The organism is Cohnella hashimotonis, from assembly GCF_030014955.1.
Classification (GTDB): Bacteria; Bacillota; Bacilli; order Paenibacillales; family Paenibacillaceae; genus Cohnella; species Cohnella hashimotonis.
The window spans coordinates 6568962-6684304 of sequence record NZ_JAGRPV010000001.1; the positions used below are offsets into that span (position 1 = coordinate 6568962).

General features: G+C 59.4%; 97 protein-coding genes and 1 tRNA gene (2 of these 98 cut by a window edge). 27 read left to right on the forward strand and 71 right to left on the reverse strand.

The features are described 5' to 3' along the window. From pgmB to KB449_RS26180, 7 genes are all read right to left on the reverse strand, one after another. Window positions 1-139 carry the 5' portion of a beta-phosphoglucomutase gene (gene pgmB, locus KB449_RS26150; protein WP_282911178.1) on the reverse strand. The gene continues 515 nt to the left of window position 1, outside the view, so 139 of the gene's 654 nt are visible here — the first part of the coding sequence; the start codon lies at window positions 137-139; its stop codon lies beyond the left edge, outside the window. Next, entirely contained in the window at window positions 132-2552 is a 2421-nt protein-coding gene (locus KB449_RS26155) for a glycoside hydrolase family 65 protein (protein WP_282911179.1), read from the reverse strand. The genes pgmB and KB449_RS26155 overlap by 8 nt, the downstream gene beginning before the upstream one ends. Window positions 2553-2651: 99 nt before the next feature. Then, complete coding sequence (locus KB449_RS26160) at window positions 2652-4484, reverse strand: cache domain-containing sensor histidine kinase (RefSeq protein ID WP_282911180.1); 1833 nt, start codon at window positions 4482-4484, stop codon at window positions 2652-2654. A gap of 2 nt (window positions 4485-4486) precedes the next feature. Beyond that, entirely contained in the window at window positions 4487-6106 is a 1620-nt protein-coding gene (locus KB449_RS26165; RefSeq protein WP_282911181.1) for a response regulator, read from the reverse strand. A gap of 404 nt (window positions 6107-6510) precedes the next feature. Next, window positions 6511-6879, reverse strand: a complete 369-nt coding sequence (locus KB449_RS26170; RefSeq protein ID WP_282911182.1) for a hypothetical protein — start codon at window positions 6877-6879, stop codon at window positions 6511-6513. A gap of 27 nt (window positions 6880-6906) precedes the next feature. Continuing rightward, the gene (locus tag KB449_RS26175) at window positions 6907-12192 is read right to left on the reverse strand and encodes an S-layer homology domain-containing protein (RefSeq protein WP_282911183.1); all 5286 of its coding nucleotides are present in this window, start codon (window positions 12190-12192) and stop codon (window positions 6907-6909) included. Window positions 12193-12259: 67 nt separating this feature from the next. Further along, entirely contained in the window at window positions 12260-12856 is a 597-nt protein-coding gene (locus KB449_RS26180) for a TetR/AcrR family transcriptional regulator (protein ID WP_282911184.1), read from the reverse strand. Between the two features lie 240 nt (window positions 12857-13096). Here KB449_RS26180 and KB449_RS26185 point away from each other — a divergent pair, with 240 nt between their 5' ends. Next, complete coding sequence (locus KB449_RS26185) at window positions 13097-13249, forward strand: hypothetical protein (protein WP_282911185.1); 153 nt, start codon at window positions 13097-13099, stop codon at window positions 13247-13249. 222 nt (window positions 13250-13471) lie between these two features. Here KB449_RS26185 and KB449_RS26190 read toward each other — a convergent pair whose 3' ends face one another. The 7 genes from KB449_RS26190 to KB449_RS26220 all read right to left on the reverse strand — a co-directional run bounded on the left by KB449_RS26190 (window position 13472) and on the right by KB449_RS26220 (window position 26324). Further along, the gene (locus KB449_RS26190) at window positions 13472-21091 is read right to left on the reverse strand and encodes a fibronectin type III domain-containing protein (RefSeq protein ID WP_282911186.1); all 7620 of its coding nucleotides are present in this window, start codon (window positions 21089-21091) and stop codon (window positions 13472-13474) included. 405 nt (window positions 21092-21496) lie between these two features. Further along, window positions 21497-21823, reverse strand: a complete 327-nt coding sequence (locus KB449_RS26195; protein WP_282911187.1) for a discoidin domain-containing protein — start codon at window positions 21821-21823, stop codon at window positions 21497-21499. A 207-nt stretch (window positions 21824-22030) separates the two neighbouring features. Continuing rightward, complete coding sequence (locus KB449_RS26200; protein ID WP_282911188.1) at window positions 22031-23308, reverse strand: ABC transporter permease; 1278 nt, start codon at window positions 23306-23308, stop codon at window positions 22031-22033. Next, entirely contained in the window at window positions 23301-24203 is a 903-nt protein-coding gene (locus tag KB449_RS26205) for an ABC transporter ATP-binding protein (RefSeq protein WP_282911189.1), read from the reverse strand. Before KB449_RS26205 ends, KB449_RS26200 begins: the two co-directional genes overlap by 8 nt. Next, window positions 24200-25153 carry an ATP-binding cassette domain-containing protein gene (locus KB449_RS26210; RefSeq protein ID WP_282911190.1) on the reverse strand — a complete coding sequence of 318 codons (954 nt, stop codon included), beginning with the start codon at window positions 25151-25153 and terminating at the stop codon, window positions 24200-24202. The genes KB449_RS26205 and KB449_RS26210 overlap by 4 nt, the downstream gene beginning before the upstream one ends. After that, a complete protein-coding gene (locus KB449_RS26215; protein WP_282911191.1) occupies window positions 25150-25566 on the reverse strand; it encodes a GntR family transcriptional regulator in 417 nt (138 codons plus the stop codon). Before KB449_RS26215 ends, KB449_RS26210 begins: the two co-directional genes overlap by 4 nt. Window positions 25567-25598: 32 nt before the next feature. Then, window positions 25599-26324, reverse strand: coding sequence for a hypothetical protein (locus KB449_RS26220; protein ID WP_282911192.1), 726 nt, complete (start codon window positions 26322-26324; stop codon window positions 25599-25601). A gap of 677 nt (window positions 26325-27001) precedes the next feature. Between KB449_RS26220 and KB449_RS26225 the strand changes: the two genes are divergently transcribed. After that, a complete protein-coding gene (locus KB449_RS26225; protein ID WP_282912907.1) occupies window positions 27002-27835 on the forward strand; it encodes an RluA family pseudouridine synthase in 834 nt (277 codons plus the stop codon). 948 nt (window positions 27836-28783) lie between these two features. Next, entirely contained in the window at window positions 28784-31198 is a 2415-nt protein-coding gene (locus KB449_RS26230; protein WP_282911193.1) for an EAL domain-containing protein, read from the forward strand. 67 nt (window positions 31199-31265) lie between these two features. Here the strand turns inward: KB449_RS26230 and KB449_RS26235 are convergent, their stop codons facing one another. The 4 genes from KB449_RS26235 to KB449_RS26250 all read right to left on the reverse strand — a co-directional run bounded on the left by KB449_RS26235 (window position 31266) and on the right by KB449_RS26250 (window position 36019). After that, window positions 31266-32138 (reverse strand): fumarylacetoacetate hydrolase family protein, encoded by an 873-nt coding sequence (locus KB449_RS26235; protein WP_282911194.1) that lies wholly within the window; start codon window positions 32136-32138, stop codon window positions 31266-31268. A gap of 33 nt (window positions 32139-32171) precedes the next feature. Continuing rightward, complete coding sequence (gene ggt / locus KB449_RS26240) at window positions 32172-33752, reverse strand: gamma-glutamyltransferase (RefSeq protein ID WP_282911195.1); 1581 nt, start codon at window positions 33750-33752, stop codon at window positions 32172-32174. Window positions 33753-33828: 76 nt separating this feature from the next. After that, window positions 33829-35043 (reverse strand): amidase, encoded by a 1215-nt coding sequence (locus tag KB449_RS26245; protein ID WP_282911196.1) that lies wholly within the window; start codon window positions 35041-35043, stop codon window positions 33829-33831. A gap of 286 nt (window positions 35044-35329) precedes the next feature. Then, window positions 35330-36019, reverse strand: a complete 690-nt coding sequence (locus tag KB449_RS26250; protein ID WP_282911197.1) for a hypothetical protein — start codon at window positions 36017-36019, stop codon at window positions 35330-35332. Between the two features lie 160 nt (window positions 36020-36179). Here KB449_RS26250 and KB449_RS26255 point away from each other — a divergent pair, with 160 nt between their 5' ends. Further along, entirely contained in the window at window positions 36180-36893 is a 714-nt protein-coding gene (locus KB449_RS26255) for a response regulator transcription factor (RefSeq protein ID WP_282912908.1), read from the forward strand. Next, window positions 36890-38260, forward strand: a complete 1371-nt coding sequence (locus KB449_RS26260; RefSeq protein WP_282911198.1) for a sensor histidine kinase — start codon at window positions 36890-36892, stop codon at window positions 38258-38260. The genes KB449_RS26255 and KB449_RS26260 overlap by 4 nt, the downstream gene beginning before the upstream one ends. A gap of 93 nt (window positions 38261-38353) precedes the next feature. On the opposite strand, the gene KB449_RS26265 is transcribed toward KB449_RS26260, so the two are convergent. The 6 genes from KB449_RS26265 to coxB form a co-directional block, all read right to left on the reverse strand. After that, on the reverse strand, window positions 38354-38797 hold the full coding sequence (locus KB449_RS26265; RefSeq protein WP_434082565.1) for a DUF420 domain-containing protein: 444 nt from the start codon (window positions 38795-38797) through the stop codon (window positions 38354-38356). A gap of 103 nt (window positions 38798-38900) precedes the next feature. Then, window positions 38901-39812 (reverse strand): cytochrome c oxidase assembly factor CtaG, encoded by a 912-nt coding sequence (gene ctaG, locus KB449_RS26270; RefSeq protein ID WP_282912909.1) that lies wholly within the window; start codon window positions 39810-39812, stop codon window positions 38901-38903. Window positions 39813-40159: 347 nt separating this feature from the next. Next, window positions 40160-40480, reverse strand: a complete 321-nt coding sequence (locus tag KB449_RS26275) for a cytochrome C oxidase subunit IV family protein (protein WP_282911200.1) — start codon at window positions 40478-40480, stop codon at window positions 40160-40162. A gap of 4 nt (window positions 40481-40484) precedes the next feature. After that, a complete protein-coding gene (locus KB449_RS26280; protein WP_282911201.1) occupies window positions 40485-41105 on the reverse strand; it encodes a cytochrome (ubi)quinol oxidase subunit III in 621 nt (206 codons plus the stop codon). Next, window positions 41102-42907, reverse strand: a complete 1806-nt coding sequence (gene ctaD, locus KB449_RS26285; RefSeq protein WP_282912910.1) for a cytochrome c oxidase subunit I — start codon at window positions 42905-42907, stop codon at window positions 41102-41104. Before ctaD ends, KB449_RS26280 begins: the two co-directional genes overlap by 4 nt. 80 nt (window positions 42908-42987) lie before the next feature. Further along, window positions 42988-44061: a cytochrome c oxidase subunit II gene (gene coxB, locus KB449_RS26290; RefSeq protein WP_282911202.1), complete on the reverse strand. Its 1074-nt coding sequence runs from the start codon at window positions 44059-44061 to the stop codon at window positions 42988-42990. A gap of 425 nt (window positions 44062-44486) precedes the next feature. On the opposite strand from coxB, the gene KB449_RS26295 reads away from it, so the two are divergent. Then, window positions 44487-45239, forward strand: a complete 753-nt coding sequence (locus KB449_RS26295) for a hypothetical protein (protein WP_282911203.1) — start codon at window positions 44487-44489, stop codon at window positions 45237-45239. Window positions 45240-45757: 518 nt separating this feature from the next. Here the strand turns inward: KB449_RS26295 and KB449_RS26300 are convergent. From KB449_RS26300 to KB449_RS26310, 3 genes are all read right to left on the reverse strand, one after another. Next, window positions 45758-45946: a hypothetical protein gene (locus KB449_RS26300; protein ID WP_090109397.1), complete on the reverse strand. Its 189-nt coding sequence runs from the start codon at window positions 45944-45946 to the stop codon at window positions 45758-45760. Between the two features lie 132 nt (window positions 45947-46078). Continuing rightward, window positions 46079-46807, reverse strand: coding sequence for an FHA domain-containing protein (locus KB449_RS26305; RefSeq protein ID WP_282911204.1), 729 nt, complete (start codon window positions 46805-46807; stop codon window positions 46079-46081). A 155-nt stretch (window positions 46808-46962) separates the two neighbouring features. Beyond that, a complete protein-coding gene (locus KB449_RS26310; protein ID WP_282911205.1) occupies window positions 46963-47535 on the reverse strand; it encodes a hypothetical protein in 573 nt (190 codons plus the stop codon). Window positions 47536-47742: 207 nt separating this feature from the next. On the opposite strand from KB449_RS26310, the gene ilvA reads away from it, so the two are divergent. The 5 genes from ilvA (at window position 47743) to KB449_RS26335 (ending at window position 51598) form a co-directional block, all read left to right on the forward strand. Then, a complete protein-coding gene (gene ilvA / locus KB449_RS26315) occupies window positions 47743-49023 on the forward strand; it encodes a threonine ammonia-lyase IlvA (RefSeq protein WP_434082522.1) in 1281 nt (426 codons plus the stop codon). A 106-nt stretch (window positions 49024-49129) separates the two neighbouring features. Then, complete coding sequence (locus KB449_RS26320) at window positions 49130-50323, forward strand: MFS transporter (protein ID WP_286672241.1); 1194 nt, start codon at window positions 49130-49132, stop codon at window positions 50321-50323. Window positions 50324-50331: 8 nt separating this feature from the next. After that, window positions 50332-50979, forward strand: coding sequence for a TVP38/TMEM64 family protein (locus KB449_RS26325; protein ID WP_282911206.1), 648 nt, complete (start codon window positions 50332-50334; stop codon window positions 50977-50979). A gap of 170 nt (window positions 50980-51149) precedes the next feature. Next, window positions 51150-51293: a hypothetical protein gene (locus tag KB449_RS26330; protein WP_177244180.1), complete on the forward strand. Its 144-nt coding sequence runs from the start codon at window positions 51150-51152 to the stop codon at window positions 51291-51293. 23 nt (window positions 51294-51316) lie between these two features. Then, entirely contained in the window at window positions 51317-51598 is a 282-nt protein-coding gene (locus KB449_RS26335) for a transposase (protein WP_282911207.1), read from the forward strand. 867 nt (window positions 51599-52465) lie between these two features. Here KB449_RS26335 and KB449_RS26340 read toward each other — a convergent pair. From KB449_RS26340 to KB449_RS26360, 5 genes are all read right to left on the reverse strand, one after another. Next, the gene (locus KB449_RS26340) at window positions 52466-53521 is read right to left on the reverse strand and encodes an FUSC family protein (protein ID WP_282911208.1); all 1056 of its coding nucleotides are present in this window, start codon (window positions 53519-53521) and stop codon (window positions 52466-52468) included. After that, window positions 53518-54633: a DNA alkylation repair protein gene (locus tag KB449_RS26345; protein WP_282911209.1), complete on the reverse strand. Its 1116-nt coding sequence runs from the start codon at window positions 54631-54633 to the stop codon at window positions 53518-53520. The genes KB449_RS26340 and KB449_RS26345 overlap by 4 nt, the downstream gene beginning before the upstream one ends. Window positions 54634-54660: 27 nt before the next feature. After that, window positions 54661-55443, reverse strand: coding sequence for a hypothetical protein (locus tag KB449_RS26350; RefSeq protein ID WP_282911210.1), 783 nt, complete (start codon window positions 55441-55443; stop codon window positions 54661-54663). Between the two features lie 49 nt (window positions 55444-55492). Further along, a complete protein-coding gene (locus KB449_RS26355) occupies window positions 55493-56458 on the reverse strand; it encodes a 2-hydroxyacid dehydrogenase (protein WP_282911211.1) in 966 nt (321 codons plus the stop codon). A gap of 87 nt (window positions 56459-56545) precedes the next feature. Continuing rightward, window positions 56546-58312 (reverse strand): ATP-binding protein, encoded by a 1767-nt coding sequence (locus KB449_RS26360; RefSeq protein WP_282911212.1) that lies wholly within the window; start codon window positions 58310-58312, stop codon window positions 56546-56548. Window positions 58313-58431: 119 nt separating this feature from the next. Between KB449_RS26360 and mscL the strand changes: the two genes are divergently transcribed. Further along, window positions 58432-58923 (forward strand): large conductance mechanosensitive channel protein MscL, encoded by a 492-nt coding sequence (mscL, locus tag KB449_RS26365; protein ID WP_434082523.1) that lies wholly within the window; start codon window positions 58432-58434, stop codon window positions 58921-58923. After that, window positions 58920-59597, forward strand: a complete 678-nt coding sequence (locus tag KB449_RS26370) for an NUDIX hydrolase (protein WP_282911213.1) — start codon at window positions 58920-58922, stop codon at window positions 59595-59597. The genes mscL and KB449_RS26370 overlap by 4 nt, the downstream gene beginning before the upstream one ends. Window positions 59598-59860: 263 nt before the next feature. On the opposite strand, the gene KB449_RS26375 is transcribed toward KB449_RS26370, so the two are convergent. The 20 genes from KB449_RS26375 to KB449_RS26470 form a co-directional block, all read right to left on the reverse strand. Continuing rightward, complete coding sequence (locus tag KB449_RS26375) at window positions 59861-60760, reverse strand: hypothetical protein (protein WP_282911214.1); 900 nt, start codon at window positions 60758-60760, stop codon at window positions 59861-59863. Window positions 60761-60891: 131 nt separating this feature from the next. Continuing rightward, window positions 60892-61974 (reverse strand): AI-2E family transporter, encoded by a 1083-nt coding sequence (locus tag KB449_RS26380; RefSeq protein WP_282911215.1) that lies wholly within the window; start codon window positions 61972-61974, stop codon window positions 60892-60894. Between the two features lie 68 nt (window positions 61975-62042). Continuing rightward, window positions 62043-62804 (reverse strand): DUF1906 domain-containing protein, encoded by a 762-nt coding sequence (locus tag KB449_RS26385; protein WP_282911216.1) that lies wholly within the window; start codon window positions 62802-62804, stop codon window positions 62043-62045. Between the two features lie 171 nt (window positions 62805-62975). After that, complete coding sequence (locus KB449_RS26390; protein ID WP_282911217.1) at window positions 62976-63326, reverse strand: hypothetical protein; 351 nt, start codon at window positions 63324-63326, stop codon at window positions 62976-62978. Beyond that, window positions 63323-63721, reverse strand: coding sequence for a hypothetical protein (locus KB449_RS26395; RefSeq protein ID WP_282911218.1), 399 nt, complete (start codon window positions 63719-63721; stop codon window positions 63323-63325). Before KB449_RS26395 ends, KB449_RS26390 begins: the two co-directional genes overlap by 4 nt. Before the next feature lie 57 nt (window positions 63722-63778). Continuing rightward, a complete protein-coding gene (locus KB449_RS26400) occupies window positions 63779-66799 on the reverse strand; it encodes a phage tail protein (RefSeq protein ID WP_282911219.1) in 3021 nt (1006 codons plus the stop codon). 21 nt (window positions 66800-66820) lie between these two features. Continuing rightward, on the reverse strand, window positions 66821-67393 hold the full coding sequence (locus tag KB449_RS26405) for a YmfQ family protein (RefSeq protein WP_282911220.1): 573 nt from the start codon (window positions 67391-67393) through the stop codon (window positions 66821-66823). Beyond that, on the reverse strand, window positions 67386-68501 hold the full coding sequence (locus KB449_RS26410; protein ID WP_282911221.1) for a baseplate J/gp47 family protein: 1116 nt from the start codon (window positions 68499-68501) through the stop codon (window positions 67386-67388). The genes KB449_RS26405 and KB449_RS26410 overlap by 8 nt, the downstream gene beginning before the upstream one ends. Continuing rightward, window positions 68501-68956: a DUF2634 domain-containing protein gene (locus KB449_RS26415; protein ID WP_282911223.1), complete on the reverse strand. Its 456-nt coding sequence runs from the start codon at window positions 68954-68956 to the stop codon at window positions 68501-68503. Before KB449_RS26415 ends, KB449_RS26410 begins: the two co-directional genes overlap by 1 nt. Then, entirely contained in the window at window positions 68949-69212 is a 264-nt protein-coding gene (locus KB449_RS26420) for a hypothetical protein (RefSeq protein WP_434082524.1), read from the reverse strand. Before KB449_RS26420 ends, KB449_RS26415 begins: the two co-directional genes overlap by 8 nt. After that, the gene (locus tag KB449_RS26425; protein WP_282911224.1) at window positions 69205-70176 is read right to left on the reverse strand and encodes an XkdQ/YqbQ family protein; all 972 of its coding nucleotides are present in this window, start codon (window positions 70174-70176) and stop codon (window positions 69205-69207) included. The genes KB449_RS26420 and KB449_RS26425 overlap by 8 nt, the downstream gene beginning before the upstream one ends. Continuing rightward, window positions 70173-70763, reverse strand: coding sequence for a LysM peptidoglycan-binding domain-containing protein (locus tag KB449_RS26430; RefSeq protein ID WP_282911225.1), 591 nt, complete (start codon window positions 70761-70763; stop codon window positions 70173-70175). Before KB449_RS26430 ends, KB449_RS26425 begins: the two co-directional genes overlap by 4 nt. Before the next feature lie 33 nt (window positions 70764-70796). After that, complete coding sequence (locus tag KB449_RS26435) at window positions 70797-72983, reverse strand: TrbL/VirB6 family protein (RefSeq protein WP_282911226.1); 2187 nt, start codon at window positions 72981-72983, stop codon at window positions 70797-70799. 7 nt (window positions 72984-72990) lie between these two features. After that, on the reverse strand, window positions 72991-73134 hold the full coding sequence (locus tag KB449_RS26440; RefSeq protein ID WP_217596574.1) for a hypothetical protein: 144 nt from the start codon (window positions 73132-73134) through the stop codon (window positions 72991-72993). A gap of 23 nt (window positions 73135-73157) precedes the next feature. Further along, a complete protein-coding gene (locus KB449_RS26445) occupies window positions 73158-73568 on the reverse strand; it encodes a phage tail assembly chaperone (RefSeq protein WP_282911227.1) in 411 nt (136 codons plus the stop codon). Window positions 73569-73581: 13 nt separating this feature from the next. Further along, window positions 73582-73989, reverse strand: a complete 408-nt coding sequence (locus tag KB449_RS26450; protein WP_282911228.1) for a phage tail tube protein — start codon at window positions 73987-73989, stop codon at window positions 73582-73584. A gap of 18 nt (window positions 73990-74007) precedes the next feature. Beyond that, window positions 74008-75456: a phage tail sheath family protein gene (locus tag KB449_RS26455; protein ID WP_282911229.1), complete on the reverse strand. Its 1449-nt coding sequence runs from the start codon at window positions 75454-75456 to the stop codon at window positions 74008-74010. Between the two features lie 2 nt (window positions 75457-75458). Then, window positions 75459-75656, reverse strand: coding sequence for a YqzN/YkzM domain-containing protein (locus tag KB449_RS26460; protein WP_282911230.1), 198 nt, complete (start codon window positions 75654-75656; stop codon window positions 75459-75461). Between the two features lie 13 nt (window positions 75657-75669). Continuing rightward, window positions 75670-76119 carry a hypothetical protein gene (locus KB449_RS26465; RefSeq protein ID WP_282911231.1) on the reverse strand — a complete coding sequence of 150 codons (450 nt, stop codon included), beginning with the start codon at window positions 76117-76119 and terminating at the stop codon, window positions 75670-75672. Window positions 76120-76228: 109 nt separating this feature from the next. After that, window positions 76229-76804 (reverse strand): sigma factor-like helix-turn-helix DNA-binding protein, encoded by a 576-nt coding sequence (locus KB449_RS26470; protein WP_282911232.1) that lies wholly within the window; start codon window positions 76802-76804, stop codon window positions 76229-76231. 278 nt (window positions 76805-77082) lie between these two features. On the opposite strand from KB449_RS26470, the gene KB449_RS26475 reads away from it, so the two are divergent. Beyond that, the gene (locus KB449_RS26475; RefSeq protein ID WP_282911233.1) at window positions 77083-77481 is read left to right on the forward strand and encodes a helix-turn-helix domain-containing protein; all 399 of its coding nucleotides are present in this window, start codon (window positions 77083-77085) and stop codon (window positions 77479-77481) included. A gap of 70 nt (window positions 77482-77551) precedes the next feature. Further along, window positions 77552-78133: an ImmA/IrrE family metallo-endopeptidase gene (locus tag KB449_RS26480; RefSeq protein WP_282911234.1), complete on the forward strand. Its 582-nt coding sequence runs from the start codon at window positions 77552-77554 to the stop codon at window positions 78131-78133. A gap of 68 nt (window positions 78134-78201) precedes the next feature. Here the strand turns inward: KB449_RS26480 and KB449_RS26485 are convergent, their stop codons facing one another. Together KB449_RS26485 and KB449_RS26490 are read right to left on the reverse strand one after the other, a co-directional pair. Further along, window positions 78202-78744 carry a DJ-1/PfpI/YhbO family deglycase/protease gene (locus tag KB449_RS26485; RefSeq protein WP_282911235.1) on the reverse strand — a complete coding sequence of 181 codons (543 nt, stop codon included), beginning with the start codon at window positions 78742-78744 and terminating at the stop codon, window positions 78202-78204. A 376-nt stretch (window positions 78745-79120) separates the two neighbouring features. Beyond that, the gene (locus KB449_RS26490) at window positions 79121-79336 is read right to left on the reverse strand and encodes a hypothetical protein (RefSeq protein ID WP_282911236.1); all 216 of its coding nucleotides are present in this window, start codon (window positions 79334-79336) and stop codon (window positions 79121-79123) included. A gap of 242 nt (window positions 79337-79578) precedes the next feature. On the opposite strand from KB449_RS26490, the gene KB449_RS26495 reads away from it, so the two are divergent. After that, on the forward strand, window positions 79579-79959 hold the full coding sequence (locus KB449_RS26495) for a c-type cytochrome (protein ID WP_282911237.1): 381 nt from the start codon (window positions 79579-79581) through the stop codon (window positions 79957-79959). Between the two features lie 108 nt (window positions 79960-80067). Here KB449_RS26495 and KB449_RS26500 read toward each other — a convergent pair. Next, window positions 80068-80143: transfer RNA gene (locus tag KB449_RS26500), tRNA-Thr, on the reverse strand. 131 nt (window positions 80144-80274) lie between these two features. On the opposite strand from KB449_RS26500, the gene KB449_RS26505 reads away from it, so the two are divergent. From KB449_RS26505 to KB449_RS26520, 4 genes are all read left to right on the forward strand, one after another. Further along, on the forward strand, window positions 80275-80934 hold the full coding sequence (locus KB449_RS26505; protein ID WP_282911238.1) for a response regulator: 660 nt from the start codon (window positions 80275-80277) through the stop codon (window positions 80932-80934). A gap of 49 nt (window positions 80935-80983) precedes the next feature. Continuing rightward, complete coding sequence (locus KB449_RS26510) at window positions 80984-82114, forward strand: AbrB family transcriptional regulator (protein ID WP_282911239.1); 1131 nt, start codon at window positions 80984-80986, stop codon at window positions 82112-82114. 540 nt (window positions 82115-82654) lie between these two features. Next, window positions 82655-83668 (forward strand): SPL family radical SAM protein, encoded by a 1014-nt coding sequence (locus KB449_RS26515; protein ID WP_282911240.1) that lies wholly within the window; start codon window positions 82655-82657, stop codon window positions 83666-83668. 102 nt (window positions 83669-83770) lie between these two features. Beyond that, window positions 83771-84379: a DUF3298 and DUF4163 domain-containing protein gene (locus KB449_RS26520; protein ID WP_282911241.1), complete on the forward strand. Its 609-nt coding sequence runs from the start codon at window positions 83771-83773 to the stop codon at window positions 84377-84379. A 135-nt stretch (window positions 84380-84514) separates the two neighbouring features. On the opposite strand, the gene KB449_RS26525 is transcribed toward KB449_RS26520, so the two are convergent. Then, the gene (locus tag KB449_RS26525) at window positions 84515-85543 is read right to left on the reverse strand and encodes a phosphodiester glycosidase family protein (RefSeq protein ID WP_282911242.1); all 1029 of its coding nucleotides are present in this window, start codon (window positions 85541-85543) and stop codon (window positions 84515-84517) included. Window positions 85544-85957: 414 nt separating this feature from the next. Between KB449_RS26525 and KB449_RS26530 the strand changes: the two genes are divergently transcribed. Beyond that, the gene (locus tag KB449_RS26530; protein ID WP_282911243.1) at window positions 85958-86845 is read left to right on the forward strand and encodes an aldose epimerase family protein; all 888 of its coding nucleotides are present in this window, start codon (window positions 85958-85960) and stop codon (window positions 86843-86845) included. A 112-nt stretch (window positions 86846-86957) separates the two neighbouring features. On the opposite strand, the gene KB449_RS26535 is transcribed toward KB449_RS26530, so the two are convergent. The 6 genes from KB449_RS26535 to KB449_RS26560 form a co-directional block, all read right to left on the reverse strand. Next, window positions 86958-87833, reverse strand: a complete 876-nt coding sequence (locus KB449_RS26535) for a TetR/AcrR family transcriptional regulator (protein WP_282911244.1) — start codon at window positions 87831-87833, stop codon at window positions 86958-86960. Between the two features lie 30 nt (window positions 87834-87863). After that, entirely contained in the window at window positions 87864-91046 is a 3183-nt protein-coding gene (locus KB449_RS26540) for an efflux RND transporter permease subunit (protein ID WP_282911245.1), read from the reverse strand. A 367-nt stretch (window positions 91047-91413) separates the two neighbouring features. Further along, entirely contained in the window at window positions 91414-92121 is a 708-nt protein-coding gene (locus KB449_RS26545; RefSeq protein WP_282911246.1) for an SDR family oxidoreductase, read from the reverse strand. Beyond that, on the reverse strand, window positions 92118-92573 hold the full coding sequence (locus tag KB449_RS26550; protein ID WP_282911247.1) for a VOC family protein: 456 nt from the start codon (window positions 92571-92573) through the stop codon (window positions 92118-92120). The genes KB449_RS26545 and KB449_RS26550 overlap by 4 nt, the downstream gene beginning before the upstream one ends. 49 nt (window positions 92574-92622) lie before the next feature. Beyond that, a complete protein-coding gene (locus tag KB449_RS26555) occupies window positions 92623-93669 on the reverse strand; it encodes a LacI family DNA-binding transcriptional regulator (protein WP_282911248.1) in 1047 nt (348 codons plus the stop codon). A gap of 461 nt (window positions 93670-94130) precedes the next feature. Beyond that, window positions 94131-95621, reverse strand: a complete 1491-nt coding sequence (locus KB449_RS26560; protein ID WP_282911249.1) for a DHA2 family efflux MFS transporter permease subunit — start codon at window positions 95619-95621, stop codon at window positions 94131-94133. Between the two features lie 228 nt (window positions 95622-95849). On the opposite strand from KB449_RS26560, the gene KB449_RS26565 reads away from it, so the two are divergent. After that, window positions 95850-96599 (forward strand): TetR/AcrR family transcriptional regulator, encoded by a 750-nt coding sequence (locus tag KB449_RS26565; RefSeq protein WP_282911250.1) that lies wholly within the window; start codon window positions 95850-95852, stop codon window positions 96597-96599. A gap of 153 nt (window positions 96600-96752) precedes the next feature. Here the strand turns inward: KB449_RS26565 and KB449_RS26570 are convergent, their stop codons facing one another. Both KB449_RS26570 and KB449_RS26575 read right to left on the reverse strand, forming a co-directional pair. After that, entirely contained in the window at window positions 96753-97439 is a 687-nt protein-coding gene (locus KB449_RS26570; protein ID WP_282911251.1) for a phosphatase PAP2 family protein, read from the reverse strand. A 22-nt stretch (window positions 97440-97461) separates the two neighbouring features. Beyond that, complete coding sequence (locus KB449_RS26575) at window positions 97462-99324, reverse strand: LTA synthase family protein (RefSeq protein WP_282911252.1); 1863 nt, start codon at window positions 99322-99324, stop codon at window positions 97462-97464. A 232-nt stretch (window positions 99325-99556) separates the two neighbouring features. Here KB449_RS26575 and KB449_RS26580 point away from each other — a divergent pair, with 232 nt between their 5' ends. From KB449_RS26580 to KB449_RS26595, 4 genes are all read left to right on the forward strand, one after another. Further along, entirely contained in the window at window positions 99557-99859 is a 303-nt protein-coding gene (locus KB449_RS26580; RefSeq protein ID WP_282911253.1) for a hypothetical protein, read from the forward strand. A 521-nt stretch (window positions 99860-100380) separates the two neighbouring features. Then, window positions 100381-103668: a DEAD/DEAH box helicase gene (locus tag KB449_RS26585; protein WP_282911254.1), complete on the forward strand. Its 3288-nt coding sequence runs from the start codon at window positions 100381-100383 to the stop codon at window positions 103666-103668. A 117-nt stretch (window positions 103669-103785) separates the two neighbouring features. Continuing rightward, window positions 103786-104265 carry a copper amine oxidase N-terminal domain-containing protein gene (locus KB449_RS26590; RefSeq protein ID WP_282911255.1) on the forward strand — a complete coding sequence of 160 codons (480 nt, stop codon included), beginning with the start codon at window positions 103786-103788 and terminating at the stop codon, window positions 104263-104265. Window positions 104266-104451: 186 nt separating this feature from the next. Then, the gene (locus KB449_RS26595; protein WP_282911256.1) at window positions 104452-104901 is read left to right on the forward strand and encodes a hypothetical protein; all 450 of its coding nucleotides are present in this window, start codon (window positions 104452-104454) and stop codon (window positions 104899-104901) included. 53 nt (window positions 104902-104954) lie between these two features. On the opposite strand, the gene KB449_RS26600 is transcribed toward KB449_RS26595, so the two are convergent. Both KB449_RS26600 and KB449_RS26605 read right to left on the reverse strand, forming a co-directional pair. After that, window positions 104955-106382, reverse strand: a complete 1428-nt coding sequence (locus tag KB449_RS26600; RefSeq protein ID WP_282911257.1) for a WG repeat-containing protein — start codon at window positions 106380-106382, stop codon at window positions 104955-104957. 62 nt (window positions 106383-106444) lie between these two features. Continuing rightward, on the reverse strand, window positions 106445-107470 hold the full coding sequence (locus KB449_RS26605; protein ID WP_434082525.1) for a sulfate ABC transporter substrate-binding protein: 1026 nt from the start codon (window positions 107468-107470) through the stop codon (window positions 106445-106447). Window positions 107471-107894: 424 nt separating this feature from the next. Between KB449_RS26605 and KB449_RS26610 the strand changes: the two genes are divergently transcribed. Continuing rightward, window positions 107895-108971 (forward strand): sulfate ABC transporter substrate-binding protein, encoded by a 1077-nt coding sequence (locus tag KB449_RS26610; protein WP_282911258.1) that lies wholly within the window; start codon window positions 107895-107897, stop codon window positions 108969-108971. A gap of 699 nt (window positions 108972-109670) precedes the next feature. On the opposite strand, the gene infC is transcribed toward KB449_RS26610, so the two are convergent. From infC to KB449_RS26635, 5 genes are all read right to left on the reverse strand, one after another. Next, window positions 109671-110162, reverse strand: coding sequence for a translation initiation factor IF-3 (infC, locus tag KB449_RS26615; RefSeq protein WP_282911259.1), 492 nt, complete (start codon window positions 110160-110162; stop codon window positions 109671-109673). A 24-nt stretch (window positions 110163-110186) separates the two neighbouring features. Beyond that, a complete protein-coding gene (locus KB449_RS26620) occupies window positions 110187-111449 on the reverse strand; it encodes an acyl-CoA dehydrogenase family protein (protein WP_282911260.1) in 1263 nt (420 codons plus the stop codon). Window positions 111450-111655: 206 nt separating this feature from the next. Then, window positions 111656-113632, reverse strand: a complete 1977-nt coding sequence (locus KB449_RS26625; RefSeq protein ID WP_282911261.1) for an ATP-binding protein — start codon at window positions 113630-113632, stop codon at window positions 111656-111658. A gap of 199 nt (window positions 113633-113831) precedes the next feature. Continuing rightward, a complete protein-coding gene (locus KB449_RS26630; protein ID WP_282911262.1) occupies window positions 113832-115073 on the reverse strand; it encodes a DUF445 domain-containing protein in 1242 nt (413 codons plus the stop codon). A gap of 113 nt (window positions 115074-115186) precedes the next feature. After that, window positions 115187-115343: the end of an LTA synthase family protein gene (locus KB449_RS26635; protein WP_282911263.1), read on the reverse strand. The gene runs 1736 nt beyond the window's last position; the window shows 157 of its 1893 coding nt (coding positions 1737-1893); its start codon lies off the right edge, out of view; it ends in the stop codon at window positions 115187-115189.

Consider the following 115343-nt stretch of genomic DNA (forward strand, 5'->3'; position numbering starts at 1 on the left):
TCAGCCGTTCGTTGTCCGCTTCCGTAAAAGGAATGTCGAGCCGCTCCGCAACGCGTCGCCAAGCCAGATAATGATAGTGGGCCGTATCGACCAATACGCCGTCCAGGTCGAAGATCGCCGCTTTGATCGCGTTATCCATTAATGCTCGCCTCCCGGCGCCTGGCGATGGAGATGCGTTCGCCCGAATGTTCGGCGCGCCATGCATACGGTCGTCCCCATATTTTGACCTGGAGGATGCCTTGCCGAATCTCGGGCAGCGTGATATGCAAATGTTCCGGCTCGGCTTCGACGGCAAGCCGATACCCTCTCCATTGGACGGTGAAGGACAGAGACTTCCAAGCCCGGGGCAGCGAAGGCGCAATCTCCAGCATGCCGGACGATTCGTCAGGCTGAACGCCGCCAAATCCGAAGATCAGAACCTGCCAGACCGCGCCGGTCGCGGCCGCATGAAGGCCTAAGCCTGCATTGCCATGCCGGTCCATGAGGTCCGTTCTTGCCGTTCTCAGCCATAGATCGTAGGCTTTTTCCGTGTCTCCAAGGCGCTGAGCCATTAAGGCATACATGCCCATGCTTAGAGAGGATTGGTGCCATGTACGTTTTTCGTAGTAGTCGTAATTCGCTTGAACCGTCGCCGCATCGGCAAATCCGCGCAGCAGCAACAGCAGCATGACCGTATCCGCCTGTTTGATAATCTGGGTTTGCTCCAATTCGGCCAATTGCGGATTGCCGGTGTAGACAGGCATGCCGAGCGCGTCGAATGCCGTGAATTGATAATCCTTTTTTTGAAAGTAACCGTCGAATTGCTCGATTAAAAGCCGCTCTTCGTCTCGCGGGATATACATAAGAGCCGCTATTTTTCTCCATTCGGCGATGTCGTCCGGCCGCCAGTCAAGGCGCGCCAGCAAATCGCTCACTTCTGCTGGAAATCGCGCTTGGAAATCCGTCAGCGTAGCGGCTGCCTGGACTAAATTGCGGGCCGCCATTGCATTCGTATACGCATTGTTGTCCACGTGTTCATGAAACTCGTCGGGTCCGATTACGTTCAGAATGACATACTGCCGGCGCTCCGCATCGTATTCGACCCGGGATTGCCAGAAGCGCGCCGTCTCGATCAGCAGCTCCAGTCCGCATGCCAGCATAAATGCCGGATCGTCGGCGACGGCTACGTACTGGCATACGGCATAGGCGATATCCGCGGTCACATGATCCTCGATCTTGCCCATCCACAGCGGTTGAGCCGCGCCGTGCTCGTCGTACGAGAATGGCGGAATTTCTTCCTGCCCGCTTGCGGCCGATTGCCATGGAAACTTGGCGCCCGCATATCCGGCTATTCTCGCGTTTTCTCTCGCGCCGCCAAGCTTTTCATATCTGTATTTCAACAGGGATTGAGCCAGATCGGGGAACGTATACATGAAGAAGGGCAGCATAAAAATTTCCGTATCCCAGAATACGTGGCCCCAATAGCCTTCGCCATGAAGTCCTTTAGCCGCCATGCTGACGGCAGGCGATCCGGAATAGGCCGTACTCATCAGATGAAAGAGATTGAAACGAACGAGCCGATTATCTTCCTCGCTGCCCGCGATTTGAATGTCCGCTTCCTGCCACATCTTTGCGTAACGATTCGTATGTTTTCGCAGCTCTTGCGTCCATCCTTCGGACCGATACCGCGCCAAATTGCGATGGACGGCATCGCGCGGACGACCGCCGTTCAGCTCCAGCGATTGATAGGTGACGACGAGCTTATCCAACTGCACCGTTTCCTGCCGGCCGATGCGGAACTCGACATACTCCGCGCACTCCTCGCCTTCGTTTGAAAATTTGTGATAAATCGTCGGCAATGGCGTTTGCTGACCGATTCTGGAGAGGCCATGAATGGCAGATCCCATTCCGATATGGATGGCTTCATCCTTTGTGACCGCTTCCAAATAGAGCTGCTCGGAATCGCCGTCTTCGGCAGCGAGGAGATTAAAGTGTTTGGCACGAAACTTCGGATTGGTGTTCCAATTGACGGCCGATCCGTCGATACGGCTCTCTATGCCGAATACGCCTTCATGATTAAGCGGCGTCGCGAACAATCGAATCCCGGTACGATGAACGTCATGGCGGCTTACGAATCGGCATGTCCCCACTGCGGTCTCATGGCCGTCGCGATCTCTGTAAACGCTCTCGCTAATCAAAATGCCCTGCTTCATATCGAGAATGCGGCAAAATCGTATGACTTCGCAGGTTTGCGCGTTTAACGGGCTCGCTTCCTCTGCGTAACGAAGAGCATTGCGGTTCGCGAATACGGATATGCCGTGCCATTGGGGCAGATTCACCAATTCCCTGACCGGCCCATCCCCTTTATTGAAGATGCCCGCCAAATAATTTCCCGGCATTTCCGGAACGGCCCCTTGCTCGAACGCGCCGCGCGTTCCCATATAGCCGTTCGTCAGCGTGAACAGCGTTTCATGCTTGAAGTTGCTTTTTGGATCATACGTGTCTTGTACGATCAGCCAGTCGTCCTCGCTCAGCAACCGATTAAGGGCTTCATGATAAAAATACGCAGCCATGTCGCTCTCTCCCCCAAACGTTTCTCTCGTTTTAATTATAGGGGGGAGAAAAGACCGGAAAACAGACACGGAATGAACGATAAATATACGAAACGAACGCTATTCCACGCTTAAACGATCGGCAAAGCGTAAAAGCCTGACGATCTCCTCCTTCGTCATAAAGGGGAGAATAACCGTGACAACGGTTCCTTCGCCATATACGCTCTCGATCGAAATCCCGTATTCCTCTCCGAAATATAGCTTGATGCGCTTCATAATGTTGCTTAATCCGTATCCGCCGGAGCCGTCCAGCATCGCCTTGTTCAGTCCGTCCAATTGCTCTTCGGGGATGCCCGCGCCGTTATCCGTTACTTGAAATACGACGTTACCTGCCGAGCGATACCCCTTGATATCCAGCCGCCCTTCCGTATGAACGGGACGAAGTCCATGCACAATCGCATTTTCGATAATGGGCTGCAGAAAAAGCTTGATGGTATAACACGGCTCAATGCTTTCCTCGATTTGAAAGGCCGCCTCGAACTGAACGTTATAGGTAAATTTCAAAATTTCGATATAATCGCGAATCATGCTTATTTCCTCTGATACGCTTGTAATGAGCTCGCCATTATGAAGGAAATTGCGGTAAAAGAAGATCAGCCTTTCCGTCGTCTGAAAAATATCTTCTGCGCCCAAGCGCTTCGCCTTTCTTTTAATGAGCGCGAGCGTGTTATACAGCAAGTGGGGATTGATCTGTGCCTGCAGCAGTTCGACCTCCATGCTTCTGGCCACTAGTTTCGATTTATAGTCATGCTGGATCAGCTCGTTAATTCTTTTGGTCATCTGGACGAAGCTGTTATCGAGCACGCCGATCTCATCGTTGCCCGTTACGGAACGTAGTTCTTCCCCATCAACGCCTTTGGCTTGGAATCTGCGAATTTTGGACACGACCATCGATATTCGCTTGGTGATTGCGGAGGAAACAAAAAAGGTCAAAATAAACGAACTAAGCAAGGTCAGAACCAGGACAATAAGCGTAATTTTCGTAATAGGCGCCAATTTCTCCGCAACCAGATCCGTTCTGTACAAGGATACCAGCCGCCACCCCGTCACGTCGGAGGTCGTATAAGCCGCGATATAATTATCGCTGCCGTTTTTATATTTAAAGTAGCCTTCCTTGCCGTCCCAGGCATGCGCGCTTAATTCCCCCGTCTGAAAAGAAGCGGGCTTGTCCGGATAAGAAAAAACCGTTTGTCCCGATTCGTCGAAATAAAAGATCTGACCGGACACGAACTGATCGTTGCGACTGAAAATCCCCTTGAATATGCCGGTGGAAATGTTCAGGTCTAACATGCCGAGCTGCTTGATCGTCTTAAAATCCATCAATTTTCGGTTCATCGAAATATACGTCGATTGTCCCGATTGATCCGCCATCCAGTAAAACGTCTTCTTGGAGGAAAGAAAGGTCGGGTACCACGGCTTGGCAGCCATGTCCTGCATGTCCCTGATCCCCCCGCCATCCTTGGGCAAGGAGTCGTTGTCGACGTAAATCACGGGGATGACCGCTTCGGCCGAAGTGGCCGACTTTGTCGTGAAGCCGCCCTCGGTATACCCGGTTTCCTCGAAGATCGAACGGATCACTTTATAGATCACGTTGGCATAAGCATTCGACACCATATCGATATCCGTGTACGTCTTGGCCAAGGTTTCTTGAAAAAGCGTATTGTTAAACAAAATATCGCTTTTCTTCATGTAAAGGGTAAGTTGGAAATCCATAACGTTGCTGGCTTGCTGAAGGTTTCTCAGCAGCCATTTCATTTCATTCTGCTCTACGTACTTGGCCGCGATCGAGTAGGAGGACAAGCTGATCGTTAAGATCGCGCCCATTAAAATGGTCGTAAAACTGAACATTAACTTTTTGCGCAGGCTGATGTCATGCAGCTTCGGCCATTTCATCGTTAGATCCGCTCCCGGAATTCCTTGGGACTATAACCTGTAAGCTCTTTAAATTTGCTTCTGAAATGCGCCTCATTCACGTAACCGATGCTTTCCGAGATTTCATAAATTTTAAACTGGGGATTTGCCAGCATTTCTTTGGCTAGATCTATTTTTTGCTGGATGACATATTCGGAGATGGTCGTATTCATTTCCCGCTTGAATACGCTGTTGATATAATTAGGGCTGTAAAAAAACGCGCTGGAAATTGATTTCAAGCTGAGCTCCTCGCGCAGATTTTGCTTGATATAGGTCTGTATGTCATGAATGAGCCGGGTATTTTTATTCTGCTTCTTATGTTCGAGGTAGGCGGCAATGTCCATCAAACATTGCTTTAACCAGGCTTTCATTTCCTCGACCGTTTCGAATAAAGTCCATTTCTCCCAGATCGGTCGATTCAAATCTACGATACGCTCAAATTGTTCGTTTTCTTCCATGAGCATAAATTGAAGGCAAGTGACGATTCCGTAAAAAATGCCTTTGACCTGATCCGCGCTGGCATGGGAATCCGAAAACGCAGAAAATTGCTCTACGAAGCGATCGATTTCTTGCGAATTACCCGAATGAATTAAAAACTTCAGTTCCTTTTGAAGCTCGGGGAGCTTCCAATCGTTCTTTACAGTTGTCGACTTTTTCGTTTCCACATCGCGTATATGGATAATTTCCTGCTTACCCAGATGAAATTTAAACTTTAACGCGAATAACCCCTGCTCGCACAATTCGCTGACGCTTAGAATTCGATCGCCGATCTCGCTTAAGCCTGCGGAGCAGCTTATGCCTTGCAAGTACAGCCTTTCTATAAGTCCGGACAGCGCATCCTCCGTTTGCTCTAGTATTTTGCTCGGTGATGCGAAGCTGTCGTAGCTGAACAAAACGCCGTAGTGCGATTCGTCAAGCCGCGTGGTTAAAATGGAGGCTTGCGTCGCCAGCTCGTCCTCGATCATTTGCAGGATGTATAGGGACAAGAGTTGCTTGTCTTCCATAGATTTATGTGCCGCCAGGTTTTGATAATCGTCGATCTCCAGCACGCAGACCATATATTGCGCTCTCTTCAAGCCGATTTTGAAAAAGTCGACCGTATCCCAAAGCTCATCCTCGTTTTTAAATTGCTTGGAGAACAGCTCGGCGCTGAACTTTTCGACCAGCGCGGGCATGCTTTTCGAGAGCATGGCCTTCAGCTTGTCCTGCTCCGTTTTTTTCTGAATCTCGCCGTGCAGCAGCGTTATCGTTCGCTGAAGCGCCTCGACCAGTTCTGCGGGCACGATGGGCTTGAGCACATAACCGTGCGAAGACAGATCGATCGCCTTTTTCACGTATTCGAATTTATTATAAAAGCTGAAAAAGATCATCTTGATCGCCGGGTATTTTTGCTTGACGATTTTAGCCATCTCGATCCCGTTCATCAGCGGCATTTCAACGTCCACCAGAATGATGTCGGGCTGCTGCGACTCGAGCATCCGCAAGGCTTCCTTGCCGTTGGTCGCTTCTCCGAAGATCCGGACCGGGAGCCCCGCTTCTTCAATAATCTCTATCGCTTCTTCTCGCTCCACTTCGAAATCGTCGACGATCAACAGGCTCAGCATCGAAGCGCACCTCCGCGTACCCCAACTTTCACCATATTGTAAGCCTTTTCTTAATGAGAATCTATTGTTCCCGTAAGAAAAAGTGGACGGCGGCTTTTTCGTTTGAACGTTAGCACATGGAGGTCATGCAGCGCGCGGACTATGGTTCCGTTATGTTCGCCCATGCGGCCAATCTTGTTCCACTCCTGGACACAGGGTCCGCTATTCTCCAAAATACCGTCCTTCCTGGTATCAACTCGCCCAAATAACGCCTCCTCAGTCCGCAAACGCCTCGCATCGCCGCATTTTCACGAAATAAGGTCTCTGGTGTCCGCAGCTTTTTCCGGAATGGCGATTCTGCTGATCTATTAAAAGAAGCCAGTCAGATCAAGGGTTTGATCTAACTGACTTCTATTGGGGTTAAATCATTTCACCAAATAAATCTGACCGTCATGGTTGCATACGATTATTTTTGAATAATCCTGGAGTGCGACTATGACATCCACGCCGTCCCCCCGTTCAGGATTCACGCTGTCTCTAAGGAATGCAACGACGTCCGTCTTACTCGTTAAAAACAACTTATCCATAAAATCGTGAATGGGGTGCTTATAAAACAGGTAGTACGGAACTTCGGAAGAAAGTGCATCCGTATTATAAACTTCGTCATCCACTCGAACCCAGTTCTTGATGTTTTCTATCGATTTAAGATTTTGAGGATTAATTTGTTGCAATAGCTCGTTCATGATCCGATCGGCTTCATCATGAACCATTCGAACGCCGGGAAACATATTCATTTTAACCTTCTCCTACGTATCTCGGTCTTATTGCAACAACGCCAGTCGCGCCAGCAGCACGACAGCTTCGGCTCGTGTGATCGGAGCCAGCGGATTGAACCTGTTAAGGCTCTGCCCTTGCACAAGCCCCGCTTCGAATGCCGCATTAATATAGGGCAGCGCCCACTCGGCGATCGCGGGATCGTCGGAGAATGAAGTCCGCTGCGTATTTGTTGCGGACAATCTGGCGGCTCTTGCGATCAGCGCGGCCGTCTCGATTCGGCTCAGGTGAGCGTCCGGGCGGAAGCTACGGTCCGGATAACCGCTGACGATGCTCGCTGCGGCGACTGCAGTTACTGCATCGCTGGCCCATGCCGGAATATCGTTCTGGTCCGCGAAGTTCGAAGTATTGCCTCCCGGCAACGCCAGTACGCGGTCCAGCAGCAATGCGAATTCGGCACGTGTGACCGGAAGGTTCGGACGGAATGTTCCGTCGGGATATCCGGAGACGATTCCCTTGGCGACTGCGTCAGCGATCTCTTTCTCGGCCCAGTGCCCGGCAATGTCGGACGGCACCGCATTCGGCTGCTCCGAAGTTGGCTCGTCGGTGACGAGCATCACGGTAAACTTGGTGAAGTGATCCGTCTCGCCTGCCAGCGTATTTCCGGAAAGCCTGCCTCCTTTAATGGTCGTCCATTTCGCGTTCGTCTCATCGTAGTAAACTAATGCCGGTTGTTGGTCGTCGGCCCAGGATTGATTCTTTAAATTTAGTCGCAGGCGGACAGGCGCATCGAACTTGCCTGGCGTGTCCTTCAGCAATTCATAGACGTCAGACAGGATCAATTGACCGGGCTGAAGCAAGCTTTTGGTCTCATCTGTCACCTTTTTAAGCGTGACGGTCGTCGCCTGCTTGATCGCATCTCCTGGTATGAATAGCTCAAGACCGTCAATCGATAGCGTATACTCGCGTCCCGGAACGAGGTAAAAGAAAGCCTGATGAAGGACCGGATTTGATGAAGTTGCGGGAGGCACCGGAGGATCGACAATGTTATCGATGCTAATCGATTGAACCTTCCGGTTTCCTGCCGTATCGACCGCATAGACGGTGTAGGTGCCGTTCGCGGTCACATGGAACGATCCGGAGGACGGCACGTCGGTTCCAACGTCCGGGTCGCCGAAGTCTGCTGCATCCAGCGCGCCTGCCGCCCACTTCAACGCTTCGATTTTGTTGCCCGCCGCATCATCTGCTGCTGCTGCCGACACCGTAATGTCGACCCCGCTGGCTACTGCCGTCTTTGGCGTGTAGTCCAGCGTAATGGTCGGCGACCCGCTCACGATATTCGCGATCGCAATCTCCTCGACCCGCTCATTGCCGGCCGTATCGACCGCATAGACGGTGTAGGTGCCGTTCGCGGTCACATGGAACGATCCGGAGGACGGCACGTCGGTTCCGACGTCCGGGTCGCCGAAGTCTGCTGCATCCAGCGAACCCGCTGCCCACTTCAACGCTTCGATTTTATTGCCCGCCGCATCGTCGGCTACCGCTGCCGACACCGTAATGTCGACCCCGTCCGAAACAGCCGTCTTTGGCGTGTAGTCCAGCGTAATGACTGGCGCCTCGCTCACGATATTCGCGATCGCAATCTCCTCGACCCGCTCATTGCCGGCCGTATCGACCGCATAGACGGTGTAGGTGCCGTTCGCGGTCACATGGAACTTCCCGGAGGATGACACGTCGGTTCCGACGCCCGGGTCGCCGAAGTCCGCTGCTTCCAGTGCGCCCGAAGCCCACTTCAACGCCTCGATTTTGTTGCCCGCCGTGTCGTCTGCTACGGCTGCCGACACCGTAATGTCGACCCCGCTGGCGACTGCCGTCTTTGGCGTGTAGTCCAGCGTAATGCCAGGCGCTTCGCTCACGATATTCGCGATCGCAATCTCCTCGACCCGCTCGTTGCCGGCTGTATCGACCGCATAGACGGTGTAGGTGCCGTTCGCGGTCACATGGAACTTCCCGGAGGATGACACGTCGGTTCCGACGCCCGGATCGCCGAAGTCCGCTGCATCCAGCGAGCCTGCCGCCCACTTCAACGCCTCGATTTTGTTGCCCGCCGCGTCATTAGCTACGGCTGCTGACACCGTGATGTCTGCCCCATTCGAGACAGCCTTCTTTGGCGTGTAGTCCAGCGTAATGACTGGCGCTTCGCTCACGATATTCGCGATCGCAATCTCCTCGACCCGCTCGTTGCCGGCTGTATCGACCGCATAGACGGTGTAGGTGCCGTTCTCGATTACATGAAATGTTCCGGAGGACGGCACGTCGGTTCCGACGCCCGGATCGCCGAAGTCCGCTGCATCCAGCGAGCCTGCCGCCCACTTCAACGCCTCGATTTTGTTGCCGGCTCCCGCGTTATTTACCGTTGTCGTCACGGAGACATCCACGCCTGCGCGAACCGCCGTCTTGGGGTTATAGTCGAGCAGTACGGTCGGCTTGGCCGACACGATATTCGTCACGTCGATCGTCTCGACTTGTTCGTTGCCGGCTTCGTCAATCGCATAAACCGTGTACGTGCCGTTATCCGCAGCCTCGAACGTTCCGCCTGACAAGGCTGTGCCCGCGCTGCCAAAATAGGATACGTTTCGGTTCCCCGCCACCCATTTGACCCCTGCAATGTTGGTGCCCGTACCGTCCGTATCCACCTCGATCGTCACGGGACCGCCCACAGGGGCTGTCGTCGAAGGCGTCAGCTCAATCCCGGGCAGCTCCCCGTCGATGACGATGCCTTGCATATCCGGCAGCGGGCTCGCGAGATCCAAGGACACGGGACTGCCTATTGTCGTCACGGACGAAGTTGAAGGAGCGACGAGCGCGCCCCCCAGTTTGATTCCGGCCGCAGCGCGATCTCCTTCCTGAACGGTATAACGGAATTGCAGCTTGCGCGGATCGCCGCCGGACAAGCCTACGTACGAAGCGGACAGACCTGCGCCAGTATCGAGTTCGATCGGCAGCTTCGGCGGCGCGGCGGAATCAATGTCAACGGGGAAATCGTAGGCGACCACAAATTCCAGCTCGTCGCCGATGCCGTAAATGTCGCCCGGCGGAACGGTCGCAACCGCCGCCGAAGGAGAAGGCACCGCAATCGTGAACCGGTAAACGCCAACCTGCCCGTTGCTGCCCGTCACGACGATCTCGACCGGATTGTCGCCCAACGTCAGATCAACCTCGCGCGTATTGCCGTTTACGCCGCCGATGGAGACGGTCTGGCCTGCTGCCAGCGTCACCGTGAACGCTGCCTGGGCTACCGGCGCAGCGAGCGCAATCGCGTAGGTCCCTGTCGAAGCATTAAAAACGGAAGGCGTCATCGTCAGCGTCGTGCCGAACGCAGCGACCGCGATTGCAGTCGGGCTCACGCCCTGAAGGCTCGCATAGGGCATCGGGTAAGTCGTACCTTCGACGATGCCCCACCTTTTCCCGCTGCCGAACGCCCATATCGATCCGCTATAGCCCGTATAGGTAGCCTGCTTCATCATGTCGGCCGTGCTATGCGGCGTACCGCCGCCTGCCGAGGAAGCTTGCCCGCTGCGTTCGCTGTCCCAGAACGAATGCGTCACCGATCCGTCTGCCGCACCCGAGCCGATGAGCCCGCCGCCGCCATTACCCGCTTGTACGGCGGCCGCAGCATACGATTCGCTCAACGCGCTCGAGGCATTCGCAGCGCCGATCAGGCCGCCGACATCGCCTGAGCCGGACACTGCCCCCTGGACGGATACGCCGGTGACAATCGTGTTGTCGGCGCGGCCGATCAAGCCGCCGACCTTGTCGGAGCCGGCAATATCCGCCTTCACGATCGAGAGATGGGAAATGGACGCCCCGGACGTGACGCCGAATAAGCCCTGTTCATCGGAAGCCGGCCGATTGACGCTCACGTTCGCAATCGTGTGGCCGTTCCCTTCGAATACGCCTTCAAAAGGCGAAGCCCCGCTGCCGATAGGCTCCCAGCCCTCTGCCGCGGAGAATGCGGTCAGATCAAGATCCGCTTCGAGCTCATAGCTGTCGTCCAGCTCGTAGCCGACGACCGAATCGCCGATTTTGGACAGCTGCTGGGCGGTCGCAATCCGATGCGGATATTGCGCGCTTCCGTCTTCCCGATTGACGGTCAGTTTATAGACGACATTCAGCGCAGCCGGATCGCCGGCGTCGCTTACTTTGATCTCGAACACATTTTCACCCGGATCCAGATCAAGGGTTTCCGAATCCGTTCCGCCTTCGACCGAGACGATCGAGCCCGCGGCGAACGCCGTTCCCGACACTTTTACCCGGTCCGTCTCGCTTCCCGCACGAACGCTATAGGCGCCGTAAGCGCCGGAAAAACCGCGATCCAGCGCCTGCGGCTCATCGCCCTCGTCCGTTACGTTCAGCGAGGCAAGCGCTACCTTTTTATAATCGCCGTAATGAAGCGGATAGGCAGCGCCTTCCACCATGCCCCAGATCGGGTCGTCCGTCCCGTTGCCGGCGAAGTCCCAGCCCGAGTACGTCGACTTTTGCAGCATCTGTGCAGTCGACTTGCCTTCGCCCGCAGCGGAAGCAGACTGTCCGCTTGCCTCCACGTCCCAATAGGCGGATGTCACAACCACAGGACCGTCCATCCGTCCGACCAGGCCCCCGGCATTCGTGCCCGCATCGACTGCAGCTGTCGAATACGACCGGGCGATTGATCCCCGGGCACCGTTGCCGGTACCGTAGCCGACCAATCCGCCGATACTATCGACGGCCCCCGCTTTCGCAGCGACATGCCCCACAACGTAACTGTCGGAAATGTTCGATAGACTGTTATAGCCGACAAGACCGCCTACACTATTGGCTCCCGACACGAAGCCTTGAACGGAAGAGCGGCTAATCGTAGACAAGTCCCAGAAGCCCGCCAGTCCGCCCACGTACATATGCCCTTTCACATTGACGTTCGTTAGATGCACGTTGGTAATCGTTGCATTCGCTACAGCCCCGAATAATCCCACATTATTATCGCTGGGCCGATCGATCGTCATATTGCGGATGACAAAACCGTTGCCGTCGAAGCTTCCCTTAAATTCGCTTCCGTTGCCGCCGATCGGCTTCCAACCCCCGCCGTCTCCGGCGTCATATCCCGCCAGATCGATATCTGTCATCAGCTTGTATTGGCCCGACAGTCCGGACCGGATCTGAGCCAGATCCGCCACGCTGTTAATCGGCGTCCAGACGTCTGCGGCGACAGCATGCCGAGGCGTACCCGCCGCATTCGATAGAACGGCCGAAGCCATCAGGAAGACCAGCATGATTGCAATCGCTTTGCGCTTCATTCTCATAACTCCTTTATTTTGTGAATAACGAACCGAACGACGGCGAGCGCCCCTACTGGCGCTCCGGCTACCGCATCAGCTTCACCAGCCCTTGGATCAAAACCTGCGGGTCCGTGCCGCCGAACAAAGCCGAAAAAATCGTATATCCTTCGTTAAAAGCGATCACCTGCATCGCAATCGGGCGCGGGTCTTTGTCCTTCTCGATCCAACCCTTGTCCTGCAGCGTGACGATCAAGCGCTCGATCCCCGCGATCCAGCGGCGATATTTTTCTTTAAGCTGCCGCTGCATCGCTTCGTCCCGTTTGGTCTGCTGATAAAAATCGACGAGCGTCACGATCCAGTTGTCGATCCCCTTCATCAGCTCGCCGAGACGCACGAGCGTGAATCCGATCACTTCCTCAAGCGTGCAGGCGGATGGGCTATAATCCCGTGGAATGTCCCACCAGCCCTCCGTGATTTCGATCTGGAAGTCCAGTACGTGCATGAACAACTGCTCTTTGCTTTGAAAATGGCCGTAGAACGCCCCTTTCGTATGTCCGGTCCGCGCCACGATGTCCGCCAGCGTCGTAGACGCAAATCCTTTCTCCGCAAAGCAATGCCATCCGGCCTCGACCAGCATCCGGTACGTCGCTTCTCTCTTTAGCTGAAACTTGTTTTTTTGCAAAGCGCGCCCTCCTTCTTTGCTCTTTATGAATTCATATACATACCAGAAGGTATATAATTTAATTTGCTATTATTTGCCACAAGTAGTATGACTTATATTTCCGACGTGCGTCAAGATGTAACACTGTGATTTGATGCATTTCCGGTAAATGAGTTAAAAAAGCCTTGAAGGTTTCCCCCCAGCCTGACCGATCCGGGCTGGTGCCTTACCGATCTAGGCGGCCCCCAGGCGCCGAACGCCGTGGAGACCGACATCCCGGGCATCGCCGTCGGCGCGTTCGTCGACGATCGGCGCAGCGGGCGCTTCCTGCATGCGCAGCTCTTCGCCGGCATAACGCTCGAAGCGGCCGTCGCCAAGGCCGAGCAGATGGAAGCGACGCCGTACGCGGTCTGATCCAACGACTTCGGCTTCTGCCCCGCACAAACAGAGGACTGTCCCTGTCATCTCGAATGACGGAACAGTCCTCTTGCGTTACCCGTTAAAACCGCCGGCCGGCCCGAAATCGGGCTGACGCCGGTGGTCGGAACCGGATCGAGCTTCATGCGGAAGCTGAAGATGGATTTCTAAGACGGATTTCTAAGACGGATTTCTAAGACGAATTCCTAAGCCGGGCGCTTAAGGCTCATACACGTTGAACTCGTAGACGCTCCACCACGGAGAGGCCGCCGCCGTCAGCACGACCTTGATATACTGGGCCGTCTGCACGGGGAACGTAACGGTCTGCACGTTGCCGCTGCCCGTGCCGCTCGCGACTGCAGTGCCCCAGTTCGTGCCGTCGGAGGAGACGTACACCTCGTAGGCGCGGGGATAATCGTTGCCTCCCGTAGAGTCGAGCGTGATCTTGTTGAACGTCTTGGCCGCTCCCATGTTGACCTGATAGTACTGCCCGACCTGCTGCGCAGCGCTCGTCGCCCAGCGCGTCGACGCATTGCCGTCCAGCGCAGAAGCCGTCCCATAGGTGGCAGACGAAGCTGCCGCTGTCCAACCGGTCCTATTCAGCGCCGCGCCGCTGGAAGGCGTGGCCGACACCTGCGCGGAATCCGCGCTCTCGCCGCCCGAACTGACGGCGCTCACGACGTAATAATACGTCGTCCCGTTCGAGACGGTCGTATCGGCATAGACGGCGCCGGTCACGCTCGTCGCAACGATGCTGTACGGGCCGCCGCTGACGGTGCCGCGCTTCACTTTGTAGCCGGTCGCGCCGGAAGAAGCCGTCCAGCCCAGGTTGACCGTGCCATTACCGCCGGTTGCGGTGAGACCGGTCGGCGCCGCCAGCGGTACCGTGACGGACGCCTCGGCGGCGTTCGGTCCCGCACCGGCCCCATTCACGGCGGAGACGGTGTAGTAGTAGGTCGCGCCCGCCGCGGCAGCGTTATCCGTATAAGCATTGGTCGTGACGCCCGTGGCCAAGCTCGTATACGGACCTCCTGCGACGGTCGCGCGCTTCACCGCGTAGCTCGTCGCGCCGGACACGAGATTCCAGGCCAGCTGGACGTTGCCGCTTGCAAGACTGGCCGTGAGGCCCGTAGGCGCAGCCGGCGCCTGGCTGAGCTCGTCGGCGCCGATGTCGTACGCCGAGCCGGACGGACGCGGCTGGCCGTCCATGTCGAGCGGCACGTCGGCGGCCAGCGAGATGCCGGCGTCGATCGCAGCCGAAGCGGTAGCCGCATTCAGATGGTAGTCGCCGGCGGCCGCATTGACGAGCATGCTCGCGGTGCCGTTCGTAATGTTGTTGCTGCTGGTAGCCGCGCCGCCGTCGCGAAGCTTCACTGCTTTATCCATCAGGTTGTTTCGCACGTCGCCGCTGCTTCCCGCGAACCTGGACTCCACGCCGCCTACGCCCGATGGAACGCCGAGGATCGTGTTGTTGTAAACCTTGAAGCCGGAAGCCTTGTTCATATAGACGCCCGCGTCGGCCGTGCCGTACACGACATTGTTGCGCATGATGCCGCCTCGGTGCTCAAGCGACGTATCCCCGTTCCGGAAGTACTGCGGAGCGGTACCGCCGCCGCCGAACGACATGGCGATAAAGCTGTTCTGGAATACGTTGTTCTCGACGAGCGTATCGATGGAATTGCCTTTGGCGAAGAAGGCATAGGCGACGCCGCCGCCGGACATCTTCGCGTTCTGGAAGGTGTTGCCCCGGATGACCCAGCCCTTGGCCGCGATCAGGTCGACGCCTTCCACGACGCTGCGCGTACCGCCCGAAGTGTAGCCGATCAAGGAGTTCTCGATCGTGCCGTAGTCCGCGTAAGGCAGATCCAGGCTGCCGCCCGAGGTCGACTTGAAGCCGCCCTCTCCGTTGTCCCAGGTCTTCAGGTGATCGGCGCGGAAATAATCTGATCCCGAGTTCACCTGGATCGCATGGTAGTAGGAGTCGCGGATCGTCATGTTCTTAAACGTAACATAGTCCGAATCGTTGACCTTGAAGTTAATATCCATGCTCGAGGCGTTAATGCCCGGGCCGGCGACGACCGTGTCGTCATAGTTCGCCGTCGCGCCTTGGATCGTAATATTGTTCTTGCCGTTAATGTTGATCGTCGCCGTCTGGCTGTAAGTCCCCGCGGCAAGGGTAATAATCCGGCCCTGCGCGGGCGCCTGGTCGATCGCCTGCTGCAGCTGGGCCAGCGACGTGACCGTCGCGCTGTCCGGCGTCGGCGTGAAGGTCGTCGCGCTGACGGCGTTGGACAGCCCGCCGTAGTTGCCGCCGTCGTCGTACGTCCTGACCGCGAAGTAATAGGTCACGCCCGTCTGGAGCTGGTTGACCTGGTACTTCATCGCCTGGCCCGGGCTCTTCTGCGCCAGCTCATCCTCCGCCTGCGTCGCCGCAGCCCATTGGGCCTCGGTCGTAATCGGCGAAGTCGAGTACCGGACGTCGTAGCCTTCCGCCATGCCGGCGTTGCCATCGTTGCCCGGCGCCGTCCAGGTCAGCTGCACGCTGCGCGGCCCCGGGTTCGTCGCCTGCAGATCGGCGATCGCCGCAGGCGGCGTCGGATCGTTCGCCGCCGTCGTGACGGGCACGACATTGGACAGGGCCGACGCGTTGGACGTCTCGTCGAACGTTCGCATCGCGAAGTATAACGCCGTGCCCGCGGGTAGTCCGGTTACCGCCATCGACTGCGCGGTACCCGCTATCGCCGGAGCGGGCTCGTTCGTCAACTGCACGGCATCGTTCCAGTTGTTCTCCGTGATGCTGGACGTAAAGTACCGGATATCGTAGCTTGCCGCCGTGCCGGTCGTGCCGTCATCGCCTGGAGCGGTCCACGACAAATTGGTCGATTTCCAGGTCGTACCCGACGCGGACAGATTCGAGATCGTGCCCGGCGCCGTCGAATCCCCGGTATTCGCGTACACCTCGAGCTCGACGGGGGTATTGACCAGATTCGTCTCCCCGGTGGCTCTTACGTGCCCGTTGGCCCAGGATCTGACGTACCTGGCGTTGACGGGGGTCGTCAGCACGATGTTTTTGCCCGTGCCGTCAGTCGGCTCTTGATATGCCGCATCGCTGCCCGTTCCAAGTCCCGCGCTGTTGTCCGTATCGTTGTTGAAGACGGTCGTGACGCCGGTTGCAAAGGTCGGATCGTTGGACAGCTGCACGACATGGTCGCGCCCCGTCCTGACGAAGCCCGAGACCCCGCCCCAGTCGTTGAGAACGTTGATCCGGCTGATCGCATAAGCCTGACCGAGGTCCACCTGCACCCACTTGGGGCCGTCGGCGACGCTGATCAGCGCGTACCCGCCCGAGCCCCGCGCGCCGTCCGTCACGACCGAGACGGAGCCGCCGCCGGACACCGTGCCGTTCGTGCTGACCGTCTTGCCGAGCGCAACATTGACGGTCGACTCCAGCGCGACTTGAACCATGTTGGAGAGCGCCGACTCGTTGTTCGCATCGTCCCGCGTCTTCATCGCGAAGTAATACGTCGCGCCCGGCGTCAAGCCCAGCACGGTGAACTTCTGCGCGGTGCCCGCCGCCAGAGGCGAGGGCTCCCCGACCACGGGCGTGGCGTTCGCCCAGTTCGACTCGGTGATCGGCGAAGCGGCGTACCGCACGTCGTATTCGCCGGCCGTTCTGACGTTGCCGTCGTCGCCCGGCGCCGTCCAGCTGAGCTCCACGCTGCTCAGCGTCTTCTTGCCCGCCGCGAGATCGGCGATCGCCGCCGGCGCGACATCGTCCGTTTCGCTGATGAGCAGGAACGGCCTGTTGTACGGATGCTCCGAGCTGTTCAGCTCCACTCTTGCCGCTTGAGCCTGCGGATCGCTAATTTTGAAAGTGACGATTTTGTCGGTCATCTGGCTGTTAATAAACGCCGTGACGTCGAATTCGTACCAGCCCGGCTTGCTTAACTGGATCGACCCCAGCGGGACGGCGCCTGTCTCGTCGGCCAAGGTGAGCCTGTTGACCGTACTTTCCGACCAGCTGTCGTTGATCAGACCGGTGACGGCGAGCGCATGCGGCCGGCTTGGATTGTTCGGGATGTCCGATACGTACAGCTTCAAGACCGCACGTTCGGCATGCGTCGCGGAATAACCGGTGAAGTCGGCCTTTAAATAACTCCAATACGTGCTGTTGCCGTTGTTCAGAATGATCAGCGATTGGCTTGTGCCGGATCTGTCGCCCGAGGCGGCCACATAGGCGTCGTCGGTCGGCGTGAACTCGGAACCCGACACCGCAGGCGTGTTAACCTGTACGATGTTTGACAGCGGCGACACATTGCCTTGGTCGTCCACCGTCTTCACGGCCGCATAAATGACGCTGCCTGCCGTAGGGCCCACGATCTTAACCGACTGCGAAGTCCCTGCGGCCGCAGGCAGCGGCGTCGAGTCCGCCTTCTGCGCGCTGCTCCAGTTCGTTTCCGTGATCGGGGCATTCGAATAGCGGATGTCGTACGCATACGCGGTTCCCGTGTTGCCGTCGTCACCCGCCGCGGTCCATGTCAACAGGAACGTACGGGACGTTATGTCGCTTGCGGCCAAATTGCCGATGGCGGCCGGCGGCGTCGTCTCGTTCGGCGCGAACTCGTCGGCGCCGACGTCGTACGCGCCGCCGTACGGACGGGCTTCGCCGTACATGTCGGTCGGCACGTCGGCCAGCGTCATGCCGACGTCTCTGGCTGCCATCCCGTTGAACGGATGCAGGCGATAGTCGCCGCCCGCCGGATCGACCAGCCAGCTTGCCGTCGCTCCCGTGATGTTATTGCTCGCCACGGAGGTGCCGCTGTCGCGGTTTTTGACCGTGCCGGTCATCAGGTTGTTGCGCACCTCTCCGCTCGTGCCGGCGAACCTTGGCTCAATGGCGCCGACGCCGGATCCGGTGTTCAGAATCGTGTTGTTGTACACCTTGTAGCCGTTGGCCTTGTTCAGGTAGACGCCCGTATCCGTAGCGCCGAAGACGACATTGTTGCGGATGATGCCGCCGCGATGCTCGTAGGTCTGGTCCTGGTTGCGGAAGAAGGTCGCCCCCGTGCCGCCGCCGCCGAACGACATGGCGACAAAGCTGCCTACGATCACGTTGTTCTCGAAGATCGTATCGATAGAATTCCCTTTGGCGAAAATGCCGTAGCCGCCGCCGTTATTCGACGTCTTGGCGTTCTCGACGCGATTGCCGCGGACGATCCAGCCCTTGGAGGCGATCAGGTCGACGCCTTCCACGACGCTGCGCATGCCGCTCGCGGTGTAGCCGATCAGCGAGTTCTCGATGATGCCGTAATCGGTGTACCCGCTGCCGCTGTTCAGGTCGAAGGTCGTCTTGAAGCCGCCTTCGCCGTTGTCCCAGGTTTTCAAGCCGTCGGCATGGAAGTACTTCGAGCCCAGATTGACCTGGATGGCATGATAATAGGAATCCTGAATCGTCATGTTCTTGAACGTGACATAATCGGAGTCGTTGACCTTGAAATTGATGTCGAGCGCGCTGTTGTTGATGCCGAGCCCCTTCACCACCGTCGCCGTGTAATTGCTGCCGGCGCCCCGGATCGTGATATTGTTCTTGCCCGTAATATTGATCGGCGTCGTCTGGTTATAGGTGCCCGCGGCCAGCGTGATGACGCGGCCGCCTGCCGGCGCGCCATCGATCGCCGTCTGCAGGGCGGAGAGCGAGGAGACCGTGACGGCGTCGGCCGTCGGCGTCGCGACCGTGGCGCTCACGGAATTGGACAGCCCCGATACGTTGCCTACGGCGTCCGTCGTCCGGACCGCGAAGTAGTAGGTCGTGCCTGCCGTCAGCTCCGTCACCTTGAACCGCATGGCCGTGCCCGCGGTCGGCTGCGGCAGCTCGCCCTCCGCCTGGGTCGCGGACGCCCAGTTGGCAAGCGTGATCGGCGAGGTCGAGTACCGTACGTCGTAGCTCGCAGCTTTGCCGTTCGTGCCGTCGTCGCCCGGCGCCGTCCAGGTCAGCTTGACGGACTTGAACATCGCTTGGGTCGCCTGCAGGTTCGCGATGGCGGCCGGCGCGACCGTGTCCGCCGTCGGCGTGGTGATCGTCACGACGTTCGAGATCGGCGATTCGTTGACGAGATCCTTCGCTTTCAGCGCGAAGTAATAGGTCATGCCCGGCGTCAGTCCGGTCACCGTGAACGACTCGGCCGAGCCGGCCGTCTTCGGCGCCGGAACGCCGGAGACAGGCGTCGCGGAGGACCAGTTGGACGCCGTGATCGCGCTCGTCGCGTAACGGAGGTCGTAAGCAACCGCCGTGCCCGTATTGCCGTCGCCGCCTGGCGCCGTCCAGGCGAGATCGGCGGACTGCCAGGAGACGAAGGTGCTCGCCAGGTTCGCCACCGCGGCGGGCGGCGAGCTGTCCTGGGGATCGGCGTACGCTTCGAGCTCGACGGGCGTGTCGACGGTATTAACCGAGCCGTTGACCCGGACATGGCCGTTCGCCCAATAGCGGACATAACGCGCGCCGACCGTGTCGGCGAGCAAGATGTCCTTGCCGCTGCCGTCGGCCGGCTCCATGTATTCGGCGTCCGTGCCGGCGCCTAGCCCGGCGCTGTTGTCACCGTCGTTGTTGAACGCCGTGACGACGCCGCTCGCAAAACTCGCGTCGTTGGACAGTTGGACGACGATGTCGCGGGCATACCGATAGACGTCCGCGGAGGCGCCCCAATCGTTGCGAATATTGATCCGGGCGATGTCGTAGGTTTTGCCCAGATCGACTTGCACCCACTTCGGACCGTCGGCGACGCTATAGAGCAAATAAGCGTCGCGCGTCTTCACGCCGTCCGTCAAGGCCGGGAACGGCTGTCCGGTCGAGCTGCCTGCGTTCGACGTGACCGGCTTGCCGAGGGCGATGTTGGCGACCGGCAGGGTCGAGACTTGGACGGAGGAGGAGAGTGCGGATACCTGTCCCGGGCTGCCGACCGTCTTCATGGCGAAGTAAAACGGCGTGCCGGAGGACAGCCCCTTCACGATCATGCTCTGGGCGGTGGAAGCCGCTGCGGGGGACGGCTCGCCGGTCACCCGTTTGACGACGAGACCGTTGTCCCAGTTAGCGCTCGTAATGGGAGAGGTCGAGTAACGGATGTCATAGCCGCTGACGGCCGACGGTCCCGGACTCGTCCAGGACAAGCTCGCGCTGTTGACCGAGGCGCTGCCCACCGTCAGGCCGACGGCGCTCGGCAGGGACGTATTCGTCGCGGGAACGGCGGCATACACTTCCACTTCGACAGGCGTATTGACGGTCTGGACCGAGTTGTTCGAGGACCGGACGTGTCCGTTCGCCCAGGAGCGGACGTACCGCGCATTCACGGGGGAGGAGAGCGTCACGGTCTTGCCGCTGCCGTCCGTCGGCTCCAGATAAGAAGCGTCGGTCCCTGCGCCCTGGCCGGCCGTGTTGTCCGTATCATTGTTGAACACGGTCGTGACACCGCTTGCAAACGAAGGGTCGTTGGACAGCTGGACGATGATGTCCCTGCCGGTCCGAGGCTCTGAAGGATTGAAGTCGTTCAATACGTTCACGCGCGTGACGTCAAACGATTCGCCGAGATCGAGCTGAACCCACTTGGGCCCGGCGGTTGCGTCGATCAGCAAGTAATTGGACGCCTGCCGGTCGCCGTCGACGAGCTTGGCGAGCGAGAGCGCGTTTTTGACGAGGCCGTTCGCGGTGACGGTCGCATGGCCGAGCGCGACGTTCGTCTCGACGGGGTCCGCGTGCACGCGGGCGGCGGGGGACAAGGTTAGAGGCGAGGAGATTAATGCGGCGACAAGCAGTGAAAGGCCTGACTTTTTGACGATCGACAGCATTCGGACACATCCTTTTCATCGAATGGTCTTGCATGAAGCGTCGAATCCGAGCTCGTCATTCCCTTGCCGAACGTTCCTCAATTCCTCCTTTCCGTTGCCGAATCGGCATTCGTTGAAGCGCCTGTCGCCAGCTCATCCTGCTGCGGCGCTTCTTCTTTAAAAGTGTCACATCCTCTTCCATCGCACTACGGGCATAAATTGTCTTATACTCGGTCATTTCCATACAATCTTCCAAATGAGATCTTCTACATGAACAAAAGCCTTGAAGGTTTCCCCTCAAGGCTTGGATATTTAATCAATACAATTCCAGTTCGGCGATACGAGCATACAGGTCTCCGCTCTGGACGGGGTTCGTCACAAGGACGCGGACGTACCTCGCATCGAATGGCGCGACGGTACGATCCGTCACGAGTGCCGTATTGCGCACGACGAGATCGACGTCGACCCAGGGGCCGGTCGCGCCTCCCTGCTCGCTTGAAGCTTATAGCTCTTCGTCGTCGCGTTTCCGGTCGCATGTTTGACCGCCCAGCGTCCGATGGCACGCGTATCGCCAAGATCGACTTGAAGCCACTTATAATCGCTCGCGCCGCTCCACTTGATCGAGCTCCAGAACGTGGTGGATTTGCCGTCGGCGGCATTCGAGGCATAACGCGCGTCGACGGCGTATTCGTCCGTCGCCGTCAGCGTCTTGCCCGACGTCAGGCTGGCATTGCCGTACAGCTCGACGTCCACGATTCGGGCATACAGGCTGCCGCTTTGGACGGAATCCGTGACGAGAATGCGGACGTATCTCGCGGAGAAGCGATCGACCGTCCGGTCTGTCCGTTCGCTGAAAAACCACCCCTTCGCCGTATCTTGGTTAGCTGCGACTTGCGAAATATAAAAGAGGCAGCCTTGGACTGAAAAGAAGTCCCGGACTGCCTCTGATCCTGATTTGTCTTACACCTTATAAGCGCGAAGCGCCTTAAATACTTCCTTGAACGATGGCTTCTTGCCGTACATGAGCACGCCCACGCGGTAGATCTTGGCGGCGAGCCAGCCGATGATCAGCACGGAAGCGATCAGAATGCCGACCGACAGGACGATCTCCCACCAGGCCGGATCGGCGAGGCCGATGCGGAGGAACAGGATGAACGGCGAGAAAAACGGAATGAACGAGCATACGGTGATGAACGTGCTCTCGGGGTTCGTCAGGCCGTAGATGGCGATGTAGAAGCCCGCGAGCGACAGCATCGTGACCGGCATCGACGTCTGGCTGAGATCCTCCGTCCGGCTGACGAGCGAGCCGATGGCGGCGAACAGCATCGCATACAGGAAGTAGCCGAGCAGATACATGACGATCGCGAAGATGATCATTTTCGGCTCGATGCTGGAGAGGTCGATACCGAACTTCTCGAGCGCACCCTTGTTGTGCGGCAGCGTGAGGTTGACGAGCGCCGCACCGACGAGCACGACGAGCTGGAGCAGGCCGACGAGGAAAGTGCCGATGACCTTGCCGAACATCTGCTTGAGCGGCGCCACGCTCGTGACGATGATCTCCATGACGCGCGAGCTCTTCTCGGCGGTGATCTCGGTCGCGATCAGCTGGCCGGTGATCATGACGGACATGAACAGCAGGATGAGGATGGCGTAGGTCAAGCCGATGGCCGTCCCTTGCTCCGCCTCCGTCTTGCCGCCGCCGTCAGCGATCTGGACGGTGTCGAGCTTAACGGGCGCCTGCAGCTTGAAATATTGTTCGTTGGTCAGGTTCGCGTCCCGCACGGCTTGCTGCGTCTTCACGGTTTGCAGCCCGGCCAGCAGGGCGCCGGAGGTGCCGCTGTCCAGCATTTTCTTGGAGTGGTAGACGACGTCGGGGAAGCCGACTTCCTGGTTATCGGTAAAGGTAAGATAGCCTTTGATTTTGCCGTCGTCGATCGCCTGCTGGAGGGCGGCCGTCTTGTCGGCTTCGGAGCCGGACGCCTCGATCGGCACGAGCTCCACCTGCTGCTTCTCCGCCATTCCGAACTGCTGCTCCAGCCCTGTGATGATCTCGCCTTGTTCGCTTGCGATATAGCCCACCTTCGCGGCCGAGCCCGGCCCCGTCAGTTTGTCGATGAAATAAGGTACGTTGGCGCCGACGACGAGCAGAATGCCGAGGATAATCGTCGTTATAATGAAGGATTTGCTGCGGAGCTTGTTCCGCATCGTGAAGGCAATGACCGTACGCATGCTATTCATGGCTCTCACCTACCGTCTTAATGAAGATTTCGTTCAGGGTCGGCTCCAGCAGCTCGAAGCGTTCGACCGGGCCTTGTGCCATTGCGTGCTTCAGAATCTCCTGTGCGGCTTCCTTGCGGGAGATGCGCAGATCGTACCCTCGCTCGGTACGGGTCGCGGAGACAACGCCGGGAATGCGATCCAGCCCGGGGATATCCCGCTCTGCGCCGACGACCACTTTTTCCTTGGGAAAACGATTCTTGATGTCGCGGATCGGCCCCTGCAGCACCGGATTCGACTTGTGCATGATCGTGATGTTGCGGCACAACTCCTCGACATGCTCCATCCGGTGCGTCGAGAAGACGATGCTCGCGCCATCGTCGCGCAGCTCCTTGACCGTCGACTTCAGCAGCTCGACGTTGACCGGATCAAGACCGCTGAACGCTTCGTCCATAATGAGAATGCTTGGCTTGTGAATGACCGCGGCGATGAACTGGATTTTCTGCTGGTTGCCCTTGGAGAGCTCCTCGACCTTTTTGTTGTAGTACTCCGGCACCTGAAACCGGTCGAGCCACCGTTTCAGGTTCGCGTCGGCGTCCCGGCGCGACATGCCGCGCAGCTGCGCCAGATACAGAATCTGCTCGCTCACCTTGATCTTCGGGTACATGCCCCGCTCCTCCGGCAGGTAGCCCAGCATCGAGAGCTGCTCTGTGCTGTAGGTCTTCCCGCGGTAACGGATGCTGCCTCCATCCGGGAGAATGAGTCCGAGCACCATGCGCATCGTCGTCGTCTTTCCCGCGCCGTTCGCGCCGAGCAAGCCGTAAATCTCGCCTTGGGCCACCTCGAAGCTAAGCCCGTTGACGGCTGTCTTGTCCCCGTATTGCTTGAACACCTTTTCGATTACCAGCGGATTCATCTTCCCGCATCCCCCTTCCGAACTAGACAAGCCATGATCTCTTCCAATTCCATGCGCTGCGAGGACAGAATCCGATAGCCGTTCGAGAGGCAATAAGCCTCCGTTTCCTCGGGCGCGTCGGACTCGATCCGGCAGATGCCGGGGCCTGCCTCCTGCGCCCCCTGGACGCCCGGCGCCTGCTTCAGCAGCCGAGCCGCGTCCTCCTTGCCGGCCGCACCGTCCGTCCGCTGGACGGCCAGCACCCGCCATGCCTCGAACAACCGGTCCTTCTCATACAGCCCGAGACACCGGCCCCGATGCATGAACAGCACGTAGTCCGCGAGCCGGCGCACTTCCTCCGTGATGTGCGTCGCAAAAATCAGCGTGCGGTCCCCCCGGTCCATGTAGCGCGTGAGTTCGTCCAGCAGCGCCTTCCAGGCTGAAGGGTCGAGGCCGGAAGACGGCTCGTCGAGCAGCAGCAGCTCCGGATCGTGGGCCATCGCGACCGCTAGCTCCGCCTTGCGCCGCATTCCCTTGGACATCTTGCCGAGCTTTTTGACGCGATCGGCGTCGAAGCTTCGCATCAGCCGTTCGTATCTTTCCCAGCTCCAGCCGGGGTACCACTTGGAGGCGAACCGGGCCTTCTCATCGGCAGTGAGATGATTCTCGTAAGCGTGGGGCAGCTCGGATACGAAGCCGATCCTCTCCCTCAGCCCCTCATCGCTGTCCGGCGACAGACGCTGGCCGAGTACCGCCGCCTCTCCCTCGCAAGGCGCGAGCCGGAGCAGCAGCCGCAGCAGCGTGCTCTTGCCGGAGCCGTTCGGTCCGACGATGGCGGTCACCATCCCGGCAGGCACGGTCAAATCGAGCGGTCCGAGCGCGAACCCGTCGTGCCGGACGGCCGCTCCCTTCAGCGAGACGGCTTCGTTGCCGCTCTCCGTTCTTTCCAAACCGTACATTCCGAGACTCATCGCTGCCCCCCCTTTTCCCCCTCGGCCTCCGCCCGCTTGCGCTCATAGGCTTCGCGCCAGATTCGCTCCATCTCCTCGCGGCTGCACTGCAGCTGCAGTCCGGTCTCTACCGCACGCTCGAAGGCTTCGACGACGCGCACGAGCCTGAACTCATCCCGCGCCGACTGATCGATGCCCGCTACGAACGTCCCTGTCCCTTGTCTCGTGCGCAGGAGCCCTTCATTCTCCAGATCCTGATACACTCTTCGCACCGTAATGGCGCTGCATCTCAGATCGGCCGCGAACTCCCGGATGGACGGCAGCAGCGTGCCCTCCGCCAGCTGGCCGCTAAGGATGAGGCTTCGCAGCTGGACCTCCACTTGATGGTACAGAGGCTCGGGCCGATTCTCATCGATATGAACGGGTATCCACACACCGCCTCGCCTCATTTCCTCCCGTTACTTCATTAAAAAGTATAGCTCCTGCTCTCCATTCGCTTGACGATCGCCCGCCGCATGACGTAGAGCGCGATTGCCGCGATCAGCGCCGTTCCGGCCGGCAGCAGTACCGGCGCTTCGCGGACCGAATCCAGAAGTTCGCCCACAAGGCTGAATCCCTGCCAGGCCGCGCCTAGCGAGATCAGTCCGAGCAGCAGGCAGATCGTCAGATAGGACTTGACGTAGGTTCTTCCGTTGAAGCCCATCTCCAAATACAGAATGACCGCGTTCATGATCAATCCGTAGCAGAGCCAGACCGCCGCCGCAGCCGCCCACTCGCCTGGGGACACCCGGTCTCGAAGCGCAGGCGCCAGCAGGTACTGGACGGTGAAAAAGATCGCGCCGATCGCAGCCAGCGTCGTTCCCGCGAGCAGCATCCGGGCACTGGCCATCCGCGCTACGGGAATCGGCATCGTCCGCCAGTGCGACAGCCGCTTGGTGAAGACGTCCCCTCTCCAGTATGCGAACATCGTGCGGTTCATCGCGCAGCCGAACGCCGGAATCGTGAACGTGTACAGCCAGTCCACCATGCCGCTCAAATAGCGGGATACGCCGCTGTCGTTGAATCTATCGTCGATTAGCGCGCTGATAATCGTGCCGACGTATAGGGCGAATACGGCCGTAAACACCAGACCCAGCCAATCGCGCTTGAACTCGAAAGTCGCCAGCGCCTTGGTCGCGCGCCATCCAGACATCCGCTCGCCTCCGTCACTCATACTGTGTGTATATCCTTATACACAGTATAAACACTGCCGGGAAGCCGTGTCAATCCTGAATCTGGAATTCGCCTTGAAGCGGCACTCATGCGGATTTGTTGCAAATGGCTTTATCTATTAGAATAAAGACACCACGCCTGCCGCGCGGGAGATGCGGACGGGGCGCAATGACCGGAGGGAACAGAGAGATGAATGGGAAAAACGATCGAGGCGGACGAGGACAAGCCGGCGGGCCGCGCGCGAAGGCCGGCACTTCCAGCGGAAACGACGATGTGCGGGGAAGCCGCTCCGGGAAGGGCGGCTCGGCTAGGGATGGCTCGGGCAGAGACGGTTCGGCTAGAGACGGCTCGGGCAGAGGCGGTTCGGCTAGGGATGGCTCGGGCAGAGGCGGTTCGGCTAGGGACAGCTCGGGCAGAGGCGGTTCGGCTAGAGACAGCTCGGGCAGAGGCGGTTCGGCTAGAGACAGCTCGGGCAGAGGCGGCTCGGCTTGGGACGGCTCGGCTAGGGACGGACAAGGCAGACGAGGTGTCGAAGCTGGGCGGCCTGCCCAAGGACGCGCCGGGGGCAAAGCGGGAGCGCCTGCCGGCCGAGCAAGCGAACCGAAGCGCCAAGCCGGCGGAGGCTCGCGCAGCTTCACGGTTCAGGAGCCGGTCGAGCTGCTGCCGTTCCTGCTCGCCAAGCTGAGCGGGCAGGGGCGCAATGCCGTCAAGGCGATCCTCGCTCGCGGCCAAGTGTCCGTCGACGGTTCGCCCGTCACGGCCTACAACCACCCGCTCGCGCCGGGCGCCTCCGTCTCCGTAAGCCGAGAGCGGATCGAAGAGGTACCTCCGCTTATCGGCTTGTCCATCATGTTCGAGGACGACGACCTGATCGTGGTCGCCAAGGACGCCGGCCTGCTGTCGATCGCTTCGGCGCAGGAGAACGAGGTGACCGCCTACCGGCAGCTGACCGAGCACGTGCGGCGGGCGGACCCCCGCAGCCGTATCTTCGTCGTCCACCGGCTCGATCGGGACACCTCGGGCGTCATGATGTTCGCGAAGCGCGAAGAGATCCAGCAGGACCTTCAGAACAACTGGCAGGAAGCCGTCACCGAACGGATCTATGTCGCGCTGGTCGAAGGCCGCGTCGCTCGTGCCGAAGGCACGATATCTTCCTGGCTCAAAGAGAGCAAGACGCTTAAAATGTATTCCAGCCCTTATCCGAACGACGGCCAGCATGCGGTGACGCATTACCGGACGCTCGAGGCCAAGTCGCAGCTCTCGCTGCTCGAAGTCAAGCTCGAGACCGGCCGCAAAAACCAGATCCGCGTCCACATGCAGGACATCGGCCACCCGGTCGTCGGCGATAAAAAGTACGGCGCGCGCTCCAAGGTGCTCGGACGCCTCGGGCTGCACGCGCGGGTACTCGCCTTTGTCCACCCTGGTACGGGTGAGGGGCTGCGCTTCGAGACCGACATTCCGAAGGCGTTCCTTAACGTGCTAAAGGATTAATAGCGTAATTCACGCCTCCCCCCGTCCAGACATCGTCCGGGCGGGGTTTTTCATTTGAACTGAAAAACTCGGAACTCCCGCAGAAACCGCCGCTCGAGATCAGAGTAACGCGAAATAACCTCGCAACTCCTTCAGAAACTGCCGCCGAAAGCTGCGTTACAAGGAAAAACCGCGCAACTCCCGTAGAAGCCGTCGCACGAGATCAGAGTAACGCGGAAAAACCTCGCAACTCCTTCAGAAACTGCCGCCGAGAGCTGCGTTACACGGAAAAACCTCGCAACTTCCACAGAAACCGCCGCACGAGATCAGAGTAACGCGGAAAAACCTCGCAACTCCTTCAGAAACCGCCGCCGGGAGCTGCGTTACACGGAAAACCCGCCGAACACTATGCCGATAAGCGCAATTGGGCACGATCGCCGCAACCGGGACGCTTCATAACGCGCCGATAAGTGCCAAAAGGCACGATCGCCCCCTCCGCAACATCCCATAACGCGCCGATAAGCGCCAAAAGGCACGATCGCCCCCTCCGCCACGCCCCATAACGCACCGATAAGTGCCAAAAGGCACGATCGCCCCCTCCGCCACGCCCCATAATGCGCCGATAAGCGCCAAAAGGCACGATCGCCCCCTCCGCCACGCTCCATAACGCCCCGATAAGCGCCAAAAGGCACGATCGCCCCCTCCGCCACGCCCCATAACACGCTGATAAGCGCCAAAAGGCAAGATCCCCTCCTCCGCCACGCTCAAATAAAGCCGTTAAGCGCATCTGGACGCTTATGCCGGCTATTACGTCACGTTCTTTGCAAACTCACAATTGAACCTAAATTTGGCATAAAGTGCTTTATTTATACCTTAATGAATAAATAGGCCTATTCAACACGCTGTTAACCCGGTAAAATCAGATTATGTCGTTTCATGTCAATCATTGCCATGGTTAGGATGGTCACGTTGATCGAACTTCAAAGCTCATACAATGCGACCATGGTCGTTTTATCCTGCTTCGTCGCTTCCATCGCCGCTTATACCGGCCTAAGCATGTCGCTTCAATATGCTGCCGCTTCCAAGGGACGCTCTCGCCTCGCCTGGCTGGCATGCGGGATTGCGGTTATGGGGGCGGGCATTTGGGCTGTCTGTTTTTACGAGATCAATGCTTACAAGTGGTCCACAGGCGTCAACTACGATTATGGCACCGTGATCTTGACGCTGGCAATCGCCGGGGCGGCTGCGGCGCTGGTCCTCCGGGCCGTCGGCGAGCCCAAGCTTCGCAAGCGGACGCTCGTGTTGCGCGGCGGCATTGCTGGGGTTTGCGCGGCGGTCCTTCCCTATGCAGGCCTTCAAGCCATGCGCGCCAGCCTTCACCCGCGCTTTGAGGCCGGGACGTTCGCCTGGTTCGCGCTGGTCGTCGCCGCCGTGTTTATCGTCGTCCTCTGGATCGCCTACAAGTTCCAGACGTCGCGCGGCCCCAAGCGCAAGGCCATCGCGGGCCTGCTTCTCGGAACGGCCTTTACCGCGTCGATCCATATCGGCCTGGCGCTTGTCTCGTGGACCTCTCCGGATGAGATTCCGTCCGCCGTACAGAGCGACTCCTCCGCCATGATCTCCTTTTTCCTGGGATTCGCTACGCTGTTCGTGATCGGAATTGCGTTCGCCGCCATCTTCATGGAACGGTTCTGGAAGGCGCAGATGCGTCGTCAACTGGAGCGGGATATGCGGATCGAGTCGCTGTTCAGGCACAGCCAGGACGCGGTCTTTTCCTACAATCTCGAAGGCAAGCTGCTGGATGCCAACCTGGCAGCCTTCCGCCTGACCGGCTACGAATGGGACGCGCTGTCCAAGCTCAGGCTGAGAGACATGATCTCTCCCGAATACCAGCACACGGTGTCCGTCAATTTTCAGCATACGGTCGCCGGGCAGTCGCGCAATTTCGACTGCGCGCTTATCCATCGCGGCGGCCGCCGCCTTGAGGTCAACAATACCAATGTACCCGTCCTCGTCGAAGGCAAGGTCGTCGGCGTCTACACGATCGTCCGCGACATCACGGAACGCAAGCAGGCCGAATGGCAAATGAACCATATGGCGCATCACGACGAGCTGACGGGACTGCCCAACCGGCGCTTGTTCGAGCAGCAGCTCGTCAAGGCGATCGCGGATCAGCAGCAGGACGGACAGTCCGCCGCCGTACTGTTCCTCGACATCGACCGCTTCAAGCTGGTCAACGATTCGCAGGGGCACGACGTCGGCGACCTGCTGCTCCGTTCCGTCGCCGACCGGCTGAGCGAGGCGGTCAAGCATGCAGGCATCGTCGCCCGGCTGGGCGGTGACGAATTTTCCGTGCTGCTGACGGGCGGCATCTCGCGTGAGGATGCGCAGACGATCGCGGCCCGGATCAACCGAGAGCTCGACATCCCGTTCTCGCTGCGCGGCAAGGACGTGCATATCACCGCCAGCATCGGCATCGCGCTGTTCCCCGAGGACGGCGATTCGCTCATCTCGCTCATGAAAAACGCGGATACCGCGATGTATTCGGCCAAGGAAAACGGGAAGAACACGTTCAACTTCTACGATTTGTCGATGAACGACTCTCTTTTCGAACGGGTCCAGTTAGAAAACGAGCTGCGCAAGGCGCTCGACCGCGGCGAGTTTTTCCTCGTCTATCAGCCGCAGGTCGAACTCGCATCCGGAAAGGTCGTCGGCGTGGAGGCGCTCATCCGCTGGCAGCACAGCACCAAGGGGCTTATCTCGCCGGCCGAGTTCATCCCGCTTGCCGAGGAGACGGGCATGATCGTGCCGATCGGCGAGTGGGCGCTTCGCACCGCCTGCACGCTTGCCCGCCGCTGGAGCCATTCGGAGGTCGGTCCTCTGCGAATGTCCGTCAACCTGTCGAGCCGCCAGTTCGTAAGCCCCGACTTTGCCGAATCCGTAGAGCGCGTCGTCCGCGAGACGGGCATGCCCCCCGAGCTCCTCGATCTGGAGATTACCGAGTCGATGACGATGGACGTCAATCGCTCGATCGAGACGCTGCGCCAGCTCAAGACGCTCGGCGTCTCCATCTCGATCGACGACTTCGGCACGGGCTACAGCTCGCTGAGCTACCTGAAGAGCTTCCCCGTCGACCGGCTCAAGATCGACCAGTCGTTCGTCCGCCAGATGCATTCGGAGACGAAGGACCGGTCAATCGTGGCAACCATCATCGCGCTGGCGCACAACCTGAATCTTCAAGTCGTGGCCGAGGGCGTCGAGACGCTGTCCCAGTCCGAATTTCTCGCTCAGCAGGGCTGCGACGAGATGCAAGGCTACTATATCAGCAAGCCGCTCAAGGCCTTCGACGTTGAGGACTTTATCTTGAACAAGTCCGCGGTATAACAGCAAAAGCCGCAAGGCAATCCCCGATCTGTATCGAGGTTTGCCTTGCGGCTTCTTTTAAAACAGGCTAAGCTTGGTTGCGCACCGGATTCACCAGCTGTTCGAATCCGTCGATCAGGCAGGCAACCCGGTCTCCCTCTGCGATGGGAACGGCGCCTGGCGTGCCGGTCAAGATTACGTCGCCAGGCAGCAGGGTCATGAATCGGGAGTGGAAGGCGATCGCGCGCCAGGGACGATAGATCATGCTCGACACCGGCAGGCTGTGCCGAACTTCTCCATTCAGTGCCGTCGATACCGTCAATCGGTCGATATCGCCGAGCTCGTCCGGCGTGATCAGCTCGGCGCCGAGACTGCAGAACGTATCGTAGCTCTTCGCCCGTGTGAGGAAACGGGGGTGCCGCGCATGTACGTCCGCAGCGGTCGCGTCGATCGCCGCGACAAATCCCGACGCGTAGCGCGGCGCATCCGCTTCGCTCACGTCCTTGCAGACGGCTCCGATCACGATGGCGAGCTCCGCCTCCGCCTGCACGCGACCCACGCCGGCCGGCAGCACAATGCTGTCGCCCGGACCGATCAGACTCGTGTCGGGCTTCATAAACCCGACCGGCTCCTCGCCTTCCCATTTTTCACGATCCCGCTCCTGCTCCTCGCTCAAGTAATTGAACCCGATTCCCCATATCTTGCGGGGACGGCGAATAATAGGCGCGGCTTCGTACCCTTCTGACGCTAAAGGCGGCAAAGACGCTGCGATGCCCGCTCCTTCTTCGGTCGACAGCCAAGCGCGAATATCCGCTAACGCCCCCGACTCCAGCAGCGCAGGAAGCTCCTCCGGCCAGCTCCGTTCCGCAGCCTCGCCCAACGCTTCCACAGTCAGCAATCCCTGCGGCAGTCGAATCGCCGTCCGCTCACGCGCCTCCATCCGTATCCTCATAACACGCATGCGATCCCCTCCCCCATTTACGAAAAAAACGGCTTACCAGCCGATCGCGGCGCCATCGCACCTGGGATCCGTGCCGCCGCGCTTCATGCCGTCGCCGTCGATCGCTATCGCATGCGCATGTCCCATCCGATAGTCGTAGGCATCTACGACGCGAACGTCGTGACCCGCCTCCGAGAGACGCCGGATCGTCTCTTCGTCGATTCGCCCCTCAAGCTTCAGCTCGCGCGAGGCCTCGCCCCATGTTCGTCCCCACAACCAGCGCGGCTCGGCGACCGCCTCATGCGGCGCCATTCCGTAATCGACCATGCGCGTGAAAATCGCCGTCTGCGTCTGGGGCTGCCCTTCGCCGCCTTGGGTGCCGTACAAAAATCTCGGCTTGCCATCGAGGCATGCCATGGCGGGCATCAGCGTATGAAAGGTCCGCTTGTTCGGCTCCAGCGTGTTGACATGCGTCGGATCCAGCGAGAAAAAGGAGCCCCGGTTCTGCAGCAAGACGCCCGTGTTTCCAGCCGTAAAACCTGAGCCGAATTCGAAGTACAGGCTCTGGATGAACGAGACGGCATTGCCCTCCTCGTCTACGACCGCCGCATAGGCGGTGTCGCTGCCGGCAGGCGGGCTGTCGAAGTCCATTGCGCGGTTCGGATCGATTCGTCCGGCCAGCTCGTCGGCATAGGCTCGGCTGAGCAAGCGTTCGAGCGGTACACGGTGAAAATCAGGGTCCGTCAGGTCCCGGTTACGATCGATAAACGTCAGCTTGATGGCCTCGATCATCCGGTGATAGTAGGCGTAGGAACCGTACGGTGTTGCGGCGGGATCGAAGCGCTCCAGCGCCTGCAGCGCCATAATGCCGGTAAACCCCTGCGAGTTCGGCGGCGCCTGATAGAGCGTATAGCCGCGATAAACGCCGGTCGCCGGCTCCTCCCAGCCGCCGCGATGCGCGGCGAAGTCCGCCTCCGACAGCAGCCCGTCGGCCCGGCGCAAGCCCGCGACGATCGCCCGCGCGATCTCGCCTTCGTAGAACGCTTCGCGCCCGCCGTCCACAAGCGCCCGTAAAGTCGCCGCCAGCTCGCGCTGCACGAAGCGGTCTCCGACAGCGGGAACTGTTCCATGCGGCAGATAGATCGCGGCTGTCTCCGGGCACTCGCCCAGCATGTCTTTGCATTTCACGGTAAAGAAGTGCTGATCCGGCGACAAAGGAAACCCTTCGGCCGCGTGGCGGATCGCCGGCGCCAACGCCTCCGCCAGCGTCAGCCTGCCGTTCTGGCCCTGCACGGCCGCCCAGCCGTCAACCATGCCCGGCACCGTAATCGCACTGCGGGCGCCGCGATGCGGAATCGACTCCATGCCGGCGAAGCAGTCCCGGTCGACTGCAGCGCCGGATCGGCCGCTGCCGTTGTAAGCACGAACGCGGCCTTCGCCCGCCCGATACGTCAGCCAGAAGCAATCGCCGCCGAGTCCCGTCATATGCGGATAAACGACGCCCAGGCACGCGCTTACGGCGACGGCCGCGTCGAACGCATTGCCGCCCCGACGGAGCATCTCGGCGCCAGCCTCCGACGCCAGGTAATGCGGGCTGACGACCATCGCTTGCTTGCCGACTGCCGCTCTGTTCATCCCTGCCCTCTCCTTTGCCCTCGTCTGCGGCCTTCATTAATGCCATTAGCGATCCCAGGTCTATAATTGGCTTGAATCAAAGCTCTGTCGTCGCATCCACGGCGCTCCGTTCTTGCGCTTCCCATTCTGCAGCCCATCGCAGCAGCTTCAGGTCCTGCCCGGGCCCGGCGATAAGGGACAGCCCGACCGGACAACCGCCTACGTTCGCCCAGGGCAGCGTAATCTGCGGCAAGCCGCCAAGCCCTGCGATGCAGGACAGCTGCTGCGTGCGGATGCGAAGCTGTTCCATCTGCGCAAGCGGCGTATTGCGAAGCGGCGCCGGACCGGTCGCCGTCGGTATCGCGAGCAAAGTGTCGTCGCCCAGCAAAGCGGCTAACCGCGCGCGTATGTCGGCCATGGCCTCGCGCTCCCGGACACAGTCGGCGTCCGCGATCGTTCGCGTCCACGCGAACCGCTCGGCGATACCCGGCCCGAACCGCGGTCGTGCCTGCTCGATCCAAAGTCCGTGCGTCTGCCAGATATCGACGCCTTGAAGGAGCTTGAAGATGCGCATCCACGCCTCCAGCCCCTCTTCTGCGATCGTAATGCGTTCGGTCTGCCCGAAAGACGCGGCCAACTCGTCGATTAACGGCATCAATGCCGCCTGCGTCGGCTGGTCGGCTGCGCGCAGCGTGTCTTCCGCGACGAGCAGCCGGCGCGGCAGCGATAGTTCATCCCTCTGTCCGGCGGTTTGTTCCAGCAGCACCTCGCCGGCATGCGCCGCGAGCTTGGCCGAAGAAGACATCCAGCCGACCGTATCGAAGATCGGCGCGAGCGGCACGACGCCGTCCATCGACACGCGACCGTGCGTCGGCCGGAAACCGTATACGCCGCAGTACGAGGACGGGATGCGGACGGAGCCTCCCGTATCGGTGCCGATCGCGAGATCGGCGAGACCTGCCGCCGCCGCAACGGCGGAGCCGCTTGATGAGCCGCCCGGAATGCGCTGCTCGGCCTTCGGATTAATCGGCGTTCCATAGTTGTAATTTTCGCCGTTTAAGCTGTACATCATCTCGTCGGTGTGCGTCATGCCGTTCAGCCTGGCACCGCTTGCTAGCAGCCGCTCGATCGCGTGCGCATGACCTGCGGCGGCCGTATGCGTCCGCGACCAATCCGGGCTGCCGGCTCCCTGAATGTAGCCTTTGACGGCAAACACGTCTTTTGCCGCGAATGCGATTCCGTCGAGCAGCCCGCTGCCGGTCGGCTCCAGCTTGATATCCTGCCGGATGTAGGCGTGCCAGCGATCGTTCATCCGACCCATCCTCTCGTCTTGTCTGTATGAGCAGTATAGAAAAGGGTATATTCGGTGTAAATTCACTTCGCGCACATTTGGCAAAGCCGCCGAAAATCGTACGGTTCTTTGTCATCGAACCCAAGCGGACCGTCGCGCATACGAAAAAAGGGACGAAACAGAGCGAACCTCTGCTTCGTCCCGCTATTTAGCACCGATGTTCCAACGGCTGTCTCCCTATCTATTTAACGCCGTTCCGACGGCCTTCTCTCTATGCGCGCTTTCGGCCTTATGCAAGCTTCGTCCCTTACTTCGCCTGCCGCAGTTCCGTGATGACCGCCTTGTATTGCGCCAGCAGCTTATCGAGCGCCTGCTTGATCTTCTCAGCATCGCCCGTCTCTACGGCTTCGCCCAGCGCGATGCGTCCCTGGAGGATACCGGATCCAGCCGAAAATGAAGCGACGGCCGTCGTCGAGACGATGATGCCCTCAGCGCGAGGCGCCGACAACGCCACGGCTTGCAGATCGGCGCCGGCAACCGTTTTGACCGCTTGCAGCGACACGGTTCCTGCGGGCGCCGTCAATGTCCCCTGCCGGGCAGATACTACGGTTACGGGATGCGCAGCTTTTGTAGCCCCGTCAAGGCTCGAAGCAGTTGCCGCGGGCAAAGCAGTTGCAGACAGCGACAGCGTGTCCTTGCCTTGGACGAGCTTGTTGTATGCAGCCAGCGTCTCTTTCCATTCCGGAACGGCGTCCGGCGCGTACTTCGCGGCGATCTCGCCCGGATCGGGCAGCTGCAGGATCGCGGACGAAGAGATGGCCTTCGCTTCTCCCGCTGACGCGAACTGTGCGGGTACGCCGGTCTGCGATGCCTGGGAGATCGCGTACTGCTTGGAAAGTGCGGGACCGGTTGCAGCAAAGGCGGCGACGGGACTGGCAAGCGCGGTGACGGCCATGGCGGCGACGGCGAGTTTGGCGATCACGGATTTGCTTTTCATAGACGAATCACTCCTGCGTATAGGTTGTCTTGCCTCTCCTACTTTAGATTGCGGGTGTGGCAGACGATTGGTGGAGTTGTGGAAAAACGATGGCACGCGCCCCGCGTCGGACCGTGCTTGCTATAATGAACGTATAGCTCGGCCGGGGAGGTCTTTTCCTATCAACGAATATACGATTGCCGTCGTGGACGACGACGCGAACATCCGTCATCTCGTCGAGGCTTATTTGAACAAAGAAAATTACCGCACCGTCGGGCTGGGTACCGCGGAGGAGGCATGGGAGCTGTGGATAAGCAGCCCGCCCGATCTCTGGGTGCTCGATATCATGCTGCCGGGCATGGACGGGTACGAGCTTTGCAGACGCATCCGCAGCGACGCGGAAGTGCCGATCATTATGATCTCGGCCAAGGACGACGAGGTCGATAAAATACTGGGGCTCGAGCTTGGCGGCGACGACTATCTGGTGAAGCCTTTCAGCCCCCGCGAGCTGGTCGCCCGGGTGAAGCGCCAGCTGCGCCGCTGGTACAGGCTGCATGCCGCGAACGAGACGGTCGCTCCGGCAGCCGCTCCTGCCTCCGTAGAAGCCGGCTCTTTGCAAGTGTATCCGGAGGAACGGCGCGCTTTTTGGCGCGGCGCGGAATTGGAACTGACCTTTAAAGAATACACGCTGCTGCAGGTGCTGGCGGAACACCCCAATCGCGCGTACACGCGGGAACAATTGCTCACGCTGGTGTGGGGCGACGATTATTTCGGCAGCGACCGGGCCGTCGATCATCTCATCAAGCGGCTGCGCAAAAAAGCGGAGCAGCTCCCGATCGAGTCGGTCTGGGGGCACGGCTATCGATTGAGAACGGAAGGAGGGATTCATCCATGAAGCTGCTGCATCAGATCAATCTGGCTTTCGGCGCGCTCCTCGTGCTTGTATTGGGCATGACGGCGCTGCTCATCCATCTGGTACTGATCGATCACTTCATGGGCGAGCAAAAACAAGCGCTGAGCACGGCAGCCTCTAGCATCGCGACCCGTCTCCAACTGCAAGCCGCGACGCCGGCGAAACCGTCCGATACGACGCTCTCCCTCGGTCAGTCTGTCACGCTGCCAGTCGGCGTCGAGGCATTTATCTCGGATAACGAGGGCCAAGTCGTCAGCGGCGGCACGGGAATTGCGTCGCTGACGGCTGCCGCGCAGCCGCTGCCTGCAACCGTCCTGTCTGTCGGAAGTACGCCGGTCAGGTTAGCCGCGAGCGCGGTCGTCAATACCGGCGGCTATCTCGTCCGCACGGACCTTGTGCCCCAAGGAACGCTCACGCTGCGGACGCCGATCAGCAAGATCAACGCCATCGAACGCGCGCTTCTCGGCCGGCTGCTGATCGTGCTCGGGGTCGGCGGCGCGGTCGCGCTGCTGCTCAGTCTGCTGATCACCCGCAGGCTTATTCGTCCGATGATGAAGCTGCGCGGCGAGCTCGCGAAGGTGCAGGAGCGCAGGTTCTCCGACGTACGGCTCGTTCGGGCCGGCGGCGAGATCGGCGCCGTCGCGCGGACCGTATACGATCTTGCCGAAGAACTGGAGCGCTATAACCGGGTGCAGAAGCAGTTTTTTCAGAATGCCTCCCACGAACTGAAGACGCCGCTCATGTCCATCGCCGGATATGCGGAAGGCATCCGCGACGGCGTGTTCGAAGGCGAGAGCGCCCGCAAGGGTCTGAACGTCATTATGAAAGAGAGCGGTCGGATGACAAAGCTGGTCACGGAGATGACCCTCCTCGCTAAGCTGGACAGTGAAGAGGACATCGTGCAGCCGATCGTCGTTCGCGTTCGCGAGCTGCTGACCGGCGCCGCCGAGCGGATTAATCCGCTGCTTGCGGCGCGGGGACTGTCACTGGACATCGCCTGCCCGGACGGCACAGAGGGCGAGCTCGCGATCATGGCCGACAAAGACAAACTGATGCAGGCGCTGCTTAACGTCATGGTAAACGCCGCGCGCCATGCCAGCCGGCGCATCGTCATTGAAGCCTGCAACGACGACGGCAGGATCGTTATTCGCGTACGGGATGACGGGACGGGCTTCCCCGACGCCCTGCTCCCCCACCTGTTCCATCGCTTCGTAAAGGGCAAGGACGGCGAGACCGGTCTCGGTCTGGCCATCTCCCGCGCGATCGTCGAGCGCTGCGGAGGCTTGATTCGGGCCGGCAATCACGCATCGGGCGGGGCCGTGATCTCGCTCAGTTTTCCGCAGACTTGAGTCCGCGCAAAACAAAGGAGCAGTCCCCTCGTCGACGACGAATTCGGGACTGCTCCTTTGCGTTTGAAGGTTCTTCTGGACAAGACGATTCTACTAGCCGAAAATCGCGTCAATCACCGGCTTGGTATGTCCGCCCGGATAAAGCAGATACAGCAGAACGTATACGGTAACCCCCGTAATGGCGGTAATGAACCAGATGACGGCGGTAACACGGCCCCAACGTCTATGCTTCGCATATTTTTCCTTGAAGCCGAGCACCAGCGTGGTGATCCCGAAAACGGCCGCGACCATCGCCAGTGTAATATGGAACAACAGGAAGATCAAATATATCGTCTTGAGGTGATCCGGTCCGCCCCACTCGGTATTGCCGACGAAAATCGTACGGGATACATAGATAATGAAGAAAACGATCGCCGCGATCGCAGCCGCGATCATCGTTTTCTTGTGGGATTCGCGCTTGCCCCGGATAATCTGATTCCAGCCGATCGCCACGAGAATCGCGCTTAACGCGATGAAGCTCGTGCTGATCGTGGGCATGATGGTATAGCTTGACAAGTGGGCTCACCTGCTCCATAAATGTTGGACAACTGCTCCCATTGTAACCTGCCTTTGTCCTTAGTTCAATTCAGTACGACCCACTTCACACATTGTTCAAACGGCTGGAGGAAGCGTGATCGAACGAAGGATCGTCATCCTGCGCGCGCTCTTTCCGGTACCACTGCATGAAGACGGTATACAGGGCAGCAATGTTAACGAACTCTTGCAGCAGCTTCATGATGATGCCGCCGAGCTGCTGGTCGTCGGTTGGCGCCATCAGACTGAAAAACGCCGGACCGCCCTTGAACTGGGACAAAAACTCGGCAGAATTCCCGGAGATACAATATCCCATGGCACGCGTCCACACTTCAGGATCGTTGTAAACGCTGAATAGCGGCGTGCTCGCGAAAATAATCAATACGCAGGCCGGCGTCAGAAGCAGGCCGTTCAGGAAGATAAAGCCCAGCTTGCGAAGATTGGTCAGCCTGCTCCACTCCGCGACCGGACACATGATATGCCACCAGCTGATCATCGCTGCGCCCAGCATGACGAAGTAGTAGAACCCATGCACGACGTAATGCGTCATAATCCAGTCATGATTGGCCGGCATATGGTACACCGAGAAGAGCAGGTTAAACGCGAACAGCCCAAACAGCGGATTCATGAGAAAACGCAGCGGTCTCCAAAAAGGCCGCGAGAAGATCGATCTCCACAGCCAGGCCGGCACGCCGTAGATCAGCATCGCCGGAACGATAAAATAGGAGATCGCCATCGCCGTCATATGAAAGGTAAACATGAGATGACCCATCAGGCTGAGCGGGCCGCCCTGCGCCAGATACAGCAAGACGATGCCCGCGATAAACGCAGCTTGCCGCTTCTTGGAGACAGGCTCGCTGGCGTTGAACCGCTCGCGCCACGGGCCGACGACGAGCGAATATAAAAGGATGATCAGGAGCGAGATGACCATCATGACCGGACTCCACAGATCGGCGAACGAAAAGTATTCCAATCCCATTCCCACCGTTGTTCCCCCTTTCAATCGATTGAAGCTTCCGGTTGTCGGACTTACGATCCCGATCCCGTATAGGATCTCGTATAGGATCTGCAAGCCACGGCATACCGATCATTGCGGACATACGATCCGTTATTCTCGAAAAGCTGCCACTTTAATCCCCTTAAATCCGGGAATAGCGGATCCTGTGTCCGCAACCGCGTCAATAAAGCCGAGCGTACCTGACTTGGCGGCTCTTCGACCATAAAGAACGCATACAGCCGATTATACACCATCCTCACGGGCGGATGGCCTTAATCGTTAAAAAGAGAGGCGGCTTGTGGGCCTGCCTCTCTTCGGTTCCGATTATGTTACCACCAAACCCAGTACAGCGCCATGATCACCATCGTGAATACGACGATGATACCGAAGACGATGCCCATCGTCGCGAACAGATGACCGCGATCCTTCAAGTGCATCCAGAACGCCAGCTGTACGAATACCTGCAACAGCGCCATGGATAGGAGAATGATGTACGTGAACGTCGTGTTGATCTCGCCGGCGGAAACCGCGGCGAAGGCGATAATCGTGAGCACGAGAGACAGGACAAATGCGACGACGTGCTTCTGCGGTCCCTCGTGCCGATGACGTCTCTTGGGGTCCGAAGCGGCTGCGGAATGATCGTTGGCCATTTGGTTAACCCACCTTTCCCATCAGGTATACAACGGTGAAGATGAATACCCAGACGACGTCGATAAAGTGCCAGTAGATCGCGGACACGTAGATCTTCGGAGCGGTGACGACGGTAAGGCCCTTCTTGAAGATCTGGGCGATGAGCAGCCCGATCCAGAGAACGCCGAACGCGACGTGCGCGCCGTGGAAGCCGACCAGCGTGTAGAACGAGGAGCTGAATGCGCTCGTCGTCAGCTTGTGGCCTTCGGACACGTACGTGTTGAACTCGTAAATCTCGAGTCCGAGAAAGCTTAGGCCGAGCAAAATCGTGATAATCAACCAAACGATCATCGCTTTGACCTTGTGCTGGTGAAGCGCCTGAACCGCGAAGACGCTCGCGAGACTCGATACCAACAGAATCATCGTCGCAGCGAATACCATCGGAAGCTCGAACAGATGGTCTGCCGTCGGACCGTCGAGAGTCTGATGGCGAAGCGCGATGAAGGCGGCGAAGAGGGTTCCGAATAGAACCGTCTCCGCGCCAAGGAACAACCAGAAGCCGAGAATTTTATTACGGCCTTCTAACGTCGCCTTTTCGGGCTCATGAGGAAGGTGTCCGTCTAAGTGATGGTCGTGTGCGCTCATGCGTGCACCCCTTTCTCCTGCTCCTCAGGCTCGATGTGGAAGCCGTGATCGTCGAACACAGAGCGGCAGAACATGCTGCCAAAGGTGACGACGAGCCCTGCGATGGCAACGACCAGATGGTCGTACATGAAGCCCAGCGCCGCTACGAACAATCCGATGCTCATGATGAGCGGCAGGATCGAAGGCGAAGGCATGTGGATCGGTCCGACCGGCTCGGCCGGCGGCATTTCGGCATTGCCCTTTTGCTTTTCGTTCCACCAGGCGTCATAGGAGCGCACGAGCGGTGTCTGCTTGAAGTTGTACTCCGGCGGCGGCGAAGGAATCGACCATTCGAGCGAGCGGCCGTCTTCCCACGGATCGTCCGCGACAGGCGACTTGTTCGCTGCGCTGACGATAACGTTGATGACGAAGATGATCGTGCCGATACCCATCAGGAAAGCGCCGACGGTGCTGACCGCATTCATCGTGTCGAAGTCCTGGCCCGGCAGGTACGTCCATACGCGACGCGGCATGCCGATCAGGCCCAGGAAGTGCTGGATAAAGAACGTCAGGTGGAAGCCGATGAAGAACGTCCAGAAGGTCGCCTTGCCCAGCTTCTCGTTCAGCACGCGGCCGAACATCTTCGGCCACCAGTAGTGCAGGCCGGAGAAGATGCCGAAGATTAATCCGCCTACGATAACGTAGTGGAAGTGAGCGACGACGAAGTACGTATCGTGATACTGGAAGTCGGCCGGCGCGACGGCCAGCATGACGCCGGTGACGCCGCCCATGACGAACGTCGGGATGAAGCCGATCGCGAACAAGCTCGCGGAGGTGAACGAGATCGAGCCGCCCCACAACGTGAACAACCAGTTAAAGATCTTGACCCCTGTCGGCACCGCGATCAGCATCGTCGCGATGGAGAACAGACCGTTCGCTACAGGGCCGAGGCCCGTCGTGAACATATGATGCGCCCAGACCATGAAGCCGAGGAACGCGATCAGGACGGTCGCGAATACCATCGAGCTGTAGCCAAACAAACGCTTGCGCGAGAAGGTGCTGATGACTTCGGAGATGACGCCGAAGGCCGGCAGGATCAGGATGTATACCTCGGGGTGACCGAATACCCAGAAGATATGCTCCCAGAGCACCGTGTTGCCGCCGTTGCCCGTCTCGAAGAAATTGGCCTGGAACAGGCGGTCGAACGTCAGCGCCACGAGGCCGACCGTCAGTACCGGGAAGGCGAATACGATCAGCGCGGACGTGATGAAGATCGTCCAAGTGAACATTGGCATGCGCATGAAGGACATGCCCGGCGCGCGCATGTTGATGATCGTCGCCATAAAGTTGATGCCGCCGATCAGCGTGCCGATACCGGCAATCTGAAGCCCCATCAAGTAGAAATCGACGCCGTGACCGCCCGCGTACATCGGACCGGCCAGTGGAACGTACGACGTCCAGCCCGCATCCGGGATGTCGCCTGCGAACCAGCTGATGTTGAGCAGAACGCCGCCGGCAAAGAACGTCCAGAAGCCGAGCGAGTTCAGGAACGGGAACGCGACGTCGCGCGCCCCGATCTGCAGCGGGATAACCGCGTTCATCAGCGCGAACAGCATCGGCATCGCCGCAAGGAAGATCATCGTCGTGCCGTGCATCGTAATCAATTGGTTAAAAGTATCGGCCCCGACGAAATCGTTCATGGGCTTAATCAGTTGGATCCGGATCAGGATCGCCTCAAGGCCGCCGACCAGGAAGAACAATCCGCCGGCGATTAAGTACAGAATCCCGATTTTCTTGTGGTCGACGGTCGTCAGCCAGTCCATCAAGCCCCGATAACGCTTGACCGTGTGCGCGTGTGCAGCCAAAGCCGCGTCCTCCTTCATTCCCCGCAGAAGCTAGAGTATTAGTATTCGAGCTTTTGGCCGGCCAGATACTTCGCGATGCCGTCAAGCTCTTGTTCGGTAAGGCCCGTCGCCGTCGTGCCCTTGCCAGGTCCGTAGGTAACGCCCGTGCTGACGTCAGGCATTTGGTTGCCCGGCTTGATCGTCTGCGCATGGGAAATCCAGTCCTTCAGGTTCTCCTCCACCGACTTTTCGTCGTTGTAAAGGATGCCCCCGACGGTAAGCCTGCTGCCGACGCCCGTCAGGTTCGGAGCCGAGCTGCCTGCGTTCGTCTCGCCGATCGCATGGCAAGTTAGGCACTTGCTCTCGAACGCAGCCTTGACGTTCTCGTCGGCCGGCATCGAGACCGGCGTCTTCATCGCCGCAACCCAGCGGTCGAACGAAGCCTGATTAACGGCCTTCGCCTTGAAGTCCATCAGCGCGTGGGAAGGGCCGCAAAGCTCTGCACACTTGCCTCTGAATACGCCTTCGTTGGGGAACTCGAGGTACAGCTTGTTCGTCGTGCCCAGACCCGCGTTGGTGTCGATCTTGCCGCCGATGGAAGGAATCCAGAAAGCGTGCGTCACGTCGCCGGACGCCAGCTTGAACTGAATCTTGCGGCCGGTCGGCACGATCAGCTCCTGCGCGGTCTTAATGCCGTATTCCGGATACTCGAACTCCCACCAGTATTGGTGAGAAGTGACGGTAACCTGCACCGCCTCGGGATCCTTGGAATAGTCCTTGGACAGACCGAAAACCGTGTTGATCGTCGGAACGCCCAGAATGAGCAGCAAAATAATCGGAATGACCGTCCAGATAATCTCCAGCGTGTGATTCCCTTCGACTTGCTTCGGGATCGAGTTGTCGCCTTTGCGCCGGCGGAAGCGAATCAGTACGTAGATACAGATCGCAAACACGACGACAACGACTAGCGCCATGATCGAGATCGAGAGCGTCATCAAGTCAAATTGTTTTTGCGCGACGGGGCCCTTAGGGCTCAGCGTCGATAGATCTTCCCTGCCGCACGCCGACAGCAATAGCGCCATGCCGGCCATAAGCGGAAGCAACCGCTTTAATACGCGCCACCGATTCATCATCCATTCATCCCCACTTTGACATAATCACGGATCGCCTTCTTCTCTGACTGTGGCGGCGGCAATCCATGTGTTGCGCGATGTCGAACTTTGGTTTCGCACATACCTAAACCCTCTAATAAATATAAAGATTGGTACGACAGTTTGTCAATGTTCACACAACAGTTCACAAATTGTTCTCAAAACTGTCAAAATCGTTGCGCCGCAAGGGTTTCAAGGCTCGATTTTGGGTTTAAAGGTCTCTTTCCTACCCTCGTGCAAAGGCTTTCTTGCATAGTAGAGCCCCGCATCCGCCCCTAGCCCCGCCGCAGCCCTTTCCATCAGCTTTTACCAATGACGGCTTGTTTTATGTACGGGGTTTCGGCATACTTTTGCGGCCGCGGCGAACACTAGTCGCATCGCATCCAGATCCCGAGGAGGAGCAGGTTATGAACAAGCGCCGTTGCGCGAACGTATGTCTGCTCGCAGCCGCGCTGACTGGCGCGTTGGGCGGCTGCAATTATAAAGCGCACCACCAGCAAAGCGCCAACGATTACGGCAGCAGAACGGCGAACGATCCGAAAATGTCCGGCGTGCGCGCCTACAGCCATGTCGTCACCGATCCGCGCGCGCATGACAATCGCTATTTCGAATACAGCTCCGCCTTGTCGTACCGTCTCTCCAACGTGCCCGGCGTCAGCTCGGCCATCGTCATGCTCACCGACAAAAACGCGTACGTCGGCATTACGACGGACCAGACCGCTACGGGCATACGGTCGCATGGCGGCTTGCGCACCCGGGAGCAAGATAACACCGGCACGACGGAAGGCGTCTATAACGTGGACACGGGCAGCAATTCATGGGATTTAACGAAAATCGTCACGCCGTACAATTCCTCCTTTTCGCACAAGGACATCTCCGATCTGTCGACCGAATTCCGTCAGACGCTCGCTAACGAGGTCCGCAAGATGGCGCCCAACGTGAACGGCGTTCATATCTCGGCCAACATGGAGTACATGAACCAATTGCTCGGCTACGCCAAAGCGTCCTGGGACGGCCAGCCCCTCGCTCCGCTTACGCCCGGCTTCAACAAGCTTGCCAAGTATATTTTTGCCGCGGGCAATGACGTCCCCACTCCGATTCCCGAACCGACGGCACGAGGCGTCGGCAGGAGCGGCCAATCTGCCAACGCCAGGCCATAAACAGCGCCACAGCAACAACCAGAGCCAGAGCCATAGCCACAGCCAGAGCCAGAGCCAGAGCCAGAGCCAGAGCCAGAGCCGTAGCCAGAGTCAGCCTGAGCGAAATCAAAAAGGGGCGGTCTCCCAGGTCCATTTCGACCTTGAGACAGCCCCCTTCTTATGCTGCTGTACCGACTCACATATCGATCATACAGGTTACGTTGGCGTGTTTTACGAGTCGAATACCTGCATTTGTACATTTAATTTTTGCCGACCAACAGCGCGTAATAAAATACCTGCTAATGTGCAGGTAAATTTAATACACAAGCCTAAAATTCGGCAGGTGAAGGAAAATAACTGTATATTTGCATCTTTGATGTGCCAAAGGGTCACCATCGGAAAAATTAAATGTATATTTGCAGGTATTACAGCAAAAAGCACGACGCGGATGACGATCTGCCGGCTCATCGGTACGGCTCGCGGACGGTAAATAAAAAAACAAGGCCCCGAGTCGTAGAGGCCTTGCGAAAAATCGGTGGTCAGGAAGCGGATGAGTTGATTCTCATCAGCTCGCGTTCAACGATAACGGTTAGTTCATCTTCATAGCCGCCGGTGATTCTGTATTTCCGGATATAGTCCTTGACGAACTTGCGCGGATCCTTGGGGCGAAAAATTCTCGTTAGTTCCTGCAGACTCTCCTGAACTTCGTTATGACCGCGCTTTGCCATGCCATAATCCCTCCCGGCGGAAACTTCCCGCAAGATTCGTACAGAGTTGACGCCCGGCTGCCTATATAAGATTGTACTTCCCGTTCGCCTCATTATACCAGTTCGACCTGAGGTTTAACAGAAAAACCGTCTTCAGACGTCTACTTCGAACCATTGCTCCCCGCCCGGCAGGCTGAATCGGTCGCCCGGTCTGAGCTCTAGCCGATCCCCCGCCGTCAGCCGCGTTCCGTCACGCAGGTATGTACCGTTGGATGAACCGTGATCGACCAGCGAAAAAATCCCGCGGGACGGATCGTAGCTGACGGTGCAGTGCTTGCGGCTGACCTCGGCGTGTCCGTCCGGATAGACGAGCTCGCATTGATGGCCGTCCCTGCCGATCGCCAGAGGCCTGTCCGCCAGACTGTAGCTGGCGCCGGCGAATTGGCCCGAGACACCGACAAGCCGAGGCTCGCCGGCGGCCGCAACGGCAGGTTCCGGCCGCTCCATCCTGTCGGGCCCATCGCCGAGGCTCCGCAGCGGGATCGTATAGTCGGGGGCAGCATCGCCTTCTCGATCGTCGGAAACAACGCCAAACCCGGCTTGGTTCGAAGCAAACAAGTCCGAATCCGTAGGCTTGGACTCGTCCTCCTTTGTACTCTTACCCCGCGAGGTCATCTGCAGAAACGCCAGCACCGCGATTACGGACACGGCGATGCCGATCGCCATGGCCGCCAGAAGCGGAAGCATGCCCTGCGGCTCTATGCGTTCCGCTGCCGTCCGGGCGGCGGCCGGCGCCGCCTCCGCCTTCAGGCCCGGCCATGCCGCGGCTGCGAATGCCAGCACGGCGGCTGGCAGGGCGCGGAGGCCGGACCTTCTTTTCATAACGGCGCCTCCCATTCATGTAAACGCTTACTAATTCGTATGCGTCGGTCTATTATTTAATACCGCTTATGATTTCGATTATAGCTCGATTCGGCGGCCCGTTCAATCTTTGCGCGACTGCCGACCGACAAGGGACGTACGATAAGCGGCCTTGTTTAGAGGCCGCCGATCAGCGCGCGGAGCTCGCTTGCGGAAGGCGCGCGGAAGGCAACCTTCAGTCCGTCGGCGTCCGAAGTAACGTCCTTGATTTTGACGACTTTAGGCAGCTCGTCGCCCAGCGGAATAACAACGTTCTCGAATCCCTTGTTAGGCAGCTTCACGCCCCGGATCGAAGCCTCCTGGACTTCTGCGCTCAAGTTGGGCGATTCCCATTTTAATCGATACACGATCGTTAGCCCGACGGGAATCCGGTCCTTGATCTTCAAGTTGACGTCCGCGGCCAGGCGATCGTCCGCGAGCAGGCGGAATCTGGCGCCCGTGATCAGCACGTCAGGGCTGTACATCGGGTTGCCCGCAATCGATTCCTTGGCCAGATTGTTGACGTCAGCCTCGGACAGGACGAGCTCCGTCGACAGGCGTTTGAACATATCCACCGCCTTGCTCTCGAGATTGACCGGCTCGTAAGCCAGATCCAGATGCTCGGCAGGCTTGATCAGTTGATATAATATGACGCTTCCCACGGCAATAAGCACGACAAGGGTAATAAGCGCGAAAAGCAGCTTTTTCATGGAAGTCCTCCCCTGGACGGAACTTGACGCGAGCGACAGCGCAGGCGCCGCGCGCGCATTGACTTGCATCCCTACTTAAGAGTATAACATTAAGTAATTCAAACGTCGGACAGGGTTCTATCGCCGCGCGGATCTGACGCCCTGCCCGCGCCTCAGCCAGCCGTCCCTTCGGGGGCGGCTCTTCATTTATGATCAGGAAGGAAGATGATGACCTTGTCAGACTCATTACCCCGCAGCGCCTCTGTTTCTATCCGAATGGAGGATATCCTGTTCGCAGCCCATACGCTTCGCGGCGTCGTGTCCCCGACCCCGCTGCAGTTCAATCAACGGCTGTCGGCCAGGCACGGCTGCCGGATCCATCTGAAGCGCGAGGACCAGCAGGTCGTGCGTTCCTTCAAGATCCGCGGCGCCTACAACCTGATCTCGGGCCTCCCGGCGGCGGAGCGCGAACGCGGCGTTATCTGCGCGAGCGCAGGCAATCACGCGCAGGGCGTCGCCTATTCGTGCGCGGCACTCGACATTCCGGGCATCATCTATATGCCCGCGACGACGCCCAGGCAGAAGATCGGACAGGTCGAGCTGTTCGGCGGCGATAAGGTCGAGGTCAGGCTCATCGGCGACACGTTCGACGACGCCTATGCCGAAGCCCAGCGGGCGGTGCGTGAGACGGGGATGACCTTCGTGCACCCTTTCGACGACACCCGCATCATCGCAGGCAACGGAACGGTGGGTAAAGAGATCATGGAGGCATGCAAGGAACCGGTCGACGTACTGCTCGTGACGGTCGGAGGCGGCGGTCTCGCCGCAGGCGTCGCTTCTTACGTCAAAGCCGTCAGCCCGAATACGCGCATCATCGGCGTCGAGCCCGAAGGCGCGCCGTCGATGATGGTCGCGATGGAACGCGGCGAGGTCGTGCCGCTCGAGGAGATCGACAAGTTCGTGGACGGCGCGGCCGTCAAACGAGTCGGCGATCTGACGTATGCGCTGTGCCGGGACCTGCTCGACGAAGTCGTCGTCGTGCCCGAAGGCCGGGTGTGCACCACGATCCTCGAGCTATACAATGAGCATGCGATAGTCGCCGAGCCCGCGGGCGCCCTCACCGTAGCGGCCCTGCCCATGCTGGCGGATCGGCTGGCCGGACAGAGCGTCGTGTGCGTCGTGAGCGGCGGCAACAACGACGTCGACCGGATGCAGGAAATCAAGGAACGCTCGATGATTTACGAAGGTCTCAAGCATTACTTCATGGTCAACTTTCCGCAGCGCTCGGGCGCGCTCAGAGAATTCTTGGACGACGTGCTCGGCCCGGATGACGACATCGTTCAATTTGAATACACGAAAAAGCATAATAAGGAAAACGGCCCGGCCCTCGTGGGCATCGAGCTTAAGAGCCCGGGAGACTACGGTCCTCTGGTCGAGCGCATGAACCACAAAGGTTTCCGCTATGTGGAGCTGAACAAAGACCCCTTGCTGTTCAATCTGCTGATCTGACCGGGCGGCGGCGCGACTTTGATCGCATGCAAAATATGGCTATAATGGTGAGGTCATGCATCCCGCCCGCCGCTTGTGCGCCAGAGGGCTTCAAAGGAGAATTCCGTTGAAGACGGCTTCGATCAAATCGCTTTTTACGAAAGAAATATCGCTGCTGGCCATCATTTTGTATCTGGTAGAATTTGTGCGGGGTGCGGCGCTTATCGGCTTTTTGCCCATCTACGGCAAGGAGACGCTCGGCCTCGACCTGGACGTCATCGGCGCGGCCATTACGGCTCACTACCTGATCGATACGGCGCTTAAGCTGGGGATGGGATACCTCGTCCACAGATTTCCCGTCAAAAAGATCATTAATATCGGCTTGCTCGCTTCGCTTATCGGCATGGCGCTGATCGGATGGGCGGACGTGCCCTGGATCTTCATATCGGCTGCAGGGCTTTATGGACTCGGCATCTCGCCGATCTGGATTTATTGCCTGACCAAGGTCAAGGAGGAAAGCCGCGGCGCCCAGATGGGTTTCCTGTACATGATCTGGCTCGTCGGCCTTGGCTCCGGTCCGGTTGTCCTCAATCTGGTGCTCGTCCACAGCGAGATGGCGAGTTATTGGATCATGGTGCTTGTATCCGCCGGCGCCTGGCTGCTCTCTCTGATGATACCTAAGGAAGCGCACGCCGAGGTGGCCGCCGTGCCTTTTCGCAAGCAGCTGGCCGTGCTCGGTACGCACCTCAAGGACATGCGCCTGCTGCTGCCCGGCATGATCCTGCAGACGCTGGCGGCCGGTATGCTGCAACCGATCCTGCCCAGCTTCGTAAAAGATCATCTCGGGATGGCTTCCTGGCAGTATACGCTCCTCCTGCTGGCCGGCGGCGGCTTCACCGCGCTCGGGTTGATCCCGATGGGCAGGCTGTCGGACAAGTTGGGCAAAAAGTGGTTTCTGGTGGTCGGCTTCCTGATGTTCGGTATCGCGCTCTACGGCTTAACGCTCAGTCCCGTGACCATGCTCGCCTTTATATGGGCCGTCACGCTCGGGCTGTCCTATGCGGCCGTACTGCCTGCTTGGAATGCGCTGCTGGCCGCTTACGTGCCGCCGGAGCAAAAAGGCCTCGGCTGGGGCGTACTCTCCGCCGTCGAAGGCGTGGGCGGGCTGCTCGGCCCCATCATCGGCGGATTCGCGGCCACGGGCTTCGGCGAACCGTCAGTCGTACTGAGTACGGCGGTCATTTTTGCCGTCATCGGCGTCATCTACCTGCTATTCCCATTCCGCCTGTTCCGCGGGGAAACGCCCGCACAGCGCATGTGAGGTAATCTATGCTTCAGCTTCAGCTATTTTCCGTCGGAATCGCCGCATTTGCCGCCACGCGCTGGCAGGAGTGGATGAACTATCTCAAAGGCATGAGCCTGGAGGATATTCAGGCGCTGCTCGACCGCTATTCGGCTCTCGGGCCGCTGCCGGGTATCTTGCTTCCCCTGGCCGAGTCGCTGCTGCCTTTTTTGCCGCTCATCGTCATCGTAGTGGGCAATGCCTTGTCCTACGGACTATGGCTTGGCTTCCTTTATTCCTGGATCGGCGCGAGCTGCGGCGCGGTGCTCGTGTTTATGATCGCCCGGCGTTTCGGTTCCCGCTACGGGGAGCGCATCCGCAAGCGGCTGCCCCGCATGGAGCGCCTTTTCTCGTGGGTGGAACGCAAAGGGTTCACGCCGATTTTCATTCTGTCCTGCCTGCCCTTCTCTCCGTCCGCCGTCGTTAATATCGCATCGGGCATCTCCAAGATTCCGACGCATACGTTCGTCACCGCCATCATTATGGGCAAAGCCGTGATGATCTTCACCCTCTGCTTCCTCGGCCACGATCTGAACGCGCTCGTCCACCAGCCCTGGCGGCTGCTCGTCGCTGCCGCGATTCTGGCTGCACTGTGGTTCGTCGGCAAAAGGCTGGAGGGCCGGTATGTCGGTTGAGCCGGGTTGATTGAGCAACTGATCCTTTAATCCCAATCCTCCCTCACCTCTACCTCCACTTGATTGCGCTCCCCTAGGCAGGTTCGGGAGCAAGCCGCACTGGCATAATGCCGCCGTGCGCGTGGCAACCTATCCGGGAGTCGACGATATCACCGGAAGGAGGGATCGCCATGTCCGGCGAACAACCGTCAGGCGCTCAGATCGAGGCCAGAAAAGCGCAGTCCAAAGCCGACAGAACCGGCTCCGGCAAAGACGCGGCCAGCCGCCTCCAATCCGAATCCGACCACTCCGCCATGCGCAAGCACGGCAAGTAATTCTAGCGAGGCGGTGAGTTCAGATGAGCGACAATAACGAAATGCTGCCGCTGTCGGGCGAAAAGGTCGAATCCGACGGCATCTACCGCGACGAATGGGGACGAGAGCTGAAGCTCGAACGCGGAGACGCGTATCCGTCCGATCCGATGTCCGGCAGTACGGAATGGGAATGGGTCGAGGCGGTCTACGACAACCACCACGACGGCGAAACCGACCCGCGCCTCGTCCCCAAGGAAAAGGACATCAACAAGCAGGAAAAAATCGAACACCCGCGCAGGCAAGTGGACCGCGGCTCCAAAGGTTGAATTTGAAAATCGGCGATCGTCTCCCCGCAGTCGGGTGGCGATCGCCGATTTTGGGTTGGACGGACACTGATCAACACCTTCACAAGCGTCTTGAAGGCGGCGTTAGTGTCTTTTGGCGCTTATCGTTACCTTTTCAAGCGCCTCGGAGGTGGCGTTAGTGTCTTTTGGCGCTTATCGTTACCTTTCCTATCGTCTCGGAGGCGGCATTAGTGTCTTTTGGCGCTTATCGTCACCTTTTCAACTGCCTCGGAGGTGGCGTTAGTGCCTTTTAGCGCTTATCGTTACCTTTTCAAGCGTCTCGGAGGCGGCGTTAGTGCCTTTTGGCGCTTATCGTTACCTTTTCAAGCGTCTTGGAGGTGGCGTTAGTGTCTTTTGGCGCTTATCGTTACCTTTCCTATCGTCTCGGAGGCGGCTTTAGTGTCTTTTGGCGCTTATCGTTACCTTTCCAAGCGCCTCGGAGACGGCTTTAGTATCTTTTGGCGCTTATCGTTACCTTTCCAAGCGCCTCGGAGACGGCTTTAGTATCTTTTGGCGCTTATCGTTACCTTTTCAAGCGTCTCGGAGGTGGCGTTAGTGTCTTTTGGCGCTTATCGTTACCTTTTCAAGCGCCTCGGAGGCGGCTTTAGTGTCTTTTGGCGCTTATCGTTACCTTTTCAAGCTCCTCGGAGGCGGCATTAGTGTCTTTTGGCGCTTATCGTTACCTTTTCAAGCGTCTCGGAGGCGGCTTTACCGCCTCTTTGCGCTTATTGGCGCCGTATATAACACGACTGCATTCTTCTGCGCAACAGCGCCCTCCGAGCAACCTCTCGCACAGACTAACACGGTTTTAACGGCTCAATTAGCTCCCTCAGGCAGCCACGCGCGACACTACAGCCCCAACAGCCGCTCCGGGTCCTCTGGCGCGCCGTCTCGCCGATCCTGCAAATGCTCGATCAGCTTGTCGAGCCGGCGCAGGCGCTCCTCGTAGGCATAGATCGCCGACGCTACGACGGCGAGGCGAGTCTTGTCCGCACGCTCCAAATCCGCCGAGTTCGCGATGCTCTCGAGCAGATCGGACGATTCGGGCGGCGGCGCCGAGGCTGACGCGCCCGGTTTCAGCAGCCCGTCCCATTTCCACATCAGATGCTCGTGATAGGCGCACAGCGACTCGATATGGCTGTCGATCTCGCCCCGCCAAGCCCCGTCCGCTGACGCGGCAAAATAATGAACTTCCACCGCCTCGATCAGCGTGACGCCTCGCTCGAGCGCGTTCAGCATGCCCTGGTACACGACAAGCAGCCTGGCCCGATCCGCCCGTGACGCCTTGCGCACGACCCGCTCCTCGGCGTACAGGTCAAACGCGTCCTCGAGCTTGCGAAGCTGCCCCTTTAACCCCGAGAGCTCCCGGTTAAACACATTCTCGCGGAGCTCGTTGGATACGGCGGTCCGCAGCAGCAGCGACAGCTGCGTCTGAGACTTTTTCATCTGCGCGACGAATCGGCCGCGATGGCGCGGCGGCGCGATGGCGATGTTGACGACGAAAGCCGTGACGATGCCCGTCAACAGCGCCGCCAGCCTGTCCATGACCAGCGGCCAGCCGAGGCCGTGCGCCTCCATCAGCACGACGACGGTCACGACGGTGAGGCCGATCGTCTCTTCCGCGCGGAGGCGAATGCAGAGCAGGATCATCAGGACGCTAACGATGCCGATGGACAGCGGGCTGCTGCCGACCAGCCACACCGCGGCGATCGCCGCCGCTGCGCCCAGCACGTTGCTCTGCAGCTGCTGGAGCACCTGCACCCAGCTGCGATAGATGGAGGGCTGGATCATGACGACCGAGGCGATCGCCGCGATAAGCGGCAGCTTCAGACCGATCAGACTGCCGATCCACAGCGCGATTGCGACAGCGAGGCCCGTCTTGAATACGCGAGCTCCGATCGTCAAGGCGCGACCTCCTTTGCAGCCTCCAGAACGACGGCGGTCGTCGCGACCTCTTTGCCGTTAACGACCAGCACAAGCGTATGCGTCCCCGGATAATGGCGCCTGGTGGACAGATCCCTAAAGGATAGTTTCCGCGTTCCTTCAATCGTGCCGCCGCCCGCAACTTCGCGCTCCGACAGCCTGAACAGCTTGCGGTAGCCGCTTCCCTCTGCGCTGCGCGGGTAGGTCACCGCCAGCTCGAGCCTAAGCTTGCGAGACTCCGCTTCGGGCAGCGGCAGCTCCACCGCATAGGCAATCATCACGGCATCTCCGATCGCCGCGGTCTCCGGCGAGACGGACCAAGTCCGTACGACCGCCTCCGGCGCGGGCAGCAAACCAAATAAACGCATCGCGTCTTCGTCGGCCCGCCCGCGGATCAGCCCCCGGCAAGCATGACGCAGCAGCGCGTCCGTCTTCGGGTCGGCTCCGTGCCAGCGGGCCGCCAGCTCCATCACCAGCTCCGGGTGGTCCTTGGATATGTCGTTCAGATTGTTCGCTACGCTGCGCCTCACGTACTCGGACGGGTCGGCCTTCAGCGCCTCCAGAATCGGCAAGATCGGCGAAGGATCCCGCTTGAACGCAGGCAGCGCGTCCGCCCACGGAAGACGCGGCCTGCAGCCCTCGCTGGCGAGCCTGCGCACATGCTCGTCCGAATCGGCGCTCCATGCCAGCATCTGCGCCATCATGCGAGCCGGATCTTGCTTGATGAAGGGGCGAACGGCGAACTCGGCGGACGACGATCGCGTGAAAAGCGCGAGCGCCTGTACGGACCTGTCCCAGTGGGATAGCCCGAACACCTCAACGAAGTCGGGGAAAAACAAATAAGGAAAGCCGCGGCACTCGCCGGCTATCCCCTCCAAAATATCGAGCGCGCGCTCGTAGTCCTCCGGCAGCACGGCTCCCAGCGACAAGGAGATGCGACGCATGCGCCCCTTAAGGGCAAGCGCCTCCCATCCTTCGGCGAGCGCGAGGCTCACGAAGCGATCCGTATCGAATAGCTCCCACGTACGGGCCACACGAGCGCCGAATTCTCTTAAAAAAGCCTCATCATACATATTTTTAAGCGGCTCCGCCACGTAAAAACGCCTCCTATATCCAGCGCATCAATCCTGCCTATCCCGCCGAACCGAAGTTTTATTATACCACGCGGACAGCCGGCCGGTCAGCACGGACAGGAACGCCGATACGAACGCCGTCATTGCGGCCGTCTCCAGACATTCCTCGATCGTCTGCAGCAGCCGCTCGCTGTCTTTGCCAAGGCTGCGGATGTCGATCGTGTCCATCGAGACGGCACAGAAGGCAACGACCAGTCCTGCTACGAAAAAAACGCGTGCCGCAACGCCTCTGCCAAGCAGGCGCCAAAGCGCCCACACCGCCGCCAGCCCGCATACCGCATATAACGGGATAAGCCAATCGCCCGCTTCCATCCACGGCAAGAGCCGAATGCCCGTCTGCTTCAAGTAACGGTCCCGCAGCCGCTCGTGCAGCGCAAACCGTTCATCCAGCGCCAGCCAGGCGAAGGCCGCCGCCGTGATCGTCCAGCCCCATGCGGCATGCCTCGCGATCCAGCCGGACAGCCCGCGGCCGCCGGACAACCTCGCGCTGCCTTTTTCAAGCGACGCAACGACTGCATTAAGCGCCGCCACCGCCGCGGCCAGCACGAGCAGCACGCTCTCCAGCCAGGCCTGCGGCGTCGTCTCCGCAGCGACGTACACCCAATATCGCGGCCAGTCGGCGGCGAGCATGCCGACCGTGAACAGCAGGACGACCAGCCATAGCGCCGCCAGCAGCCGCTTCCCTGCGGACGGCAATCTCGCAGCTCCCGCCAGGGCGACCGAATCACCCGAATTGCCCAAATTGCCCGCCCCTCTCTCAGACGCTCGCATGCCCCAGCCTCCTTCTCAGGTTGATTTTGTGCAGTATCCCGCGCCTGTCTTACACCAGATTCAGCGGTTCTCCGCTCGCGAGCCCGCAAATATTGTCCACCCACGTCTCGTAACCGCGCTCCAGTACCTCGACGGAATACCAGGCCGTATGCCCCGACTGCAGCAGACGGCCCTCTGCAATCTGCCTGGCCGCGCGCTCGTCCTTGTCCGCGATCGGGAACAGATCGTCTACCGCGTAGCCGCGCAGACGGCCTTCCTCGATCGCATGCACGACCGCATAGGGATCGACCAGCGCGCAGCGCGCTACGTTGATCAGCGTCGCGCCGTTCTTGATGCGCGCAAGCTCCGCTTCGCCGAAGGCGGCCGGTCCTTGCCACTTCGCAGGCATATGTAAGCTTATGATGTCGCTCGATGCAAGCAGCTCGTCGAGGCTGACCAGGCGTACGCCCGTCGCGCTTCTCCCGCGCGGGTCGCATGCGAGCACGCGCATTCCGAAGGCGGCGGCCAGCTCCGCCACGCGCGAGCCGATCCGGCCGAGCCCGACGATGCCGAGCGTCTTGCCGCGCAGCTCGAAGCCGAGCACGCTCGTGACGGGCGGAACGCGGCCGCGCACGCGATCCTGGCTCAGATGGATACGCCTGGACATCGTCAGCATCAAGCCGAGCGCATGCTCGGCTACCGAATCCGCCGAGTACTCGGGCAGATGGCTGAGCGCGATGCCGCGTTCTCTCAACCAGGCGGTATCGATATAATCGACGCCGGTTGCGAAGACGGCGATTCCTCGGAGCTTCGGCAGGCGGGACAGCCAGGAACCGTCGATCGACGGGACCGACCTGGGCGTCAGCCCGCATACGTCCGCCTCCTTCAGCAAGTCGACGAGGTCGTCGGGCGGTATGGGCTTTTCCGCGGAAAGGAACCGGACGTCCGCGATCCGCTCCAGTCGCGCGGCCTGGGTTTCCGTAAAGGTGCTTCTTCCTCTGGCCGTGATAACGACGGCCTTCGAACGGTTTGACATGATCTCTGCCTCCTTTAAGCTCGATTAGATCTCCCTAGTTTTAACCCAAATCACTCCTCCTCGAACGGCGGTTCTCCTGCCCGCGCGTCACCCGGTCTTGACGGGCGCGTTGTCCGGATAACGGAACGGCAGCAATATCTCGAACGTCGTGCCGCTTCCCAGCTGGCTGTAAACTTGAATCTTGCCTTGGTGGTTGTCCACGATCTTGTAGCTGACCATCAGACCGAGCCCCGTGCCTTTATCCTTGGTCGTGTAGAACGGCTGCCCCATCTTGGCGAGCTGGCTGTCCTCGATGCCCGGCCCCTCGTCCATGATGCGGATGCGCACCGAATTGTCGAAGCGCTTCATATGGACGCGGATCGCGCCGCCGTCGGTCATCGCTTCGATCGCGTTTTTGATGACGTTGATGAAAACCTGTTTGATCTGACTCTCGACGCCGTAGATCCAGAGCGGATCCGGGCCGAAGTCGCTCTCGATCTGGATGCTGTGCAGAATCGCCTGCGTCTCGAGCAGCGTGACGGTCTCGCGCATGACGTGCCGGATGTCGTGGTAGGACAGCTCGTACACCTGAGGCTTGGACAGCATGAGCATCTCGCTGACGATATTTTCGATGCGGGTGAGCTCCGACTTCATGATATCGAAATACGTGCCGTTGTTTTTTCTCCCCGAAGAGAGCAGTTGGAGAAAGCCCTTGAGCGAGGTCAGCGGATTGCGGATCTCATGGGCGATGCCGGCGGCCAGCTGGCCCGCTACGTACAGCTTCTCCGAGTTGATCAGCAGCTCCTCGTTCTTTTTGCGCTCGGAAATGTCGCGGATGATGATCTGCAGGGCGGGCTCGTTCTCGATCGAGGTCATCAGCTCCACGATCTCCGTATTGAGCGTCCGTCCCTTGAGCGTGATCCATTCCTGCTCGAGCGGGCCGCTGTTGCCCGTCATCGCGAGATTTTGCATGCGCTCCCGCACCCTCTCGTGATCCTCGGGCAGCAGATAAGCGAAGATGGAGGATCCCAGCAGCTCTTCCGGCTCGGTCGCATCGAACATGCGCAATCCCGCTTCGTTCACGAACACCCATTTGTCCTTTTTGAACATGGCGATCGTGTCCAGCGAGTTCTCGACGAGCAGCTTGTACCGTTCATCCATATGATTCATGCGCTTGTCGATATACCAAGTGAACAGCGTTGAAGTTAAAATAAGAAGCATGCCGATGCCGATAATGACCGACAGCCGGTAAATGTCCTCCTGCATCCGGTCGGCGGACGCATACGCGGCCCCGTCCCGATATTGCAGCAGCAGCGCTTGCTTGGAAATCTGGCTCTCGATAAATACGGCTATGCCGAGCGTCAGACTCGCGAGCCACTTGCTCCGCTCTCCGGGCCACTCCGAGAGGCGAAGGGCCGCGTAGATTCCGCTGAACAGCAGGAGGATGCCGAGCACGACGTAGACCGTCGCCGTCCGGATTTCCGACACGTCCTCTCCCAGCTCGCCGAAATAGCTCATAAAGGTGACGCTGAAGGCCAGGATGAAGCTGCCGGCGGCGAGCCGGTACCGGATCGTGTTTTGGAAGGCAAGCATGACAAAAGCCATCGCACTGAAAAAAATCGTGAACAGCAGCGAAACGACAGCCGCCCACGTGAACACGATCGTCTGGTCCCATGCCAGCGTAGTGAGAAATTGCTTGACCCACATTCCGATGCCGAATACAAAAGCCCCGCCCGATAGCCAGAATACGCGGAAGTGATTGTCTTTGCGTTGGAGATTGCCTGTGAAGTTGAACATGGTGTAGGATGCGATTATGCTGATAATCAGCGCCAACAGCAGAAGACCGATCTTCCAGGACGTCTCGGAATCGTACATCATGTGATCCCCCGCAGTCGAAGATGTGATGGAGTTGTGAATGCCTAGGTGATACAGTTCGACAAGTTTTAAGAAAATCCTACTTTTTCCAACTTAAAAAAATGGAGGTTTTGCATGAAATGTTAAGAAAAATGGCAGGAGAATTTAAGACATTCGCCATGCGTGGCAATGTTATCGATCTGGCGGTCGGCGTCATCATCGGCGGCGCGTTCGGACAGATCGTCACCTCGCTCGTCAACGATATCGTCATGCCGCCGATCGGGCGGCTGCTGGGGGGCGTGGATTTTAAGGATTTGTACTGGCGGATCGGGGATTACAAGGAAGGCACTGTTGTGTCCTCGATCAAGTCGCTGGAGGATGCTCGTGCCGCAGGTGCACCAGTCATCGCTTACGGGCAATTTATCAACATCATCATCAACTTCCTCATCATCGCTTTCTGCGTATTCATGCTGGTGAAGGTCATCAACAAGCTGACGGAGGGCCGCAAAAAGGACGAGCCGCTCGCCGAGCCGAGCTCGAAGGAATGCCCGTACTGCCTGTCCGTCGTGCCGATCAAGGCGGTGCGCTGCGCGCATTGCACCTCGGAGCTTGAGGCTACGGCACGCGCATGAGCGGCGAGGAACAAGCGAGCGGCGGGGGGCGCATAAACGCGGAGGAGCGGTTCGACATTTACGATGAGCTGGACCGCCCGATCGGCACGGCGACGCGCGCGGAGGCGCACGCGCACGGGCTGTGGCACCATACGTTCCACTGCTGGCTCGCGCGCCGCGGCGAGGACGGCCGGACTCGCGTGCTGTTCCAGCGCCGCAGCCAGGACAAGGATACGAATCCCGACCGCTTCGACATCACGGCGGCCGGCCATCTGTCCGCGGGGGAGACGGTGCGCGACGCGGTTCGGGAGCTTGAGGAGGAGCTGGGGCTGCGCGTCTCGCTCGAGGAACTGACGCCGCTTGGGACTTTTCGCGAGGAGGACGAAGGCTTCGCGCAAGGCGTGAGGTACATCGACCGCGAGGTCAGCGAGGTGTACGCCTACGTGACGGACCGCGGTCCGGAGACGTTCCGGCTGCAGCGGGAGGAGCTGGCCGGCCTGTACGAGGCGGACGCGGAGGGGCTGCTCGCGCTGATGCGCGGCGAAGCGGAGATGGTTACGGCGGACGGCGCGGCATTGGACGCGGACGGCGTGCTTGTGCCGGTGTCCGATGTCCCGGTGAGACTCTCCGACTTCGTAAAGCGGGACACGGCTTATTACATTCGCGTGATTGAAGCCTTGATGCGACTGGTGTAGCGGGGAAAGCGGGACGAGGACGCCGTTATTAGTGAAGCTGGCCGTTCCAGCAGCCGTCAGGTGGCCATGCCGACTCAGATAGTCCCAATCAGGACTACTTCTAGCCATCAGGTGGCGATGCCGGCTCAGATCGTCCCAACCAGGCCTACTCCAAGCATCGGGCAGCAGTACCAGCTCAACGAAGTCCCAACTAGGACTATTTAAGTGACGCTACCCGCCAATAAAAGCGCAGCCCCGACTCGTTCCGGGGCTGCGCTTTTTCATTATGCGAACAATCTTTTGATTTCCTGCCAGTTCAGCTTGCCCGCGCTCAGCTTGCCTTCCCACCATTTCCCGTCGGGCAAGCTGTAATATAGCACTTCGCTACATCCATCCCCGTCCGTATCCCATACGCGCAGGAAACGGGCATCAGGCTGCTTACCAAGCACGCCGCCCTCGCCGACGAGCCGCCAGCTCTGGCGGAAATCTCGCTTCGAAATAAACAAAGACGCCCCCGACGCCCTTCCACCATCCGACGCCAATTCACCCGCAGCGCCGGCGCTACCAGCCGCCTTATCGACCGGCACATGGCCGAGCCACCAGCGTCCACTTTCCGGCACATACCGGAGCGCTTCCTCCATCTCGCCGGAGCCGTCCCTGGCGCTCTCTTCCGCCGCGAAGCGGCCTCCCCATTCCAGCATGCCTTGATTGACGCGGCCCGCCGATTCCCAGTTGCGGTACCAGCCGTCGATCATGCCGTGAATATTGTAAAACACCGTATTGCGCGGGGCGACGTCGAAGTCGTTGATATCGGGCTCTCCATACACATCCGCCGCCGTCTCGTGGATACAGCCGTGAAGACCCGAACCTTCGATGAACAATCCCAGCTCGTCTGCCGTCCGAAACGACTGCGGCTGCATAACGATCCTCGCCTCCGCGGACCGGTCGTAGCACGGCGCCCGCCGGATCTCTTCGGGCACGCGCTGCCAGGGCGCAACCTGAGACGTATCGTACCTTTGCCGGCCGTACCAGTCCAGCGCCCTGCGGATGAAGCCGCGATGGAATCGAAGAAACTCTGCGCCGTATCCCGGACGCAGCTGCGACGGATCGTCCACGTGATGCGTATGGTGCCAATTCATATGTTCTTCCAGCAGATCCTCCGGAAAATTCGCGATCGTCGGCATGGCCGCCTCGCCTCCCCCTACCCTTGCGCCTGCCTGCAGCCGAAACGGCCCCGGGCATTCGCCTTATTTGCAGTCATTGTATGCGAGGCAATGGGCTCAAGGTGAATACGGGAGGCGGAACGAATCATGCCTCACTCGATAATCTCGATTTTCCGCAAGCGATAGATTTGGTAGAGATGCGTCACGATCACCTTCAGCACCGCATAGCCCGGCACCGCGAGAAACATGCCCAGCAGTCCGAACAGACTTCCCACAATGAGCAAGACGATGATGATCGTAAGCGGATGGATGTCAAGCTTCTTGCCCATGATCTGCGGCGACAGCAGCCGGTCTTCGATCTGCTGCGCGATGAGGATAACGACAATCGTCCAGACGACCTTCCACGGCGAATCGATGAACGCAACGATGATGCTGGGCACCGAGCCGATCAGCACGCCGACGTACGGGATGACATTGAGAAACGTGAACACGATGGCGAGCAGCAGCGCGTATTTGAGCCCGATGATCAGGTAACCGGTCAGCATCATAATGCCGAGACCGATGCTCACGAGAATTTTGCCCTGTATGTAGGCGCTGAGCGCCTTATCCATCTCCAGCATGATCGACTTCGCCTGCTCGTCATGCCTATCGGGAACGATTTTCACGACGTAGTCAGGCACCTTGTAGCCCGTCTTCAGCATGTAATAAGCGATGAACGGAACCGTCGAGAGCAGCAGCACGAACTGCGAGATCCAGCCCATGATCTTGTTGAACGCGTTCCCCGTGTTGGAAATGACGCCGTTTACCAGGTCCGGGATCCGGGAGGTCAGGTCGAACTTCGGATCGTTGAGGTATTTGGTCGCCCACTCGTTTTGCTGGAGCTTGTTAACCTGATCCTGCGCCAACTGGACAAGCTGCGGCACGCTGTCGATGAGACTGTCGATCTGATCGCGAATGATCGGGCCGACCAGCATGATAAAAAACGTGAACAATGCCGCCAGCGCCAAATACACGATCGCGATCGCCATCGGCTTGGTGAGTCCCCTTTTTTCCAGCAAACCGACGACCGGCCGCAGCAAATAATACATGATTGCGGACAGCAGCATCGGCAGCAGCAGCACCTCGAGCACCGTGACAAGCGGGTTAAAAATAAATCTGACCTTGGAAGCCAAAAAGACGATTACCAGCACGACAATGATGCCGTAGCCGATCCTGAAGTACTTGCCTTGAGGCATGCAGCCCACCGACCTTCGGAAAGTTATAATTAAGATATAACCTTCGTCGGCCGGCGGGAAACTCCTTCTTATTCAGTCGGCATGCCCGCCGCTTTGCGAACCTCGTTGGCCAGGCGGTTGAACTCCGTCTTGTCCGCCTTCGTCGTCGCCGCGAACCATGCAGCGGACAGGAACTTGATGATTTTTTCCGCATCTTCAGGCTTCATCGCGATCTCCTCCTCTTCGGGCTCGGGCTTCGTGCCCGGATTCGTGTCCCACCAGCCCTCGTTGCCGTAGGATTCGTTCAGGTCCAGCGCGATGCCGGATACGGTCGTGTCGATCTTGTATTGGTAAATGTTCGCTTTATCGCTTCGTTTGCCCCGGCTCCACGCGTAGGTCTGCCAGAAATGGGCGCACGCGCCGCGCTTCGCCATCTCCTCGACGACCGCATAAGAGCCGTAGACGCCCGTCTCGTAGCCCGTCACCTGCTTGGCCGCCGCCTTCAGATACGCCTCGATGGCGTCAAAGTCCTTGGACTGCGCATCGTAATCCACGGCGAAGTAAATCACGGTGCCCTTCGGCTGCCCGACGGCAAGCGCCTCCGCGTAAGCGGCGGCCCCGTCGTTGCGCCCCGCGTCCGCCCCGCTCGCCGCGCGGTTCGCCGTCGTCTCGTACACCGAGACGATCCGCATGCCCGCAGCCGTGATCAGCTTCGCCTCGTCCGCGGTCATCCGCTTCCAAGCGTACGACGACGGCACCAAGTAACGCGCGGCAAACGCATACCCGGCGGCCGCAAGCGTCTTGGCCTGCGCGGCCGTGACGGGCGTCGCTTTGTCGATGCCTTTGGCCATGGGGGTGGCTCCTTTCTTGTAATTCTTAAAAGAATATGAGGGGAAACAGTGGGGTCGTACTGGTTGTATTTTATTCGAGGACGAGCGGCAGGGGCACGGCCCTTGTCCGTTAAATAAACATCCGACATGAAAGACTAGATTTAGAAATGAGAATGTAACAAAAGTGACCATTTATGCCTCATCCCGGTTGTTAGACTGCCTAGTAACGGCCTCCACTTCTAACCTTTTATTTCCGGGCGGCATTAGTGCTTTATTGTGCATTTGACCTGCAGCCAGCGCCACAAGCAGCGCATTGGCCCCCGAAATAATGTAAAGCCGCCAATCCATCACCGATGTGCCCCGAGAGATTTGTACAAGAATAAGAATCATCCAGCCGACCAGAACAGCATATAAATCGGTTGAAAAGTTTATAATCCATCGATCAATAAACGTTTTGGTATATAAAACAACCAAATACGTAAAGAGAGAAGCCCCTGCCAAAGTACCAAGTGAATCCCAAGTGAATAGCGTGTCCGTATTCATTTGCCAACCGTCCTTAATACCAGGGTAATTACACTAACCAACAACGCTCCCGATGTAAGTGACGTCCCTAGCACCCACCTACGGTCATGCTCACGCTTAAGTTCTTGTTTTTTAAACAGCTCATCAAAATCGGAAATTTCTTTTGTAACACGGTCTTCAATAGCCACAATCTTGGTTTCAATGTCCCATCCCATTCTCTCAATATTTTCACTGAAGTCGTCCAATCGCCGATGTGCTGATTTGGATCGCTGGTCGGCTTCCCTTGCGGTGTCATCGGACTTGTCAAGTCGCTCATTTAATCGGTCAATACTGCATGATAGCTTTGAGAGTGCATCGACGGTATGTTCCTGAATGACCTTTAGTCTCTCTACAACAACAGATAGATTGTTGATCAATTCCGTCCCCCCTCTTCTCCTCTCTCAACTCTAATATTTTTAACCTTTTATTTTTACTTAGAATTTTTCATAACCCAAAGCAAGTGCATATTCATTTGCCGTATATGCCCACATTCCGATAACGGGATTGTAGTCTGCAATAGACTTTGAAATTGTAGCAGCGGGGAAAGCCTTATATTCGTACACGGGAAGCGAACCACTTGCGCTAAACTTTGCAAACCCATATGGAGCCTGGAAGGGGTAGGGTGGCATCGTCCCCGTCCCATCTTGCGCATTTACAACAAAAACATTGTTGCCTACATATTTTATCAGTCCAATGCCAGATGTATCGGGTAGCATACTATTGTTATAAGCCATGTTCCAAACCGAGATTAAACTTGCACCTGACGCGTTGTAGCACATACGTCCATAGAGCAATCGTGTTCCATCGCTGTTAATATCAGCTATTGTCGGCGAAGATAGCGAACCTTCTGTCGATCCGATAGCTGAGACGGCCCCCCCGAAACTTCCCTTATACCACATATTTGTGTAAGTCCCTGTGTTCACTCCAATATAAGCAATGTTATTATCGTCAAATAGTACTGTGTAGACATTAGCTCCATTCAACGGAGTCCATGTGCCTAGCAGCTGTAAATTGGTATTCAATCGTATAACCGTCAAAGGATAGCCCTGCCATACATATATGGAGCCGCCTCGAATGATCAATTTCCCACTCATGCCAAGGTTGTAACTTGTCGGAGCACCTCCAATATTATTGACATCGTAACGAAATATCGTTGAGCCAGAAAGCAGAAACAAATAATTACTATAAGTTATTAAATTACTAACGCCGCCGCTTAAAGAAACCGTCTGAACAAAGTTTCCTGTCTTATCGTATTTATAGAAATCGGTGTAGCCGCTCTTGGACATGTATGTGTTACCATTATTATCGATAGCTATCGAAGAAGGCTCGGCCCCAAATTCTATCCGTTTTACGCGCCATAAGGGCGTATCAAATCCAAGATTGGCAGTAGTAGGCACATATGTCCCCGCTACTCCCATTATTGATACATTCTTTCGAATGTTTGCAGCTTGGAAATTACTGTCTGTGATTGTTACATAGTCGCTTGTACCATTTCTGTATCCAAGCGAAGGAAGTAACCTAAGTGTTTGGCCACTTACAGAATAAGAGAGCATCGGTGTGTCTCCCGATCTGTTAGGCATTGTCCCCGTAGTACCTGCAATTGTTGTTCCCGCAAGCACTTTAGAGGCGTCAACCGAGACAGCTGCCACTGACCCTCCGCTTGTATACCCCGCCGGAACAGTTTGGGAAGAAGCACTTGGTGTGAAAGATAAGGCGCCATTATTCGGCATGGTACCCGATACAATTCCCGACTCCGTCCCAACAGAATATCCCAATAATACCTGCGCTGCTGCAGCAGTTCCATACTCCCCCCCTTCACCCTGTAATATAAAAGCCGTTCCGTTATAGCGCAGCGTATACACGCCGTTAAGGACTAACTTACCGGACGTCAGCGCCAGTCCCTTCGACGAGAGGACGTCCTTAGCACCCAAGCCGTTAACGTTAATCGTTGTTGCTCCCGTGTTTGCTACGTTCATTTGTACGGCCAGAGCAAGGCCCGCAGTTAGCGCTGCAGGAGCCGGCGAGATCGTAACCGCGTAGACGTTCGCCGATCCAGTCGCCACAGCAAAAGGAATATGCGAATTGTTAGCGGCGTGAGCATTGTTGGCAGCGGTCGCGAACGCGGTTGTCGCAATCTGCGTCGTGTTAGTCCCAGCCGTGGCAGTCGGCGCGGCAGGAGTACCAGTAAACGTCGGAGATGCAAGCGAAGCTTTCTCCGTGTTAAGCGCGGCAAGCGACTTCACCGGCGCTGTTCGCCAGTTCGCACCGCCTGTGATTGCTGTAATCATATTGGCAAGCCAACCAAGCAAGGTTGTCAATGATCCAGTATCCCCGGTCGGCGCGGTCGCGTCGCTAATAGTCCGGTTCCCGATGACAGCGTCCGTTGCCGTCCCGGCGCCGCCGGCTCCCGATGCCATACCATCAAGCTTCGTCTTATCCGCCGCCGTCATAAATCCGGCTACGGACGATGTTGCCGCCGCATGGGCCGCCCCTCCAGTGCCGATATGCGCTGTAAGGTTACTTTGAACCGCATTCGCCTTGGTGGTCGCATCCGTTGCGGCCGCAGAGATCGCAGCGGACTGGGCACTGTTGGCCTTGGTGGTCGCATCCGTCGCCGCCGCTGCAATCGCTGCTGCCTGCGCCGAGTTCGCCTTTGTCGTCGCATCGCTCGCCGCTGTCGCGATCGCCGCGTCCACCGTATCCTTCCGCGCGATATCCGCCGCCGCGGAAGGCGCCGCAACCTGCGCGCGGCCGGCGCTGTCGCGCGCCATCATCGTCGACGCGGTCGGCGCCGATACCGCACCGTGCGCCAAACCCGCGTCCACGTGCGACTTCGTCGCTTCCAGCGTGATCGCAGGGCCGGTCAGTGCGCTGGACTTGCCGGTAATCCCTTTTACCAAGGTAAAGAGACTGGACAACACCCCGGTCAGCGTCCCGGACATCGCCGGCGTAACGCTGTCGGTCGCCGTGCGGCTGCCGATCACCGTGTCGTCCGCCGCGCCTGCGCCGCTCATCTGGGCGAACGTCAACGCCGTCGTCCCCAACGTCACCGCGCCCGCATTGCTGAGCACAAAGCTTTTGCCCCCGTTAACCGTGCCTTCCCGCACGTAGCCCCACAGCCCCGCCGCCAGCTTGGCGGACGAATCCGCGTCCGCAGCCCGCGCCCAGGCGCCGGAAGCCGCAACGTAAATGCCGTTCTGGCTGCCCGTCGTCTGATTTTTCACCAGCACCCGGTCGCCCGCGGCCAGCGATACGCCGTCCACTGTCTGCAAGCCGGACAGCGTCGTGTTGCTCGCCGTCGCTGCGCGAACGCTGCCGATCGCGCCTTTTAGCGCCATCGCCGCGTCGATCTTGTCCCAGTTGTCGTTCAGCATCGTCTGGATATTGAATGTATCCGCGCCGTCCGTCGCCGGATTCTTCTTGAGCAAGTTCAGAATGCTCGTAAAAATTGCCATGCGCTATGCCGCTCCCTTCCCTCATGCATCCAGAAACGGCGCGAAGTCCGTCAGCGGATGGCTCTGCATTTGATTGATCGTCAGCCCGTTAACCTCGTTAACGGTCAAGTATCTAAATGAATAGGACACGGCCAGGTGCGCAGGCACGATCGCGTTCAAGGCATCCTTGATATCGTCCAGATTGGGCGGCAGCCCGACCGTATCGACGAACCGGATCGTTACCGTATAGAGCGACGGCTGCTGCGTAACCTCGATCGCGCCATTGTCGAACGATTCCGCCACGCTGCGCATCAATGCGACCGTAACCGTACCGGTGCCGCGCAGCTTGGACTTGACCAGACTGCGCCGCTGATCCAGGGGCTTGGAAGGATCCGTCGCGATGCCAAGGTCGCTCTCCCAGCGATCCAGGCCCCAAGTCGCCGTGTCTACGAAAAATTGCGCAAGCGTCTCGTCCAACGCCCGCTGGAGCAGGTCGAACTCCGTCCCTTCCGATTCCATCAGCGAGCACATGACGCGCGAGGAAGCGTAGTAGCCAGGCAAATAACCGAGCATCCCCTGTCCCCGCACGCTCGTCAACGTTACCGCCTCAGACACTGGCGTTCACCGCCCCCGGCACCGCGACCTGACCGATCCCGACCGTCACGTTCGACGTGCCTCCGTTCATCGTCAGATTCGACAAGTCTTCGATCGCCGGAACGTCGAGCAAGAGACTGTTCACTTTGGAATAACGAACGACCGCATCGGCAAAAGCCAACGACTTCAGGTAATCGGTCATGATCGCCTGAATGCCCGAGACGGCCTGCGCCAGTGTCCAGCCGGCGCGAAGCGTCAATTTCACGCTGATCACGATGGGCAGCTCGGTCGGCGCAGCCACGACGACGTTCGCGCCGATCGGCGCTTTGCCCGCACCCGTGCCCGCCGCACCCGGCGCGATCGCCTCCTGCACTGCAGCCACGATTGCCGCAGAGGCCGCACGCTTGTCCTGGTTCAGCACATACACTTTCACCGTACCCGGACCATTCCACAACGGCTGAACCTGTGCGCCGCCGACGCCGTCCGTTCCGAGCGCCCATTGCAAATAGTCCGCCCGATTGCCGCTCGTGCCGGGATTGCGAACTTTAAGCAGGTAGCGCTCCAGCAGCGACGCATCGCTCTCGGTCTCAGCGCCGCCGCCGATCGCCGCGGCATTCGCGATACCCGTCACGCCCGGCACCTGCTCCACCAGCACCGCGATCGCTCCGGCTGCGACGTTGCCCAACACGCCCGCCTCGACGGCCCTTACGCTCGCTTCCACCAGCCCAAGGCCGCCGATCGTAACCGCCTCAACAGTCTCGAATTCCACCGACGGCGTCGAAGTAACGGCATCCGCCGCCGTGGCCACGCGGGTTCCCGCAGGTACGACGACGCCGTTCGCTCCCGCGAACGTCACCTTTCCCGTCGCCCGCTCCGCGGGGCGCCGCTCCACGCCATGCTCGCCGCACCTGAGATCCAGGTAGGCGCCAAATGCCGTCGTCGCAAATCCGCGCCGCAGCACCTCCTGCGCCCAGCCCGCCGACAAGAACAGCTCGTATGCCGCAGGCGCAAGCGCGTCCCATATATAAGAGCCTTCGGCCTTGTCTACGTCCGCCCGAATCCGGCCCAGCATGCGCGCCAGAATGCTCTCTTCCTTTTGCTCCGTCAAATAATCCGGCAATGCCGTCATCACAAGCTCACCACGCTTCCTTCAATCGTTCCCGCCTCATCGCGAACGCTGGTCACCGAACAGGCGAACCTGCAAGCGTCCGCCTCCCACGAAAATGAAAATGTCCCGACGCGCGCCGTCCGCGGGTCGGCCAGCAGCGTTTCCGAGGCGATGCGCGCAATCTCGCTCTCGACCGCCGCACGGGAGAGGCCAAGCCCGATCAACGACTCGAACTCCTGCCCGTATAACCGCGAATAGACGAGATGGCGATATCGCTCGGTCGCGAGCGCTTTGCGGCACCATTCGAGCCACGCGTCCGTATCCTGCGCCACCGCGATCCTCCCCGTTGGCGTCTGCACGAATTCACCCGTTTCAAAATCAAACTTCCAGCTTCGACCGAACGATGCGCCCGAAGCCTCCGTCTCGTCCGGCAGCACTTCCGCACCGATCGTCGCCGTCGGAAATAAATCAGCCACCCGCGCTCACCACCTTGCATACGACGACAGCCTGACTGCCGCCGGCAACCGGCACCGCGAGCACGCGATCTCCAGGGGCAAGCAGCAAGCCCTCAGCCTGCAAATAATCCGGTATTTCGTATTTAAAAGAATCCAGCTTCAAGCCGGCCCCCGTCATCGTCCCAAGCTCCGCGGGCACGCCTGCGACTTGCTTGGCCGCCACCCGGTTCATGCGGCTCTCCAGCGCGGCGGCCAGCTGCTTGTAAGGATCAGCCACAATAATCCCTCCTCACTTTGGCATCGCGAGCCAGCTCCAGCTGCATATGTCCGGGGTCGCCAAGCTGGTGCCGGACGGACGTCACGAACAGCCGCTGCCCGTCCAGCTCGACCAGATCCCCCGCTCGGATCAGGTTAATATCGAGCGCCGTCACCGACATCGTTTCCTGCAAGCCCAGCAGCAGCGGCTCCGCCGCCTTGCGCGCTTGGGCGGGCGTCTCGATCGCGCAGTCCTGCAGCACCTTTTGCAGCGTGCCATACTTCTCGATCTCGCCTTTGACGATCGCCAGCACCGGAGAAAGCTTCGTCTCGCTCCCCTCGCTGCCGAGCACCTTCACCTGCGTAACGGCTCCCTCGAGCGTCCGTTTCTGACTGACCGACTCCAGCGACTCCAACTGCCAAACCTTCTCATTGCCGCCAAGCTTAACGAGCGTCAGTCCGTTCGGCGTCATGCGCGGACGATACAGATCGCCGCCCTTGCTTGCCGTCTCCTGCAAATCTCCCAGAATCATGCTGAAAATCGACTGGCTTCGCTTCACGCTGCGTTTCAACTTGATCTTCGTATCCGGCAGCGATGCGAGCGGAATGTTCCAGCCTGCCGCATAGGACGCGAGCCGCTCCGCCGCTGTCTGACCGCCCGGCATCAGCCGCTCGTCCTCGGACTTGGACAGATACAGCGTCCGGTCGTACGCCGTGACGTTCAGGTGCTTGCCGCTGCCTGCCGACCGCTCGCTCTCGCATTCCCAGACGATCGCCGGATGAAGCAGATAGGCCATTCCCGTTGAACCGTACGGTACGCCGGAAATGCGAATCTCCTGACCCGGCGCGATCGCCGGCAGGTCCGGACGGACCGTCAGGCGAATGTTCGCGCGGTAAGCGATCTCCTCCAACGAATCTTCCAGCGCGATCTCTTCCGCCAGGTCGCCCAAATAATACTTGCCATCCAAAACCACCTCATAGCTCATGGCATCACCAGCTTCTGTCCCGGAAGGATCAGGTTCGGGTCGCTGCCGATCAGCGCTTTGTTTTTCGCGTAAACCTCGTTCCATCTCGCACTGCTGCCAAGTTCCCGTTTGGCAATGGCATAAAGCGTATCTCCTTGGCGCACCACGTACGTTTTCGGGACCGGCTTCATGTCCGTGCGGACCGTGGCGCCGGACGCTGCCTTGGTCCTGACCTTCGGCTCCCTCCAGGTTCGAATCGCGATATCGAAATAGATGTCGCCGGGCTCGCCGCCCCGCAAGCTTGTCGAGTGGGAAGAGATGTAGCCGAGTATGTTAACGCCGGCTTCCGTAATCATGAAGTGAACCGGCTGCTTGCTGACCATGTAGCTCGTGAGCAGATTCATCGAGCCGATCGGATCCTTGTCCGCCGGGAAGAAGGAGGAGAACGAAATCTCCTTCAGCTTCTCCTCCTGCGCCATATCCACCTCGCCGAGCAAGAGAATATTTACGGTTTCGAGCTGCTTTTCGCGCCGAATCGATACCTCTTCCGGATTGACGGGGAAATGGAAAATATTTTTGGCGGACGCGTCTTTTAAAATGAATTCCACGCTTCTCCTCCTTCCGCCGCGCGGTACTCTATATTAAGGCCGGTTCTCCAGCGTCTGCCGGATCGAGGCCGTAAGTCGGGTGCTAACCTGCGCCGTGATGGCAGTGTAGTCGATCTCGGTCTCCTTGACCGTCAGTTGGACGGCGCCTGCAGGGATGTTGATGTTAATGGTTGGCGCGGGTTGAGGGGCTCCCTGTCCGCGAGCCATACCCGGACTTGTCGGATTAAGAGGTACGGCAGGCGTCGGGAGCGCCTGTATTTGGGAAATGGAGCGCGTCATGATCTGTTGAACAGAACGCGGTACGGGAATGCCCAAGGAGAGCCGGGAAACCGCAGCGCCACCAAGCAAGCCGCCCGCCAGGACGGATGTTAATCCCAGCCCTCGCGTTGCAGTTGAAGACGATGCGGGCTCATTTGAAGGCGACAACTCGCCGGTAGCCGAGGTGTCGGGTTTCTTCTTTTTCTTGCCCAGCCAACCAAACGCTTTATTAGCGTATGAGCCCAGTTTTTCGCCGACGGCACTGCCGCCCAGACCGCCGATCGCGCCGCCGAGCAATCCGCCGATCGCGGTGCCGATTCCGGGAATGACCGACCCGATGGCGGCGCCCATCGCGGCGCCTCCCGCAGCGCCTGCCCAGCCGCCGGCCGCACTGCCGATCGCCTTTGCGCGCTCGTCTCCGCTATTGGCCGTGACGATGCCGGCTACGTCGGAGATCGCGCCGAGCGGACGCAATAGCTTGCCGCCGATTTTTCCGACCTTCAGCAGGCGTTTGAACGTCTTGCCAGAAGCAGGCGAAGAGACGATGTCAGCGGCCCTGTCTGCCAAGCCTCCGCCGCTGCCCAATTTGCCGAAGAGCGCTTTGCCGGCTCCCCAGGCGCTGCCGGCCGCGCTCTTGACAGCGCCTGCAGCACGGCTGACGGCAGACTTCCCCTTGTCCAGCGCCTGTCCTGCCAACGCCTTCCCACCAATCCACAGCCGCCCTGCATTGCTTTTCCCTGCGTCCCATGCGCTGCTTGCCGCGTTTTTAACGGCGCCTGCGGCCCGGTTGACAGCACCTTTGCCCTTATCAAATGCTTGGCCCGCCAGTGCCTTTCCGCCGTTCCACAGTCGGCCTGCCGTGTTTTTGCCTGCGTCCCAGGCGCTGCCCGCTGCGCTTTTAACAGCGCCCGCTGCTCTTCCGGCGACAGCTTTGCCCTTTTCAATCACCTGGCCCACAGCCGCTCTGCCCTTGCCTAATACTTGACCTGCAATCGTCCTGCCTTTTTCCAAAGCTTTGCCTGCCACGGATTTTCCGGCCGACCAAGCTTTCCCTGCGAGCGTTTTACCTCCGCCAAGGAGGGTCTTGACGATCAGCCCTTTGCCCACTGTACGGATGAGCCCGCCGAGCACTCTGCCCAGTCCGCCGACAGCCCGCCCAAGCATTCCGCCGGCCCTCGCGCCTCTGCCTCCGCCTCGCGAGCCGCGTCCGCCACGGCCTCCGCGACCGCCACGTCCACCACGTCCGCCACGCCCGCCATAGGACGTTCCCTGGCATTTGCATCGGCACACACAATTAACCTTGACGGTAATTTTGTCTTTGCCTTTTTCATCTTCCTTCTCTTCCGGTAGCAATACTTTAAGCCAACCCATACCGGGTATGCCGGAAAGCGTCTTGATGCCCTTGTCGATCATGCCGACGGCCCATTCCTTGAGGCGATCCTTGTATACGTCAACAATTTCTTTGCCAAGGTCCTTCACGTAGTCAAGTATGCGTTCCCATAAGGATTTGTCCTTGCCTTTATCCGGAGGTCCTTGTCCGCCGCCAGCGCCGGTACCGGTTCCTGCCGCGGCCTCGGCCAATGCCGAAACGCGTACATTCACGTTCACCCTCGTGTTGACCACTGTTTTGACGACCGTTTTGACCACCGTTTTAACGACGGTCCTGACAACCGTTTTGACGGACACCTTCATCGCGGCCTTCATTTTTTCAGTAAAGCTGGCCTGCATGCGGATTCGCCAGTCCTTTTTCGTCAACGATTCGAGATGCATGCGAATCTTCCTGATCGGCTCGCACAAACAATCGCTCAGCCGAATCGGAATCACGACCCGCATCCGAGACAGCCGGTCCACCCGCCGTTGGATGCTCTCCATGTACCGGTCGACCGCACGCAGCTGCGTCACCGTTTCCTTCAACCCGTCGGCATCGATAATGTAATCGTATGGCACAGCGTTTTCCGCCATATATCGCTTAACCTCCCTTCCCGCCGTTCTGGCCGCGCTCGGCTTCGAGCTCGAGCTCCATGCTCGCCATCAAAAAGAGCTGCTCCCCCCGGGGAAGCAGCCAGAACTGTCCGGGGCGCAGATGGTGCCGGACCCAGATGGCATGGAGCATGCCGGCCAGCGCCCCGGAAGCGATCAGTTTTTTACGTCTTCAAGCTCCGTGTTGAAGCCGGAGAGGTCGAGCACGACGTCGCCGAGCGCCGACAACTCGCCGGCGAGCAGGATGCGCTTCACGACTTCTTCGGCGCTGCTTGCGCTGAACTTGGCGAGCAGCTTGCCGTCGCCCCAGGAGGGCGATAGGGTGGCCGCCGCGATCAGCGACACGTTGAACAGTTCTTCGTCGAGCCGCTCGACGGTCTGTCCGCGCCGCTCTTTGCGTTCCGTGCAGCGCTCGCGGATGCTGAATACTTGCTTGCCCGTCAGCCCCCGGATTTTCACCGGAATGCCGAGCCGCTGCAGGAGGACCGTACGCTCGGGCAGCGCGTCGGCATCGAGCAGCCGCTGCAGCACTTGTTCTTCCGTCATTTGACCGATATCGATCGTCATGCCTGCGCCCCCTTTAGTCCGCCTTGATCGGATCGAGCAGCTGGTAGCCCTCGAACGTGAATGCCGTCTCCTCCGCCACTTCCTCGCCAGCCGTCCAGTTGGCCAGCTGCAGCTTGTCCGCGACGCAGTTGGTAAGCAGGATTCGCTCGAAGCCGTACGCCTCCGGATCGGACAGCTTGTTGATGATCTGGAACTTGGCAAAGCCGCGAGAGATCATGTCGCTCGTCACCTTGTAGCCGCTCATCGTGCCGGTGCCTTTCTTGGCGCCGAGCTTGTGCTGCGTCCATTCCGAGCCGGCAAGCTTGAGCTCCCGCTTCTCCACCTCGACCGAAGCCTCCAGGTGGTTGATATTCGTCTGCCAGTTGCCGTCGATGAATACTTGTCCGTAAGTGCCGAGAATCGCTCTGGTCGGATCCATCATGTTCTGTCGTCCCCCTCGTTATTGCACGATAAACGTGCCGAAAATTTGTTCGACCACATCGGTCAAGCGCGCTTCCCACTTCAAGAACACCTGATCAGCCGCCGCAGGAACGGACGTATCGACCGCGACGTCGTATCCGGTCGCTTCGATAACGCCGGCCGACGCCAGCGCGGCCAAATACTGCTTGCAGGCGCCGATCAGCGCAAGGCGGCCTTCTTCGGTGTTGTTCACCTTGCCGATGTATTGATCCTCGGCCGTGCGCTGGAGATCGGCGTTCACGCTGTCGAGCACGCGGATCGTCCGGATCTTCTTCCAGGCCGCATTCTGGCCGGAAGCCAAGCTCACGCGGCTGTTGACGCCGCGCAGCGCCTTGACCATGCGGCCGTCGTGGACGTGGAGAAAAACCCCGCCGCGCACGGCTTGCTCCTGCTCGGAGCGGGTCCAGCGACGCACGACATCCTGGAACGGCGAGGACGCGTACGTCGTCGATCCGTTCAGCGGCTGGCCTGCGATTAGACCGGCGACATACGCCGCCACCTGCGCGGAGCTGTATTCGACATCGGCAAGCACGGCGCCCGTGCCTACGTTCACGATGCCTTCGTGATTGAAGGAAGCGCTTCGCTGTGCGGCTTTGCTGACGGCATCCGCCGCCTTGTCGTCTGCGAGCGAGCCGCCGAGGACGGCGATCGCGCCATGTCCCTCGCCGCGGATTCGCGCCACCCATGCAACGAGACTTGCGTGCAGTTGCGGATCGGATACGCCGTCCAGCGCGACCGCGTTAAACGTCTGCGTCTCGAAGGCGGACAGCGCGTTCACGTAGTCTGCGTTCGCGATGCCCGAGATGCCCGACGCGCCGCCCGTCAGCGCGACGCCGGCGACCGGCGCCAGCGAGCCGTTGCCGTTTGCGATCTTGGAGGCCGTCAGCCATACGTTGGCCGCATCCTGGTTGACGGCGTCGACGGCAGCCTGCACCGTGCCGTCGGCGAAGGTGAAGGTACGCAGGAGCGTATTGCCCTCGAACAGCTTGATGTCCTTCAAGGCGGCATCCGCCGGATTGACCTGCACCGTCACCTTGAAGTTGTTGCCCCGCGCGCCGGTCTGCTTCGCCTCGAGCTTCAGCACGTCAGCCGGCGTGCCCGCCCCGTCCTTCAGCGTCTTGGACGCCTTCGCGTCCATGCCGTCCGTCAGCCGGTAGGCGAGCACCTTGCTTGCGCCGCCGAGCAGCGCGAAGCGAAGCGACGTGTATGCCGTAGCGCCGCCTGTCTCGTCGCTCCCGTAAAGTTTCGCGATGTCGGCCTCGCCCGTCACCTCCGCGAATTGCTTGACCGGTCCCCAGTGGGCCTTGATCGGCATGACGACCACGCCTCGTTCTCCCGCTTGCACCGCGGCCGCAGCCGCCGAACGAAATGCCATATAGAAGCCGGGCAATACCGGCAGATCCGTCTGATTCCAAGTGCCTCCAGCCATGCTCAGTTCACCTTCCTGTTCATGAATTTGTCGACGAGCGCTTTGGCGCTCGCAATTTCGAATCGTTCCCCGTCGTCCGTGCCGTACAGGGCGCCTTGCGCCGCCTCCGGGCTGACGCCGAACAGCTCGCCTGCATAGGCGATCAGCTCATCCTTGCCGTACGTTGCGACCGTATCGTCGCCTTGCTTTTTCCCCGCCATTGGCCGGCCACCTCTATCCTTCTTTTTGTTGAAACGCGATCTCCCTCATCAGCGGCGCCGTCTCGGACGGACGTCGGTTCTTCCGGCTCAGCGTCAGGCTCAGCTGGCCCGTCGCGACCGCGTCGGCCTTGAGGTCGGCAACCGCCTCCCGGGCGATCAGATATCGCCGCTGCGCCGCGTCGAGCGGCAGCTTGATCGCTGCGCCCAGCGCGCTCGTAAGCCGTGCGACCGCGTCCGCTTCCTCCGCGGGATCCCGCCCGAGCACATGACCGGCGTAGCGCCGCGTCTCCTCGCCGAAGGCGGCGTTGCCGGTCTTCGTCTCGATGCCCGCAAGCCGCCACAGTACGGCAGGACGCGCATAATCGGCGGGCCAAGCATTCGCGTACACTTGCCACTCGACATCGTCAAGCGCCTGCACCGTCCAACTGGCGAGCGCCTGCATCCAGCCTTCGTCTCCGCTCACCGTAGCTCCCTCTCCTTCATGCCGCCGCGCCGAAGCGTCCTGCCGCATTCAACTTTTTTTGAGAACGCATGTTCGCCTTCTCGTCTATAGGTGGCATTCGTACGACAAGCTATCCGACGCTGCTGCCGCCGCCTTCGCGCAGGTTCGTCTCGATCTTGCGCCTGGCTCTCAGCAAATACGTGCCGGCGCTGGACTTGCTGATCTTCAGCACGTCAGCCACCTCGGCGAGCGTGAAGCCCTCCGCTTGGGACAGCCTGTAGCAATCGCGCTCCCTTTCTGTCAGCCCGCCGAGCGCGCGTTCGAGCGCCAAGCTTGCCGCTCCGCATTCACCGCCGGGCACATCCGAAATCGCAGGCTCGCGCCGCTCTTCCAGCACGGCAGACAGAATGGAAGGGTCGATCGGAATCTCCCGCTGATAGCCGGCTCGCCTTTCGATTCCTCTGCGATTGCCGGGCATGCGCCCTGTCTCCAGCCATTCGATAATATAGGAGCAGCTTGCGAGCATCTCGATGACCAGCCGACGCTGCCTGTCCAGCTCCGACCAGGCCATTCCCGTGACGCCCTTTTTTCCAGTCTCCGCTTCAAGCTCCCCCATCTTGACTGTAAGCTTGTCCGCCGCAATCAGCAGCAAGCGACGCGTATGACGATAGCTCTCGGCCGTCGCCTGGTCCGTTTCTAGATTCATGTGCAGCACCCCATTTTGCCAAAATGGCAAATTATAATCTCAAACAGGTCTTTGGCTCTTTCCTCTATACTTATTTAATTTTATTCTCTTCCGGCCTGAACGGCTTCAGCATCGCCAAATACAGAAACATGTGTTCGTATTTTCTGATGTGAATCCATCATATATTACCAATACGGCAACTGTCAATTCCTATTTTATCGGATTAATGGAAAATGATTTGCCAAAAAGGAAAATCAACGCTATAATATAAGGAACTTCTACCGGAGGGAAGATGGGTTATGACGTTGGGAAGCCGGCTCAGAGAACGGCGCGAGCGCCTCGGCAAGACGCAGTTGACCGCCGCCAAGGAACTGGGGATCAGCAATGTCCAGCTGTCGCGCTACGAATCCGACGATCGCAAGCCCGAGCCCGACATGCTGGGCCGGTTCGCCGAATACTACAAGACCACCGCCGATTACCTTCTTGGACTTACGAACGATTCGACGCTTGAGAGTCCGTCCGCTGCGGCCGCCGAAGCTGCGGCGTTCGAGGAATTCATTCGCAACCCGGAGCACGGACTGTTCTTCAAAGATTACTTGGACGCACCCGAAGCCCGGCAGGAGGAAATGCTGCGCTTTTGGACTTTTCTCCGGGAGCAGGAACGTCTGCGCAAAGCGGAGCGTAATAACGAATCGTAAAGGCAGCGCCTATCCGGCGCTTATTTTTCGCCATATAATCGAACGTATATTCTCATTCCGAGGTGCATGGATGCTCCAATATTATCAGCCGACGCCGCTAGAGCAGTGGATCGAGGCGCTATGGCTCAGGGCCGGGATCTTGACGCCCGACCAGTTGACCATCGAGGAAGTGTCCGACCGGTTGGACGTATGGGTGCATTATATGAGCGAATCCAGCAAAGCGCTCGAGTGGATGGGGATCCGGTCGGTGCTCATCGATCTGCGTCTGACCGCCGCGCAGCAATGGGAGGATTATCTGCACGAGCTTTGCCACATTCTCCGGCACGCCGGCAATCAGACGGTGATGCCCCGCTCCTTTCTGGAGCATCAGGAGGCCGAGGCCAAGCGGTTCGTTCTTTACGCTTCGATGCCCTTTTCAATGGTCAAGGACATGAAGCTCCCTTCTATACGAGGCGAGGCGGTGCAGCTGCTGGCCAACCGATTCGGCGTCACCTGCGAGCTGGCGGACGTTCGTCTCGACCAGTTTCAGCGCCGGGCGTTCGAAGCGATACTGTGGGAGGAGATCGGAAGAAAGAACCAGGAGTCCGTCTCAGAAGCGGATGTCCGCGAAAAAAGACAACCGCTTGTCCATGGAGACGAATCGCTTAACTAACGCAAAAAAGGATGCCATCGGCTAAGCAAGCCGAGCATCCTTCCTTTCCCATTAACCTCGCGTCAAGCTCAATAAGCGGTCACGCCGATCTTTGCGATCGTCTCCCGGATGAACGCGGGCTCGTCCTCGGGCTTGCGCGACGTGATCAGATTGCCGTCGACAACGACCTCCCGGTCCACGAATACGCCGCCGGCGGCTTCGACCTCCTCTTGAATGGACGACGTTGCCGTCAGCGTCTTTCCGCTGAGCACCCCCGCCTTCGCAAGCACCTGCGGACCGTGACAGATCGCCGCGATCGGAATGCCTGCGCTGTCTGCTTCGGCCACGAATGCGATGACAGCCAGATCTTCCCGCAGCTTGGCGGGCGAGCCGCCACCGGGAATCACGATCGCCTCATAGTCTCCGGCTTTTGCATCGCCCGCCGCCAGATGGGACGTGTACGAGACCGTCCCCTTCTTTCCTTTCAGCTCCTTGCCCTTCTCGGTGCTGATGATGTCGATATCGTTGCCGTTCTCGACCAGCGCGTCGTACGGATTTTGCATTTCCGAGTCCTCGTAGCCTTCCTCGAGCAGAAATGCCACTTTGCGAAGACCTTGCTTGACGGTTGCCATAACGAATCACCTCTTCTTCTGCATGTATGTACGGAAGCAGACCGCGGCTTACGTTGCCACGATCTGCTCCATGACTTCTATAAAATGGTCATCCTCGACGACAACAATTCATTCGTTCGCTTCGCGCGGGTGCCGGGAACACTTTAAGACGGTTGCCCGATGTTAAGCCCTGCCTCATTCGAACCGAGGGATTGCTGCGGGCTGTGGCGGTGACCTGAGCAAGCGTCAACTGGAACCCTTGGCCGTGATGCTTCGGAACGCTATTGCCGCTCCGTAATTCCGCGCTGCTGTTGCTGGTTCAACGGAATCACACCCTGTCCTTAGGCGATAGCAAGCATGCCATGCCATTCGTATCCGGCATCAATGCCTGACAGCTTCAGCGCTCGCTCGCGAACCTGCCGTGATCGTCACGAACCTGGTTCCCGATGTCCGGCTGCAGCCCGGCCCTTTGATCCCATGATGCCCTTGATTCGGCATTTGCCCGTCCCAACTCTTCGTAGTCGTGTTCACGATCCGGAGATCTTGCCCTCGCTTCTCCGCCGTGCATGTTGGCTTCCCGCCTCGTGCTGACGTCTGGATCTGCTCGTGCCATCTGAATCACTCCTTCAAGGGTGGAATGGCCTTGCACCTATTATTACCCCCAAGGACAGGTACGAACCGGATTTAACCGTTTTCAATCATTAAACAATTTTAATGTCCCGATAACAAAACCGGCTCATGCTTAAAGATTATGATCTTAGACGAATAAAGTGGCCCCTTCGGGTCTAACTAACTTTTGCGGAAACGGGTAATCTTAATCAGAAGAGACGAAGATGACAAGGAGGAACTGGAACGATGAGAAAATGGTTCATGCCCGGCCTACTGACCGCCTGCTGCTTGTTCGCCATTCTATTGGTGTATTTCTCCCTCAGAGCGGACGAACCGTCTACCGGTCCAAGCGAGGCCGCTCCTTCGGCTTCCGCTTCCGGAGAAGCGCCGGCTACAGTGGACGCCGAGGCGGCTACGGCCATCTACAAGAGCAACTGCCTGGCCTGCCACGGCGATCAATTGCAGGGCGGCATGGGTCCGGCGCTGACTAAGGTAGGGGCGGACATGTCCGAAGCCGACATTCACAAGCAGATCCTGAACGGCGGCGGCGGCATGCCGGCCTTCAAGGGAACGCTGACCGACGAGCAGATCGCCACGCTCACCGCCTGGCTGGCTTCAAAGAAATAAGCTTTGCGCGTCGTGACCCCGAGCGGGTCACTTTTTTTTTGACGGAAAGTAAAACAACAAAAAAGACGCGGCTCCGAATTCGGAAACCGCGCCGTCGTTGGCGTCTTATGGTGCTGATGAAGGGATTCGAACCCCCGACCTACGCATTACGAATGCGTTGCTCTACCAGCTGAGCTACATCAGCGAACACTTTTACAGAATACCGAATTCGACACCGATAGTCAAGCCATTTTTCACTTTTTTTCGATATTCTTTTATGGGGGTTCGATAAGCGCTAAATGTGCCTTATAATGAGGCTCAAAGGAGTGAACGCGGGTGTATAGGATTTTGATCGCCGACGACCAGACGCTCATGCGGGACGGTCTCCAGACGATAATACAGCTTGAAGACGATATGGAGGTCGTCGGCACTGCCGAGAACGGCGAGGATGCGTGCGCGCTCGCGATTCGCCACAAGCCGGATCTGGTGCTGATGGACATTCGAATGCCCGTGATGAACGGTATCGAGGCGGTCAAAAAGCTGCGGCAGGATGCCCCCGACGTCAGGGTGCTCATGCTGACCACGTTCGATGAGGATGACTATATTATCGAAGCGTTAGCGAACGGCGCCGTCGGGTTTCTGCTCAAGGATATCCAAAGCGACAAGCTGCTTCAGGCGATCCGGGACGCGGCCCGCGGCGAGATGATGCTGCCCGCTGGCATTGCGGCCAAGCTGGCGGCCCGCCTCGCTTCCCCGCATGCAGGCAAGCCGTCGAGCTTGCGCGCGCGCGGCCGCGCGGACGGCCTCAAGTTCACGGACCGCGAGCTCAGCATCATCGCACTGATGGTCGAGGGACGGACGAACCGCGAGATCGCCGGCCAGCTGTTCATGAGCGAAGGCACCGTTAAAAATTACGTCAGCACGATCTACGACAAGATCGGGACGAACGATCGCACGCAGGCGGTTATTTGGCTGAAGGAGATGGCCGGCGGCTGATCCGGCCGAGCGGGATGCGACTCCGGCGTTCGTCAAGAAAGGAAAACGCATGAAACCCAACATTCCAACTGCTGCCCCCGGCCGAACGGCGCGGGGGCTCATCGCGCTGATTAGCGCACTGGCGGGCGGTACCCTGATGCACGTATTGAACTGGCCGCTGCCCTGGCTGCTTGGCCCGATGGTCGGCGTATTAATTGGATCCTCTATATGGAAAGACAAGTATCGCTGGCCGGGTCCCGTGCGCAACGCAGGCATGATCGCCGTCGGTTATACGATCGGCCTGTCGCTCACCGGCGCCGCGCTGCGGGAGATGGGCGCACAGCTGCCTACGATGCTGCTGATGACGGCGCTGCTGCTTCTGTTGTGCGCCACGCTCGCCGCCGTCGTCGCGAAGCTAGGCGGAATCCCCTATCTCACCGCGCTCATGGGCAGTATACCGGGCGGGCTCACGCAAGTGCTTATCTTGGCGGAAGAGACCAAGGGCGTTAACTTGACCGTAGTCACGATCATTCAGGTCGTGCGGCTGATGCTGATCGTCATTTGCATCCCCCTGCTTATTTTCAGCCCGATCTTCGGCTTTCAAATCGGCGAATCCGTAAGTACCGTCGGAAATTCAGGCGCGCACGCCGACTGGGCCGGCCTTTGGCCGGCGCTTCCGATTTATGCGGTTGTATGCACGCTTTTTGCGATCCTGGGCAATAAAGTCCGTTTCCCGACCGCATACCTGCTCGCTCCCGCGCTCGGCGCGGCGCTGCTCCAGGCGGCCGGCCTGCACGGCCCCGCGCTGCCGGCACCTACTATCGACGCGGCACAGTTGGCCATCGGGACGTACGTCGGCCTGTTGCTTAAACCTGCGCAGCTTGAACGCAAGCTGCGGACCCTCGCGCTCGCGGCTTTGAGCGGTATCGGCTTGCTCGTCTGCGCAATCGGCTTAAGCTTCCTGCTGACCAAGATTCATCCGCTATCGCTGCCTACGGCCCTGCTCAGTCTCGCGCCGGGCGGAATGGACCAGATGGGCCTCGTCGCGCACGAGATCGGCGCGGACCTCTCGACCGTGGCGGGGTACCAACTTTTCCGCACCTTTTTTATCTTCTTCGCCGTTCCGCCGCTACTCAGATGGATTATCCGGCTCGCCTCACGTCGCGCCAAGGATGAAAAATCGGGACAGGGGACGTCTTAAAACTTCCAGGCGGAGGCACTTTGCGGGCTGGCGAGCCCCCCAACCACAAGTGCGCCGGGACACCTCACTCCGAACGCAAGTGCTTTCCCTCGAAAGCACTCTGCGTCGGGATCCCTCACTCCGAACACAAGTGCTTCCCACGAAAGCACTCTGCGTCGAGTCCCCTACTCTGAACACAAGTGCTTTCCCTCGAAAGCACTCTGCGTCGGAATCCCTCACTCCGAACACAAGTGCTTCCTCTCGAAAGTACTCTGCGTCGGGATCCCCAACTCGAACGCCAGTGCTTTCCCTCGAAAGCACTTTTCGTCGGGATCCCCCACTCCGAACACAAGTGCTTCCCCTCGAAAGCACTCTGCGTCGAGTCCCCCAACTCCGAACGCCAGCGCTTTCCCTCGAAAGCACTTTTCGTCGGGATCCCAACTCCCCGTACTGACCGACTGGAAACCATCCCTTCTTTACTCTCGTCCTGAAGTTTGTTATCCTAAAACAGGAACAAACGTTCCCTTTTATACACAAACTTCTTCGGAGGAGGTCCCCAGGATGAATCCGACTCAATATTTGCCTATGCGGGCCAAGACGATCCTGAACGCAGTCAACGCCCCTTCGATGCCCTTCGACTGGTCGATCAATCCGTATCGCGGCTGCCAGCATGGGTGCAGCTTCTGCTACGCACGGACCACCCACGCCTATCTCGGCGAGGCGGCGGACGACACGTTTCAGCATCGAATCTTCTACAAGGACGATGCGCCGGCAATCTTGCGCGCTCAGCTGCAGCGCATGCGCACGCGAGGCAAGCTGCCGTCGCACGTGGCGATCGGCACCGCAACGGATCCGTACCAACAGCTTGAGGCCAAGACCAAGCTGACGCGCGGCTGCCTGGAGACGCTCGCCGAGTTCGGCGTAGGCGTGAGCATCACTACCCGCTCGCCGCTCGTGCTACGGGACCTGGACCTGCTGCGCACGCTGCCTGGCGCCTCCGTAAATATTAGTATCCATACGTTGGACACCCGGATCTGGCGGACGTTCGAGCCGTCGACCCCGTCGCCCGCGCGGCGTCTCGAATGCGCGCGCACGCTGACCGAGGCCGGCATTCGCGTGCACGCCTTCGCCGCACCGATCCTGCCGATGCTCACAGACGGCGAGTCCGACACCGGGGCGCTCGTTCAAGCGCTCGCGAATGCCGGCGTCCGCCACATGATGTCATCGTTCCTGCGGCTGTCCACGCCGGAGGTCAAGAGCTGGTTTTTCTCCGTGCTGCGTACGGTATACCCGGAGTTCGCCGAAGCCTACGGCAAGCTGTACTGGCATTCTGCGCGCCTGCCGGACAGCTACCGGCGGCCGGTCTATGCCCGAATCGCGGCACAGATGAAGCTTCATGGATTATCCGAGATTGGCGCGATGGAGGTGCCGAAGGGCGACGTCGCTTATGCCCTTGGTTCCGCTCCAGCAGCCGCTCAAGTCGTCTCTACGGATGGCCGGGAAATCGCTCATTCGCCGTTCCCGGGCCCTGACAGCGCTTCGCCATGCCAGCCCGTTCAGTTGGCGCTTTTCTGACGAATCTGGCCGCACCCTCCGACACCCCTGCCCGGCACCCCCTTCTCCGTCCGCGCATAAGCTGTGATGACAATCGCCCAGCGCAGGCAAAGGGGAATGAAAATGAACGTACAGACCTTGATGCTCCCGATCTCGATCGAGCGGACCGCGAAGCCCCCGCTCAAGCTCAGCACGCCCGTCATTACGGGCGGCACGGGCGAGGAAGCCCGCAAGACCATGAACGAGGCCATCAAGCGCGAAGAAACGTCGCTGATGTCCACGCAAGGCTATCCGTCCCCCGACGTGCAGGAGATGGACGGCACATTCGAGGTGAAGACGAACCAGCGCGGCGTTCTTAGCCTGTCGCTGCTCAATTATGTATTCACGGGCGGCGCGCACGGCAATACGATCCAGAAGTCGCTGACCTTCGACGCGGACACGGGCCATTCTTACAAGCTTAAGGACCTGTTCAAGAAAGGGGCGGACTACGAAAAAAAGCTCAATGCGCTCATCGAAGCCCAGATCAAGGCGCGCAAGCTCCCGCTACTGTCCTCCTATCCGGGCATCGCGCCGGATCAGGATTACTACATCGCGGATAAAGCGCTCGTCATTTACTTTCAGCTCTACGATCTGGTTCCTTACGCATGGGGCTTCCCCTACTTCCCGATTTCCGTATACGCCATTCAGGACATCATCGACGAGGACGGACCGCTCGGCGCGATGATGTATTGAGACCGATCGGCAGACATCCCGCCATGAAAAAAGGAAGGCCGCCTTCGCCGCAAATGCGGTTCGGCAGCCTTCCTTTATACTTGTTAAGACGTAGAATCCGTCCCGAGTCTCGCGCGCCCTATAAGCGCCAATTCATTACCATTTGCTCGGATCGATATCCTGCGGCGTCAGTCCGGCCCAGACGTTCGGCACGTCCACCGAAGCCGGATCGTTGAACACCAGGAATGCCGTCGGCAAATATCGCCCGCCCTCGCCCTTCGACGACGGCTTGTTCACAAGCTCGCCGCCCTCTTTGACCAATACGGTGGACGAGCCGCCGTCGAGATTGGCCGCGATGACCGCCCCGTGCTCCAGCATAATCTGCTGGCAATCGTACAAGTCCGCCCCGATGCTGTAGCCGATCTGGCGGCCGTCGATGATGAGGAACAAGATCTTGCCGTCCGCACGCTGGCCCATGACCGATCGCGGCGCGATGCCCCAGCCGTTCGCGTGGTTTTTAATCAGCCCTTTGCCGTTGACGATGATCCGGGGCTCGAAGCTGACCGCTTCGGAGATGCCGAGATCCATCAGTTCCTTGACGGAATAATGCCCGGCGATCATCTTGCCGTTCTTGTCCAGCCCTACGATCTGCGTGCTGCCGTTCTTGCTGTCCAGCCCGTTGTAATAAATTTTCCCCTGCGTAATGACGAGGCCGATCGGCTGGAAGCCGTTGCCCTGCCAATTCGGATCCGCGAAACCGCCGGCATTGACGCCCGCGATCGCGCCGGTCCGCTTGACCATGCTGGGCACCTTCTCGCCTTTGCCCGCCTTCGCCGGCACGACGAGCCGAATCTTGGTCGGATCCGATACGGTCAGCAGATAGCCGTGGAAGCCCTTGCCGTCCACTTCTTCGATTGTCGTGAGCGGCTCTGTCGCAACCGACTCGTCCTCGTGCGGTGCGTCCGCCGGGAGCGCGATCTCATGGGTATCCTTTTCTTCGCCCATGTCTTTAAACTGCTCGGCATAAGCGGCCACCCGCTCCTTGAGCCCTTGCTCGCCGATCAGATACTTCGCGTAATCGCGGTGCTGCGTCGTGATGATGACGTCCGCCATCCGGTAACGTACCGAGGTGCCCGAAGGCGTTGCAAAAAACCAAATGGCAAACGATAGCGCGAGAAACGCCATCGTCCAGAAAAAAGCGACGAAACGCCGCCATGCTTTATTTTTCTTGCGGCGCTGGCCGGAGCCGGACCGCGTGGACTTGTTGGCGTAGACCTCCGCCCGGGAACGCCCGCCTGGCGAACCTCCCGGCGTCGATACATGAGGATTAGGAATGATGACACGCTCCTGTCTGTTGGCGAATCTAACGAAATAGACGATTTATTCGTACGAAGTGTTGCATTTCCCGACAAATTGGGTATACGGTCCGGCCGTCCCGGCGGCATCCGACATCATTGCCCAGGAAATGACAGTTTAAAATGTCGTTCAACCTTCGCATTTGCCGTCATATTCGGTTACCATAAGGCGAGCGAACTTGTTATAATGGACCGAAAGCCGCCATGCAGGACTGCTGCGGCACACGTGATCGGAGGCCTCTCAATGAGCGAGAATATTCAAACGAAAACCTACGGAATATCAAACCGTACCGATACATATGTCGTCTACGAACTGACAGACAGCGCGACGGATTCCCAAGTGACCATCTGCCCGCAGCGCGGAGGCATCGTCATCGGCTGCCGTCTGAACGGCGAAGAGCTTCTTTATCTTGACAGGGATACCTTTATAGACCCGGCTGCGAACATTCGGGGCGGGATTCCCGTGCTGTTCCCCATCTGCGGGCAGTTGCAAGGCGGCGCCTACGAGTGGGAAGGACAAACCTATCGCATGCGCAACCATGGCGTCGCCCGCACTGCCGCCTGGGAAGTCGTGAACGCCTATGCGGACGAGGAAGAGGCGGCGCTGACGCTCGAGCTTCACAGCAACGAGGAGACGCTCGCATCGTACCCCTTCGCGTTCGAGCTTCATTTCACCTATCGTCTTAAGGCGGGCAAGCTCTATATCGAGCAATCCTACAACAACCTGTCCGATCGCGACATGCCGGTCCAGGCCGGATTCCATCCCTATTTTATATCGGCCGACAAGCAGCTCAAATACACCTCGGATGCGACCAAGGCGCTCGATTACAATGACGGTCAGATCAAGCCGTTTGGAGGCGAGGTCGACCTCGGCGGCCTGGTGGAATCGATCGCGCTTCTTGATCCGAAAACGCCGGAAATCTCCTTTCCATCGCCATCCGGCCGCAAAATCAAGCTGAGCTACAGCGACGTATTCGGCGTCGTGGTACTCTGGTCCGTGGAAGGCAAGCCCTTCGTCTGCGTCGAGCCCTGGACCGCGACCAACGAAGCGTTGAACCGCAAAGAAGGTCTTATCCTCGTACCGCCAGGCGACTGCCTGGACGCCGACTTCACGATCGAGACCGAAGTCTGATCCCAGACTTTCGAGCCTGATCCAAAAAATGCGAGCCTGCGCCCGCAATGCAAAGCGGCCTGCCGCGCCTGATCATCCCGAGGGATGACGAGGGCGGCAGGCCGCTTTTTCTTTACTGTTCGAGCTTCAGCATGGCGCCCGCCGCTTCAAGACGGGCGCGCCATGCCGGCAGGCAAAGCGTCTTCAGATAAGCGTACAGACTGCGCGCGACGATCCGGTCCGGGATCGGCTGGCCGATCTCCTCGATCAGCCTGCCGGCGGCCTCGAGCAGATCGGATCGACGCTCGGGCTCGAGCTCTTCCGCTCCGCTTTGTTCGACGTCCTTTATGAACTCGCGCAGCGCTGCGACGTATTCGCCGTCCAATCCGCGCTTCGTCTCCTCGCCGTCCATCAATGGAGCGGCGCCGCGTCCGGCGAATCCGGCCATCACGTCGTCGAGCCGTTCAAGCAGGTAGTCTCCGAGCCGATCGCCTTCGATATTCCGCTTTTCCAGCAGGCAGGTGTGCATGATCTCGTTCAGCATGCCGCTGAGCAGATGCGCGCCGTCCCGACCGTATACAGCGGCAGCATCGCCGTAGATCGCTACGATATACTGACGCTTCCACAGCAGCAGCCGATCGCGCAGCTCGTGCAGCAGCTTCGATTTTTGCTCCTGCCCGATATTGACCTGCGGCTCCTGCATCAGCATCATGAGAAACTCCCAGTTGTTCTGAAAATACTCGAATTGCCGGACGAGCTGCCGCCTGAACTGCTCGCGCGGGCCTAGCTGCCGTTCGTCCGGCAGCACGGCGAGCTCTGCCATCATCCGCTCGACAAAATGCCAGATGACGGCCAGCAGCAGCTCTTCCTTGCCCTTGAAGTAAAAGTAAATCGATCCCTTCGCCATCCCGAGCTCGTCGACAATCTCCTGGATGGACGTCGCGTGGAATCCCTTCCGCGCGAAGCAGCGCATGGCCGCCTCTATAATCTGATGCTTGCGGGCACTCATGTCTGACCCTCCCTTGCGGAAGAAGCTTGCTTAGAAGCTGCCGGCCTTGGACTTGCGGCTCAGCTTCGCGCGCAGCTTCATCAGCGTCTCGTAGGCAATCGGGACAATCAGCAGCGTGAGCAGCGTGGAGCTGACCAGACCGCCGATGACGGTGACGCCGAGTCCCTTGGAGATAATGCCCGCGCTCTCGAAGCCGAACGCCAGCGGCAGCAGCGCGCCGATCGTGGCGAGCGCCGTCATCAGGATCGGACGCAGACGCGTGCCGGCAGCCTCCAGCAGAGCTTCCCGGGTGGAGAGACCTTCATTTTCCTTGTGAATGACCCGGTCGATCAGAACGATCGCGTTGGTAACGACGATGCCGATCAGCATAAGTGCGCCCATCAGCGCGGATACGCTGAGCGTCTCGCCTGTCAGCCAGAGCGCGACCAGACCGCCGATAATGGCGAACGGCAGCGAGAACATGATCGCGAACGGTGCCAGACCGCCGCCGAACGTCAGCACGAGCACCAGATATACGATCGCGATCGCCGCGGCCATAGCCAGGCCGAGCTGCGTGAACGTCTCGTTGATTTGCTCCGTGACGCCGCCGTAACTGACCTCTACGCCTTCAGGCAGCTTCAGCTCGTCTACCTTGTCCTGCAGATCGGACGATACCTTGGCGACATTGGATGCCGTTATCTCGGCGCTGACCGTTGCGACCAGACGCCCGTTCTCCCGGGCGATCGAATTCGGCGCCGTGCCTTCCTTGACGTCGACGACATCCTTGATCGGCACCTGGACGCCGAGCGGGGACTGCAGCTTGACGTTGCCGATATCCTCGATGCCGCCGTAAGTCGCGGTTTCCTTTTCCACGAAGACGTCGTACTTTTTGCCTTCCTCCTGGATTCGGGCCAGCGCCTGGGACTGCTGCTGCGGCATGAGCGCCATCGCGACCTGGCCTGCCGTCAGGCCGTATTGGCTCAGCTTCTGCTGATTGGCCGCGAGCGTGTACTGCTCGTACGTCTTGGACAAGCTTGTATCGACTTTTTTGAAGTTGCTGTCCTGCTTCATGAGATCGGCCACCTGGTTCGCGGCCGTGCCGACGGCGTTCAGATCGTCGCCGTAGATGCTCATGCTGAACGTGCTGCCGCCGACGCCGCCGGAGAAGTCCATCTCGGACCAGGTTCCTTCGGGCACGAGGGTCTGCAGATCGGTCACGAGCTTTTCCTTTTTATCCGCAAAATGCTTCGTTTCGTTCTTGAATTGCAAGTAGAACAGGCCGCCCTTGGACGGGCCCGGCGACAGCGGATTGCTGCCTCCGATCGAATATTGCATGTTCGTAATGTCCGAGTCCTTGAGCAGCGCCTCTTCGACCTTGAGCGCGCGCGTCTCGACGTCGGACAGCAATGCGCCCGGCTCCGGAGAATAGGTGATCATCGTGTACTTCTCTTCCTCTGCCGGAAGGAAGCTCGCGCCGATGACCGGAATCAGGAACAGGCTCGCTACGAGGACAACGAGGGAGATGACGACCGTGATTACCTTGTGGCGCAGCGCTGCCGACAGAATCCGGCGGTAGCCCAGCGCCATTTTGCCCGGCTTGTCCTCGTGATCGTGCCCCTTGCCGGGCTTCACGCCGTTCTTGAACAAGCTGTGCGCCAGCATCGGTACGACGGTGATGGCCACGAGCAGCGAAGCGAGCAGGGCGAATACGATGGTGAGCGCGAAAGGCAGGAACAGCTGTCCGACCATCCCGCTGACCGTGCCGAGCGGCAGGAACACCGCGATCGTGACGATCGTCGACGACATGATCGGCATGAACATCTCGCGCGTCGCTTCCAGCACGAGCTCCTTGCCTCTCAACTTCTCGCCCGTCAGCGACATCCGCCTGTATATATTTTCGATAACGACAATGGAATCGTCCACGACCCGGCCGATCGCGACCGTCATTGCGCCCAGCGTCATAATGTTAAGCGTGATGTCGAATTGCTTGAGCAGCAATACCCCGATGATGAGCGACAGCGGGATCGAAAGAATGGAAATCAGCGTCGTGCGGATGTTGCGCAGGAACAACAGGATAATGATGACCGCGAACAGCGCGCCGAACAACGCTTTGCTCAGCATCGTCTCGACCGATTTTTCGATCGGCTTGCCCTGGTCGAGCAGCGTCGTCAGCGACAAATCCGGATGGTCGGCCTTGATTTGCTCGGCCTTGTCCTTGACGGCGTTGACGACATCCACCGTGTTGGCATCGTTCGACTTGACGATCTGGATGCCGATCGAGTCCTTGCCGTTGGTGCGCGATACCGATTCGGATTCGGATACGAGCTCTACGGTGGCCAGCTCGCTCAGCTTGACGGTCGGAATGCCCGCCGCTGCAGCGCCTGCCCCGCCGGCAGCGCCGTTAGCGCCCGTGCCGCCCGCAGCCCCGCCGCCCTGACCGCCTTGTCCTGCGCCGGCTGCTCCAGCGCCGGTTGCACCCGGGCCGGCCGAAGCGGGTACCGCCGGGATCGCCAGGTTTTTCAGGTCGTCCAGCGTTACGACGCCACCGTCCACGAGAATCGACTTTTCCGACTTGCCCATCGTGAAGATGCCGAGCGGTACCTCGACGGCATTCGCTTGAACGATTTGCTCGACCGACGCTTCGGTCATGCCGTACTGCGCTAGCTTGGCTTGGTCGAAGGCCAGCTTGACCTCTTTGACCGACTGGCCCGAGATCTGGACGGAAGCCACGCCTGAGATGTCCTCGAGAGCGGGCTGCACCACGTCGCTCACGATCTTGGTCAAGTCCTCCAGACTGCCTTCGCCCGACGCGCTGAGCGACATAACCGGGAACGTATTGATCGAGAACTTGGAAATGGTCGGCGTCTGCGCGCCTTCCGGCAGCGTCGTCGCGGCGATCGCTTCGCGGACGTCGCTCATCGCCCTGTCCATATTTTGGCCGAAATCGAATTCCAACGTAATATTGGATACGTTCGACATCGACGTGGACGTCACGTTTTTCACGTTTTCGACGTTCTGCAGCCGCTGCTCCAGCGGCTCAGTCACTTGCTCGATGACGCCCTGCGGGGCAGCGCCCGGCATGACCGTCGTGACGCTTAAGTACGGAAACGACAGGTTGGGCAGGCTTTCCTGCTTCATGTTCAGGCCGGAATACAAACCTGCCACAAGGACGATGATAGTAATCATCCAGACGGCGAATTTGTTTTTCAGCGAAAACCCGATAATGCTCCTCATGCACTCCGCTCCTTTGATCTCTTTAACTGCCGATGCTGCATGCAGACATTCTCGCACCGCAGCATTCGAACGCTTCTTTTGCCATCCTATCGAACGTACGTTCAAATGTCAAACAAAGCGTCACATAGGGATTTCCCATTAATAATTACATCAACTATCGAGTCTCGTTATCACGTACTCGAACAATCGTTCAAATCATGCCTTGCTCCCCCTCTTCTATGACTCGGCCGGTCGCGACACATCCTTTTTCTATACGCCTGCATTGCCCGAGCCGTTTCAGAACAAGCTTTGAATCGTTCAAAAAAACGCGCCTCTCCGGCAGCCGACTACCGGGGAAACGCGTTCTTTATTCTGCTAACTGATATTGTCAAACCGGCATCTCCCTGCCCGTATGATCGACGAACCAGGTCTCGGCCGCCACCTCGGTCGTGCCCTCGATCAGGTCGATTATGCCGAGCGCGCTCTCCGAAGGCGACAGCGGCGCCGACTCTCCGCCCATGTCCGTGCGCATCCACCCGGGATGCACGGCGAGCGCCCGGATTCCTCTCGGCTTCAGCTCTTCGTTAAGCTGTTTCGTGAACATCGACAACGCCATTTTGGACAGCGCGTACGGGTAATCTCCGCCGTAGGCTCCCGCAAAGCTGCCCGCATCCGAGGCGACGTGCACGACGATCTCCGCGCCCGACATGCTCTCCCGCATAAGCGGCGTCAGATGCTTGGCCACCATCAAGGGACCATAGAGATTCACCTCGAACGTTCGCTTCAGCTCGTCCAGCTCGAGCGAGGCGATCCCGCCGCTGCGTCCGAGCAGGATGCCCGCATTGTTGACGAGCGCGTCCAGGACAAAGCCTTCGTCCCGCAGCTTTGCGGCGAGTGCCTGCGCCTGCGATTCGTCCGCGACGTCGAGCGCCTCGATGCGCACCAGGCCCGGATAGCGTTCGGCGAGCTGCAAGAGTCCGTCGGCGGGGCGCGCCGCATCCCGTACGCAAGCGACCACCGCATGGCCCCTGGCGGCCGAGATCTTGGCGAGTTCGTATCCGAGCCCCCGCGCGGCGCCGGTGATCAGCACGTTCATCGGTCGTTCTCCAGCAGCTCGACCAGCAGCTTCAGCTCGGACGAAGTATCCATATAGGCATAGCGTCCGCCGTTATACTCGCCCTTCTGCAGCAGCTTGTGGCCATGACGGCCGAGCAGCTCGATTTTTTGCTGCATGCCCTCGATGACGAAGGCGATATGGTGGAAGCCCTCGCCGTCCCGCTCGAGCGACTCGCGCCAGGTGCTCGGGTGTTCGTCGGGTTCGATCAGTTCGAGCTGCAGGGAGCCCATGTCGAAAAACGCCAGCTTCGCCCGCGCCTGCGAAGGCTGCCCGCCGAACTCGGTGCGCGCAATCTCCGGCGCGTCCGTCCAGAACCAGGCCGGCTTGTCGATGCCGAAGAAGTCGGCATACGCTTGCGAGGTTTTCTCGATGTCGCGGACGACCAAACCGATTTGCGTGATCGTTTTGTTGCCGAGCAAGTTCTTTTCCACGTTCATTCGCTCCTCTGTCATTTAATGACGGCCGCTTGCTTAGTGACGCTTAGTGCACGATCGGACGGCAGGATTCCCGCCGGATGAGCTTGGAACTGGACATATAGCGAATCGCCGTTCCCTCGGCGCCCTCGATATGACCGATCACGTAATCCGTCAGACTGCTCATCATCTCGCCGAAGTCGATCGCCACAGTCGTCAGGGCCGGCTTGTATCTTGCGCTCAGCGCGTGGTCGTCAAAGCCGATGACGGACATGTCCGCAGGCACCGACAGGCCCGCCTCCTGAAAAGCGCGGATCGCGCCGAACGCCACGCTGTCGTTGGCCATGATCATGGCCGTAGGCAGCTGCTTTTCTTCATCCAGCAGCTTGCGGACCGCCTGGTAGCCTGCCTCTTCATGAAAGGAACCCTGCCGCACCCAGGGCTCACGTATCTCCAAGCCATGCTTGCGCATGGCGGCCAGGAAGCCGTTGTACTTGTCGACGCCGGAAAAGCGGTTCATGTCGCCGTTCACGATACCGATGTCGCGATGCCCGAGCTCGCTGAGGTAGTCGACCGCCAGAATCATGCCGTGGGCATTGTCGAAGTTGGCGACGATCCGGTTTCCCTCGTTCTTGCCCGGCAAGTGCTGATCCACGATGCCGACCGCGAAGCCCTCCGCGATCAACTCCTCGATGAACGGCTCCTCGTTGGACGCGCCGATGAAGATGCCGCCGTCCACGCGCCGCTGATAGAAGGCGTCCTTGACGCCCCGCACGTTGTCCGCGTCGGACGTGTTGCGGATGATGTAAGTCAGCACGTAGTAGCCGCGCAAGGACGCATGCTCGACAACACTTGCGAGCAGCAGGTTCGTCAGCATGTCGCCGGATACGCGGCCGGCTTCGATGACGAACAGGCCGATCGTCTTCGTGCCCTTGCCCGCGAGCACCTGCGCGGACAGGTTTGGCACGTAATTGTACGCGTCGATGACCTCCATGACCTTCCTGCGCGTCTCGGGCGGCACGTTGGCGTAATTGTTGATGACGCGGCTGACCGTGCTCCGGGACACGCCGGCGAGCCTGGCGATCTCGACCGAATTGATCTCTGCTTTTTTCATGTATGCCCCCCCCCTTTAAGAATGCCATTCCGGGGTTGTGAACGCGCGTTCACAATGTAATTCTAACGAATTTAAGGTTCGCGGTCAATCCCCGGAATAGCATTGAGATATTGACATTATATATTGTCTTCATGTATTATAATATATTAGACAAGTGTTAACCCTCTGATTTTTCCTCTCTATTGGGGTCGAACCCCTCTGCGTTCCCCACATCATTCCTTTTTACCAAGGCTGCTGGAAGGACACGAATTCAAGACTGGCGCGGTCATTGGAGCCGCAAGAACGACTGAGAGGCAGGGCTTTCGTTGCTTTCGTGCATGTGATTTTCAGGAAGAATTGCGCGGTTTCGCTTGTATGGCAAATGCAATAGCATCGCATTAAAAATCAGACCCCCGCAGGTACCCTGCGGGGGTCGTCCAATTGGGCTGGAATCTGTCCGCGCGAACGCGGACAGACACGCATTAGCCGACGATCATATGCATTTCGGCGCCGGCTTCCCCTTCGGGCAGCGGATTCTTCGGCTTGGAGAGAAGCACGCCGAGCACCAGACCGACGACGGCCACGCCGGTCAGCACGAGGAACGTGAAGCCGAACGCATCCGAGTACGTATGCAGGTCCGGCGCCTGCAGCTGCTTGTCGGTCATAATGTCCTTCATTCGCGATGCGGACAGCGTCGTGAGACCGGCTACCGCGAACGACATCATGACTTGCTGCGCGGCGTTCGTGAGCGAGGTCACGCGGCCGACGAGATTTTGCGGAGCGGATTGAATCAGGTACGTGTTGAGCGGCATCATGAACAGTCCCATCCCGGCGCCGAGCAAGGCCAGCGGCAGGATAATCGAACTCACGCCGGCGTCTGCGGAGATGCCGGACAGCAGGAAGGCGGAAGCCGTCGTGACGATCATCCCGGCGAGTACGAGCGGGCGGGCGCCGAACTTGTCGCTCAGCTTGCCGCCGATCGGCATCATGATCGCGGAGGCGAGCGCCTGGGGAATCATGATCAAGCCGGTCTCGAACGCCGTGTAGCCCTTCGCCTGCTGCAGGAACAGCGGGACGAGGAACATCGTGCCGAACAAGGCGATTTGCGATACCCACTGAACGATAATGCCGCGGGTGAACGTGCTGGAGCGGAAGACGCGCAGCTCGAGCAGCGGATCGCGGCGCCTCAGCTCGACGATGATGAACAGGATGAGCGCTACGACACCGATCCCGATGCCGGTCAGCGTCGTAGCCGCCGTCCAGTTGTTGCCCGTAGCGACCGTCTTGCCCCCTTCGGATACGCCGTAGACGAGCGCGGCGAACGCGATCGGCGCCAGAATGATGCCGAGCATATCGAGCGAAGCGACGGACTGGCGGTCCATCTTCGGCAGCGTGCGAATGCCGAGCAGGATGCCGATGACGCCGATCGGCAGGTTTAGCAGGAAAATCCATTCCCAGCTCGCGTAGTCGACGAGCCAGCCGGCGATGACCGGGCCGAGCGCAGGCGCGAGCAGGATCGGGATGCCGAGCATGCCCATGACTTGACCGACCTTGCCCGGAGGCGACAGTCTGTAGATGAAGGCCATGGCGATCGGGCTAACGACGCCCCCGCCCAGACCTTGAAGGATGCGGAAAGCGATGAGCATCTCGACCGAATTGGACAGCGCGCACAGGATCGATCCGATCGTGAACAGGCCGATCGCGATCAGGAATACCCGCTTGGCGCCGAAGCGATCCGACAGCCAACCCGCGAGCGGGATGACGGCAGCCTGGGCCAGCGCGTAGCCCGTAACCGTCCATTGTACGAGAGACAGGCTGTTCTGATTGAACTCGACCATCAGCTGGGGCAGGGCGACGTTAACGGCCGTCCCGTCCAGTATGACCATGAATATGCCGACGATGATGGCGATCAGCGGCGCGAATACATCCTTGATGGATGTCGGCTGACCTGGCGATGCAGCATTGGCTTGCATTTTAGCGCTCCACTCTCCCTTTGAATTGCCGTTCGCCCCCGCGCCTCTTTTCGACCCATCGCGCCGTTGACCGCCGAGAGGCTTCAACGTTACAATAGATTCACTTAAAGCTGTAAAGGACGACGGCTTCACCAAGCGGACAATTGTCCGCTTTTAAATGCCATGTTACCGGACAATTGTCCGTTTGTCAACGCGAAGTTCTACTCATTTTGGAAGGAGCGTCCCTCGATGATCAAGCCACGCAAGCGCAGCGACGCCGCCGAGAATTGCCGCCTGATCCTGCAGGCCGCGAAGAAGCTGTTCGCGGAGCAGGGCGTTCAGACGGTCAGCATGCATCAGATCGCCAAAACGGCCGGCGTCGGTCAAGGCACGCTCTACCGCTGTTACGCCCACAAGGGCGACCTGTGCGCCGCGATCGCCGAGCAAGTCGGCATGGAAAAGATAAAGGAGCTGGAGACTTTTCTGCTGACGAACAAGCATCTGCCTGCCGGCGAGCGGATCGGCGGCGTGCTCCATTACATTATTCAGTTTATCGACGAAAAATTTCAGCTTCTGCTGCCGATTCATACGGTCCATGACTGCGAGGACGAGTCCGCTTACTTCCGCTCGCCGATGTACCGGCTGGTCTGGGATAAGCTGACCGGCCTGTATGCCGAGCTGGAGCCCGACTATGACGGGAGCGGGTCCGCCGTGCAGGCGGACCATGCGAGCGGTGCGACCGCGCAGACGGGAGACGCAAGCGCCGCTGACGCGCAGGTGGGTCGGGCGGGCGCCGCCCCCATGCAGGATGGTCAGGCGAGCGCCACATCTGCGCCGGCGAGCCAGGAGACACGCGCCGCCGCATGGGAGCGCGCCACAGCCAAAGCGCATATTCTGCTCAGCTCCCTGCATCCTGCGGGAATCATCCACATGCGCGAAGGCATGGGGCTGACCCGTGAGCAGATCACGCGTTATTACTGCGAGCTGTTCGCGAGGTAGCGCAATTAGCGGATTCTGAGTCCGGATGTGCCAACCACCATGGCAAGACGTCCCCCGACTCCGGCTCCACCTTTCCCGGCTGCAATCTATCGCTGTCATACAAAAAAGCTGCAACCCCATCGCAGGATGGGAGCTGCAGCTTTTTTCTTTTCATCAGGAGCTATAATAAGTGCTCTTCGCAGCTTGCTTGGTCTCGCGCTTCGCCACCGATACATCTCCGGCGAACCAGCGCTCGGCCAGCACGACTACCGGCAGCACCAGCTCGACGAGCGTGATTGCGGCGATCAGGTCGAGCACCACGTGCTGCTTGATGAACTGCGTCGACAGGATGATCAGCCCCGAGCCGATGCCGACCAGCGTCAGGCTGCGTCGAGTCTTGAAGGTGCTGCTGGCGAGGATGCGGAAGACCATATAGCTGGAGAAGCAATGGATGCTCGGAAAGCAGTTAAACGGTTGATCACGGTTATAAATGTAGGCCACCAGCCGCGTGAACGGGTCGCTGCCGCTCAGCTGCGGCCGAGGCACGGTCGTCTGAAAAACGCTGTAAATCAAATAGCAAAGGAGCGCGCACAACGTATACGTGATAACGCCCCGGTAAAACGTCCGCACGTCCTTGACGAAAAAGTAAAGCAGGCACACGTAGATAAACACGATCCACACCGAATACGGCAGCGCAAACCACTTGATAAAAGGAACGGCGCGGTCCAGCGGAGTCACGAGATTCCACACGCGGCCGTCCACCCGATTCACTGCCGCATACATCAACCCGAGCACCGGAAATACCAGCATCGCAAGCAGCGGCGCGAACCTTTTGGCGTACGCCTTTATATTTGTATTCATGATCGACCCCTCCTCCGTTCCGCTACTTGCGTTCCGGCAGGGAACGCACGTATCCGTCGGACATGCTGAGCAGCTTCATCGCGTTGTCATAGTTCGTGCGGCTGTTGCCGCCCGGCGTCTCTCCGCCGTCCTTGAAGCCGAGCGTGCGCCCGTCCTCGAAGCCCGTGCCGGAGATGAACATGCCGCTGTCGTCAATAAAGGAGCCCGTCGGCAAATAATAGCGTTCGGGCAGCATGTTGCCGGTTGAATTGAGCAAATCTTGGCCAAAATGAAGATGATCGGACATCGACAGCCCCGCCAGATTCGCGACCGTCGGGAAAATATCGGATTGTCCGCCAAGCGTGCCGATCGTGCGATGTTCGGCAGCGCCAGCCGGCAGCTTGATCAGCAGCGGGATATTGAGCATGTCGGTCAGCTCGTAATCGCGGCCGAGCATCTCCTTCATGAGCTTCTTCTCGCCGGACGTGAGCGAGTAGATGGGCAGACCCTGATGGTCGCCGTACAGCACGACCGTCGTGTCGTCCCACAACCCGCGCGCCTTCAGGTCGGAGATCAGCTCGCCGAGCGCGAAGTCCGCATAGTTCTGGGCGCGGATGTAATCGCCGACGAGCGTGCCTTTGAAGCGCTCCGGAAGCTCCATCTTGTACTTGCGCGACGGAATCTTGTACGGATGGTGGCCGGACATGGAGATCAACTGCGCGTAGAACGGCTTGCCGCTCGCCGCCATCTCGGCCAGCTTAGCCGTAGACTTGGCGTACAGCACTTCGTCCGAGGCGCCGAACATGACGGTGTCCTCGTCGCCGAACAGCTTTTTATCGTAATACGTCTGCCAGCCGAGCGCCGGATACAACGCGGTGCGGTTCCAGAACACGGCGTCGTTCGTATGGAACGTCGCGGTATCGTATCCGTTCGCGCCGAACAAGCGCGGCATGCCGGGCAGTTCTTTGTCTGCGTACTCCTGCGAAGCCGCTCCGTGGCTCGGCACGAACATCGACGTGTTCACCACGAACTCTGCGTCAGCCGTATTCCCCTGTCCGACCTGCTGATAGAAGCGGTCGAAGTAGAGGCTCTCGCCGACCAGCGCATTCAGATTCGGCGTGATGATCTGGCCGTCGACGGATTTGCCGACGAGAAAGTTCTGCAGCGCCTCCATCTGGACGACGAGCACGTTTTTGCCGCTTGCCTTGCCCCAATAAAGCGGCGTGCCGGACGGCGGCACGTAGCCCTTAAGCTGGTCGATCTGCGCCTGCGTGATGCCCGAGACGTCGACTTGCTCGTCTTTGGAGGGCGCGAACGCGGCATAGACCTCGTAATTGATGATGCCCATCTTTTCCGCCTGCACAACCTCGTTCATGCTATGCCGGTATGGCCAGACGGTGAAGATGCACGCAGCCAGCGACAGCACGCCGATGACGGAGAGCACGCTGCGCCGCTCGCGGATCTTGAGTCCGCGCCCCCAGGCGCGGAACGCCTTGCTCACGCACAGCAGGAGCAGCAGAACGACGAAATCGGTGTAGATGAGCAAGAAGTAAGGATGCAGCAGCGAGAAGACGCTCCCCTTGACCTCCGTGACCTGGTTCACCTGCTGAAGCGCATGGTAGGTGACGATGACGCCGAAATATTTATAATACATAATCACGGCAAAATAGACCGATGTCAGCACGCCGTTCGCGGTCAGATACAAGCCGAGCTTGCGCCTTGGCGCGAGCAGCTCGATCAGGCAGAAAACGACCCATACGGACGGCAAGCCCGTCGCGAGCGGCAGCCACAGCCGCCAGCCCTCGAAGATGACGTACCCGGCCAGGTACATTTTCAGAATCATCAAGAGGGAAAACAACACAAACGGCTTCGTAAGCCAAAACCGCACCCGCTGCCATGCCATCATAAACGCAAGACCGTCCCTTTATTTAATATACACCGCATGCCAAAAATGCCGACTAAATGTAAACTGCACGTAAAAGCCGACCCAAATCAACTTCATCATTATAGTCCTTTGCAGCCTTCAAATAAAGCGATGCATGCAATTGCCAGCCGCCGCCGGAATCGGGCCTGCCGCACGCTTCGCGCGTGGAAAAAATAAGCTATAATGTGGACATAACGAAAGGATGTGTGCGAACGTGGCCATTCGATATACAAGACCTTACGACGAGATTCTGGATGAGCTCTCCCAGGCGCTGGCGACCATTCCGGACTGCTACGATACGTTCGAGATGGAAGCGCAGGAGTGGGCGGACCTGACCCAGGCGGAAAAGGACGTGTGCATCCGCACGCTGGCCGACGACCTTTTCTACGTATTAGGCGCGGAGAAGACGGCGAGCGCGGGCTCCGGCAGCGTCGAGTACGACAAGGCGCATCATGTGATCAAGGTCGTGTCGACGCCGCAGCTCGTTCATATCGTCGGCCTCAGGGAGCAGGCTTGACGCTGCTTTCAGGCTGAACTGACGCTGTCCGGCCGCACGCAAAGAGCCCTCCGCCGATTACGGATTACGGCGCGGGGGCTCTTTGCGTTGGATAAAGCTTAAGAACGATTCCGATTACATCACTCTCGCCCCGATCATGCCGTTGCCGCACAGCATGCCTTCCTCCCAGCGCGCCGTAGGCCTGGTCAACGCATATCCGTCCCGATTCGTGAACGATGCTCCTTCGGTTAACGATCGATAAGGCAGATTTTTAGTAGAGCTGATTATAAATAACGTTGATTTTTAATAAGGTCGATTTTTGATAAGGCTGACTTTTCATACGCTTGACCGTTAATGCGGCTGACCACTCACGAAGAGAATCGCCGCTTTGATAAGCCACGTCTCATATGCCTTTTTGTAAAAGCGCTTTCTTGTCAGTATAACATGCAAACGGGAAGGAGCGCCGTCTAAAAGCGTTTGTGCCTGTGGTATAATGAAATATTACCATTCGCGCGCGCTGCCGCGGGGAAGGAAGCTTAAGCATGATTTATCATCCGTCCCTCCAGCAGATCAAGCTGCTGTGCGGGCAAACCGCGTACGAGCGCGGCATGAAGCTGGATAAAGCGGGCAAGGCGATGGCGGCCGACGAGCAGAAGGACGAACGCCGGTACGATGCGTACGTATGGGGCGCCGAGGGACGCCGCACCGTGCGCATCGACCTGGGCGATTCCGGCATCGTCGACGCAAGGTGCGATTGCTCGGCCGCGCATTCGCAATATTACTGCGAGCATATCGCCGCCACGCTGATCCATCTCCACGAAGAGCGGGCGCCCGAGCCGGAGGAGCGTCCTTTTCCCGCGATGCCCGCGGCCAAGCGGGAGGCGCTGATCCCGACCCGCGACCTGCTTTTCACAAAGGGGTTGATCTCGCTGTTCGACGGTCCCGCCGGGGCGGCCGAAGCGAACGAGGATAACGGGACCGAGGCCGGGGAGATCGTCCCGCTCGACGTCGAGTTCATCTGCAAGGCCGTGACCGAGAACACCCGCTCTCCGCTGCTTGCCATCGAGATGAAGGTCGGACCCAGGCGCCTGTACGTCGTGCCCAAGCTCAAGGAGTTCCTCGAACGGATCGAGCTCGGGCAATCATGCGTGTTCGCCAAGCATTTCGTCTACGATCCCGCCGTTCACGTCTTCAAGCCCGAGGACCGCGAGATCGTCGACAAGCTCATCGTCGTTGCGCGTAGCGAGGCCGCCTACCGCGACGCCTTCCGCGCGGCGCCCGGCGGCACGGCCTTCGCGATGGACCGGCTGCTCATCCTGCCTCCGCTAGCCTGGGAGGACCTGCTGCCGCTGTTCGCGCGCGCCAACGTCCGATTCGAGTACGGCATGCGGACCGCCGACGTCGTCACCGTGACCGAGGAGCCGCTGCCCCTCGTCTTCGAGCTGGACAGCGCCGAGGACCTCGAAGGCTACCGGCTGGACATCCGGGGTCTGGAGAAGCTCGTCATCCTCGAAAACTACGGCTGCGTGCTGGCTGAGGGAACGCTCCACCGCACGGGCGATGCGACGATACGGCGGCTGGAGGAGCTCAAGCGAATGTTCGCCTACAAGCCGGCCAAGCAAGCGTTGATCGCGCCCGCCCAGATGGAGTCCTTCCTGGACCGCGTCGTCCCTTCGCTCAAGCGGATCGGGCGCGTCGACATCGCGCAGCCGATCGCGGACCGCATCGTCAGCCCGCCGCTCGCGGCGCGGCTCGATCTCGACTGGCTGAACGGCAGGCTGCTCGCCCGGCTCACTTACCGGTACGGCGACAAGGAGATCAACGCCCTGCAGGCGGACAGTCCGCTGCGGCGCGACGCCATCGACAATGACGCGATTCTCGTGCGCGACGTCGACACCGAGCATCGGATCATGGCCTTGATCGAGCGCGCTTCGTTCAAATATAACGGCAGTGAGCTGTATCTGGAGGAGGAGGACCTCATCTACCGGTTCCAGTACCGGCTGCTGCCCGAGCTCGAGCGGCTCGTCGAGGTGAGCGCGACGGCGCCGCTGCGGCGGCTCATCCAGGACCTGCCCCCTGCGCCGCGCATGACGATCGACTACGACGCGCATGCTTCCTGGCTGGAGGTGCGCTTCGACGTCGAGGGCATCGACGACGACGAGATCCGCGACATCCTGCGCAATCTGGTCGAAAAGAAGCCTTATTACCGCCTGTCCGGCGGCGGCCTGCTCTCGCTAGAGGACGCAAGCTATGCCGAGATCTCCCGGCTCATGGACGAAATGGGCATTCGCAAGTCCGAGATCAAGGGCGCGCGGCTCGATCTGGCGGCCGTGCGCGGCCTGCCGCTCATGGACGCGGACGTTCGCGGCGGCAGCGTCAGGCTCACGCGGGCGCTGCGCGAGCTGCTCGACAATATGCGCAATCCGGACAGTCTCGATTTCCCGATTCCGGACAGCTTGACGGCAACGCTGCGCGACTATCAAAAGTTCGGCTACCAGTGGATGCGCACGCTCGCGCACTACCGGTTCGGCGGCGTGCTCGCGGACGACATGGGCCTTGGCAAGACGCTTCAGGGGATCGCCTTCATCGCATCCGTCGTAGAGGAGATCCGTGCCTCCGGACGTCCCGCGCTGATCGTATCGCCGGCTTCACTTATCTTTAACTGGAAGCACGAGCTCTCCCGCTTCGCGCCCGGGCTCCGGGTCCGGATGGCGGCCGGCGACAAGCAGGAACGCTTGGGCACCCTCTCCGGCATGGAGGACGCCGACGTCGTGATCACCTCCTACCCGCTGCTGCGCCGCGACATGGAGCTGTACGGGGAGCTGAAGTTCTACTGTCTCTTCCTTGACGAAGCGCAGGCAATCAAGAACCACGCGACCCAGACCGCGCAGGCTGTAGGCCGCATTCAGGCGGGCATTCGCTTCGCGCTGACCGGCACGCCGATCGAGAATTCGCTCGACGAGCTGTGGTCGCTATACGACGCCGTTTTCCCCGACCTGTTCGGCAGCCGGCGCGAATTCGCCTCGCTCTCCCGCGAGCTCGTGGCGAAGCGCGTGCGTCCCTTCCTGCTGCGCCGGATGAAGCGCGACGTGCTCAAGGAGCTGCCGGACAAGATCGAGACGCTGCAGCATTCGGAGCTGACCGACGACCAGAAAAAGCTGTACGTCGCGTACCTCTCCAAGCTGCAAACCGAGACGCTGCAGCAGCTCGAGCACGAAGGCTTCCAGAAAAGCCGCATGCGCATTCTGGCCGGGCTCACGCGGCTTCGGCAGCTTTGCTGCCATCCCGCGCTGTTCGTCGAAGGCTATGACGGCAGCTCCGGCAAGCTCGACCAGCTGCTCGAGATCGTCGGGGACGCGCTGGACGCGGGCAAGCGAATCCTGCTGTTTTCACAGTTCACCTCCATGCTCGCCATCATCCGCGAGGAGCTGTCGCTTCGGAGCCTGCCCTGCTTCTATCTGGACGGCCAGACGCCGGCGGCAGAGCGCGTTGAATTGTGCCGCAGGTTTAACGAGGGCGAGAACGACATCTTCCTGATCTCGCTGCGCGCGGGCGGCACGGGCCTGAACCTGACCGGCGCAGACACGGTCATCCTGTACGACCTGTGGTGGAATCCCGCGGTCGAGCAGCAGGCGGCGGACCGGGCGCACCGGATCGGGCAAAAAAACGTCGTGCAGGTGATCAAGCTCGTCGCGGAAGGGACCATCGAGGAAAAGATGGTCGAGCTGCAGCAGCGCAAACGCGACCTCATCGCGGAGGTCATCCAGCCGGGCGAAGAGAGCCTCTCCGCCATGACCGAAGACGAGATTCGCGAGCTGCTGAACATTTAATCCAATATTTGTTGTCTCATATTGATTGCAAATCAAAACTTCGGGGTATAAAATTCATGAAATATTCGCCACTAACACTGGCGTAGTACATATCATCCTACTAAGGAGTGATTTTTCATGAAACAGCCCATGAAGAAGACCGCCGCGCTGCTGCTCGGCGCCGCCATCGCATTGTCCGCCACAGGCGCCGCCGCTTACGCGGAGGATACTGCGCCGATGCCGTCGAAGCTGTGGTTCCAGGTCGGCAACTACAACATCGGCATCGACGACAGCGTGGAGAAGCTCGACACGACGCCTTACATCGAGAACGGCGTGACGTTCGTGCCGTTCGCGGTCATCGCCGGCAAGTCCGGCGCCCGCATCAACTACAACGGCAAGAAGACGATCTACATGAAAAAGAGCAACAACAAGGATACGTACACGTTCACGATCGGCTCCGACAAATACGTGTTCAACGGCGAAGAAAAAACGCTGAACGCCAAGCTGACCGTCAAAAACGGCCGCGTCGTCGTCCCGCTTCGCGATATCGGAACGCTGTTGGGCTGGAAGGTCGCATCGTACGATAACGAGAAGAAAATCGTGCAGATGACGATGTAAATCGTAAATCCAATGAAACAGGAATACCGTTAAAGACGGGCACCCCTGCGGGTGCCTGTTTGTCATGGGCGCGAACCGTCATAAGATTGCTCCTGGTTGATTAGTTCTAACGGAATGGACGCCGCTCATAGGCTCAAACAAGCATCTTGCGTTTATTATTTACGGTGAGGGAAAGCGGGTGTCTGCATGACGACCGAAACGACAAGGCAAGCGCTTCGTTTGCTCCTTGAAGAGACAATGCGGCAAGCCGCGCAAAAGCAGGAAGCCGCGATCGCCGGCTTCATTCGGGCAGCGGCACTGCATCTGCAACTCTCCACGTGCGCGATTGCCGACGACGTCCACGTCAGCGCCGGAACGCCCCCGAGCGCCAAGCCGCTCGCGGACGCGGCGGCCGGCGCGGCTCAGATCGCCGTAAAGCTAGACGAGCTGCAGCGTCTCGCATGGGACATCGCAAACAGGCTCAGCGCCTCACGACCGCCTTCCTCGCTACGCCAGCCTTCCGCAGCGAGCGAAGCGGCTTTTTCGAACGTTCGATTTTCAAGCCCGGAAAAAGCGTCTCCGGCCTGGTTCGCCTCGCAAGACAAAAGAAAAAAGCTCCGCATTTCCTCGCGATCGAATGGCGGGCCGTCAAAATAAAAAAGTCTCATCCCGCGAACCGAATTCGCTTGGGACGAGACTTCTTTAAAATATTATTTGGCTGCAGCTTCCTCTTCTACCGGAGCGACGTAAGCCTTCTTCGCCACGAACGCGCCCTTCGCGTTGATCAAGCCTTCCCAATCGCCCTTGATCGCATGCGCCAGTCCGTCCTTGAACGAATCCGCCTGATCGAACGTCGGCTCGATGACGACCGCGCCTTTTTTGTCGATATAGCCGTACTTGCCGTCCTGCTCGAACGCCGCCAGGCCTTCGCTGAAGTCGCCGACGTCGTCATAGTCCGTCTCGAAAACCGTCTTGCCGGTCTTGTCGATGAATTGAACGACGCCGTCCTTAACGACCGCGGCAAGTCCGTTGCTGAAGGAGTAGCCCTCCTCGTACTGCGCCGGGATCGCCCACTCGCCTTTCGCGTTCAGGTAGCCGAACACGCCGGTCGATTGCTCGACGCCGTCGGCTTCGGTGCTTACAAGCGTCGATACGAGCGCCAGGCCTTCCTTGAAGTCGGACACGGACTGATACTTCGCAGGAATGACCAGCTTGCCGGTCTTGTCGATAAAGCCGTAGTTGCCGTCGATCTGCACGGCCGCGAGACCGCCGCTGAAGTAGAAGGCGTCTTCGTACTGCGCGGGAATGACGAGCTTGCCCGTCGTGTCGATGTAGCCGAAGCTCTCGCCGCTGCGTACCGCCGCCAATCCTTCGGAGAAGTCGAACAGTTCGTCGTAAGCCGGGCTCAGCACGACTTTGCCGGACTTGTCGATGTAGTTCTGCGTGCCGTCCTTCGACGTTACGAGCGCCAGTCCGTCGGAGAAGTCGTACGCGCTGCTGTATTGCACCGGAATCGCGATCTTGCCGCCGCGATCCTCGTAGCCGAACGCGTCGCCCTGCTGCAGCAGCGACAGTCCGCCGCTGAACGCGCTCGCCGTGCCGTACGTCGCGCCGATGACGGACTCTCCGTAGACGTTGACGAACGAGGTGTAGCCTTCCTTGGTGAACGGATGCAGTCGCGTATTCACCTCATAGGCGCCGGCCGCAGCGTTCCACGAGAGCGAAGCGCCCAGCGATTCGGCAACGAAGCGCAGCGGCACGTATGGCACGCCTCCGATGAGGACGGGAGCCGCGACGATCGCGCTCTTTACGCCGTTCACCTTGGCGGTTTTCGATTCGGGCTGAAGAATGATCAGGCGGTTGCCTTTTTTGATCGAGATCGTGTTCGTCTTGGCATCGTACTTGCCGGCTGCGCCCAGCGCGGCAGAGACGCCTGCGAGCGGTCCGTACGTCGCGCCGTTTTTCGTGACGGGCGCCCAGAGGGATTGCTGGCTCGTGCCGTCCACCGACACATAAGGCTTCGCGGCAGGCGCCGCGTAGGCGCCCGGAGCTGCGGCGAAGGCGAGCGCTTGCGCGCCGATGGCGACGGCGAGCGCGGTTTTGGCGATACGTTGTTGGATGCTGCGGCTATGGAACATCTCGGTTACCCCTTCATATTGGAAGATGACTGCTGGTCGAGCGTGAACGCTGTCGCGCCGGCTTATTTTTTCAGATAGATCTGGTCGAACGTGCCGCCGTCTGCGAAGTGCGTCTTCTGCGCCTTATCCCAGCCGCCGAAGTCCTTGATCGTGACCAGGTTGAGCTTTGGAAATTGCTTCGAATACTCGAGCGCGACCTTCGGGTTGATCGGGCGATAGAAGTTGCGTGCCGCGACGCGCTGGCCTTCCTCCGTATACAGGTAGTCCAGGTAGGCGGTAGCGACTTGGCGCGTATCGTGCTTTTGCACGTTTTTCGTGACGACGGCTACGGTCGGCTCGGCGAGAATGCTGAGCGACGGCGTGACGATCTCGAACTTGTCGCCATACTCCTTTTTCGCGAGATAAGCTTCGTTCTCCCAGGCGAGCAGCACATCGCCGATGCCCTTCTCTACAAACGTCGTCGTGGAGCCGCGGGCGCCGGTATCGAGAACGGGAACGTGCGTGAAAAGCTCCTTGACGAACGCCTTGGCCTTGTCGTCGCTGTTGTTGTTATGCTTCAGCGCGTAGGCCCAGGCCGCCAGGTAATTCCAGCGAGCGCCGCCGGACGTCTTCGGATTCGGCGTGATGACCTTGACGTCGTTCTTCACGAGATCGTCCCAGTCCTTGATGCCCTTCGGATTCCCCTTGCGCACGAGGAAGACGATCGTCGACTTGTACGGCGCGCTGTTGTTGGCCAGACGGCTTTGCCAGCCTTTGCTGATCAGGCCCTTCTGTTCGATCGCCGTGACGTCGTACTCCAGCGCCAGCGTGACGACATCGGCTTCGAGGCCGTCGATGACGGAGCGGGCCTGCGCGCCGGAGCCGCCGTGGGATTGCTTGACGGTAACGGTCTGGCCGGTTTTCTTTTTCCAATACTTCGCGAATACCGCGTTGTAATCCACATACAGCTCCCGCGTCGGATCGTAGGATACGTTCAGCAGCGTGATGCTTTTCTTTTCGTTTTTCTTCGATACGACTGCGAACGCACTGGAAGTCGTCAGCGCGAACGCCAGAATTACGAACATGGCGATTTGCAAACTTCTCTTCATCTTTGCATTCTCCCTTTGTCCCCATTTGGTTGTTTTCGGAAAACAAAGAGGCCGCGATCCGCTTCTCCGCACGCAGAAGATGAGCGACGCGAATGTGCGTCCGTTCGTCCTCAGTACCCTTCGATCGGCCATACAGCGGCGTGAATGGCCTGCCTGGCACCGTATCGAAGGGCGCAGCCTGACGCCCGTTGGGCGCTGATGGTCTGCGGCGGAGAAATGCATATCGGGCCTCCGGTCGTCCGGTAGGTGAATCCATTTCTTGGATCGATCATACATCCCATTATTCCAACCTGTCAACTAGGTTTTATAAACTTTATTTTACATTTCTCTATTGACACTTTTCAGCTGAAATTGCTACAATCGCTCCGTTAAACCTATTTTTCCAATTGGAATTAACTTCAGGGCTTGAAGGGGCGTCATATCAATGATTAAAAGAAAAAGAAGACTTCCTGTTCTTTCGGCCGCAATGCTAATTACGTCCGCATTCGCCTTGTCCGCTTGCGCCTCCGGCGACGGCAAGCCGATGGACGCCGCTGCGGACGCATCGCCGACCGCCAGCTCGGACTACAGCAAGGCGCTTACGCTAAACGGCGTATCGCCGGACGGAACGGAGTCGCTGTTCGCCGCGTTAAACGATGCATTTTCCGCCGACTGGAAGGTTAAAACCGGGCAAGACGCCTCCGTCAAGCAGACGACGGGACCTTCCTCCGCAGAGAAGGACGCCGTAAACGGCGGCACGCTAAAGGCCGACTTCGCGGTGCTGGGCATCGGCACCGATATCGACGCGATCCAGGCAGCGGGCCTCGTCGAGGAGGGCTGGCAGCAGCGGTACGACTACAACAGCTCCCCCTTCTACACGACAGTGGCATTCGCCGTCCGCACCGGCAACCCGAAAGGCATCAAGACGTGGGACGACATCGCGGCACCGGGCTTGAAGCTCGTGGCTGCAAACCCGAAGACATATAGCGATGCCCGGTGGACCTACACAGGAGCGTGGGCTTATGCCTTCGATCAAGCGGGCGACGAGGAAGCTGCGAAATCGTTCGTAAAAAACGTGTACGTAAACGCCGGCGCGCTGGATACCGACGAAACGGCCGCACAGGCGCGTTTTCTCGGCGGAGAGGGCGATGTCTGGCTGACGACGGAGGCGCGGGCGCTTGCGCTGGCCGCCGGCGAGGCAAAGGGCAAGATCGACGTCGTCGTGCCGCCCGTGACGCTCGCCGTCGAGCCGATCGTGTCCGTTGTCGACAAAAACGCGACGGAAGCGGGCACGCGCGAAGCGGCCAACGGCTACGCGGACTTTCTGTTCACCGAGCCGGCGCAGCAGATCGCCGCGGAGCATTACTACCGCCCACGCTTCGCGTCCATCGCCGAGCAGTTCGCGTCGCAGTTCCCCGAGACGACCGTGCTCACGGTCGACGACAACCTCACGGGCTGGGAGGATCTTAATAGCGCCCAATTCGCCAGCGGCGGTCTGTTCGAGCAGCTGACCGGGAAGTGAGCGGGGGCTGGGGGCGGGATACATAAGAAATCATGTGGCGCGGCCGCGCCACGTGAATAACGCTCGCGCGACCACCTAACGCTTGCCCGCTCCCCCGCCGCTAACGTGGATACGTGATATTAGCGCAAATTTGCGCTATACGCTATTGCCGAACTCCTCCCGCTCCCCCACCGCTAACGTGAATACGCGATATTAGCGCAAAATTGCGCTATACGCTATCGCAGACCTCCGCCCGTTCCCCGGCCGCTGACGTGGATACGCGATATTAGCGCAAAATTGCGCTATACGCTATCACCGACCTCCGCACGATCCCCCGCCGTTAACGTGGATACGGGACAATAGCGCAAAATTGCGCTATACGCTATCACCGACCTCCGTCCGATCCCTCGCCATTAACGTGGATACGGGACAATAGCGCAAAATTGCGCTGGTCTTATACGCAGGACATGCTCCTCAGTTCAGGCTGGGCAAGTCTGATAGATGAAAAGCAAAGGAGCTGCCCCTCGGTCATTTTCTGACCATGGGACAGCTCCTATGTTCGTTGTATTGTGCGGTCTACTGGAGATGAGCGCATCGCCTGCCGTACAGCAGGCGATCGTCCTATTCGCGTGAGAACGAGCTATAGCCTTCGTTGCGGCAGACGCTTGGCTCTACGCCGCTGCGTTCCACGCCATCGAGGCCCCCGCCGTCTCCAAGCGATCAGGCCGGATTCACCTTCACAGCGGCCTGTTTGCCGCTGACTTGGATTCCCGTCTCGCGCGAGCCATGCTGCGCGAGCTCCTTCAGCATGCGCTCGATGAGTGCCTTGGCGCGCTCGCCTTCTTTGGCGCCTGCCAGCTTGACCGTGAGCTGCACGGCGTATCCCGAAGTCAGCAGCTTCTCGGCTTGACGAAGCTTGGTCTCGTAGTCGTGCTCCTCGATCTGCGCGGTTAGCCGCAGTTCCTTGGTCTTGACCGCGCCGCCCTGAATCCGCTCCGCCTTCTTTTCCTGCGCGGCCGACTGCTTGGCGGCGCCTCGGGCCGTCAGCTTGCACGGCGGCGGGCTGCTGAGCAGCGAAGTGCAAACGAGGTCCGCTTTCGCTTCTTTCGCCATCGCAAGCGCGGCATCCCGTCCGACGATGCCCAGATCCTCCCCCTGCAGTCCCGTCAGCGCAACCTCGGAGGCTTTTATTTTTTCGTTCATCAAAAGCATGCTGCCTGTCTCCCCTTTCACGCCTTAAAGATTCAGCACGCCATGCTGCGCAGCCGTGTGAAGATCGCGCCACACGCGATTGACCGCCTCCCGCTGCATCAGCGCGGTCATGCCCAGCTTCGGCCATATCTCATGCGCGGCTGCAACGGCCGAGCGGGCCACTTCGACACAAGCGTCGCCAACCCGCCGCACTTCTTCATCCGGCAGCACGCGCGTATCGGCAAACGTCCGCCAGGACGATTCGGTCTCTCCATTAAACCGGTCGGCAGCCGCCGCCAGCAGCCTTCTCCGACCCGCGATCGCATCGGACGCCCGTCCGTATCTGCCCGCATAAGCGCGGTCCCACTCGACTCGCTTCGCATCCGCAAGCGCGGCGGCTTCATCGAGGAAACGCCTCCCCAGCCCAAGAACGACCGCAGCAAACGAAACCTGCGCGAACGGCAAAAACGGATAGCGGTAGATCGGATCTTCGTACCTCGGCTCGGACACGATATCGAAGGTTCGCGCTTCCGGCACGAACGCGTCCGCGACACGAATCGTGTGGCTTTCCGTTGCCCGGAGCCCCATCGCGTTCCAGTCCCGTACGATTTCCACCTGCTCCGGCAAAAAGGCGAAAGATCGAATCTCCGGCGCTTGAGGAGCACCAGCACGAGTATCAGCACCAGCACCAGCTCCAGTATCAGAAGCAGTAGCTGCACCAGCGTCATTGTCTTCCGGACGCTCCGCATTCCCGTTCCGTTTCACGATACAATTTGCGGTATAAAAGCTGGCATACCCCGCCCCGCTACAATACTTCCAGCTGCCGCTCACCTGATAGCCGCCCGGCACCGCCTTTGCGACGCCTGTCGGATGGCCGCTGCCCGCTATAACCGCACGTCGGTCCGCGAACAGCGTTCCGGCCGTCTCCTCCGGCAGCGTCGCCGCGAAAAAGCCGCCGCCCGAACCGATCGTCACGAGCCAGCCGAAGCTGCCGTCGGCGTAGGCCGCTTGCTCGAATATACGCGCGGCTTCGGGCAGCGGGGTCATACGCCCGCCCAGCTCGTCCGGTACGAACAGCTTAAACAGCCGTTCCTCGTAAATGCGCTCCAGGATCTCCGGCGGCAACCGGCCGTCGCGCTCAATGACAGCCGCCACCTCCCCGACTTGCGCCAGCAGCGACTCCGTAATGCCCTTGCCCGCTTCCCCCATGATTGCGTGCCACCCCGATTCGTTGTTCCCTTTAAAGGCTTGTCTCTTTTCATGCTGCCCTTCTCCAACCAGTCCCGCCCATTCTCCATGCCGCGCCATATTCTGTCTTCCGCTTTTCCAGGTTAGCCGATATCCATGTCTTGCAGGTCTTGCTGGTCTTGCTGGTCTTGCTGGTCTTGCTGGTCTTGCTGGTCTTGCTGGTCTTGCTGATCTTGCTGGTCATCGCATTCACCCGCGATGATGCAAAATTCTTATACACGACCGCTCCGCCGCAGCTTCACGCCAAAGCTGTTCAATATCTCCCCTCAAGCCTTCCCTTTCGCCCTTCCCTCTCGTATGCGGACGCCGATCTCCCGGACGAGCTCGTTTACGTTCACCGGTTTGGACATATAGCCGTCCGCCCCAGCTTGCAGGCATTCGTCGCCGTCCTCCGCGAACGCCTTCGCCGTGAGGGCGATGATCGGCAGCTCCTTGCGACCCGGCATCGCCCGGATCCTGCTTATCGCTTCCAGGCCGCTCATGCCGGGCATCATGATGTCCATGAGCACGAGATCGATGGTCGCGTTGCCGGACAGCAGACCCAGCGCCTCGCCCCCGGAGGAGGCGGTCACGACGCCGAAGCCCTTTGCCGCGAGCGCGACCCGCAGCGAATAGACGTTGTGCTCGTCGTCGTCCACGAGCAGCAGATGATGCGCCGCAGGTACGCCGGATGACGTGCCGGACGCCGCAGGACGTCCCCCCTCCTGCAACTTAGGCGCCTGCAGACGGGATTCCTCCAGCGACGCGGCCTGTTCCATCGCGGCCGAATCCCGTCCCGGCGGCGCCAGCGTATCCGCGGCCGAGGTGACCAGCGCCGGCCATGGCAGGAGCAGCGTGAACCGGCTGCCGCGGCCCAGCTCGCTCTCGAGGCGGATATCGCCGCCCAGCAGCACCGCGAATTGCTTGGCGATGGACAAGCCGAGCCCGGTCCCGCCGTATGCGCGGCTGATCGAGCCGTCCGCCTGGAAGAAGGCGTCGAATATGGCCTCCTGCTTGTTCGCCGCGATCCCGATGCCGGTATCCTCGACCTCGAAGGCCAAGCCGCCTTCCGCCAGCAGTCCGCCTTCGTGTACGCGCGATACGGCAAAGCGCACATGGCCTTCTTGCGTGAACTTCAAGGCGTTGGACAACAGGTTGCTGACAATCTGCCTCAACCGCTGCTCGTCCGTATGTAAAAAATCGGGGACGTCCGGCTCGCTGCGCAGCGTGAACGACAGCCGCTTGCGTGCCGCAATCGGCCGGAACAGCTCATCCATCTGGCCCAGGAGCTCGCGCACGCTGAACACCGAACGGTCGAGCTCGAGCCGGCCCGCCTCGATTTTCGACAGATCCAGCACGTCGTTAATGAGGCCGAGCAGCTCCTTGCCGGAGTGATGGATGATGCGGGCGTAGCCCACTTCCTCTTCGCTGAGCCGGTCGTCGATGTTCTCCTCGAGCAGCTGCGCCAGCACAAGCACCGAATTGAGCGGCGTCCGCAGCTCGTGCGACATATTGGCGAGAAATTCGGATTTATAGCGGGATGCAGCCTGCACCTGGGCATACATCGTCTCCAGCTCCTGCTTCGCCTGCTCGAGCGAGCGCCCTTTTTCCTCCGAGATGCGGTATTGCTTTTCCAGACGTGCCGTGTAAATCTTCAGCTTGTGCGAGCGCTTGTCCTCCGACATAAATTCCCGCAGGATGAACATGAAGGCGAAGCTTAAGAAAAGGCTGATAAGAAAGGTGCCCGGCGCGATATCGACCAGATAGTGCCTGCGCGGGATGATGCCGAACAGCGCGATGAACAGTACATTGCCCATATTGACGGATATGATGATCGTGACCATCTTGCGAAGCTCCGGCCAGCGCCTGCGACGCGACAGCCAGAGGATAAAGAGGACGAGCGAGCTCATCGCGACGACGTTGAGGCAGCCGACAAGCGCCGCCTGATTTAACCCGAAGGACAATCGCGCAAGCCCGATACCTAGTCCGATCACCAGAATCGACAGCCGGTTCCGTACGAAAAGCGGTGCCACGATGACCGCCAAAAAGCGCATGTCGAACATGACCGTATCGGAAAAGTGGAACGCGAACCGAATCGTCGTCCAGCCGCACACGATCGCAAGCACGATAAACAACGTTTCTTTCCATGCCGGACTCCATTTATAGACGACATACTTATACAGCAAGCTGGCCAGGTAAAGGAGCGTCAGCATCGTGCTGACGTTGATAAAAAAGGTTCGTAGAAAAGCGCTGATATCGTTCATGGTGCACCGCCTCTTGGGGAGCTTGACTCCATTATAACAAATCGTTCCACCCTGTACGCGGTTGAACGGTTGTTCGGCGGATACGCTGCAATAATAGTTGCATGAAACCGTTAATAGACGCGACCGTCACGCGATCGCGCCTGCCTATACGCATATGGGACGAACAGTCGGAGCAACGGCGGCTCAGACGTCAACCTCCTCAAGCGAGCAAATTAATGCCTTCCAGCGCCAGCCCGATGAGAAACCCGCAGACGGCGCCGTTCACTCGAATCCACTGCAGATCGCCGCCGATCTTGTCCTCCATCATCTCGATCAAGGCGTCGTTGTCCAGCTTGTCGATATTCTCCTTGACGAGCTTGCCGATCTTCCAGTGATTGCGCTCGACGAAGCCTGTGATCCGCTCCTGCACCCAAGTCTGGAACAGCTCGATCACCTGCGGGTTGGCCCGGAGGCTGGCGAGCAGGCCGGAGATAGCCGGCAATACATAATCGTCGGTGAAACGCTGCTCGCGCACAAAGTCCAGCGCCTTGACGCGCAGCCCCTCCAGCCAGCCGAACAGCTGCCGCTCGATCGCCCCGCCTTCCGCCAGCCGCGCCTTCCAGCCTTCGAGCTCGGCCAATACGGAAGGCGACTCCGGCAGATTGCGAATGGCCCCCCGCAGCGTCTCAAGAAGCATCTCGCGCAGCGGATGGTCCTCTCTCTGCTGCATCTCCGCCAGCGTGCCGACGATCGCGTTCTGCAGCAGACCGCCGATCTTCTCTTCATCCATAAAGGAGATAAACGCGTTCACGGCAAAGCCCATCAGCCCGCCGACCTGCAGATTCTGCAGCGCAGCCGCGCCGATGACGCCGAGCTGACGCCGCGTCTCCTCGCGGGAGGCGAGGCCGCCCGCCTTATCGATCAGGAAGGCCAGCGCCTTTTCTTCATAGCCTCTCGCAAGCGCCTCGTCGCTGATCTTGCGCAGCAGGCCGGCCGTATCGAGCTCGCGCAGCTTCGATTCGAGCGCGCGGGCGAGCATCGGGACGATCCGGTCCATCGGCAGCCGCTCCAGCGCGAATTCGCTCACGCGAACGGCCACGGCGGCGGCGTCCTCGCGATGCGTCTCCAGCAGATCGAGCAGCCGCTCGCCGATCTTGAACTCTGCTGTCTTGGTGACGATGCTCTCCTTGGTGAGCAGCTCCGTCTCGATCGCCTGGATAAGCGAGCGGACGACTTTGTCCCTGTTGCGCGGCAGCAGCGCCGTATGCGGGATCGGAATCCCGAGCGGATGGCGGAACAGGGCGGTGACGGCGAACCAGTCGGCAAGTCCGCCGACGAGTCCCGCTTCGAAGCCGCCGTGGAGCAGCGCGCCGCCCCAGCCTCCGACCGGGAACGTGGCCAGGAATCCCGCTCCCATGATGCCAAGAGAGATGGCAGCCGTATGCTTAGCTTGTCCGGGCATGTTCGGTAGACTCCTTCGGCTTCAATATTCTATGTATATATGATACCCAAAAAGAGAACGGACGGGGAAGTACGGGTTTTTCCCGTCTTCTCCGTCCGTCGCGCGTGCTCGCGTCACTTGGATTCGGCGCCCGATACAGGACCGCCGTCCAGCGGCAGCCCGGGCAGCTGCTCGACGTAGCTGTCCGACATGTTCAGCAGGCGAAGCGCCGCGTTGTACTGCGCTTCCGTCGAGCCGTCCGCGCTAATGCTGTTATCCTTGACGTTGTAG

Coding starts and splice junctions, on each gene's coding strand:
- KB449_RS26525 (WP_282911242.1), bottom strand. CDS start 85,543: ATGGCGTTTCTCGCGCTATCGTTTGCCATTTGGTTTTTTGCAACGCCT.
- KB449_RS26370 (WP_282911213.1), top strand. CDS start 58,920: ATGAGCGGCGAGGAACAAGCGAGCGGCGGGGGGCGCATAAACGCGGAG.
- KB449_RS26325 (WP_282911206.1), top strand. CDS start 50,332: ATGCTTCAGCTTCAGCTATTTTCCGTCGGAATCGCCGCATTTGCCGCC.
- KB449_RS26520 (WP_282911241.1), top strand. CDS start 83,771: ATGAACGTACAGACCTTGATGCTCCCGATCTCGATCGAGCGGACCGCG.
- KB449_RS26575 (WP_282911252.1), bottom strand. CDS start 99,324: ATGATGGCATGGCAGCGGGTGCGGTTTTGGCTTACGAAGCCGTTTGTG.
- KB449_RS26565 (WP_282911250.1), top strand. CDS start 95,850: ATGATCAAGCCACGCAAGCGCAGCGACGCCGCCGAGAATTGCCGCCTG.
- KB449_RS26480 (WP_282911234.1), top strand. CDS start 77,552: ATGCTCCAATATTATCAGCCGACGCCGCTAGAGCAGTGGATCGAGGCG.
- KB449_RS26530 (WP_282911243.1), top strand. CDS start 85,958: ATGAGCGAGAATATTCAAACGAAAACCTACGGAATATCAAACCGTACC.
- KB449_RS26535 (WP_282911244.1), bottom strand. CDS start 87,833: ATGAGTGCCCGCAAGCATCAGATTATAGAGGCGGCCATGCGCTGCTTC.
- KB449_RS26235 (WP_282911194.1), bottom strand. CDS start 32,138: ATGCGTGTTATGAGGATACGGATGGAGGCGCGTGAGCGGACGGCGATT.
- KB449_RS26360 (WP_282911212.1), bottom strand. CDS start 58,312: ATGTACGATTCCGAGACGTCCTGGAAGATCGGTCTTCTGCTGTTGGCG.
- KB449_RS26355 (WP_282911211.1), bottom strand. CDS start 56,458: ATGTCAAACCGTTCGAAGGCCGTCGTTATCACGGCCAGAGGAAGAAGC.
- KB449_RS26540 (WP_282911245.1), bottom strand. CDS start 91,046: ATGAGGAGCATTATCGGGTTTTCGCTGAAAAACAAATTCGCCGTCTGG.
- KB449_RS26310 (WP_282911205.1), bottom strand. CDS start 47,535: ATGAAAAAGCTGCTTTTCGCGCTTATTACCCTTGTCGTGCTTATTGCC.
- KB449_RS26335 (WP_282911207.1), top strand. CDS start 51,317: ATGAGCGACAATAACGAAATGCTGCCGCTGTCGGGCGAAAAGGTCGAA.
- KB449_RS26515 (WP_282911240.1), top strand. CDS start 82,655: ATGAATCCGACTCAATATTTGCCTATGCGGGCCAAGACGATCCTGAAC.
- KB449_RS26375 (WP_282911214.1), bottom strand. CDS start 60,760: ATGCCGACGATCGCGAATTTTCCGGAGGATCTGCTGGAAGAACATATG.
- KB449_RS26175 (WP_282911183.1), bottom strand. CDS start 12,192: ATGAAGCGCAAAGCGATTGCAATCATGCTGGTCTTCCTGATGGCTTCG.
- KB449_RS26560 (WP_282911249.1), bottom strand. CDS start 95,621: ATGCAAGCCAATGCTGCATCGCCAGGTCAGCCGACATCCATCAAGGAT.
- KB449_RS26380 (WP_282911215.1), bottom strand. CDS start 61,974: ATGCCTCAAGGCAAGTACTTCAGGATCGGCTACGGCATCATTGTCGTG.
- coxB (WP_282911202.1), bottom strand. CDS start 44,061: ATGATGAATCGGTGGCGCGTATTAAAGCGGTTGCTTCCGCTTATGGCC.
- KB449_RS26165 (WP_282911181.1), bottom strand. CDS start 6,106: ATGCTGAGCCTGTTGATCGTCGACGATTTCGAAGTGGAGCGAGAAGAA.
- KB449_RS26435 (WP_282911226.1), bottom strand. CDS start 72,983: ATGGCGGAAAACGCTGTGCCATACGATTACATTATCGATGCCGACGGG.
- KB449_RS26200 (WP_282911188.1), bottom strand. CDS start 23,308: ATGAATAGCATGCGTACGGTCATTGCCTTCACGATGCGGAACAAGCTC.
- KB449_RS26485 (WP_282911235.1), bottom strand. CDS start 78,744: ATGGCAACCGTCAAGCAAGGTCTTCGCAAAGTGGCATTTCTGCTCGAG.
- KB449_RS26250 (WP_282911197.1), bottom strand. CDS start 36,019: ATGAAAAGCAAATCCGTGATCGCCAAACTCGCCGTCGCCGCCATGGCC.
- KB449_RS26510 (WP_282911239.1), top strand. CDS start 80,984: ATGAAACCCAACATTCCAACTGCTGCCCCCGGCCGAACGGCGCGGGGG.
- KB449_RS26280 (WP_282911201.1), bottom strand. CDS start 41,105: ATGAGCGCACACGACCATCACTTAGACGGACACCTTCCTCATGAGCCC.
- KB449_RS26265 (WP_434082565.1), bottom strand. CDS start 38,797: ATGCCCACGATCAGCACGAGCTTCATCGCGTTAAGCGCGATTCTCGTG.
- KB449_RS26190 (WP_282911186.1), bottom strand. CDS start 21,091: ATGCTGTCGATCGTCAAAAAGTCAGGCCTTTCACTGCTTGTCGCCGCA.
- KB449_RS26620 (WP_282911260.1), bottom strand. CDS start 111,449: ATGGCGCGGCATGGAGAATGGGCGGGACTGGTTGGAGAAGGGCAGCAT.
- KB449_RS26245 (WP_282911196.1), bottom strand. CDS start 35,043: ATGAACGATCGCTGGCACGCCTACATCCGGCAGGATATCAAGCTGGAG.
- KB449_RS26605 (WP_434082525.1), bottom strand. CDS start 107,470: ATGAAGAGAAGTTTGCAAATCGCCATGTTCGTAATTCTGGCGTTCGCG.
- KB449_RS26385 (WP_282911216.1), bottom strand. CDS start 62,804: ATGGCCAAAGGCATCGACAAAGCGACGCCCGTCACGGCCGCGCAGGCC.
- KB449_RS26300 (WP_090109397.1), bottom strand. CDS start 45,946: ATGGCAAAGCGCGGTCATAACGAAGTTCAGGAGAGTCTGCAGGAACTA.
- KB449_RS26410 (WP_282911221.1), bottom strand. CDS start 68,501: ATGACGGCATTGCCGGATTATTTGACGGAGCAAAAGGAAGAGAGCATT.
- ggt (WP_282911195.1), bottom strand. CDS start 33,752: ATGAACAGAGCGGCAGTCGGCAAGCAAGCGATGGTCGTCAGCCCGCAT.
- KB449_RS26595 (WP_282911256.1), top strand. CDS start 104,452: ATGACGACCGAAACGACAAGGCAAGCGCTTCGTTTGCTCCTTGAAGAG.
- KB449_RS26610 (WP_282911258.1), top strand. CDS start 107,895: ATGATTAAAAGAAAAAGAAGACTTCCTGTTCTTTCGGCCGCAATGCTA.
- KB449_RS26425 (WP_282911224.1), bottom strand. CDS start 70,176: ATGAGCTATGAGGTGGTTTTGGATGGCAAGTATTATTTGGGCGACCTG.
- KB449_RS26275 (WP_282911200.1), bottom strand. CDS start 40,480: ATGGCCAACGATCATTCCGCAGCCGCTTCGGACCCCAAGAGACGTCAT.
- KB449_RS26155 (WP_282911179.1), bottom strand. CDS start 2,552: ATGGCTGCGTATTTTTATCATGAAGCCCTTAATCGGTTGCTGAGCGAG.
- KB449_RS26625 (WP_282911261.1), bottom strand. CDS start 113,632: ATGAACGATATCAGCGCTTTTCTACGAACCTTTTTTATCAACGTCAGC.
- ilvA (WP_434082522.1), top strand. CDS start 47,743: ATGACCTTGTCAGACTCATTACCCCGCAGCGCCTCTGTTTCTATCCGA.
- KB449_RS26495 (WP_282911237.1), top strand. CDS start 79,579: ATGAGAAAATGGTTCATGCCCGGCCTACTGACCGCCTGCTGCTTGTTC.
- KB449_RS26440 (WP_217596574.1), bottom strand. CDS start 73,134: ATGCTCCATGCCATCTGGGTCCGGCACCATCTGCGCCCCGGACAGTTC.
- KB449_RS26170 (WP_282911182.1), bottom strand. CDS start 6,879: ATGAATATGTTTCCCGGCGTTCGAATGGTTCATGATGAAGCCGATCGG.
- ctaG (WP_282912909.1), bottom strand. CDS start 39,812: ATGGGATTGGAATACTTTTCGTTCGCCGATCTGTGGAGTCCGGTCATG.
- KB449_RS26210 (WP_282911190.1), bottom strand. CDS start 25,153: ATGAGTCTCGGAATGTACGGTTTGGAAAGAACGGAGAGCGGCAACGAA.
- KB449_RS26555 (WP_282911248.1), bottom strand. CDS start 93,669: ATGAAAAAAGCAGAGATCAATTCGGTCGAGATCGCCAGGCTCGCCGGC.
- KB449_RS26490 (WP_282911236.1), bottom strand. CDS start 79,336: ATGGCACGAGCAGATCCAGACGTCAGCACGAGGCGGGAAGCCAACATG.
- KB449_RS26260 (WP_282911198.1), top strand. CDS start 36,890: ATGAAGCTGCTGCATCAGATCAATCTGGCTTTCGGCGCGCTCCTCGTG.
- KB449_RS26295 (WP_282911203.1), top strand. CDS start 44,487: ATGAACAAGCGCCGTTGCGCGAACGTATGTCTGCTCGCAGCCGCGCTG.
- infC (WP_282911259.1), bottom strand. CDS start 110,162: ATGCTTTTGATGAACGAAAAAATAAAAGCCTCCGAGGTTGCGCTGACG.
- KB449_RS26160 (WP_282911180.1), bottom strand. CDS start 4,484: ATGAAATGGCCGAAGCTGCATGACATCAGCCTGCGCAAAAAGTTAATG.
- KB449_RS26445 (WP_282911227.1), bottom strand. CDS start 73,568: ATGACGATCGATATCGGTCAAATGACGGAAGAACAAGTGCTGCAGCGG.
- KB449_RS26455 (WP_282911229.1), bottom strand. CDS start 75,456: ATGGCTGGAGGCACTTGGAATCAGACGGATCTGCCGGTATTGCCCGGC.
- KB449_RS26590 (WP_282911255.1), top strand. CDS start 103,786: ATGAAACAGCCCATGAAGAAGACCGCCGCGCTGCTGCTCGGCGCCGCC.
- KB449_RS26475 (WP_282911233.1), top strand. CDS start 77,083: ATGACGTTGGGAAGCCGGCTCAGAGAACGGCGCGAGCGCCTCGGCAAG.
- KB449_RS26330 (WP_177244180.1), top strand. CDS start 51,150: ATGTCCGGCGAACAACCGTCAGGCGCTCAGATCGAGGCCAGAAAAGCG.
- KB449_RS26400 (WP_282911219.1), bottom strand. CDS start 66,799: ATGGCAATTTTTACGAGCATTCTGAACTTGCTCAAGAAGAATCCGGCG.
- KB449_RS26205 (WP_282911189.1), bottom strand. CDS start 24,203: ATGAATCCGCTGGTAATCGAAAAGGTGTTCAAGCAATACGGGGACAAG.
- KB449_RS26585 (WP_282911254.1), top strand. CDS start 100,381: ATGATTTATCATCCGTCCCTCCAGCAGATCAAGCTGCTGTGCGGGCAA.
- KB449_RS26220 (WP_282911192.1), bottom strand. CDS start 26,324: ATGTCTGGATGGCGCGCGACCAAGGCGCTGGCGACTTTCGAGTTCAAG.
- mscL (WP_434082523.1), top strand. CDS start 58,432: ATGTTAAGAAAAATGGCAGGAGAATTTAAGACATTCGCCATGCGTGGC.
- KB449_RS26630 (WP_282911262.1), bottom strand. CDS start 115,073: ATGCCCGGACAAGCTAAGCATACGGCTGCCATCTCTCTTGGCATCATG.
- ctaD (WP_282912910.1), bottom strand. CDS start 42,907: ATGGACTGGCTGACGACCGTCGACCACAAGAAAATCGGGATTCTGTAC.
- KB449_RS26460 (WP_282911230.1), bottom strand. CDS start 75,656: ATGGCGGGGAAAAAGCAAGGCGACGATACGGTCGCAACGTACGGCAAG.
- KB449_RS26390 (WP_282911217.1), bottom strand. CDS start 63,326: ATGAATACGGACACGCTATTCACTTGGGATTCACTTGGTACTTTGGCA.
- KB449_RS26600 (WP_282911257.1), bottom strand. CDS start 106,382: ATGTTCCATAGCCGCAGCATCCAACAACGTATCGCCAAAACCGCGCTC.
- KB449_RS26305 (WP_282911204.1), bottom strand. CDS start 46,807: ATGAAAAGAAGGTCCGGCCTCCGCGCCCTGCCAGCCGCCGTGCTGGCA.
- KB449_RS26450 (WP_282911228.1), bottom strand. CDS start 73,989: ATGATGGATCCGACCAGAGCGATTCTCGGCACTTACGGACAAGTATTC.
- KB449_RS26470 (WP_282911232.1), bottom strand. CDS start 76,804: ATGAATCTAGAAACGGACCAGGCGACGGCCGAGAGCTATCGTCATACG.
- KB449_RS26545 (WP_282911246.1), bottom strand. CDS start 92,121: ATGAACGTGCTGATCACCGGCGCCGCGCGGGGGCTCGGATACGAACTC.
- KB449_RS26350 (WP_282911210.1), bottom strand. CDS start 55,443: ATGCGAGCGTCTGAGAGAGGGGCGGGCAATTTGGGCAATTCGGGTGAT.
- KB449_RS26570 (WP_282911251.1), bottom strand. CDS start 97,439: ATGAATACAAATATAAAGGCGTACGCCAAAAGGTTCGCGCCGCTGCTT.